The 112158-nt window shown below is 60.4% G+C and carries 113 protein-coding genes and 3 pseudogenes (2 of these 116 running past the window's edge); 47 read left to right on the top strand and 69 right to left on the bottom strand.

What is annotated here, in order from left to right:
• Both ACJ8PI_RS10960 and fdhD read right to left on the bottom strand, forming a co-directional pair.
• Positions 1 to 862, bottom strand: the 5' portion of a protein-coding gene (locus ACJ8PI_RS10960) for a bestrophin family protein (protein WP_033635062.1). It extends 56 nt beyond the left edge of the window; the window shows 862 of its 918 coding nt (coding positions 1–862); its start codon is at positions 860 to 862; the stop codon falls past the left edge of the window.
• Between the two features lie 58 nt (positions 863 to 920).
• Positions 921 to 1763 carry a formate dehydrogenase accessory sulfurtransferase FdhD gene (gene fdhD, locus ACJ8PI_RS10955; protein ID WP_164134325.1) on the bottom strand — a complete coding sequence of 281 codons (843 nt, stop codon included), beginning with the start codon at positions 1761 to 1763 and terminating at the stop codon, positions 921 to 923.
• Between the two features lie 312 nt (positions 1764 to 2075).
• Here fdhD and ACJ8PI_RS10950 point away from each other — a divergent pair.
• From ACJ8PI_RS10950 to umuC, 9 genes and pseudogenes are all read left to right on the top strand, one after another.
• Positions 2076 to 2261, top strand: a pseudogene (locus tag ACJ8PI_RS10950) (DNA polymerase V); the annotation flags it as partial.
• A 212-nt stretch (positions 2262 to 2473) separates the two neighbouring features.
• Positions 2474 to 2845 carry a hypothetical protein gene (locus ACJ8PI_RS10945; protein WP_125460725.1) on the top strand — a complete coding sequence of 124 codons (372 nt, stop codon included), beginning with the start codon at positions 2474 to 2476 and terminating at the stop codon, positions 2843 to 2845.
• A 302-nt stretch (positions 2846 to 3147) separates the two neighbouring features.
• Positions 3148 to 3327: pseudogene (locus tag ACJ8PI_RS10940) on the top strand (SOS response-associated peptidase family protein); the annotation flags it as partial.
• 188 nt (positions 3328 to 3515) lie between these two features.
• Positions 3516 to 3950, top strand: a complete 435-nt coding sequence (gene umuD / locus ACJ8PI_RS10935) for a translesion error-prone DNA polymerase V autoproteolytic subunit (RefSeq protein ID WP_164097542.1) — start codon at positions 3516 to 3518, stop codon at positions 3948 to 3950.
• A gap of 95 nt (positions 3951 to 4045) precedes the next feature.
• Entirely contained in the window at positions 4046 to 6583 is a 2538-nt protein-coding gene (locus ACJ8PI_RS10930) for a TonB-dependent receptor (RefSeq protein WP_049234747.1), read from the top strand.
• A gap of 167 nt (positions 6584 to 6750) precedes the next feature.
• A complete protein-coding gene (locus ACJ8PI_RS10925; RefSeq protein WP_025303329.1) occupies positions 6751 to 7263 on the top strand; it encodes a sigma-70 family RNA polymerase sigma factor in 513 nt (170 codons plus the stop codon).
• A gap of 17 nt (positions 7264 to 7280) precedes the next feature.
• A complete protein-coding gene (locus ACJ8PI_RS10920; protein WP_033647829.1) occupies positions 7281 to 8198 on the top strand; it encodes a FecR domain-containing protein in 918 nt (305 codons plus the stop codon).
• Between the two features lie 220 nt (positions 8199 to 8418).
• Positions 8419 to 9180, top strand: a complete 762-nt coding sequence (locus ACJ8PI_RS10915; protein ID WP_049211946.1) for an energy transducer TonB — start codon at positions 8419 to 8421, stop codon at positions 9178 to 9180.
• A gap of 180 nt (positions 9181 to 9360) precedes the next feature.
• Positions 9361 to 10647: a translesion error-prone DNA polymerase V subunit UmuC gene (umuC, locus tag ACJ8PI_RS10910; RefSeq protein WP_164134326.1), complete on the top strand. Its 1287-nt coding sequence runs from the start codon at positions 9361 to 9363 to the stop codon at positions 10645 to 10647.
• Here umuC and ACJ8PI_RS10905 read toward each other — a convergent pair.
• Positions 10584 to 11567, bottom strand: a complete 984-nt coding sequence (locus ACJ8PI_RS10905) for a GlxA family transcriptional regulator (protein ID WP_164134327.1) — start codon at positions 11565 to 11567, stop codon at positions 10584 to 10586. The genes umuC and ACJ8PI_RS10905 overlap by 64 nt on opposite strands.
• A 52-nt stretch (positions 11568 to 11619) precedes the next feature.
• The gene (locus ACJ8PI_RS10900; RefSeq protein WP_039565426.1) at positions 11620 to 12333 is read right to left on the bottom strand and encodes a cysteine hydrolase family protein; all 714 of its coding nucleotides are present in this window, start codon (positions 12331 to 12333) and stop codon (positions 11620 to 11622) included.
• A gap of 375 nt (positions 12334 to 12708) precedes the next feature.
• Here ACJ8PI_RS10900 and ACJ8PI_RS10895 point away from each other — a divergent pair, with 375 nt between their 5' ends.
• A complete protein-coding gene (locus tag ACJ8PI_RS10895; RefSeq protein ID WP_033653600.1) occupies positions 12709 to 14052 on the top strand; it encodes a colicin-like pore-forming protein in 1344 nt (447 codons plus the stop codon).
• 51 nt (positions 14053 to 14103) lie between these two features.
• Here the strand turns inward: ACJ8PI_RS10895 and ACJ8PI_RS10890 are convergent, their stop codons facing one another.
• The 5 genes from ACJ8PI_RS10890 to ACJ8PI_RS10870 all read right to left on the bottom strand — a co-directional run bounded on the left by ACJ8PI_RS10890 (position 14104) and on the right by ACJ8PI_RS10870 (position 18932).
• Complete coding sequence (locus ACJ8PI_RS10890; protein ID WP_039565432.1) at positions 14104 to 14520, bottom strand: RbsD/FucU domain-containing protein; 417 nt, start codon at positions 14518 to 14520, stop codon at positions 14104 to 14106.
• 49 nt (positions 14521 to 14569) lie between these two features.
• The gene (locus tag ACJ8PI_RS10885) at positions 14570 to 15331 is read right to left on the bottom strand and encodes an SDR family NAD(P)-dependent oxidoreductase (RefSeq protein WP_039565434.1); all 762 of its coding nucleotides are present in this window, start codon (positions 15329 to 15331) and stop codon (positions 14570 to 14572) included.
• Between the two features lie 21 nt (positions 15332 to 15352).
• Positions 15353 to 16588 (bottom strand): MFS transporter, encoded by a 1236-nt coding sequence (locus ACJ8PI_RS10880; protein WP_170929829.1) that lies wholly within the window; start codon positions 16586 to 16588, stop codon positions 15353 to 15355.
• A 271-nt stretch (positions 16589 to 16859) separates the two neighbouring features.
• Positions 16860 to 17897, bottom strand: coding sequence for a LacI family DNA-binding transcriptional regulator (locus ACJ8PI_RS10875; protein ID WP_164134328.1), 1038 nt, complete (start codon positions 17895 to 17897; stop codon positions 16860 to 16862).
• A gap of 159 nt (positions 17898 to 18056) precedes the next feature.
• Positions 18057 to 18932 carry a cupin domain-containing protein gene (locus tag ACJ8PI_RS10870; protein WP_060387933.1) on the bottom strand — a complete coding sequence of 292 codons (876 nt, stop codon included), beginning with the start codon at positions 18930 to 18932 and terminating at the stop codon, positions 18057 to 18059.
• Positions 18933 to 19069: 137 nt separating this feature from the next.
• On the opposite strand from ACJ8PI_RS10870, the gene rclC reads away from it, so the two are divergent.
• The 5 genes from rclC to sbmC all read left to right on the top strand — a co-directional run bounded on the left by rclC (position 19070) and on the right by sbmC (position 22949).
• Positions 19070 to 19642 (top strand): reactive chlorine resistance membrane protein RclC, encoded by a 573-nt coding sequence (gene rclC / locus ACJ8PI_RS10865; RefSeq protein ID WP_086556934.1) that lies wholly within the window; start codon positions 19070 to 19072, stop codon positions 19640 to 19642.
• Positions 19643 to 19677: 35 nt separating this feature from the next.
• Positions 19678 to 20094, top strand: coding sequence for a DUF302 domain-containing protein (locus ACJ8PI_RS10860; protein ID WP_049211955.1), 417 nt, complete (start codon positions 19678 to 19680; stop codon positions 20092 to 20094).
• Positions 20095 to 20131: 37 nt separating this feature from the next.
• A complete protein-coding gene (rclA, locus tag ACJ8PI_RS10855; protein ID WP_164134329.1) occupies positions 20132 to 21469 on the top strand; it encodes a reactive chlorine resistance oxidoreductase RclA in 1338 nt (445 codons plus the stop codon).
• Between the two features lie 147 nt (positions 21470 to 21616).
• Positions 21617 to 22459 carry a tryptophan 2,3-dioxygenase gene (gene kynA / locus ACJ8PI_RS10850; protein ID WP_033635042.1) on the top strand — a complete coding sequence of 281 codons (843 nt, stop codon included), beginning with the start codon at positions 21617 to 21619 and terminating at the stop codon, positions 22457 to 22459.
• 22 nt (positions 22460 to 22481) lie between these two features.
• Complete coding sequence (gene sbmC / locus ACJ8PI_RS10845; protein WP_033647817.1) at positions 22482 to 22949, top strand: DNA gyrase inhibitor SbmC; 468 nt, start codon at positions 22482 to 22484, stop codon at positions 22947 to 22949.
• A gap of 191 nt (positions 22950 to 23140) precedes the next feature.
• On the opposite strand, the gene ACJ8PI_RS10840 is transcribed toward sbmC, so the two are convergent.
• From ACJ8PI_RS10840 to ACJ8PI_RS10660, 37 genes and pseudogenes are all read right to left on the bottom strand, one after another.
• Positions 23141 to 25069, bottom strand: coding sequence for a type VI secretion system Vgr family protein (locus ACJ8PI_RS10840; RefSeq protein ID WP_164134330.1), 1929 nt, complete (start codon positions 25067 to 25069; stop codon positions 23141 to 23143).
• A 142-nt stretch (positions 25070 to 25211) separates the two neighbouring features.
• Positions 25212 to 26657, bottom strand: coding sequence for a serine/threonine protein kinase (locus ACJ8PI_RS10835; protein WP_164134331.1), 1446 nt, complete (start codon positions 26655 to 26657; stop codon positions 25212 to 25214).
• A gap of 49 nt (positions 26658 to 26706) precedes the next feature.
• A complete protein-coding gene (gene tssH, locus ACJ8PI_RS10830; RefSeq protein ID WP_164134332.1) occupies positions 26707 to 29361 on the bottom strand; it encodes a type VI secretion system ATPase TssH in 2655 nt (884 codons plus the stop codon).
• Positions 29362 to 29417: 56 nt separating this feature from the next.
• Complete coding sequence (gene tssG / locus ACJ8PI_RS10825) at positions 29418 to 30488, bottom strand: type VI secretion system baseplate subunit TssG (RefSeq protein WP_033653611.1); 1071 nt, start codon at positions 30486 to 30488, stop codon at positions 29418 to 29420.
• A complete protein-coding gene (tssF, locus tag ACJ8PI_RS10820) occupies positions 30485 to 32371 on the bottom strand; it encodes a type VI secretion system baseplate subunit TssF (protein WP_033647812.1) in 1887 nt (628 codons plus the stop codon). The genes tssG and tssF overlap by 4 nt, the downstream gene beginning before the upstream one ends.
• 4 nt (positions 32372 to 32375) lie before the next feature.
• On the bottom strand, positions 32376 to 32951 hold the full coding sequence (locus ACJ8PI_RS10815) for a type VI secretion system baseplate subunit TssE (RefSeq protein WP_033635032.1): 576 nt from the start codon (positions 32949 to 32951) through the stop codon (positions 32376 to 32378).
• A gap of 2 nt (positions 32952 to 32953) precedes the next feature.
• Positions 32954 to 33775: a type VI secretion system accessory protein TagJ gene (locus ACJ8PI_RS10810; RefSeq protein WP_268258293.1), complete on the bottom strand. Its 822-nt coding sequence runs from the start codon at positions 33773 to 33775 to the stop codon at positions 32954 to 32956.
• Positions 33776 to 33790: 15 nt separating this feature from the next.
• Entirely contained in the window at positions 33791 to 34777 is a 987-nt protein-coding gene (locus ACJ8PI_RS10805) for a hypothetical protein (protein WP_039565453.1), read from the bottom strand.
• 28 nt (positions 34778 to 34805) lie between these two features.
• Entirely contained in the window at positions 34806 to 35579 is a 774-nt protein-coding gene (locus ACJ8PI_RS10800; protein ID WP_015378289.1) for a PP2C family protein-serine/threonine phosphatase, read from the bottom strand.
• Positions 35579 to 37321: a type VI secretion system-associated FHA domain protein TagH gene (gene tagH, locus ACJ8PI_RS10795; protein WP_060387928.1), complete on the bottom strand. Its 1743-nt coding sequence runs from the start codon at positions 37319 to 37321 to the stop codon at positions 35579 to 35581. The genes ACJ8PI_RS10800 and tagH overlap by 1 nt, the downstream gene beginning before the upstream one ends.
• A 480-nt stretch (positions 37322 to 37801) precedes the next feature.
• Positions 37802 to 38056: pseudogene (locus ACJ8PI_RS10790) on the bottom strand (T6SS amidase immunity protein Tai4 family protein); the annotation flags it as partial.
• Positions 38057 to 38206: 150 nt separating this feature from the next.
• Positions 38207 to 38542: a T6SS amidase immunity protein Tai4 family protein gene (locus ACJ8PI_RS10785; RefSeq protein WP_080432602.1), complete on the bottom strand. Its 336-nt coding sequence runs from the start codon at positions 38540 to 38542 to the stop codon at positions 38207 to 38209.
• Positions 38543 to 38558: 16 nt separating this feature from the next.
• Positions 38559 to 39353 carry a lysozyme inhibitor LprI family protein gene (locus tag ACJ8PI_RS10780; protein WP_074025813.1) on the bottom strand — a complete coding sequence of 265 codons (795 nt, stop codon included), beginning with the start codon at positions 39351 to 39353 and terminating at the stop codon, positions 38559 to 38561.
• A gap of 13 nt (positions 39354 to 39366) precedes the next feature.
• Positions 39367 to 40194, bottom strand: coding sequence for a pesticin C-terminus-like muramidase (locus tag ACJ8PI_RS10775; RefSeq protein ID WP_072269737.1), 828 nt, complete (start codon positions 40192 to 40194; stop codon positions 39367 to 39369).
• A 70-nt stretch (positions 40195 to 40264) separates the two neighbouring features.
• Complete coding sequence (locus ACJ8PI_RS10770) at positions 40265 to 40747, bottom strand: Hcp family type VI secretion system effector (RefSeq protein ID WP_004961372.1); 483 nt, start codon at positions 40745 to 40747, stop codon at positions 40265 to 40267.
• 195 nt (positions 40748 to 40942) lie between these two features.
• Positions 40943 to 41383: a T6SS amidase immunity protein Tai4 family protein gene (locus ACJ8PI_RS10765; protein WP_033635027.1), complete on the bottom strand. Its 441-nt coding sequence runs from the start codon at positions 41381 to 41383 to the stop codon at positions 40943 to 40945.
• The gene (locus tag ACJ8PI_RS10760; protein ID WP_164134333.1) at positions 41380 to 41886 is read right to left on the bottom strand and encodes a type VI secretion system amidase effector protein Tae4; all 507 of its coding nucleotides are present in this window, start codon (positions 41884 to 41886) and stop codon (positions 41380 to 41382) included. Before ACJ8PI_RS10760 ends, ACJ8PI_RS10765 begins: the two co-directional genes overlap by 4 nt.
• 57 nt (positions 41887 to 41943) lie before the next feature.
• Positions 41944 to 43449, bottom strand: a complete 1506-nt coding sequence (gene tssC / locus ACJ8PI_RS10755; RefSeq protein ID WP_016927259.1) for a type VI secretion system contractile sheath large subunit — start codon at positions 43447 to 43449, stop codon at positions 41944 to 41946.
• Positions 43450 to 43452: 3 nt separating this feature from the next.
• Positions 43453 to 43989, bottom strand: coding sequence for a type VI secretion system contractile sheath small subunit (gene tssB, locus ACJ8PI_RS10750; RefSeq protein ID WP_033635026.1), 537 nt, complete (start codon positions 43987 to 43989; stop codon positions 43453 to 43455).
• A 121-nt stretch (positions 43990 to 44110) separates the two neighbouring features.
• Entirely contained in the window at positions 44111 to 45142 is a 1032-nt protein-coding gene (tssA, locus tag ACJ8PI_RS10745; protein ID WP_164134334.1) for a type VI secretion system protein TssA, read from the bottom strand.
• A gap of 23 nt (positions 45143 to 45165) precedes the next feature.
• On the bottom strand, positions 45166 to 45885 hold the full coding sequence (tagF, locus tag ACJ8PI_RS10740; RefSeq protein ID WP_033647808.1) for a type VI secretion system-associated protein TagF: 720 nt from the start codon (positions 45883 to 45885) through the stop codon (positions 45166 to 45168).
• Between the two features lie 18 nt (positions 45886 to 45903).
• On the bottom strand, positions 45904 to 49539 hold the full coding sequence (tssM, locus tag ACJ8PI_RS10735; protein ID WP_033647806.1) for a type VI secretion system membrane subunit TssM: 3636 nt from the start codon (positions 49537 to 49539) through the stop codon (positions 45904 to 45906).
• Complete coding sequence (locus ACJ8PI_RS10730; RefSeq protein ID WP_049272050.1) at positions 49539 to 50741, bottom strand: DotU family type VI secretion system protein; 1203 nt, start codon at positions 50739 to 50741, stop codon at positions 49539 to 49541. Before ACJ8PI_RS10730 ends, tssM begins: the two co-directional genes overlap by 1 nt.
• Positions 50742 to 50762: 21 nt before the next feature.
• A complete protein-coding gene (tssK, locus tag ACJ8PI_RS10725; protein ID WP_033638522.1) occupies positions 50763 to 52109 on the bottom strand; it encodes a type VI secretion system baseplate subunit TssK in 1347 nt (448 codons plus the stop codon).
• A 40-nt stretch (positions 52110 to 52149) separates the two neighbouring features.
• On the bottom strand, positions 52150 to 52680 hold the full coding sequence (gene tssJ / locus ACJ8PI_RS10720) for a type VI secretion system lipoprotein TssJ (RefSeq protein WP_050595943.1): 531 nt from the start codon (positions 52678 to 52680) through the stop codon (positions 52150 to 52152).
• Between the two features lie 29 nt (positions 52681 to 52709).
• Positions 52710 to 53210 (bottom strand): type VI secretion system accessory protein TagV, encoded by a 501-nt coding sequence (gene tagV, locus ACJ8PI_RS10715; RefSeq protein ID WP_033648134.1) that lies wholly within the window; start codon positions 53208 to 53210, stop codon positions 52710 to 52712.
• Between the two features lie 44 nt (positions 53211 to 53254).
• The gene (locus ACJ8PI_RS10710) at positions 53255 to 53647 is read right to left on the bottom strand and encodes a DUF4150 domain-containing protein (protein ID WP_004934933.1); all 393 of its coding nucleotides are present in this window, start codon (positions 53645 to 53647) and stop codon (positions 53255 to 53257) included.
• 16 nt (positions 53648 to 53663) lie between these two features.
• Positions 53664 to 54299 (bottom strand): DUF3540 domain-containing protein, encoded by a 636-nt coding sequence (locus ACJ8PI_RS10705; RefSeq protein ID WP_033653621.1) that lies wholly within the window; start codon positions 54297 to 54299, stop codon positions 53664 to 53666.
• A 30-nt stretch (positions 54300 to 54329) separates the two neighbouring features.
• The gene (locus ACJ8PI_RS10700) at positions 54330 to 55397 is read right to left on the bottom strand and encodes a pentapeptide repeat-containing protein (RefSeq protein WP_033635019.1); all 1068 of its coding nucleotides are present in this window, start codon (positions 55395 to 55397) and stop codon (positions 54330 to 54332) included.
• Positions 55394 to 57946 (bottom strand): DUF2169 family type VI secretion system accessory protein, encoded by a 2553-nt coding sequence (locus tag ACJ8PI_RS10695; protein ID WP_164134335.1) that lies wholly within the window; start codon positions 57944 to 57946, stop codon positions 55394 to 55396. Before ACJ8PI_RS10695 ends, ACJ8PI_RS10700 begins: the two co-directional genes overlap by 4 nt.
• Before the next feature lie 170 nt (positions 57947 to 58116).
• Positions 58117 to 58617 carry a hypothetical protein gene (locus ACJ8PI_RS10690; protein WP_164134336.1) on the bottom strand — a complete coding sequence of 167 codons (501 nt, stop codon included), beginning with the start codon at positions 58615 to 58617 and terminating at the stop codon, positions 58117 to 58119.
• Positions 58618 to 58718: 101 nt separating this feature from the next.
• Positions 58719 to 59108: a DUF3592 domain-containing protein gene (locus ACJ8PI_RS10685; protein WP_033647801.1), complete on the bottom strand. Its 390-nt coding sequence runs from the start codon at positions 59106 to 59108 to the stop codon at positions 58719 to 58721.
• A gap of 10 nt (positions 59109 to 59118) precedes the next feature.
• Positions 59119 to 61458: a type VI secretion system Vgr family protein gene (locus ACJ8PI_RS10680; RefSeq protein ID WP_033647800.1), complete on the bottom strand. Its 2340-nt coding sequence runs from the start codon at positions 61456 to 61458 to the stop codon at positions 59119 to 59121.
• 828 nt (positions 61459 to 62286) lie between these two features.
• Positions 62287 to 63321: an NADP-dependent oxidoreductase gene (locus ACJ8PI_RS10675; RefSeq protein WP_033635012.1), complete on the bottom strand. Its 1035-nt coding sequence runs from the start codon at positions 63319 to 63321 to the stop codon at positions 62287 to 62289.
• Positions 63322 to 63406: 85 nt separating this feature from the next.
• Positions 63407 to 63826, bottom strand: a complete 420-nt coding sequence (gene uspC / locus ACJ8PI_RS10670) for a universal stress protein UspC (RefSeq protein ID WP_033635011.1) — start codon at positions 63824 to 63826, stop codon at positions 63407 to 63409.
• A gap of 197 nt (positions 63827 to 64023) precedes the next feature.
• A complete protein-coding gene (gene ydgT / locus ACJ8PI_RS10665) occupies positions 64024 to 64239 on the bottom strand; it encodes a transcription modulator YdgT (RefSeq protein ID WP_039565480.1) in 216 nt (71 codons plus the stop codon).
• Between the two features lie 54 nt (positions 64240 to 64293).
• The gene (locus ACJ8PI_RS10660) at positions 64294 to 64656 is read right to left on the bottom strand and encodes a hypothetical protein (protein ID WP_164134337.1); all 363 of its coding nucleotides are present in this window, start codon (positions 64654 to 64656) and stop codon (positions 64294 to 64296) included.
• Between the two features lie 928 nt (positions 64657 to 65584).
• On the opposite strand from ACJ8PI_RS10660, the gene flhD reads away from it, so the two are divergent.
• The 18 genes from flhD to ACJ8PI_RS10570 all read left to right on the top strand — a co-directional run bounded on the left by flhD (position 65585) and on the right by ACJ8PI_RS10570 (position 83491).
• A complete protein-coding gene (flhD, locus tag ACJ8PI_RS10655) occupies positions 65585 to 65935 on the top strand; it encodes a flagellar transcriptional regulator FlhD (protein ID WP_033647796.1) in 351 nt (116 codons plus the stop codon).
• Complete coding sequence (gene flhC, locus ACJ8PI_RS10650; protein ID WP_016927281.1) at positions 65935 to 66519, top strand: flagellar transcriptional regulator FlhC; 585 nt, start codon at positions 65935 to 65937, stop codon at positions 66517 to 66519. The genes flhD and flhC overlap by 1 nt, the downstream gene beginning before the upstream one ends.
• Before the next feature lie 144 nt (positions 66520 to 66663).
• A complete protein-coding gene (gene motA / locus ACJ8PI_RS10645; RefSeq protein WP_015378266.1) occupies positions 66664 to 67554 on the top strand; it encodes a flagellar motor stator protein MotA in 891 nt (296 codons plus the stop codon).
• A complete protein-coding gene (gene motB / locus ACJ8PI_RS10640; protein WP_164134338.1) occupies positions 67551 to 68621 on the top strand; it encodes a flagellar motor protein MotB in 1071 nt (356 codons plus the stop codon). The genes motA and motB overlap by 4 nt, the downstream gene beginning before the upstream one ends.
• Complete coding sequence (cheA, locus tag ACJ8PI_RS10635) at positions 68618 to 70639, top strand: chemotaxis protein CheA (protein ID WP_164134339.1); 2022 nt, start codon at positions 68618 to 68620, stop codon at positions 70637 to 70639. The genes motB and cheA overlap by 4 nt, the downstream gene beginning before the upstream one ends.
• Before the next feature lie 32 nt (positions 70640 to 70671).
• The gene (gene cheW, locus ACJ8PI_RS10630; RefSeq protein WP_025303271.1) at positions 70672 to 71172 is read left to right on the top strand and encodes a chemotaxis protein CheW; all 501 of its coding nucleotides are present in this window, start codon (positions 70672 to 70674) and stop codon (positions 71170 to 71172) included.
• A gap of 195 nt (positions 71173 to 71367) precedes the next feature.
• Positions 71368 to 73038 carry a methyl-accepting chemotaxis protein gene (locus ACJ8PI_RS10625; RefSeq protein WP_049234708.1) on the top strand — a complete coding sequence of 557 codons (1671 nt, stop codon included), beginning with the start codon at positions 71368 to 71370 and terminating at the stop codon, positions 73036 to 73038.
• A 76-nt stretch (positions 73039 to 73114) separates the two neighbouring features.
• Positions 73115 to 74731 carry a methyl-accepting chemotaxis protein gene (locus ACJ8PI_RS10620; RefSeq protein ID WP_033653630.1) on the top strand — a complete coding sequence of 539 codons (1617 nt, stop codon included), beginning with the start codon at positions 73115 to 73117 and terminating at the stop codon, positions 74729 to 74731.
• Between the two features lie 37 nt (positions 74732 to 74768).
• Positions 74769 to 75641 (top strand): protein-glutamate O-methyltransferase CheR, encoded by an 873-nt coding sequence (gene cheR, locus ACJ8PI_RS10615; RefSeq protein WP_049194655.1) that lies wholly within the window; start codon positions 74769 to 74771, stop codon positions 75639 to 75641.
• Entirely contained in the window at positions 75641 to 76690 is a 1050-nt protein-coding gene (locus ACJ8PI_RS10610; protein ID WP_033635003.1) for a protein-glutamate methylesterase/protein-glutamine glutaminase, read from the top strand. Before cheR ends, ACJ8PI_RS10610 begins: the two co-directional genes overlap by 1 nt.
• Before the next feature lie 102 nt (positions 76691 to 76792).
• Entirely contained in the window at positions 76793 to 77182 is a 390-nt protein-coding gene (gene cheY / locus ACJ8PI_RS10605) for a chemotaxis response regulator CheY (protein WP_004934862.1), read from the top strand.
• A gap of 10 nt (positions 77183 to 77192) precedes the next feature.
• Positions 77193 to 77837, top strand: coding sequence for a protein phosphatase CheZ (cheZ, locus tag ACJ8PI_RS10600; RefSeq protein ID WP_004934858.1), 645 nt, complete (start codon positions 77193 to 77195; stop codon positions 77835 to 77837).
• 125 nt (positions 77838 to 77962) lie between these two features.
• Entirely contained in the window at positions 77963 to 78196 is a 234-nt protein-coding gene (vapB, locus tag ACJ8PI_RS10595; protein WP_041035628.1) for a type II toxin-antitoxin system VapB family antitoxin, read from the top strand.
• Positions 78196 to 78594, top strand: coding sequence for a type II toxin-antitoxin system tRNA(fMet)-specific endonuclease VapC (vapC, locus tag ACJ8PI_RS10590; RefSeq protein WP_033640020.1), 399 nt, complete (start codon positions 78196 to 78198; stop codon positions 78592 to 78594). The genes vapB and vapC overlap by 1 nt, the downstream gene beginning before the upstream one ends.
• Before the next feature lie 126 nt (positions 78595 to 78720).
• Positions 78721 to 79872, top strand: a complete 1152-nt coding sequence (gene flhB / locus ACJ8PI_RS10585) for a flagellar biosynthesis protein FlhB (RefSeq protein WP_164134340.1) — start codon at positions 78721 to 78723, stop codon at positions 79870 to 79872.
• Complete coding sequence (gene flhA / locus ACJ8PI_RS10580; protein ID WP_164134341.1) at positions 79865 to 81943, top strand: flagellar biosynthesis protein FlhA; 2079 nt, start codon at positions 79865 to 79867, stop codon at positions 81941 to 81943. Before flhB ends, flhA begins: the two co-directional genes overlap by 8 nt.
• Complete coding sequence (locus tag ACJ8PI_RS10575; protein ID WP_041035624.1) at positions 81943 to 82347, top strand: flagellar protein FlhE; 405 nt, start codon at positions 81943 to 81945, stop codon at positions 82345 to 82347. The genes flhA and ACJ8PI_RS10575 overlap by 1 nt, the downstream gene beginning before the upstream one ends.
• A 328-nt stretch (positions 82348 to 82675) precedes the next feature.
• Positions 82676 to 83491 (top strand): 5'-nucleotidase, lipoprotein e(P4) family, encoded by an 816-nt coding sequence (locus tag ACJ8PI_RS10570; RefSeq protein ID WP_164134342.1) that lies wholly within the window; start codon positions 82676 to 82678, stop codon positions 83489 to 83491.
• Positions 83492 to 83735: 244 nt separating this feature from the next.
• On the opposite strand, the gene ACJ8PI_RS10565 is transcribed toward ACJ8PI_RS10570, so the two are convergent.
• From ACJ8PI_RS10565 to flgA, 5 genes are all read right to left on the bottom strand, one after another.
• Positions 83736 to 84038: a helix-turn-helix domain-containing protein gene (locus ACJ8PI_RS10565; RefSeq protein WP_033632742.1), complete on the bottom strand. Its 303-nt coding sequence runs from the start codon at positions 84036 to 84038 to the stop codon at positions 83736 to 83738.
• Complete coding sequence (locus ACJ8PI_RS10560) at positions 84035 to 84406, bottom strand: type II toxin-antitoxin system RelE/ParE family toxin (RefSeq protein WP_033647787.1); 372 nt, start codon at positions 84404 to 84406, stop codon at positions 84035 to 84037. The genes ACJ8PI_RS10565 and ACJ8PI_RS10560 overlap by 4 nt, the downstream gene beginning before the upstream one ends.
• Before the next feature lie 230 nt (positions 84407 to 84636).
• On the bottom strand, positions 84637 to 85071 hold the full coding sequence (locus ACJ8PI_RS10555; RefSeq protein ID WP_039565498.1) for a flagella synthesis protein FlgN: 435 nt from the start codon (positions 85069 to 85071) through the stop codon (positions 84637 to 84639).
• Positions 85072 to 85111: 40 nt separating this feature from the next.
• A complete protein-coding gene (gene flgM / locus ACJ8PI_RS10550; protein WP_033653635.1) occupies positions 85112 to 85423 on the bottom strand; it encodes a flagellar biosynthesis anti-sigma factor FlgM in 312 nt (103 codons plus the stop codon).
• A gap of 129 nt (positions 85424 to 85552) precedes the next feature.
• Entirely contained in the window at positions 85553 to 86206 is a 654-nt protein-coding gene (flgA, locus tag ACJ8PI_RS10545; protein ID WP_033647785.1) for a flagellar basal body P-ring formation chaperone FlgA, read from the bottom strand.
• 160 nt (positions 86207 to 86366) lie between these two features.
• On the opposite strand from flgA, the gene flgB reads away from it, so the two are divergent.
• The 9 genes from flgB to flgJ all read left to right on the top strand — a co-directional run bounded on the left by flgB (position 86367) and on the right by flgJ (position 93567).
• Positions 86367 to 86780 carry a flagellar basal body rod protein FlgB gene (flgB, locus tag ACJ8PI_RS10540; protein WP_033634995.1) on the top strand — a complete coding sequence of 138 codons (414 nt, stop codon included), beginning with the start codon at positions 86367 to 86369 and terminating at the stop codon, positions 86778 to 86780.
• Between the two features lie 5 nt (positions 86781 to 86785).
• Positions 86786 to 87190: a flagellar basal body rod protein FlgC gene (gene flgC, locus ACJ8PI_RS10535; protein WP_004934826.1), complete on the top strand. Its 405-nt coding sequence runs from the start codon at positions 86786 to 86788 to the stop codon at positions 87188 to 87190.
• A 12-nt stretch (positions 87191 to 87202) separates the two neighbouring features.
• Entirely contained in the window at positions 87203 to 87880 is a 678-nt protein-coding gene (gene flgD / locus ACJ8PI_RS10530) for a flagellar hook assembly protein FlgD (RefSeq protein ID WP_033634994.1), read from the top strand.
• Positions 87881 to 87934: 54 nt separating this feature from the next.
• Complete coding sequence (flgE, locus tag ACJ8PI_RS10525; RefSeq protein ID WP_033634993.1) at positions 87935 to 89158, top strand: flagellar hook protein FlgE; 1224 nt, start codon at positions 87935 to 87937, stop codon at positions 89156 to 89158.
• Between the two features lie 12 nt (positions 89159 to 89170).
• Positions 89171 to 89926 carry a flagellar basal body rod protein FlgF gene (locus ACJ8PI_RS10520; RefSeq protein ID WP_033647783.1) on the top strand — a complete coding sequence of 252 codons (756 nt, stop codon included), beginning with the start codon at positions 89171 to 89173 and terminating at the stop codon, positions 89924 to 89926.
• Between the two features lie 18 nt (positions 89927 to 89944).
• On the top strand, positions 89945 to 90727 hold the full coding sequence (gene flgG, locus ACJ8PI_RS10515; RefSeq protein WP_004934819.1) for a flagellar basal-body rod protein FlgG: 783 nt from the start codon (positions 89945 to 89947) through the stop codon (positions 90725 to 90727).
• An 83-nt stretch (positions 90728 to 90810) separates the two neighbouring features.
• Entirely contained in the window at positions 90811 to 91512 is a 702-nt protein-coding gene (gene flgH, locus ACJ8PI_RS10510) for a flagellar basal body L-ring protein FlgH (protein WP_004934817.1), read from the top strand.
• 10 nt (positions 91513 to 91522) lie between these two features.
• A complete protein-coding gene (locus tag ACJ8PI_RS10505; protein ID WP_004934816.1) occupies positions 91523 to 92623 on the top strand; it encodes a flagellar basal body P-ring protein FlgI in 1101 nt (366 codons plus the stop codon).
• Complete coding sequence (gene flgJ, locus ACJ8PI_RS10500) at positions 92623 to 93567, top strand: flagellar assembly peptidoglycan hydrolase FlgJ (protein WP_060438546.1); 945 nt, start codon at positions 92623 to 92625, stop codon at positions 93565 to 93567. Before ACJ8PI_RS10505 ends, flgJ begins: the two co-directional genes overlap by 1 nt.
• On the opposite strand, the gene ACJ8PI_RS10495 is transcribed toward flgJ, so the two are convergent.
• Positions 93564 to 93782: a hypothetical protein gene (locus ACJ8PI_RS10495; protein WP_039565507.1), complete on the bottom strand. Its 219-nt coding sequence runs from the start codon at positions 93780 to 93782 to the stop codon at positions 93564 to 93566. The genes flgJ and ACJ8PI_RS10495 overlap by 4 nt on opposite strands.
• Between ACJ8PI_RS10495 and flgK the strand changes: the two genes are divergently transcribed.
• Positions 93775 to 95424 (top strand): flagellar hook-associated protein FlgK, encoded by a 1650-nt coding sequence (gene flgK / locus ACJ8PI_RS10490; protein ID WP_164134344.1) that lies wholly within the window; start codon positions 93775 to 93777, stop codon positions 95422 to 95424. The two genes, ACJ8PI_RS10495 and flgK, sit on opposite strands and share 8 nt — an antisense overlap.
• Positions 95425 to 95483: 59 nt before the next feature.
• Positions 95484 to 96443, top strand: coding sequence for a flagellar hook-associated protein FlgL (gene flgL, locus ACJ8PI_RS10485; RefSeq protein ID WP_041035613.1), 960 nt, complete (start codon positions 95484 to 95486; stop codon positions 96441 to 96443).
• 326 nt (positions 96444 to 96769) lie between these two features.
• Here flgL and ACJ8PI_RS10480 read toward each other — a convergent pair whose 3' ends face one another.
• The 15 genes from ACJ8PI_RS10480 to fliF all read right to left on the bottom strand — a co-directional run bounded on the left by ACJ8PI_RS10480 (position 96770) and on the right by fliF (position 108657).
• A complete protein-coding gene (locus ACJ8PI_RS10480; RefSeq protein ID WP_049234834.1) occupies positions 96770 to 97036 on the bottom strand; it encodes a hypothetical protein in 267 nt (88 codons plus the stop codon).
• Between the two features lie 358 nt (positions 97037 to 97394).
• Positions 97395 to 97529 (bottom strand): stationary-phase-induced ribosome-associated protein, encoded by a 135-nt coding sequence (sra, locus tag ACJ8PI_RS10475; RefSeq protein WP_086556932.1) that lies wholly within the window; start codon positions 97527 to 97529, stop codon positions 97395 to 97397.
• Positions 97530 to 97892: 363 nt separating this feature from the next.
• Positions 97893 to 98675, bottom strand: a complete 783-nt coding sequence (fliR, locus tag ACJ8PI_RS10470) for a flagellar biosynthetic protein FliR (protein ID WP_033647774.1) — start codon at positions 98673 to 98675, stop codon at positions 97893 to 97895.
• A 2-nt stretch (positions 98676 to 98677) separates the two neighbouring features.
• Complete coding sequence (gene fliQ, locus ACJ8PI_RS10465) at positions 98678 to 98947, bottom strand: flagellar biosynthesis protein FliQ (RefSeq protein ID WP_004934803.1); 270 nt, start codon at positions 98945 to 98947, stop codon at positions 98678 to 98680.
• Positions 98948 to 98968: 21 nt separating this feature from the next.
• On the bottom strand, positions 98969 to 99730 hold the full coding sequence (fliP, locus tag ACJ8PI_RS10460; RefSeq protein WP_025303257.1) for a flagellar type III secretion system pore protein FliP: 762 nt from the start codon (positions 99728 to 99730) through the stop codon (positions 98969 to 98971).
• Positions 99727 to 100131 (bottom strand): flagellar biosynthetic protein FliO, encoded by a 405-nt coding sequence (fliO, locus tag ACJ8PI_RS10455; RefSeq protein WP_033647771.1) that lies wholly within the window; start codon positions 100129 to 100131, stop codon positions 99727 to 99729. The genes fliP and fliO overlap by 4 nt, the downstream gene beginning before the upstream one ends.
• Positions 100131 to 100547 carry a flagellar motor switch protein FliN gene (fliN, locus tag ACJ8PI_RS10450; protein WP_004934799.1) on the bottom strand — a complete coding sequence of 139 codons (417 nt, stop codon included), beginning with the start codon at positions 100545 to 100547 and terminating at the stop codon, positions 100131 to 100133. The genes fliO and fliN overlap by 1 nt, the downstream gene beginning before the upstream one ends.
• Positions 100540 to 101544, bottom strand: a complete 1005-nt coding sequence (fliM, locus tag ACJ8PI_RS10445) for a flagellar motor switch protein FliM (RefSeq protein WP_033634981.1) — start codon at positions 101542 to 101544, stop codon at positions 100540 to 100542. Before fliM ends, fliN begins: the two co-directional genes overlap by 8 nt.
• A 5-nt stretch (positions 101545 to 101549) precedes the next feature.
• Positions 101550 to 102035, bottom strand: coding sequence for a flagellar basal body-associated protein FliL (gene fliL, locus ACJ8PI_RS10440; protein ID WP_033634980.1), 486 nt, complete (start codon positions 102033 to 102035; stop codon positions 101550 to 101552).
• 165 nt (positions 102036 to 102200) lie between these two features.
• Positions 102201 to 103433, bottom strand: a complete 1233-nt coding sequence (locus ACJ8PI_RS10435) for a flagellar hook-length control protein FliK (RefSeq protein WP_041035608.1) — start codon at positions 103431 to 103433, stop codon at positions 102201 to 102203.
• Positions 103430 to 103876: a flagellar export protein FliJ gene (fliJ, locus tag ACJ8PI_RS10430; protein WP_033647768.1), complete on the bottom strand. Its 447-nt coding sequence runs from the start codon at positions 103874 to 103876 to the stop codon at positions 103430 to 103432. The genes ACJ8PI_RS10435 and fliJ overlap by 4 nt, the downstream gene beginning before the upstream one ends.
• A 21-nt stretch (positions 103877 to 103897) precedes the next feature.
• Entirely contained in the window at positions 103898 to 105259 is a 1362-nt protein-coding gene (gene fliI / locus ACJ8PI_RS10425; RefSeq protein ID WP_033634977.1) for a flagellar protein export ATPase FliI, read from the bottom strand.
• Positions 105259 to 105963 (bottom strand): flagellar assembly protein FliH, encoded by a 705-nt coding sequence (gene fliH / locus ACJ8PI_RS10420; protein WP_033634976.1) that lies wholly within the window; start codon positions 105961 to 105963, stop codon positions 105259 to 105261. Before fliH ends, fliI begins: the two co-directional genes overlap by 1 nt.
• Positions 105956 to 106948: a flagellar motor switch protein FliG gene (fliG, locus tag ACJ8PI_RS10415; protein ID WP_033634975.1), complete on the bottom strand. Its 993-nt coding sequence runs from the start codon at positions 106946 to 106948 to the stop codon at positions 105956 to 105958. Before fliG ends, fliH begins: the two co-directional genes overlap by 8 nt.
• Positions 106945 to 108657, bottom strand: coding sequence for a flagellar basal-body MS-ring/collar protein FliF (fliF, locus tag ACJ8PI_RS10410; RefSeq protein ID WP_164134345.1), 1713 nt, complete (start codon positions 108655 to 108657; stop codon positions 106945 to 106947). The genes fliG and fliF overlap by 4 nt, the downstream gene beginning before the upstream one ends.
• A gap of 314 nt (positions 108658 to 108971) precedes the next feature.
• Here fliF and fliE point away from each other — a divergent pair, with 314 nt between their 5' ends.
• Together fliE and ACJ8PI_RS10400 are read left to right on the top strand one after the other, a co-directional pair.
• Positions 108972 to 109286: a flagellar hook-basal body complex protein FliE gene (gene fliE / locus ACJ8PI_RS10405; RefSeq protein ID WP_041038025.1), complete on the top strand. Its 315-nt coding sequence runs from the start codon at positions 108972 to 108974 to the stop codon at positions 109284 to 109286.
• Between the two features lie 80 nt (positions 109287 to 109366).
• Positions 109367 to 109567, top strand: a complete 201-nt coding sequence (locus ACJ8PI_RS10400) for a hypothetical protein (protein WP_033647764.1) — start codon at positions 109367 to 109369, stop codon at positions 109565 to 109567.
• A gap of 180 nt (positions 109568 to 109747) precedes the next feature.
• Here ACJ8PI_RS10400 and ACJ8PI_RS10395 read toward each other — a convergent pair whose 3' ends face one another.
• Entirely contained in the window at positions 109748 to 110347 is a 600-nt protein-coding gene (locus tag ACJ8PI_RS10395; RefSeq protein WP_164134346.1) for an FMN-dependent NADH-azoreductase, read from the bottom strand.
• A gap of 128 nt (positions 110348 to 110475) precedes the next feature.
• On the opposite strand from ACJ8PI_RS10395, the gene ACJ8PI_RS10390 reads away from it, so the two are divergent.
• On the top strand, positions 110476 to 111396 hold the full coding sequence (locus ACJ8PI_RS10390; protein WP_164134347.1) for a LysR family transcriptional regulator: 921 nt from the start codon (positions 110476 to 110478) through the stop codon (positions 111394 to 111396).
• Between the two features lie 482 nt (positions 111397 to 111878).
• Here ACJ8PI_RS10390 and ACJ8PI_RS10385 read toward each other — a convergent pair whose 3' ends face one another.
• Positions 111879 to 112158: the 3' portion of a helix-turn-helix transcriptional regulator gene (locus ACJ8PI_RS10385; RefSeq protein WP_033653647.1), read on the bottom strand. It continues 581 nt past the right edge of the window; 280 of the gene's 861 nt are visible here — the last part of the coding sequence; its start codon lies off the right edge, out of view — the gene reads right to left on this strand; the stop codon is at positions 111879 to 111881.

Raw genomic sequence — 112158 nt, 5'->3', positions numbered from 1 at the left:
CGTTCATTTCCAGCAGGTTGCGCTCGATGGTGTTGCAGATGGCGTTTAACGGCAGATGGTTGGCCGACACGCCGAACGGATCTTCCAGCTCTTCGGCCAGTGAGTCCCAGGATAAGAAGGTATAGGAAATGAACACCGAAACAAACGGTGTCATGTAATGCAGATCGGTCACCAGGGCAAAAGGCAACAGGCTGCAGAACAGGTAAACGGTGCGCTGCAGGATCAGGGTATAGGCGAACGGCACCGGCGTGCTGGCGAGCCGTTCACAGCCGCCGAGGGCGTGGGACAGCTCGCTCAGCTTGTTGTCGAGCAGCTCGAAGGTGATGTCGCTCAGCAGCCCCCGTCGGCGCAGCTTGCCGATCTCCTGGCCCAGCATCAGCAGGATGCGGTTGGTCGGCATCGGGCTGGCGATCACCTCCGCCAGCTCTTTGCTGCTGAGGTTGTGGTACAGATCGGCGGTCGGATCGGTGGCGCGCAGCTGATGCTTCAGGCTCCAGCTGAAGGCGATCAGCAGCTTGGCGACCTTCTGGTGCACCGCCGGTTCGTCCGGCAGCAGGCTTTTTATCTGGCGCAGCAGGGATCGCTCGGTAATCAGCAGCGAGCCCCACAGGTTGCGCGCTTCGACAAAACGGCTGTAGCCGGCGTTATTGCGAAAGCCGAGAAAAATCGCGATGGCGATACCCAGCAGGCTGAACGGCGCGATGGTCAAATGCACGCCGAGCTGTTCGTACCATTGATAGCTGATCACCGCCACTATCGACATCAGCACGTTCAGCGACAGGCGAAAGGTGATCTTTGACAGCACGGAACCGTGCCAGGCGAACAGGCGAAAAAACCAGTTCTGGTTCGGGCGAATTATCATGACGTGGGTGCTTCCTGGTGTCCTGCTATTGAGAATAGTCGATTCTTATCCGGCGGCGCTATGCCGCCGTCGTCGATTGCCAGAGCCGCTGCGGGTGCGTATAGACGGTGGCGCGCCCTGGCTTGCTGAAGCCCACTAGCGTCAGGTTGCTGCGCTCGGCCACCTTGACCGCCAGGCGGGTGGCGGCGGAAACGGCGAACAGGATCTCGACGCCGCACATGGCGGATTTTTGCACCATTTCATAGCTGGCGCGGCTCGACACCAGCGCCGCCCCTTGCAGCCACGCCTGTTGGCTGCGGTAGCCCAGCAGCTTGTCGAGCGCCACGTGGCGGCCGACGTCTTCACACCCGCCGCTGAGCGCGCCATCTGGCTGGATCCAGGCCGCCGCGTGGGTGCAGCCGGTCAGTTTCCCCACCGTTTGCACCTCCTGCAGCTGCGCCAACGCCCGGTCGAGCAGGGCCAAATCGAAGCGTTGCGTGAAGGGCAGCGGCGCGATGGGCTGGGCGACCTCCTGCAGTTGTTCCACCCCGCAGACACCGCAGCCGGTGCGGCCGGCCAGGCTGCGGCGCTTCTCTTTCAGCTGCATAAAACGGCGGCTCGAGAGTTCCACATGCACTTCAATGCCGTTGCAGGCCGGTTGCTGGCGGATGTCGTAGATATCGTCGGGGGAGGCGATGATGCCTTCGGACAGCGAAAAACCGATGGCGAAGGCCGCCAGATCTTTCGGCGTCGCCATCATCACCACGTGGGAAATGCCGTTGTACACCAGGGCGACCGGCACTTCTTCCGCCAGCCAATCCTGTTGCGCCTGGGCCAGACCGTTGCGCTGCCAGACCGCGTGGCGCGACAGGCATTCCTGTTCGATATCGTCGGTTTCTGCGAGGAGTAGGTGCTTGTTCATAACGTTCTCGTGACCGTCGGTGACGAGGCGCCGACGGGGATGAATTCTTATTAGCAGGTGTGGGGATTATACAGGATTCTGATCCCGCTCGCGCAGGGAATGACGTCTGCCGGCGACCCCACCAGGTTATCCACAGTTTTGGTGGATAACGTGTGTGCAAGGGGCGGTGAAACCCTTAGCAGGCGTAAAAAAAAATCGCTCAGAAAATTATTATATTACGCGGCAAAGCGCGATCTGCAGGGGGATTGGGGGTTGCACGCGTTCGCGTTTTATTTATGTTATACTGTATAAATATACAGATTGGTTGTGATTATGCTGAGCAATTCAAGGTTGTATGCTTTTTCACCAGATGAACCCCTGACGTTACCGCTGTTTGCCGATCGCGTGGCCTGCGGCTTTCCTTCCCCGGCGCAGGACTATGTCGAGAGCAGGCTGGATATCGGCAAGCTGCTGGTGCGGCACCCCAACGCCACCTACTTCGTGCGCGCCAGCGGCGAGATGGAGCGTGCAGGATGGATCAGGCACTACCGACAGATTAAGAAACTGAGCATCCGAGAAACAGCAGACGCGACAGGCTACAGTACTTCCCAAGTTTGTCGCATTCAGGCCTTCTATAAAGAAGTTGAGACTGATTAAAAAGCAGCCTTAATGTACAATAATTTTCGATATCCAAACTGACCCCATGAACAATCAATGAGTAGAGGTGAAAGATGATTTCATACAAAAAAACCATACCTGCTCTTGTCATATTCGCTTTATCTAATGCTGTGGCATATGCGAATGATTTCGACAAATCAAATGAAGCGATGGCAATTTCAGCAATAGGTTTTTCTGGCTCAAATGCTCGTGTTGCACATGATGTTTGTGGGGCAACCAATGAGAAAATTGATAAATATAAAAAACAAATAAAAGACTCATTAACTAGAACATTAAAGTTTGAACAGTCAGGATTCGATACGCATTGGGATAATGGTTGGAAAAATGCTGATTTTTTGGTTAAGTCATTAAGTAATGATGAAGCCTATAAAAAAGAATATTGCCGAGAGGTTTTAGATGGAATTAATAATCCTGAAATGAATTAAGGATTATTCCTTATTCGGGGTTCTACGCCGGAACCCCAGATTTTTCCGTCCGCTAAAATTATCCCCGGTTGAGCAGCTTTATACCGTCAGCTCGCAGTGGACCATCAGGGAAAATGTGGCGGTACAGCGTTTGTCGGGTTATCCCAAGCTCCTGGCATAACGTACTGACTTTCGTCTCTGGCCGTCCCATTGATGCCATTGCCAGTCGCAATTTTATTGGCGTCATTTTGTAAGGCCGTCCGCCGTTCCTCCCGTGAGGCAAGGCCTGCCGCTGTTCTTTGCGGCGCTGTACGCAGCAGAGACCGACGGCCGCGCGCGACTGGCTCGACACCCGCTTAGTCCCGCCCTCTGGTCAAATGCAGGCTGACGTGTACAGCCTGCAGGCAGAGGATTTCGTCTGGCAACCGGTATCGCCCGCCGTCGGCGCCGTTCGCAATGACAATCCCTCATTCATCCTGCCCATCGATACGCCAACGGTCTGAGTGCCGCATTATCCACAGTTTTGGTGGGTATCATGTGTGTAAACACACGCGAAGAACGCCAAAAGCTGCAGGAAAAATCACTCAGAAAATTATTATATTACGCGGGAAAGCGCGATCCGCAGGGGGATAGGGGGTTGCACGCGTTCGCGTTTTGTTTATGCTTAACTGTATAAATATACAGTTTGGTTATGATTATGCTGAGCAATTCAAGGTTGTATGCTTTTTTACCAGGTGACCCCCTGACGTTACCGCTGTTTGCCGATCGCGTGGCCTGCGGCTTTCCTTCCCCGGCGCAGGACTATGTCGAGAGCAGGCTGGACATCGGCAAGCTGCTGGTGCGGCACCCCAACGCCACTTACTTCGTGCGCGCCAGCGGCGAGTCGATGATCGACGGCAATATCCAGGATGGCGATCTGCTGATCGTCGACAGCGCCCTGACGCCGGAGCACGGCAATATCGTGATCGCCGCGGTGGACGGCGAATTCACCGTCAAAAAGCTGCAGCGCCACCCCGACGTGCGGCTGTTGCCGATGAATCCCGCCTATGCGCCGATCGTGTTCGACGACGAGGCGCAGCTGGAGATCTTCGGCGTGGTGACCTTTATCGTCTACGCGGCGCGGTAACTTCGGCCCTTTTTTTCATTTTTTTCTGCCCGATCTTTTCGTTGGCGTGACCTCTCTACTGAGTTTCCAGTTCAATACACTCAGGGGAATCCTTCATGGCCATAAAAAACAAGAACGGCGCAGGGCGTACGTTCACATCAGCCAAACGCATTACCGGGAAGCGCGTCGCTATCGGGATAGGATGCGCACTATCGGGCATGCTTACCTCCGCGATGGCGGCACCCGGTGCGTCGGCATCACCCTCGGCGGTCGAACAGCCCGCTATCCTTTCTTTCGCCATTCCCGCCGGTGATCTGGCGCCCGCCTTGCAGACGGCGGCCGCTAAGGCCGGCGTGATAGTGATTTTCACGCCCGAACAGACGCGTGGAAAAAGCACCGCGGGCCTGCAGGGACATTATCGCCTCACCGACGCGTTCAATACGCTGTTGGCGGGCAGCGGATTGCGCGCTCAGCAAACCGCACAGGGATATCGGTTGGTCGACGCCGGGCCGGTTCAGCCGTTGACGATACCGGAGCTGTCGGTGGTCGGCGGTTTGTCCGACAGCGTCGCCGCCGGCCGTTCGGTGCTGGATAAAGAAGACATCGAACGCGTGCAGGCAGACAATATCGCCAGTTTGCTTGATCGCTTGCCCGGCGTAGGGATGGCGGGATCGCCGCGCCCGGGCGGCCAAAGCCTGAATATCTGGGGCATGGGCGACATGGAAGATGTGAAGGTGGTGCTGGACGGGGCGCCGAAGGGATTTGAGAAATATCGGCAGGGTTCGGTATTCATTGAACCCGAATTGCTGAAAAAGGTTGAGGTCGATAAGGGGCCGCACAATCTGTTGAACGGCAATGGCGGCTTTGGCGGAACCATTACGCTGGAGACCAAAGATGCCGGGGATATGCTGCTGCCGGGCGAAGATTTTGGCGGCTTGCTGAAATACAGCTACCACACCAACGATCGCCAGGGCATTTACAGCGGTGCGTTGTACGGCCGTACGCCGGAAGGATTTGCCGACGGTTTGATCTACATGAGCAAGCGTGACGGCGGCAACCTGAAGCGGCCGGACGGCACGCGCTTTGCCTATTCCGCCAACGATCAGGCTTCCTACCTGTTAAAAACCAATATTTATCTGAGCGAGGCGCAAACGCTGACGCTATCGGCGATGCGCTCCGATTCCGATGGCTGGCAGCCTTTTGCCGCCAAGCGGGACGATATCGCCGCGCCCAGCCAGGCGGATATCGATAAATATGGCCGGGAAGAAGCGTGGCGCCGCATTCTGGTGTATCGCGACCAGACGGACACCAATTACTCGGTGAAATGGAATCTGGCGCCGGAAGCGCAGCCGTTGCTGAATCTGACGCTGTCTTATGCCTATTCGAAGACAGAACAGCATGACAAGCGGCCGGATTCCGCTTCAAAGTTCAGCTATCTCGGTACGTTGGGCAATGAAAGCTGGGTGAACTATACCGATCGGCAGTTTGACGTCAGCAATGAAAGCCGTTTCGCCAGCGGGCCGCTGGAACACAAGCTGTTGCTCGGCGCGCGTTGGCATAAACACCAGCGCGATACCCTGATGTATTACCCCTCGCAGGTGAAAAACGCCAGTTACAACTACGGCTATTTCCAGCCGTATTACATGCCGGCGGGCGAACAGGAAACCCGCAGCGTTTATCTACAGGATGCGGTCAGCTTCGGCAGCCTGACCGTGACGCCGGGCGTGCGTTACGATCATGTGACCAATACCGGGCAACCGAACCGGGCGCCGCGCTATAACGACAGCGATCCGCTCGTGGGCCATGATTACAGCAGCGTGACCTATACCGGCTGGTCGCCGCATTTGGGCGTGATGTGGAAAGCGACGTCGAATCTGTCCCTGTTTGCCGACGTTAGCCGCACCTGGCGCGCCCCGGTGATCGACGAACAGTACGAAGTGCAATACGCCGCTTCCAGCGTGCCCGGCACCAGCCGCGGCCTGCAGGTGGAACGCATGACGGGCGTGCGCCTTGGCGCGGTGCTGGACTTCAACGATGTGTTGATGGCGCGAGACAGCCTGCAGATCCGCACTACGCTGTTCCGCAATCGCGGCAAGGACGAGATTTTCTATCGTCGCGGCGTAGTGTGCGACGCCGCACGGCATGGGGGCCAATGTGGGCAACCGTTGTCGAACTATCGCAACTTGCCGGGCTATACCATTGAGGGCGTGGAGCTCGAATCGTTTTATGACAGCGAAAGCCTGTTCGGCAGCCTGTCGTTCTCCTCGATTCGCGGCAAACGCGACGCTTCACCGCGCGATCCGTGGGGCAACGAAACCTGGATTGCCGAAATTCCACCCGTTACGGCACACGCGATGCTGGGTATGAAAGTACCGCAGTGGGACATGGCCTTCGGCTGGACCGGCGATTTTGTGCGTAAACAGGATCGTTCACCGGCCGACGGCGATCCGATGGCCGTTGTCTGGGCGCTGCCGAAAACGTCGGGTTATGCATTGCACGGCCTGTTCGCCTCGTGGCAGCCCAGCGGTTTGCAGGGCTTCGAAGCTCGCGTCGCGGTGGACAACCTGTTCAACCGCGATTATTACCCTTACCTGGGCGAATCGGTGTCCGGCGTAGGGCGCAACATCAAGTTTAGCGTTAGCCAACGTTTCTGAATATCCTGCTAACAGGGGCCATTTTGGCCCCTTTTCACGTTTTCTCTCCCGTATTTCCCTACTTTTTCGCCGTTTATAAATCATCAGCAATCGCTTGACACAGAAGTTACAATTTTAAAATAATAATAATTATCATTTTCAATCTCATTATCAATTGGTGTCACCGAATGGCAAGGAAAGAGGCCGCGGCAGCCAACGGGTTTGCTCAACAGCTTTACCTTGAGCACCACAGTTGGTTATGCCATTGGCTGAGACAGAAGGTCGGGTGCGCGCATCACGCCGAAGACCTGGCGCAGGATACGTTCATCAGTATTTTACTGAGTCCGCAGTTGCTTGCCATTCGGCAACCACGCCCCTTCCTGGCGACCGTGGCGCGCCGGCTGGTGGCGAATTATTACCGACGTAAAACAATCGAAGAGAGCTATCTGCAGGCCTTGAGCGAGCTGCCTGCGATCGAGGCGCCCTCGCCGGAGGTCCGTCAACAAACCCTCGAAATGCTCGAACAGTTGGATCAGGCGTTGGACGGATTGCCGGCGCACGTTCGCGAGGCTTTCCTGTTGGCGCACCTGCAGGGCATGCGTTATTGCGACATCGCTGAACGTTTGCGGGTGTCGACCAGTTCGGTAAAACAATATCTGCAGCGCGCCAATTTGCACTGTTTCTTTGCATTGGCGGCGTAACGGCAGGTGCGGAACCCATGATGGAATCGGATATCGATCGGCAGAGCGCGCGTGAGGCCGCCGCCTGGTTAACCCAGCTGATGTCGGAAGAGGCAAGCGACGCGGATAGGGAAAACTGGCGGCGTTGGTATCAGGCGAAACCGGAAAATGAACGCGCCTGGCGGCATATCGCCGCGTTTTCATCCCGTTTTTCTCTGCTTAACGGGGCGGCGGCGCAGCGTAGTCTGTCGCAGTTGCCAAACCCGCAACGCCGCCGGTTGCTGAGAAGCCTGGCGGCCATCGGCGTGGTAGGGTCGGTTGGCATCGGTTCTGGCGCGCTGCCATGGCGCCCCTGGCTGGCGGATTACCGCACGGCGGTGGGGGAGCAGCAAACCGTCGCGTTGGCGGATGGCGCGCAGTTGATGCTGAACACGCAAACGGCGGTCAACGTCAGCCTTCAGCAGGCCGCATTGCTGGAAGGTGAAATGATGGTGAATCTGCCGCCGGAAAGCGGCGCGTTGACGGTGAGGCTGCCGCAGGGCGAGATCGTGGCGCAGGCTGCTCGCTTCAGCGTTCGCCTGTGGGAAACCTACAGTGATATCGCCGTTTATCTTGGCCGAGTCACGATCCTTTCGCCGGCGCATCGGAACGCGGTGCTCAACGCCGGTCAGGGCGGCAGATTAAGCCGGCAAGGCATTGGCGATCCGTACCGCGTGACGCAAGAGCCCGGTTGGCGGCAAGGCATGCTGTTGGCCGACAACATGCGGCTGGACGACTTCCTGATGGAGCTGGGGCGTTATCGTCAGGGCGTTATTCGCTGCCGGCCGGAGGTCGCCGGCCTGCGGCTCTCCGGTGCGTTCCCGCTGGCTGACCCCGAGCGCGTCATTGCGGCTCTGCCCGGTGCGCTGCCGGTTAGGGTAAATATGCTGTCAAAATACTTCATTACCGTGTCCTAAAGTTTTTTACTCTGCCATTAGGGTATTTCCTTTTCGTTTGGCCTGTTCTTTCTCGTTCCCTGCCCGGTGCCGCGTGCCTAAACGACCTTTCTGACATACCCCGACCGCCGTTGACCGCTGCGTACGTTGGTCTGTTTCACGCTTAACCTGAGTATCGTTTTCCATGTTGAATCACAACGTATTACCTGCCGATTTATCTTTACCGCCTACAGGCGGGCGATTGCGCTGGGCTACCGCCAATGTGTTGGCGTTGGGTCTGCATGGTGCGTTGTTGTTTGGCCTTGGTTATCACCTGGTGCCACCGTTGCTGCCCGCGGCGCAACCGATGGTGTTGATGATGGTTGCTGAGCAGGCGGAATCGATCCCCAACGCAGAGCCAATGCCAACCGGCGTGCGCCAGGTGCAGGCGGTGGCGCAACGGCAGGCCAACCGGGAACCGGAGGCGGCGATGCCTCCGCTGATTCATGCGCCGCGTGCGACGGAGCAGCAGAGCAAGGCCAAAGGGCAACGGAACGACCCCATCAGACCGAAGACGGAACCGCCGCGTCCAAGGCAAAAGGAACAGGAAAAAATAGCGTCTGCAAGCTCAATAGCATCAAGCACCAGCGCGCCGCCGTCTCTGGATGGAAAGCGTGTTGCCGCGCCGCAAACCAGCGTGGCGTCGCAGCCGAGCCAGGATGCCTCGGTCTGGAGCGGCCTGCTGTTGGCGCATTTGAGCCGTTTCAAACGCTACCCGGCCCTGGCGGTACGCCAGCAGCGCCAGGGCATTGTTCAGGTTGCCGTGACGTTGGATCGGCAGGGGAACGTGCTGGGTGTGAAGCTATTGCGATCGAGTGGGGTTGCTTCGCTCGACCGGGAGGCGCTTCAGTTACCGCAGCGCGCTTCTCCACTGCCCGCGCCCGGCAACGAGATCGCAGCGGGGCAGGCGGAATTCAGCGTGAACATTCCGATTCGTTTCGATCTGCGTGAAGTTCGCCGTTAATGAAAAACTTGGCTCCAGGTAAACGGAGGCTGAGTTAAAAGCCAATGCGCATCAAACGGATAGCAGCGATGGGGTGGTTTCTACTTGATCGTCGCCAGAAAAATACAAATACTGTATGCATGAACAGTAATCTGGTGCCGTTATGAATAACAACCCACTGACGATGAAAGGTCGGTAACCATGTTCGCCCTGGTAGACGTCAACAGCTTCTACGCTTCCTGCGAGACCATCTTTCGGCCCGATCTGCGGGGGCGGCCGGTGATCGTGCTGTCCAACAACGACGGCTGCGTGATCGCCCGCAGCGCCGAGGCGAAGGCGCTGGGCGTGCCGATGGGCGCGCCTTATTTCAAGATCAAAGAGGAGATGCGCCGCCGCAACGTCGCGGTGTTCTCCTCTAACTACGCGCTGTACGCCGATATGTCCCGCCGGGTGATGGACACGCTGGAAGAGATGGCGCCGGCGGTGGAGATCTACTCGCTGGATGAAGCCTTTCTGCGGCTGGACGGCGTGGCGCACTGCGAAGCGCTGGAGCCGTTCGGCCAGCGGGTGCGCGATCGCATCCGGCGCGAGCTGCATTTAACGGTCGGGGTCGGCATTGCGCCGAGCAAAACGCTGGCCAAACTGGCCAACTTCGCCGCCAAGAAATGGCGCGGTACCGGCGGCGTGGTGGATTTATCCGATCCGGCGCGCCAGCGCAAGCTGCTGGCGCTGATCCCGGTGGAAGAGGTATGGGGCGTGGGGCGCCGCCTGACTCGCCAGCTGCAGGCGATGGGCATTCACACCGCGCTGCAGCTGGCGGACTGCGATACCCGGCTGGCGCGTAAAACCTTCAGCGTGGTGCTGGAGCGCACGATACGCGAGCTGCGCGGCGAGTCGTGCCTGCAATGGGAAGATGAGGCGGCGGCGAAAGAACAGATCATCTGTTCCCGCTCGTTCGGCCAGCGGTTGACGCACTACCCGCACATGCGCGAGGCGATCTGCAGCTACGCCGAACGCGCCGCCGAAAAGCTGCGGCAGGAAAAGCGCTACTGCCGTAACGTGTCGGTGTTTATCAAAACCAGCCCGCATTCGGCGGGCGAAGGGTATTACAGCAATATGGGCACCGCCCGGCTGCAAACCCCGAGCAACGACAGCCGCGACATCATCGCCATGGCGGTGCGCGCGCTGGAAAGCATCTGGCAGGAAGGGCGACGTTACCTGAAGGGCGGCGTGGTGCTGGGCGATTTCAGCGCCGCCGCCATGGCGCAAATCGATCTGTTCGACGACTGCCCGCCGCGCCGCAACAGCGAGCGGTTGATGGCGACCCTCGATCGCCTGAATCAGGAAGGGCGCGGGCGCGTGTGGTTCGCCGGGCAGGGGATCGTCAAGCCGTGGCAAATGAAGCGCGAAATGCTGTCGCCGGCCTACACCACCCGGCTGACGGATATTCCGGTGGTGCGGCTGTCGCCGCGAAACTCGCGCCGGTAGCGCGAGGGCGAGGTGTTCAGTTGCTTAAGAAAGTGGCGCCGCAATGAGGTGGTAGAGGGAAAGCCGACCTTTTCCGCGATGGTTTCCACCGAGCAGTCGCTCTTTTCCAGCAAACGCTGTGCGGCGATGAGGCGCTGATTCAGCAGCCAAAGCGAAAAGCGGGTGCCGGTGGTTTGCTGAAACCGGCGGGTAAAGCTGCGGCGGCTCATGCAGGCTTTCTGCGCGAGACTATCCAACGACAGCGTCTGATGCAGGTTTTCCATCGCCCAGGCCAGCGCCAAGGAAAAGTTATCCCCCTGGCGGGTATTTTGCACCGGCAGCGCGACATACTGCGATTGTCCGCCTTGCCGGTGAGGGGGCACCACCAGGTGGCGCGCCGCCTGCGCCGCCATGTCAGCCCCCCAGCGTTTTCTCACCAGGTGCAGGCAGCAATCGATGCCGGCGGCGGTGCCGGCCGACGTCACGACATCCCCTTCATCGAGATACAGCACGTCATTTTCGACGAGCACCGCCGGATAACGTTGCTGAAAGTCCGGCAGCCAGCGCCAGTGGGTAGTGGCCCGGCGATGATTCAGCAGGCCCGCCGCCGCCAGCACGAATGCGCCCATGCAAAGGCCGACGACGGTGGCGCCGGCAGCATGGGCATGGCACAGCGCATCCAGCAGTGCGGGTTCCGGCTGGCGGGCCGGATCGTCCCAACTGGGCACGATCACCATGTTCATGCCGCTCAGCGCGCCGAGCCCAAGGTTGACCACAATGGAAAAACCGGCATTGGTTTTCAGCTCGCCAGGCTCGGCGGCGCACAGGGTCAGTTCGCACAGTGGTGCGCCTGAAGGCGCCAGCACTTTTTCAAACACCGCAAAAGGCACCGAAAGGTGAAAGGGAATGATGCCGTCGAAAACCACAATGCCTATTTTCATCCGCGATAACGCCTCTTGCAGTGCGCGCCGCCGGGGAGCGGCGCGCTGAACCTTATTTGGTCACCGGCAGCGCCAGGATGCTCCCGGTAGTTTTGATTTCCGCGAACACGTCCGCCACCGCGGCCAGCGCCGCCCGCTGCAACACGCGGTGATCGACCACGCCACCCGCGCCGTCGTCCAGATCGCGCGTCGCCGTCGCGTCTTGCGGGATCAACACATCATAGCCGAGCGGCACCGCGTCGCGTGCGGTAGAAGAGATGCACATGTGCGTCATCAAACCGGCCACAATCAGCGTTTTGATGCCCTGCTTCTTCAGCTGCGCATCCAGATCGGTGCCGACGAACGCGCTCGGCGTTGCTTTGGTGATCACCGCATCCCCTTTAGCGGGTTGCAGCGCCTGATGGAATTCGGCGTAGACCGAGCCTTCGGCAAACAGCGGGCCGTTGGCCGGCCCCAGATGCCGCACGAAATAGACCGGCATGCCGTTTTTGCGGGCGAACTCAACCAGCTTGTTACTGTTATCCAACACCTTCTGGCCATCCGGGATCACCATTTTGCCGCGAAAGCCGCTGCCTGCGTAATATTCATTCTGGATATCCACCACGATCAGCGCCGTTTTAGCGGCGGCCAGGGCAGTGGTGGCGGGGGCGCCAGACATGGCCCTGATGGTTTTACTATTCACGTTTACGGTCTCCTGAGCCAATGCATTGAAGGAAGCGGCGCCCATCATGGCGGCCAGCAAGGTGGCATGAACCAAAGCTTTCATTTGTATTCTCCTGTTAACGATAAGTTCGGGAGCCATTATTTGCCATCTGCTCATCGTGCAAGAGTAGGGCAGGTGACCACATTCGGTACTTTTGGGCCAACTTCGTGTGCGGCTGTTATCTGAATCGGGATCGGAAGCCGCAGCATATCCCCCCCTCCTGTAAGCGCCTTCTATTTATGACTATCAAGTTTTTCGGTCGTCATATTTCTGCCGTTAACGCCGTTTCTCTTTGTTTAATCTGCCACACAGCCACCATGCATTGTTCTTGTTGCTGTGAATTTCTATAACGGACGGGCAGTTAAAAATTGGTTTGCCGAGAATTACGTCGTGCGTATTTCTCGGCATGTTGATAATAAAGAAATAAGGATTAAGCATATGCCTGGATTTAATTATGGCGGTAAAGGGGATGGAACTAACTGGAGTTCTGAACGTGGTACGGGCCCAGAACCTGGGGGCGGTGATAAGGGCCATTCCGGCGATCGCGGCGGCGCCAGTGTTGGCAACAGCCCGGAACAGCAACAGATAGCGGCGATCCAAAACGATCCGGCGTTGCGCATGAAGCTGGCGGCGGTGATCAAGGCGGCGCGCAGAATCAACCCGGATGCACAATTGCGTATTGAAAGCGTCAGCCCGTCTGGCACGCTGAGCCTTTCTGCCACCGGTCTGACGGCCGATCAGGCTAAGCACATTGGCCTGGGTGGACTGGTGATGGGAGTCAACGCCAAGGGAGGAATGGTGGCGATCGGGGATATCGAAACCGGCCATGCGCGCAAGACCTCAACCCCCGGTAAAGGTGGTAATAATGGCCTGAACGCCGGGCAGATCGGCGCCTCCTCGTTAGGCAGTTTCGTGACAGACTCACACCGCGATCGGCCCGTCAACGGCTGGCATGGTAACGGCAAAAGCGGTGAGTTCTCGACGACCCGCACGACCGGGAGTTATTTCGGCTTTCATCATTTGAAGGTGGAAAAGCAAGCCGGAATGGCGACCTACAGTCTCTACTATAAGGCCAATAAGAACCGGCCCGCGTTTATCGCCGTGGTGAGAGGGGATAATCTGAATGGCATGGAGGTGAAATATGCCAACGGTAAGCCGGTGAAATCTCCAGGCTCGGTAAAAAATATCGTTAAGGAGTTCGTCGAATATCAAAATGCGGAATTAAAAGCGATCAAGGATGGCGTCAGCCTGGCCGCCGGCATCAATAAAGATATCGCGGAAAAGCTCGGCGCGAAATACGCCAAGCTCGCCAAGGATTTGGAGGCAGGAATTCAAGGCAGATATATCCGCAATGTGCAGGATGCGGAAAAAACCTACGAGCAATTAACGAAGGGCTTGAACAAAAAGCTCAAGGCGCAGGATAAAGCGGCGATTGTCGCCTGGTTGAAAAAGATCGATGCGGAACAGTATGCCCGCAATGCGCGGGTATTGGGCAAGGCGTTTACCGGCGTGGATTGGGCGATTAAAGGGGCGGACCTGACAAACGCCGCGATCGAGGGTTTCTCTACCGGCAGCTGGAAAGCGTTCCGTAATCAGCTTGAGGCGCTCGGGTTGTCCATCGGGGCAGGCTACACGCTCTCCGCTATCGCCGCGTTTTTCGCGCCGACGCTGGTGTCGTCGACGGTGGGCATTTTTGCATTCGCTTATCTGTTTGGCTGGGCTACCAGCTATATCGATGCGGCTCTTGCAGGAGAACTGGAAAAACTGATTGTGGATCTGTAACCGCAAGAGGGGGGGAGCCCCCTCTTTTTATCCTATCGACATGTCCCTTTCTCACCCCCCCGGCGCCACCGTTAGCAGCAGGTTGGCGAAGCGGCGCTGTTCGCCGGAGGCGATCACCAGCAGTGTCCGATCCGATTTGACTGCGGCGTAGAACGCCTCGCGCGGCAGGTGCTCTACCGGGCACTGCGCCGGCAGCAGCTGCCGGTATTCGGCTTCGATGGTGTTGGTGAAGTCCGGCGGGCAGGCCATCAGCGCCGCGCTTTCCACGTTGATGCAGGTCAGCAGCTTTTCCAGGATTGGCGGGGCGGCGAGTGTGCCGGGCGCCAGGTTCAGATAGACCACGGTGGCGTCTTTCGGCGCGTGGGTCACGCAGGCGTAGTTGCCGTCGGCGATCAGCACCTGGGTCTTATGCCCGCATTGCGCCAGCGCGGCGAGCAGCGGCGGGTGGGTGATGGCGGATTTGATCATAAAGCGATTCCTGAATGAGGGGGCGGCAGCCGTGCCGCCCGCGGTTGAACTACATGCGGTAGATGCCGCCGTTGATGTCGAGGGTGGCGCCGGAGATGAAGCCGTCGTATTCCGCCGCCAGGAAGGCGATGGCGCGCGCTACGTCGTCCGGCGTGCCTGCACGGCCCAGCGGAATGGCGCGAACGGTTTCCTCCGCCGATTCTTGGGTGGTGTGGCGATTATGGAAGCGGGTGCCGAGGATCAGGCCGGGCGCCACCGCGTTCACCCGGATGCCGTATTCACCCAGCTCTGCCGCCAGCGAGCGCGTCCAGGTGAGCACCGCACCCTTGGTGGCGGAATAGACCAGCGAGCCGGAGTGCCCGCCGGCGCGGCCGGCCTGCGAGGCCAGGTTGACGATGCTGGCGCCGTTTGCCGCCTTCAGGAACGGCAGTGCGCTCTGGGTCACGTTCAGCATGGTGGTCATGTTCACGTCGATCACGGTTTGCCAGAAGGCGCGGTCGATCTCGCCCAGCCATTTGCGCCCGACGATGCCGCCGACGTTATTGACCAGAATGTCGATGCCGCCGAGAAACTCGGCGCCGGCCGAAACGCAGCGCAGCGTTTCGTCGCTATCGATGAGATCGGCGTAGCCGTAAGCGGCCTTTTGCCCCAATGAATGGGCCAGCGCCACCAGCGCTTTGGGGCCGCTTTCGTCGCTGTGATAGTGAAAATAGATGTCGCAACCGGCCTTGATCAGCCGCTCTGCGGTGGCGCGGCCGATGCCCTGTTCCGCCCCGGTGATAAACACCTTTTTGCCCGCAAGATCGCCCATGATTGACTCCTTATTGGTTCGTTAAGTATTGATGACGCCTTCACGCTGTTTCGCGCAGTAGAAAATGCAGATCAACCCGGTGGCCAACAGGCACGAGGCCAGGAAAAACAGCCCCGGCGCGCTGCTGCCGGTCAGATCGTTCAGTACGCCCACCGCATAAGGCGCGACGAAGCCGCCGATATTGCCGATGCAGCTGACCACCGCCAGCCCGGCGGCCGCGGCCGCGCCGGTGGAAATATTGGCGGGCATAGATAAAAACGGCGGCACGGCGGTGTAGATGCCGATGGCGGCGATGCACAGGAACGACAGCGCGACGAGCGGATCGTATTTAAAAAATGTCACCGCCCCCATCAGGCCGATAGCGGCGACCACCATGCTAAGGCCGGCGAACACGCCGAGCTTTTTGGTTTTGCTGGCCCACAGGCTCCACGGGTACACCAGCAGCGCGGCCAGGCCGTAGGGAATGAGCGCCAGCAGGCTGACGCGGAAGATATCGCCGCCGGAGAGGGCGGTAATGATCGACGGCAGCCAGGTGCCGAAGCCGTAAATGCCGCACACCATGCCGAAGTTGAGCAATGCGTAGAGCAGGTATTTCTTGTTTTTCATCCCTTTCAGGAAGTCGCCCAGCGTGATTTTAGAGCCGGATTTAGAGCGGCCGGCGTTGCTCATCAGCCAGGCCTTTTCCTCCACGTTCAGATAGCCGACGTCCTTGGGCGAGTTCTTGATCAGGAACGGGATCAGCAGGCCGATGACGATCGGCGGCAGCCCTTCGAGGATAAACAGCAGCTGCCAGGGAGCGAACCCGAACCAGTCATGCTGAATATTGAGAATAAAGCCGGAAATCGGCGAGCCGACGGCGTTGGACAGCGGCTGGACGATGATGAACATGCCGAGGATTTTGGTGCGGTATTTTTCCGGGAAGAACACCGTAAAGTAATACACCACCGAGGGAAAGAATCCGGCTTCGCATACGCCCAGCATAAAACGGCAGATATACAGCTCCAGCGGCGTGCGCACAAAGCCGAGCAGGGTCGCGAAGATGCCCCAGGAAATTAATATTCTGGCGAACCAGATGCGCGGGCCGAATTTAATGGTGCCGGCGTTGCTGGGTATTTCAAACAGGAAATAGCCGATAAAGAAAATCCCGGAGGCGAAGCCGAAGGCCGAGGCGGTCAGGCCCAGGTTATCTTCCAGCGCTTTGGCGGCGTAGGCCATGTTATTGCGATCGAGAAACGCCAGGAAATACAATAAAATCATGAGGGGGACAATATGCAGCGTCAATTTCCTGATAGCGCTGCGTTCAATATCCTGCGGCTTGCTTATTTTCATTTTGATATTTCCAATGTGGTTAATCGGAATAATAGAGGCCCGGCTCATTACCCTGAGCTGAACGTTAAATAACGGCACGACGCTGATTCATTGAGACGCGGGCATCCCTTAAGCCCGACGGCCTTTTCCTTTGTTTTTGGCTGACACCGATCCGGACGATGCCGCGGCGCATCGCCTGGGGAAGACGCTGTTATTTCAGTTAGCCGGCGGCTTTGACCGAGCGCCGGCTGATGACCGTCGGCGGGAAGAGAAACTCGCCGGGCGGTTGCGCATCATCGTTGATGCGGCCGATCAGGCGCTCGACCATCAGCTGCGCCATCTCCGCCAGCGGCGGCCTGACGGACGTCAGCCCCGGTTCGGCCAGGCCAGCCAGCGCGATATTGTCGATGCCGATCACCGAGATGTCTGCGGGCACCTGGACGCCGGCGGCGCGCAGCCCCACCATCAGCCCGATGCCCAGCGCATCGTTAATCGCCACGATACCGTCCGGGCGCGGCGTCAGCGCGAGCACGCGCGGCGCCAGCGTCAGCCCTAATTCGAACATTTCCGTGTCGCCGTAGGCGCTGTTGGCTTTGCCTTCGATCACCCGTTGGCGTTCGCTCAGGCTGTGCCCCAGCGCACTTAGAAAACCGTCGATCTTGTGGCTGCGCCCGACGGTCAGCGTCGCTTCGGTGGCGAACACAATGTGTCGGCAGCCGCGTTCGAGCAGGTGCTGCGCGGCCAGGCGCCCGGCGGCGATATTGTCCATCGACACGCTGTCGAACAGCCGGGTATCGGTGGCCATCGGCTCGGCGAACGGGCTGTCGTAGCTGACAATCTTCATGCCTCTCTCGGCCGCCCGAACAAAATGGGTCTGGCGAATGTCGCTCGCCGCCACGATGATGCCGCGCACACCATGCAGGAACATATCGTCGATAAACGCGGCCTCTTCCTGTTCTTGGCGGTAGGCGTTGCCGAGCAGGACGCGGTAGCGATAAGCCCGCGCCGCGCCGTCGACCGCATGCGCCAGCGCCGAAAAGCTCGGGTTGACGATCGACGGCAGCAGCAGGCCGATGATCTTGGCCTGCGGCGCGGGTGCCGCCGCCGTTCGGGCCGGCCGATACCCCAGGGTCGCCATCGCTTGTTCGATGCGCTCACGGGTCTGCGCGCTCATCTGGTGGCTGCGGTTATTCAGCAGGTTCGACACGCTGCTGATGGACACGCCGGCCAACCGCGCGACATCTCGAATATTTGCCATTTGCCGATACCTTGCTGCCTGCCGTTAGCCTGCAATCTATAAGGGAAGACAGGCGCAGGCAAGCCGCAACCGGGGCGAAACCCGCATGGGATCGCGCATTTGTGAGAGTTGTCAGGCGGCGGCCGAGTTGTTTACTAAACAGTAAGGCGGGGTGGGAGGTTACGCCGGGATCGGGCAAGCGTCCGGCGGCGCATCGGCGGCCTGCTGGCGGAATTTTCCCGGCGTCAGGCCGAAGTGGCGGGTGAAGGCTTTGTGCAGCGCCACCTCCGACGAATAGCCGGTTTGTTCGGCGATACGGCTCAGCGGCAACGCCTGGCGCGCCAGCAGCCGGGCCGCCAGCTGCATGCGGATGGCGGTAAGGGCCTGCAGCGGCGTTTGCTGCGTGACCTGACGAAAGACGCGGGCGAAGTTGGCGCGCGACATATGGGCCTGTTTGCTCAGTTCAACCAGCGTCCAGGGACGTTGCGGGCGGCGCAGCATCTGTTCAACCACGTTGCCCAACTGCGGATGCAGCAACGCGGCGACCAGATTGCCGCTCTGATTTGGCTGGGCCAGCCAGGCGCGGATCGCCAGCGCGAACAGCAGCGCCATGGTCTGGCTGACAATGGCGTTGTGCCCCTGGCCCTGTTGGCTGAACTCATCGCTCAGCAGCTGGCCGGTCGCCTGCAGCAGCGCCAGCCGCCCCTGTTGGCGGCTGTTGAACAACAAACATTCCGGCAGGCTCGCCAGCAGCGGCGACGCGCTGTGCGGCAAGATTTGCACGCCGCACAGCAGGTGCGTGGCGCTGTCGGCCCTCTCCGGCAGCAGGCGGTGGGCGGAGTTGTGCGGCAAGAACAGCAGGCTGCCTTGCTCCAGCGGTACCGGCCGGCCGCCGGGGATCTCCAGCCGACAGCTGCCCGCCAGCACCATGTGCCAGCGGATCTGACTCCACTCCCCGGCGGCATGCGGCGAGCGCCACTCGCCGCTGAAATGGCAATCGCGCGCCACATAACCGCGCATGTCGTTAAGCATCAACAGTTGGCTGAGCGGATCCATTTTGAGACTCCTGGCTAAGAAGCTGATTGTTTCGGCAATGGGCCGGCGTAATGCGAAGCACTAAGATCGGTTCGATAGTGCAGCGATGCGGAGGGCGCCGCTGCGATGCATGAGTTATCAATGACATGGAGCCGGTAATGAAAATACTATTCTTTCTGAGCAAGGGCGACAAGCTGGGATTAACGCTGATTCGCCTCAGTATCGCCATCGTTTTCTTATGGATTGGCCTGCTCAAATTCATCCCTTACGAAGCGGACAGCATCACGCCGTTCGTCGCCAACAGCCCGCTGATGTCGTTTTTCTATGACATGCCGCAGGACTATCAGGCTCACCTGACGCACGAAGGCGAACTGAACCTCGCCGCCCGCGCCTGGCAGCAGGCCAACAATACCTATGGCTTCTCCAACGGCCTGGGCGTGGTGGAGGTGGCGATCGCGCTGCTGGTGCTGGCCAACCCGTTCTCCAAATGGCTGGGGCTATTGGGCGGCATACTCTCCTTTTGCACGCCGCTGGTGACGCTGACCTTTTTGATCACCACCCCGGAGGCCTGGGTGCCCGCGCTGGGCGATGCGCATCACGGTTTCCCTTATCTCTCCGGCGCCGGGCGCCTGGTGCTGAAGGACACCCTGATGTTGGCGGGCGCGGTGATGATCATGGCGGATTCGGCGCGCAGTTTGCTCGAGAAACAGTGGCGGGGGAAGGTCGCATGAGCGTCATGAACCGGGCCGTGGCCGGCAGCCTGATGATGCTGGCCTGTTCTGCCGTGGCGGAGGGGACGATGGGGCAAGAAACCCGAACGGTAGAGAGCGCCTACGCTTATCAGCAAACGCGTCAGCGCATTATCAGCACGGCCGAGCAGAAGGGCGTGACGCTGTTCGCCGAGTTCGATCACGCGAAAGCGGCGCGTGAGCATCATCTGACGATGCCGCCCACCACGGTGCTGGTGCTGGGCAACCCGCTGGCGGGCACGCCGCTGATGCTGGCGCGGCCGGCGTTGGCGCTGGATCTGCCGTTCAGGGTGCTGATTGCGCAAGACGAACGGGGCAAAACGCAGGTCAGCTACCACCCGGCGGAAAGTCTGAAGCGGAGCGCTGGGGCCGACGAACGACAGATCGCGGCGCTGAGGCCGCTGGAGCGGTTAGTTGAGGCCGCAATACGCTGATTGACCGGTGATGAACATCATGAGACGAGGCGACACAATGTACGATTATCAGGCGATTATCATCGGTTTTGGCAAGGCCGGCAAAACGCTGGCGGCCTGTCTGGCCGGGCAGGGATGGCGCGTGGCGATGGTGGAGGCGTCGGCGCAGATGTATGGCGGCACCTGCATCAACATCGGCTGCATCCCGACCAAAACGCTGGTGCACGATGCCGAGCTTCACGGGCCGGGCGAACAGGCGTTCAGCCAGGCGATGGCGCGCAAGCGGCAGGTGACCGGCCTGCTGCGGGAGAAAAATTATCAAAACCTGGCGGGGCTTGAACAGGTCACGGTGATCGACGGACGGGCGGAGTTTATCGATCCGCATCGCATCAGCGTGCAGGGCGCGGCGGGAACGCAGGTGCTGAGCGGCGAGCGCATCTTCATCAACACCGGGGCCGTCAGCCGCTGGCCGGCGATCGACGGGTTGGATCGCTCGCAGCGGAGTTACGACAGCACCGGCCTGCTGCAGTTGACGCAGCGGCCCGCGCGGTTGGGCATTATTGGCGGCGGTTATATCGGGCTGGAGTTCGCTTCGATGTTCGCGCAGTTCGGCTGCGCCGTGACGGTATTCGAAGAGGCTGATGCGTTGCTCGGCCGGGAAGACCGCGATATGGCGCAGGCGATACAGCAAATCCTGAGCGACGCCGGGGTCAGCTTCACGTTTAACGCCGGCGTGAAGCAGGTGCGCGATGTGGAAGGGGGCGTTGAGGTAGTGCATCAGGGCGGCGTGCAGTCGTTCGATGCGCTGCTGGTGGCGGCCGGGCGCGCGCCGAACACCGCAGGTTTGCAGCTGGCGCGCGCCGGCGTTGAGACGGATGAGCGCGGCGCCGTGCGGGTGGACACGCAGCTGCGCAGTAGCGTGCCGCATATTTGGGCGCTGGGGGACGTCAACGGCGGGCCGCAGTTTACCTATATCTCGCTGGACGATTTCCGCATTGTGCGCGACAGCCTGTTCGGCGCGGGTAAACGCAGCACGGCCGATCGCGGCGCAGTGCCTTACTCGGTGTTCATCACCCCCAGCTTCTCGCGCATCGGCCTCAGCGAAGATCAGGCCCGGCAGCAGGGGCGCGACATTAAGGTCGCCACGCTGCCGGCGGCGGCTATCCCGCGCGCCCGCGTGCTGGGCGACACGCGCGGCCTGCTGAAGGCGGTGGTCGATGCGCAGACCGGCCAGATCCTCGGCGTGGCGCTGCTGTGCCGCGATGCCCACGAGATGATCAACATCGTCAAAACGGCGATGGACGCCGGGCTGCCCTATACCCGGCTGCGCGATCAGCTGTTCACCCATCCGACCATGAGCGAGTCGCTCAACGACCTGTTTGGGCTGATAGGGTAAAGCGGGGCGAGAGGGGCGGCGCAGATGAGTGAGATCTGCGAAGCACCTCTCGTTTATCGCCCTTCGGGGCGGCGGGTTCTGTACTATTGTTTTCTCTTTGCGGCACGTTCCAGGCCGATGGGGCGCTGGGCGCAACGGAGATCACAGATGAACAAACGGGAATTAGAAAGCGCGATTGTCACCGATTTTTCCAAACGCATGAGCTACGGCGACTACCTGTGCCTGGACCAACTGCTGGACTGCCAGCACCCGCTCTCCAACCCGCCGCATCATGATGAAATGCTGTTCGTGATACAGCACCAAACCTCCGAGCTGTGGATGAAGTTGATGCTGCATGAGCTGCAGGCGGCGCTGCGGCTGGTGCAGCAGGACAAACTCAGCCACTGCTTCAAAATCCTCGCGCGCGTCAAACAGATCCAGCGGCTGTTGTTCGAACAGTGGGCGGTGCTGGAAACGCTGACGCCGTCGGAGTACGTCGAGTTTCGCGACGTGCTGGGCAGCTCGTCGGGCTTCCAGTCGCACCAATATCGCTCGATCGAGTTCCTGCTCGGCAACAAGAATGCGGCGATGCTGGCGGTGTTCAGCAGCGACGCGGAAAAACACGCCGCGTTGAAGGCGATCCTCGAAGCGCCAAGCCTGTACGACGAATACTTGCTGTACCTGGCGCGCCACGGCCTGCCGATCCCGCAGGAGTGCCTCGAGCGCGACTGGACGCAGCCCTACCAGCGCAACCCGGATCTGCTGCCGGCGTTCAAAGTGATCTACGACAACCCGCAAACCTACTGGGAAGCTTATGAAATGGCGGAGAAGCTGGTGGATATCGAAGAGAGCTTCCATCTGTGGCGCTTCCGCCATATGAAAACGGTGGAGCGGATCATTGGCTTTAAGTCGGGCACCGGCGGTTCCAGCGGCGTCAGCTTCCTGAAAAAGGCGTTGGATCTGACCTTTTTCCCCGAGCTGCTGGACGTACGTACCGAAATCGGCGCCTGAGACAATGTGGGGGGGAAGGGCGATGAGCGTGAGGATTATCGATAAGGCGGCGGAGAAGGTGGTGGGGGTGAGAGTCGTGGGGCCGTATCCGCAGACGATCCCACAGGGCTCGCAGCAACTGCTGGCATGGCGGCAGCGCCACGGCGTGCCGTTCGGCAAATGGCTGGTGCTGTATTGGGACGATCCGGCGGAAGTGGCGCCGGAAAAGCTGCGCGCCGACGTGGTGATGAGCGTGGCGGACGATTTCGCGCTGCCGGCGGAGAGCGAGGGCGTTACCGTGCAGACGCTGCCCGCCGGGCAGTACGCGGTCTACCACGTGCGCATCAGCGATGGCGACTTCGAGCGGGTGTGGGGCGAGTTCTACCAGAAGCTGTTGCCGGCCAGCGGCTATCAGCCGGTTGAGGGGGTAAGCTATGAGCACTATCTCAACGACTGCGAAGCCGACGGCTATTTCGACCTCGATATTTACCAGACGGTGAAGAAGTGGTGAGGGGGCGTTGATGATAAGGAAGGCTGAAGCGATGAACGGGACAGCTTCAGCCCGTTGTTTTGGCTAAACGTCGGTGACCTTGCCGCCAGCGCATTCACCTCCTTGCCAAAAGGGGTTACAGCGGCAGCCGGTTTTGCCGGCGCCGCCGCCCGAAAGCCGGCGTTAACCGGCTTTCCCTGCGTGCCACTTGGCTACTCTTTAGGGAACAGCTGATCGACGGCGCTCTGGATCGCCGCCTGATGGCCGCCGCCCGGCGCGGCGGTGCGTGCGGCGCCGCCGGGCTGGTTGAGATCCAGCTGGCCGCCGGTATTGATCTCCCCGTCCTCTTTCACCGTGATATTGAAGCTGGTGCCGGTGATGTTGATTTGGCCGTTCGCCAGCAGCTCGATCACGCTTTCGCCGCACTCCAGCCGCAGCGATTCGCCGGAGCCGAGGGTAAAGGCGTTGACCACGGCGTCGCTGCGCGTTTTGCCGGTCAGCGCCGAGGCCTCGCCTTTGACGCCGCTGGCCTGATTGAGCACCACCCGTTTGATCTGGTTGCCGCCCACCAGGTGGGTGTGGTCGTTAGCGATGCTGTGGCTCTCATCGTTTTTGACCTGGGTGTCCATGTTGCGTTCCGCCTGGATCCACACCTGTTCGGCGCCGGCCTTGTCTTCGAAACGCAGGGCGTTGGCGTTGTCGGCGGTGCCGTCCTTGGAACGGCTCATAAAGCCCATTTGGGTGGCGGCGGCCGGCAGCGCCCACGGCGGCATGCTGGCTTCGTTATAAACGCGTCCGGTGACGATCGGCCGATCCGGATCGCCGTTGATAAAGTCCACCACCACTTCGTCGTTGACGCGCGGGATCTGCACGCCGCCGTAGCCCTGGCCGGCCCAGGCGCTGGAGACGCGCACCCAGCAGGAGCTGCCGTCGTCCTTCGGCCCGAAGCGGTCCCAGTGGAATTTCACCTTGATGCGGCCGTATTTGTCGGTCCAGATTGATTCGCCGGCCGGGCCGACCACCCGGGCGGTCTGCGGCCCGTGGGTTTTCGGCCAGGTGGCCTGCTGCGGCGGGTGCCAGGGCACGTCCGCCGGCAGCACGGTGAAGTCGATACGGTGTTCGCTGCTCTGATCGTCGCCGCTGGCGTAGCGGTTCTCTTTCAGATGGTAGTTGGCCTGCAGCGTCAGGTACTCGCGGTTGTCGTCGGCGTGCGGGGCGTTATACAGCGTAAAGGTGCTGCCGGGAGCGATGCCCATCGCGGTGGCGGTGCCCCGGATCTGCTGATGCTCGGCCTGCCAGGCTTCCTGGCGCACGCGGGCGTAGAACTCCCCCTGCTGATGCTCGGTGTAGCGGCCCGGCCAGTCGTAGACGTCGATCTGCCCCGGCGTCGGCGAGACCGGGTTTTGCCGCGCCTGGAACAGCCAGGCGTTCGGCTTGCGGAAATCGTAGTCGTCCAGGCTGTAGATGCCCGGCGTGACGCGATCGGACAACGTCCACTGGCTGATGCCTTCCTCGCTGGTGCTGCCGCCGGACGGCGTCAGGTGGTAGGGGATCATCTCGTAGCCGGGATAGGGCTGGTGGTGGTGGGGCGCATCCCCGAGCACCAGCGTGTGTTTGCCCATCTCGTGTTTGAAATAGTAATAGATGCCCTCCAACTCCATCAGGCGGCTGATGAAGTTGAAGCTGCTTTCGTTGTACTGCACGCAGTAGCCCCACAGGCGATAGTCGCCGGTCAGCTGATCTTCCAACTGCACGTTGTGCTCCGCCAGCAGAGTCTTGACGATCTGTGGCACCGTTTGTTCCTGGAAGATGCGGAAGTTGCGATCCTTGGTCATCGGCCACAGATCCGGCTGTACGTGCAGGTTATACACCGCGTAGCGCGTGCCGCCGATCTCTTCGCTGCTGACGGCGATGGCGGTGATCTTGCCATTCAGGTAGCGCGGGGCGCTGAGAAAGCCCTGAGTCGGGATCTCCAGCGTCAGCGGTTGGCCGAGCAGCGCTTTGCGATCGAGCCGCGCGTCGGTGCTCAGCAATTCAATAGAGAAGTCGAAAGGGGTGGAAAGCGCCTCGATACCGTCCAGCGAGCGGAACAGCAGCTGCTCCTGGCTCAGCGGCGTGTGCGCAATAATGCGATCCAACATGAGAACATCCTCTGTGATTGACGTCGTGCCCTGCATACCCCGACGTTGCAGCGGCCTTGCCGCGCGGCCAATGATGGTGGGCAGTGGTGCGTCAGTCTCATGAAAAAGGGGAACCCCCGCCGCGGCGGGGGGCAGAACGGGATTAACCGGCGGTGGCCGGATTGACCAGCCAGGTGCCGGCGTTGTCGATGCTGAGTTGCTGCTGGCGGAGCCGATCGTTGTGGCGGATCTCCAGCTGATAACGACCCGGCGCCAGATTCAGACTGGCGAAGCCGTTTTCGCCCGGCGTCACCTGCTGCGGCTTGCCGTCGAGGCTGACCTGTTCGCCCGGCTGCAGTTTGAAGTACACCAGTGCCACCGGCTGCGGTGGCGGCGCCGCCTTTTGCGGTTCCACCGGCGCAGATGGCGCGATTTGCGGCGCGCTCGGCTGCTCCGTCAGGGTTTTCTGCGCCGGTGACGTCTCGGTGTTTTGCGCTACGGCCGGGGTATCATCCTCGCCGCCGCTCAGCCAGGCGACGGCGCCGATCGCCAGCAGCGCCGCGACGCCGGCGCCGGCCATCATCGGCCGCGAGAATTGGGTGCTGCGCGCGGTAACGGTGCCGGCGGCCGCGGCGGCCGCAGCCGGGTTGGCGGCCACCAGCAGGTTCTCCGGCGCGGCGGCCGGGGTGCTGATGATTTCATTTTCATCGGCGATCGGCAGATGCAACAGCTCGGCCATTTCATCGATGGTCTGCGGGCGGTCTTCCGGTTTCAGCGCCAGCGCGCGGTCGACGGTGCGCAGCAGCTCCGGCGAGTAGCCGGCGGGACGGCGCTCGGCCAGTGGCTGATAGCTGTCTTCGATGCTGCGCACCACGCTGACCGGCGGCGGCGAACCGACGATCAGCGTGTGCAGCACGGCGCCCAGTGCATAAATATCGGTCCAGGGCCCCTGTTCGCCGTCGCTGTTCTCGGTGTACTGCTCGATCGGCGCGAAACCCGGTTTCAGCATGATTTCCGTTTCGTCCGACAGGTTGCCGATCTCTTTGCGCGCCGACCCGAAGTCCAGCAGTACCGGCAGCTGGCTCTCCTGGATTTGGATGTTATCCAGTGAGATGTCGCGGTGCAGGTAGCCTTCCTGATGGATGGTGTTGATGGCGCTGAATAGCGGCGGCAGCAGCCGCCGGATCCACGCCTCGTCGATTTTCTCCGGCTGCTGCGCCTGCAGGTTCTTCAGCGTGGTACCGCTGTAAAACTGGGTGCCCATGTAGGCGGTGCCGTTCTCTTCCCAGAAGCGCAGCACGTGCAGCAGGCCGGGGTGCGAGAAGCGCGCCAGCAGGCGCGCCTCCTGAATAAAGCTGTTCAGCCCGGCCTGGAAGGTTTTGCCGAAGCGCTCGCCGCGCAGCCCGATGCTGAGATCGTCGTTGCGTTTCGCCAGCGAGGTCGGCATGTATTCTTTGATGGCGATGGTGCGTTCCAGTTGGTGATCGTAGGCGCGGTAGACGATGCCGAAGCCGCCTTCGCCGATCGCTTCCTGGATCTCGAATTCGTTGAATCGATAGCCGCTCGGCAGGCTGTTCGAATTCGGTTTGGTTATCCCGGTTCCCGACATAGTGATGACTCTCTGTGTTCAAAGGGCCGCCGTCTCGGCGGCCGCGGCGTTATGCCTGAAATTGACAAATGAATTCGTTGTTCTGCAGCGCGATATGCAGCTGGCGATAGCGCTGGTCGTTGGCGCTGCCGGTCAGCAGGGTGTGGCTGATCTGCGGCAACAGGGTGTTGGTCAGGATGGCGTCGACCATGCGGCCGCCGGACTCCACCTCGGTGCAGCGGCTGACGATCTGCTCGATGACCGCGTCGTCGAAGGTACAGACGATGTCGTGATTCTCCGCCAGGCGACGCTGGATGCGGCCCAGCTGCAGGCGCACGATGTTGCCCAGCGTGGCGTCGGTCAGCGGGTAATACGGCACCACCAGCAGGCGGCCGAGCAAGGCGGCCGGGAACACCGACAGCAGCGGCTGGCGCAGCGCGCCGCTCAGCGCATCCGGCTCCGGCAGCAGCTCCGGATCGCTGCACAGTCCGGCGATCAGATCGGTGCCGACGTTGGAGGTCAGGATGATGATGGTGTTGCGGAAATCGATATGGCGGCCTTCGCCGTCCTCCATCCAGCCCTTGTCGAACACCTGGAAGAAGATTTCATGCACGTCCGGGTGCGCCTTTTCGATTTCGTCCAGCAGCACCACGCTGTAAGGGCGGCGGCGCACCGCCTCGGTCAGCACGCCGCCTTCGCCGTAGCCGACATAGCCCGGGGGCGCGCCTTTCAGCGTCGAAACGGTGTGCGACTCCTGGAATTCGCTCATGTTGATGGTGATGACGTTCTGCTCGCCGCCGTACAGGGTTTCCGCCAGCGCTAGTGCGGTTTCGGTCTTGCCGACGCCGGACGGCCCGGCCAGCAGAAACACCCCGACCGGCTTGTTAGGATCGTCCAGCCGCGCCCGCGAAGTGCGCACCCGGCGGGCGATCAGATCCAGCGCATGGCGTTGGCCGATCACGCGCTGGTTCAGGGTGTCGGAGAGTTGCAGCACCGCCTCAATCTCGTTTTTCACCATGCGGCCCAGCGGGATGCCGGTCCAGTCGGCCACTACCGCCGCCACGATGTTGGCGTCGACGGCGGCGAAGATCAGCGGCGCTTCGCCCTGCAGCGCGCTCAACTGCTGCTGCAGTTCGCCCAACTGGGCACGCAGCGCGTCGGCGTCAGGGCCAGCCTGCGTCTCTTCGTCGGCAGGCTCCGCTTCCTGTTGGTGCAGCTGTGCGCGCAGTGTGATGACCTCTTGGATCAGCGCCAGCTCCTGCTGCCAGCGGTCGGTCAGCTGTTCCAATTCCTGGCGCAGCGCGGTCAGCTGGGCTTCAATCTCCTGCGGGCGCAGGGGATCGCCGATGCCGACCTTGGCCTCGCGGCGGGCAATATCCAACTCTATCTGCAGCGCATCGATGCGGTGGCGGCAGTCTTCGACCTGAGCAGGCTCGGCGTGCTGGCTGACCGCCACGCGCGCGCAGGCGGTATCCAGCAGCGCCACCGCCTTGTCCGGCAACTGGCGGGCAGGAATATAGCGATGCGAAAGCCGCACCGCGGCGTCCACCGCTTCATCCAGCAGCAGCACGCGGTGGTGTTGCTCCAGCGGGCTGACGGTGCTGCGCAGCATCAGCAGCGCTTTGTCTTCGCTCGGCTCGTGTACCTGGACCACCTGGAAACGGCGGGTGAGCGCCGGATCCTTCTCGATGTATTTCTTGTATTCCGACCAGGTGGTGGCGCCGAGGGTGCGCAGCTGGCCGCGCGCCAGCGCCGGTTTCAGCAGGTTGGCGGCGTCGCCGGTACCCTGGGCGCCGCCGGCGCCGATCAGGGTGTGAATTTCGTCGATAAACAGGATGATCGGCGTCGGGCTGGACTGCACTTCGTCGATCACCGCCTGCAGCCGTTTTTCAAACTCGCCTTTGACACCGGCGCCGGCCTGCAGCATGCCGATGTCCAGCAGGCACAGTTTCACGTCGCGCAGCTGCGGCGGCACGTCGCCGGCCACGATGCGCAGCGCCAGGCCTTCCACCACCGCGGTTTTCCCGACGCCGGCCTCGCCGGTGAGCAGCGGGTTGTTCTGGCGGCGGCGCATCAGGATATCGATGATTTGCCGGATCTCCTCATCGCGCCCGGCCACCGGATCGATCTCGCCGTTGCGCGCTCTGGCGGTCAGATCCTGGGCATACTGCGCCAGCACGCTTTCACCGCTGCGCGCCGCGCCGGATACGTTCTCGGCGCTGCTTTCCGCCGGCGCATCCTGGGCGTTTTCCGCCGAGTGAGCGGTGATGGCGGCGAACTGCTCCATCAACAGATCGGCGTTGATGCGCTCGAACTGCGGGGAAATGGCCTTCAGCAGATGGCGCAGGCTGTAGGTTTTCAGGATGCCGAGCAGCAGGTGGCCGCCGCGGATGCGCGCCGCGCCGAATTTCAATGAGCCATAGACCCAGGCGCGTTCTACCGCGCTGTCGATGTGCTCGGACAGATCGGAGATGGCGCTGGCGCCGCGGGGCAGGCGATCGAGCGCCTCGACGATATCGCGCGCCAGCTGCGCCTCGTCCAGCGCGAAGTGGCGGACGATCTGCTGCAGATCGCCGTCCGGCGATTGCATCAGCTGATGCAGCCAGTGCGCCAGTTCGACGTAGGGGTTACCGCGCAGCTTGCAAAACGCCGTCGCACTTTCCAGAGAGGTGAATAACAGGCTATCCAGTTTGCCAAATAATACCGAGCGGCTGATTTCAGACATGGTTTTCCTCAGGTCTCAGAGTGGCCTGGTGCCGTAGGGCGCCGGCCGAAATAGGGTCAGAACGGATTTTCCAGCGGTTCAGGGCTGAAGATCAGATCGTCGAGATCGCGTTGCCGCCGATCGTCGGCCAGCCAGCTGCTCAGGCCCAGCCGCTGCGCGCCGCCGAGCTGGATGCCGTGCGCCTGTTCCTTCGCCAGGATCAGGCGCACTTCCCAGACGAACTCGATGCCCAGATATTGGCGCACCCAGTCGCGCAGCTGCCGGCACAGGTCGGCGCCGGGCAGGAAGCGGTCATAGTCTTGCTGCGGCATCGGCCCCAGCTCGATGCGGAATTTGTGCTGAATATCGCGCACCGCGATGCCGAGAAAGGCCGATTCGCCGAGCCGCGGCGCGCCGCGCCCAGCCTTGAGCCGAGCTTGCTCGCGCGGTTCCACCCGCAGCCAGTGCGGCACGTTTTCGACGATGCGCACCGGCACCTTGAAATACTGCTGCAAAATCTTGCTCAGGCCTTCCGGATCGCGGCTGTGGCGAATCAGATGACCGGCCATAAAATGTTTGGCGTGGGCGTTGATGCTGTCGCGTTCCTGCTGCGCCGGCTGGCCGATGCCGATCAGGCTCGACAGGTACTCGTCGAAGCGCCGGTTGTCCGGACGATCCAGCGACACCGTCGGCTGCGCGTCGGCCCAGGCGCGGTAAAACAGCAGCGTCAGCCGGTGATGAAACAGGTTGGTGAACGCCAGCAGGCTGGTGTCCTGGTGGTGGTACACCCGTTCGCGCACGTATTCGGTCAGGTGCAGCGGCAGCGGCCCGTTGGGGCCGAACAGGCCGAAGCTGAAGATCGAGACGTCGTGCAGCGGGCTGTTGGCGCGCGGCGCCACCTGCGCCAGCGTGGAGGGCGCGAACGACAGCGACGGCTCCTGGCCCAGGCGCAGCATCTCGTGGCGCGGCAGCGGCGCGCGCCCCAGCAGGTAAGGCTGGCCGCCCTGGGCGTCGATGCGGCGCAGCAGCTGAAACAGATCGTGCTTGTAAGGCGCGCTGCGCAGCCGCGGCCAGAAGTCGTCCGGCAGGCGATACAGCGCGTTGATCTGCGGCGGCGCCAGTTCGGTGGCAATCATCTCCGCACTCATATCAGCGTCCTTTTGCCCATGCGCGCCTGCCAGTGGGCGATTTCGCCGCGCTGCTGGCTGGAGAGCGTCATCTCGGTGAAGGTGTTCATCGCCACCAGGCGCGAGAACAGGCGCTCCAGCACGCTGCCGAGCAGATAAGGGCTGTTGCCGGAGAACGCCTGCTCATCGACCGTCAGATCGATGGCGATGCCGCGCGCGAACACGATGGGGCCCGGCTCCGGCACTCGCCGATAGACCGGCCGCAGGTTGCAGTGGCGCACGCCCTGGATCTGTTTGGCGATCGCCGGCTCGCTCAGGTTGCCGTACAGCCCCAGCAGCTGGCGCAGGCTGGCGGCGCCCTGTTCCGGATCGCCGTCCATCATGCTGAGGTAGTTCAGCTGCAGCTGGCTGATCAGCCGCCAGGTGATCATGCCTTCGGCCAGCGCCGGGCGCGGCGGGGTGGGGCCTTTGCGCAGCGAGACCTGCTTGATCGGGATCGAATCGGGCATCACGAAGTTGCCCTGATCCTGTTGCAGCAACATCAACGGCAGGTCGCGGCTGGTGCACAGCACGTCGGCGGTGAGGTATTTCAGATCGCTGTGCCACGGCGATTGCCGCTCGTCCACCAGTGACACGAACACTTCCGAACCGGCATAGCCGGTGCGGGTGCCGTAGCGGCGGGCGTGCTCCGACAGCGTGCGCTGTTCGCGCCGCAGCGAGAAGTAGGCGCCATAGTTGCCGTCGTCCGCGCTCAGGGTGCTGTAAAACGGCCGAAACTCTTGCTCGTAGCGTTTTTCGCTGGCGCTGCCGCCGAGCCGCTGCACCGAGAACACTTCGTAATCCAGCGGCCGGATATTGTCGACCACCAGATGGTATTCGTGGTTTTTTTCGTTGATCGCGATGCGTTCGGCGACCTTCGGAAACAGGTTGATCACCGGCGTGCAGTGCAGCGCCAAATGGGCGGCGTCGACCACCCGTTCCAGCGCGGCGTCGTGCCGATCCAGCAGCACCACGATTTCGAACTGGCGCAGCGCCTTTTTCCCTTCGCGCACGCTCTGCAGCAGCGGACGCAGGCCGTTGACGCTGAAGAACTGGAAGCGCGCCGGGAAGGCGAAGTACTCCTGCAGCAGCCGGTAGCCTTCGAAGTTGCGCAGGTCGTTGGGCAGCAGCGCCTGTTCGGCGGCGAAGCCCTCCTGCCGCAGCCCGTCCAGCGCCAGCGCCCGCCGCTGCGGCTGCGCCTCCACCGTTTGGCAGACAAGCCCGACGCTGTGTTGCATCAGCAGTTCCAGCAGCTGCTGCGCCTGCATGTCCGGCCCGGCCAGGTAAAACATCAGCTGATCCAGTTGCAGGTTGTTGAGCGTCACGCTTTCGTAGCACTCGAGACGAATGCGCAGCGCGCTGACGCAGCCGCTGTGCTGCAGCCCCAGCGAGGCCAACGGGATATCGGCCGGAATGCCGCCCAGCTCGACGGCGGCGATGCGCACCGGCTGCAGCGTGACGTCATGGGCGGTGGCGTAGCTGCAGGTGATGCCGCTTTTCTTCAGCGTCTGACTGTCCATCATGGTGCCGCGCGGCACCACGAAGCCGTTGCTGATGTCACCTTTGCTGCTGTCCGGCTGCAGCTCGGCGATCGCCATCGACGGCGTCGGCGACAGGTAGTTGGGGTAGATGATCTCCAGCAAGCGCTGAGAAAAGCGCGGGAACTCGGCGTCCATTTTCAGCTGCACGCGCGAGGTGAGGAAGGCAAAGCCCTCCATCAGGCGCTCGATATAAGGATCCGCCACGTCGATGCCGCGCATGCCAAGACGGCCCGCGACCTTCGGGTACTGTTCGGCGAACTCGGCGCCCATCTCGCGCAGATAGGCCAGCTCGCGGTTGTAATAGTCTAAAAGTTTACTGTCCATCGCCTTACCCTATGTCTTTCAGATCGAAGTGGCCGTTTTCCAGATCCACATCGGTACGGAACAGAAACTCCAGCGGATAGGGCACGCACCACAGGCGGCCCTTGATTTCGATCGACAACACGTTGTGCAGCTCCAGCGAGCCGGTGTCCGAGATGCAGCGCACCTGCAACCCTTCGGGCAAAATGCGCGGCTCGAAATGGAGAATGGACTCGGTCAGCGCGCGCTGAATGTCGAGCCATTCGATGTCTGACATGCGCTTGCCCGCCAGTGAGGCGATGCCGTAATTCAGGGTGGAGCGCCGCACCTGCGGAAAATCGCCGAGATCCAGATTGGATTCGCTGTTGACGCAGTTGAACAGCCACTGCAGATCGCGCAGCACCCGGCGGCGCAGTTCGCTGTGCGACACCAGGTTGCGCACCTGCGTCTCCTGTTTTTTCTGCGGCTCGTCGTCGGTCAACATATCGAGCAGCACCGGCTGCATTTTGTCGCGCGACGTCAGGCGCTCGCTGTCCTGACGATAGCGATAGCCCTGGCGGTGCAGATCGCCGCCGTCGTAGTGGGGTGGGCGCTTGTCGTTCATGGTCAGGCGCTCGCGTCGAAGCTCAGCTGCCGCAGGCTGTGCAGCGGGAATTCGTCGCTTTCGCTGAGCCAGGTCTTCAGGCCCAGCCCCGCATAGTGGGTGCCGTCGCCCAGCGGTTGCCATTCGGTGCGTTTGCCCAGCAGCAGCGCGTCGTCGCTGTCTTCGGCCAGCGGGTAGCGGGCGGGCAGTTGGCACACCTGTTCGCGGCCGTCGGTCAGGCGCACCAGCGCATGGCTCCACACCAGATCGATGGCGCTCTGCGGCGCCTGGAACTGGATCGCGGCGATGTCGGCGAACGGCAGCCAGTAGTAAACGCCGTTCAGCGCCAGCTCGCACACCGGGCCGAGGCGGCCGTCACCGTCGGTCAGCCAGTCGAAACGCAGCTGCCGTTCTTGGTCGCCTTCGGCCAGCGTTAACCGCCCGGCGCCGGCCGGGGCGGCCTCCAGCGCTTCATCGCGCAGCGCCTGGGCCTGTTCGGCCGCCCCTTGCGCATCCTGATGCAGCGCCTGCACCATCAGTTTCAGCCAGGGCTGCTCCTGCCGCAGCAGCGCCGGCGCGGCCGTGCCGGCAAACACCGCCTGGCGTTGCAGCTCGGCGTTGACCGACTGCATCAGCAGCAGCGTGGTCGGTTGAGCTATCGGTTTCAGCGCCTGCCAGGATTTCAGCTGCGCGTTGGCGCGCGTCCAGTTGCCGCTCAGGCACAGCAGTTGCACCAGCGCGGCGCGCAGGTCGGCATCCGCCGGTTTCGCCTTGATATCGTTTTCGACGGCGGTGATGGCCGCGCCGATCGACTGGCCTTGCAGCATGCTTGCTAATGATTTCACAGGCTTTCCTTATAATCAGTGAGTGGCGCCGTTAACCGACAGGTAGCTGCCGCTGGCGGGATCGACCCGGTCTGCGGCCAGCTTTTCCACCAGCTTGAAGGTCAGCGGAGCGGGGGCGCTCAGCAGCGGTTGCCAGGCGGTTTGCGCCTGCTGCAGGCGCTGTTTGATCTTGTTCTCGTCTGCGGCGTCGACGCGCGGCATTTCAACGATCGCTTCGCCGTTGAACGCCCACGCGTGCAGCTTCGGTTCGAAGCTCAGTAGCAGGAAGCTGCCCGGCGCCTGCGGGTTGCCGCCCAGAACCAGCCGCTGGGCGTTGGCGCTGACGACGGTCAGCGCGCGATCGCCGCCGTTGATCTGCGCCAGCGGATAGCCTTGCAGGAACCACAGCGTCGGCGAGAGGGTTTGGCCGCCCTGTTGCAGCGTGACCGCGCCGCTGCCCTGCAGCCAGCCGTCCTCGCCGCAGCGCAGCGCGTCGCCGGCGGGAATGAACAGCGCGCCGCCGTTGGCTTCGTCACGCCAGAAGGTGCGGAAGTGGCAGCCCTGCGGCAGGCTGAAACGCTGAGCCGGCGCGGTGTCCGCTTGCGGAGAGGTCACGGCTACTGCCGCAGGGATCGCCGGCTGCGGCGGGGTCTGCGGCTGCTCGACGGCCTCCTGTTTGACCACCGGTTTCCAGCCGCGCGCTTTGGCGGCCTCGCCGCTGGCCAGCTTCTCACCGCGCTTGTCGGTCAGCGTCCAGGGCAGGTGGCCGGTTTTCGGGCACTGCTTTTCCAGCAGATTGCCGACGCGCGGCAGGAAGTCGTTCAGCACCGCCGGATCCTGGCTTTGCGCCGAGACGATGCGCAGCGGGATGCTTTTGCCGCACCAGCTTGCCGGATTGCTGTTTTTGACGTCATCGATAAACACTTCCAGCTTCTGGCTGGGGGAGTAAACCAGGCGATAGTTCATCGCCTGCGCGGTCGGCACCGCCATCAGGGCGACGAGCCCCGGCATCCAATATTTCATAGTGAACCTTGCTGTGAATGTGCGCTGCTCAGTCGCGGCTCAGAAACCGTTCCGCATCCGCCAGCGAATGCAGCAGGGTGGTTTCCTGCGGTGAGCCAATCCAGACGGCGATAGCGCTGTAGTTATCGCTGTTATTGTTTTTCTTCCATGCCTGCTGCATCAGGGCGATCCACTCGCTGGGGGAGTTGACCATGTGCAGCGACTGTTCCAGTTCGGCCTGGCTGAAGCTGTGCCAGAAGCCGTCGGTGCACAGCAGGAAAACGTCGCCGTCTTCCAGCTGCAGCACGTCGCTGTAGGTGGCGTCGCGCTCTTCATTGAGCCCCAGCGCGAAATACAGCAGGTTGCTGTTGATGCCGTTGGTCTGATAACCGGCGTCCTGCATCTGTTGGATCAGGCTGTGGTCGGTGGTGACGGCATGCAGGTAGCCGCGGCGGAATAGGTACAGGCGGCTGTCGCCGGCGTGCGCCCAGTAGGCCAGCTGATAATCGCGATCGATAAACAGGCTGACCAGCGTGGTGCCCATCTTGCTGTATTCGTCCGACTGCCGCTGCTGCTGGTGGATGGCGGCGTTGGCGCGCGTAATGTGCTGGCGAATGCTCTGGGCGTTCAGGTGCTTTTCGCCGTCGAAGTTTTGCAAAATGGTGTCGCGCGCCAGTTTGGCGGCGATATCGCCGCCCGGAAAGCCGGCGATGCCGTCGCACACCACGAAGCAGGCGGCGCGGTTGCCGAGCACCTCGCCGGTCTGATCCTGGTTGGAGGCGCGGCCGCCCTGGTTGGAGGTAGAGGCTATGGTGATATTCATTACGCGTCCGGTTTGGTCTGTGAGTCTTTGTATTGATTCACTTCAACGTCATAGGCGTGCAGGAAGGCTTCGCCGAACAGGGTGTGGAAATCGTCCTCGATCTCGCCGGAGGTTTGCTGATAGTTCTTCACGAAGTAGTCCCACAGCGCAGCCTTGCGGTTGGCGGGCAGCGACAGACGCGGCGCCACGCCTTCCTTGCGCGCTTCCTCTTCGAGACGCTCCGGGTTGAACGACTGCAGCATGGCGGCGATGATGGCGCGAATACCGGCGATCATCCCCAGCTGGTGCGCCTGCAGGTCGATCAGCGCGTCGCGCACCGCCTGTTCCGGCGGCATAAAGCCCGGCATCTGGCTGCCGAACATCTGCATCAGCACCGTTTTGCCCGAAGGCAGCAGCTTGAACGGGTTGTTGGCTTCGTCGAGGATCATGGTCATTTCGGCCTTTACGCCGCGCTTGAGGATCGAGCGGGATGAGAGCAGGGCGACGGTGCCCTGCGAGAACAGGCTCAGCAGGCGACCGGCCTGGCGGATCTGTTGTTCATCGAAGTGCGGCTGCGGCTGCAGATCGTCGAGACCGATGCCTTGCAACAGCGCCGCCAGCAACGGCCCTTCCAATGTGTCGCCATTCGGCGCGGCGGCATGTTGCCGCTGGGCGGACTGGTAGGCGACCGGATCGATGCCCAGGCGGTTGCCCTGGCGCGGGCGCGGCGGCTGCACGGGTTGTTCCTGCTGGCTGAACTGCGGCGCGGGTTGGGGCTGCGGCTCGGGGATTTGCACGGGCGGTGGCGTCGGCTGTGGGCGCGGCGCTTGCGGTTGTGCGGCGATCGGCGGCGGAGACGGCGGCGCGGGCGGCTGTACCGGCTCCTCCGGCTGGGCCAGCGGCACGGCGCCGCCCATCAGCAGCCCCAGCGGATCGTTGCTATTCAACGCTTCTGGCGAAGCGGGCGCGGATGAACCGCCGAACAGCGCCAGCGGATCCAGCTCTTGCTCCGGTTGCTGCGTTTTTTGGGTGGGAGCCACCGGGCGCGGCGGCGCAGCCTGCTCCGCCAGCAGCGCGCTGGGAGTGGTATCGGCCAGGATGTGTTCGCGCTCAAAGGTGGTGTCGGTGTTGAACAGCGCTGCCGGATCGGTTTGCTGCTGCTGCAGCTGGCGCAGATCGACATCGCCCGCCAGCTGCGCCAGCGGATCGGCCGGGTTCAGCTCGCGAGCGGGAGTGTCCAGCAGCGGGTGGTTGCCTGGATTGGCGACCGGCGGCGGTGTGACTGTGGCGGCGGCCGGCGCATTCGGCGTGAATTCTTCCACCAGGCTGTCCCAGATTTCGTTGGGGATTGGCGCGGCGGATTTTTCTTTGGCGGCGGCTGCAGGGGCCGCAGCAGCGGCAGTGGCGGCGGCCTTGGCCACCGGTTGAGCCTGTGGCGCGGCGTGCTGTTGCAGCGCGCTGACTTCAATCTGGTAATCGTCGATGCCGAGCACGTCGCCGTCCTGCAGTTCAACCTGGCGGCCACGTTCCAGCGGAATGTCGTTCAGCAGCACGCGGGTAACGTTGCCGCGGTTGGTGATGCGGCATTCGCCGTCAGCGGAAATATGCACGATCGCCTGCAGACGGGAAATGGCGCGCTCTTCGTCCGGCAGCACCAGGTTGTTGTCCACGCTGCGGCCGATGGTGCCGCCCGGCGGCAGAAAATCGCAACTGCTCTGCGGCGGAACCTGGCCGCTTTTATTTTTTACAATGGAAAATCGCATAAGGCATTCCTGCTGATAGGGATTGTAGACTGCTTTGGGCGTATGTTGATTTAGTCATCTAATCTGATGGCTAACTTCTATTCTTTTCTTTTTTGTAATAGGTGTTTTTTGGTAGTTGAGTTAAGTAGATAAAGGTGAATATCAAACTGCCGTAGCGAATAGAGACATAGTTATCGTTGCCTAGTGGGTAGAAGAGATTAAGAAAGTCATTCCCGTATGCAAAGATTGAGAGCTGTATAACGCCCATGGCAACTACAATGAGACAGTTGAAAACAAAAAATAGATAATTGTGTTTGCGAGCCGATAATTTTTTTAAGTAATATAATGTCACTAAAGTGATGAGTGACAATGAGAAATAGGAAAATAAGAATCCATATGAGTAAGTTGATAGCGTGACGTCTGGAGTCATGTTAATAATCAATAAATTTTAATTTTCTTGAGTTGATAACTTTATGAAATTGGATTCAACAATCTTGACTATTACTTAGAGTAACGTTTAAAAAAGGCTTCCCCTTCACTGGCGTTCTGCAGTGAAAGACAATCTAAAGTATGGTAAGTCCCTTGAACTGAGCCTTGGCTATTTTTGTTTGCGTACTGTTCAGCCAGTTTTTCACCTTGTTCAAATGCATCCATCGGCAGTTTACTCAATTCTAAATAGGCGGAAGCGGAGCGGAAGGCGTCTTGCTTGGTTCTTTCTGAGTCAGTGGACTTCCCAATGCAGCGGCTGGTTAACCAATTTTTATATAGTGCCTCTTGCTATAAAGCATTGAGCGAGTTTTCAGCAAGGGCTACATGGCTTCCGAGCAGCAGAGGCATTAAAAAGTACGTGTATCTTCTCATCCGAGATAACCTTTGATATGAGCCGTCGTTTGAGCAACTCTGATATCAGTTGTCGTCTTTCCCTTGGTACTTCTTGATGATGGCTTGCAACGCTTGGCTATGTACAAGATCGATGCACTTTGCCATCGTCATCGGCTCCCCAGACATGCTGTCATAGTGCTTTGCCAGAAATTCTTTTGCCAGCGCCCTGACAGCGGTATGCGCTTCCAGAGAATAATCGCCGAATTCCGTGTAACCCCGAGCAGCGGCGGCGGCATCGTTTTTGACTTCTTTTGCTGAGTACCCCTCGGCGATACAAACGCTAAGCGCGTAGTTTTTGAGGTACTCGGCAGGGGAATACTTTCCGTTGGCGTAAGCTTCAGCATTCAATACCGCCAACATGAGTAGGAATACAGTTTTAATCGTATGACGTGAGTTCATCGATTCGTTTTTGCATCGTATCGGCCAAGCAGTCTTTGTCATCTCGGCATTTATCCCTTTGCAGTAACCAAGATTTTTGCGTGCTGTTTAAAGAAGCCGCCAGTTTTTTATCCCCTACATCGGTCGCCTGCTTTTTTGCCAACAGCCAAGCTTGGGAAACGCTTTTATCATAGGCGGATAAATTGAAGTCTGAGCAGATAGTTTTTTCAACAACGCTTTTAGATTTAGCACAGTCGAAAGACGCTGCAGGTTTAGGATCTTTCGGTAACCGTTCTAATTGCAGTAGCGAACCATCGTACCAATTAATCAGCATTTTTTGTGGATTGAGAGCGGCAAAGCTGGAGCTTGCACCATTATCGGATGGGCCGAATGATCCGGAGTGACAAGCGATCTTGAAAAGAGAGACTTCTGCTTGGCCGTTTTCTTTCAATGCATAGTTTTTAGCCGTGATGCTTTTATCTCCGCCCATCGACTTGCCGATGAATTGATTTAGCGTGCTTCTCTCAATACTTAAGGTTGGCGCTATGCAGACGTCTTTTTCCGGCAGATTGTTTTCTATTGATTTAGTGGAAATATTGATTACCCTTCCTAGTAATCGAGGGTCGTTAAGTTGATAGTTAAGTGTGCGGGTAGTCTCATTGTCTATGTTGACCTGAGTCACTTGCCATAAGCCATCAATAGTTGATGATGTCGGGGCATTAACGTTTTTTTCTGCTGCACATGCAGTAAGTGAGAAAAATACGCTGCTAATTAAAAATGCAGATAATTTCATTGTGGCGAATTCCTTAGCGATAGTTTCCATTTAAATAGAGCTCGACTTCATAATTTCTTCTGTTTATCAGCCCTTTCATCACTTTTCCACCTGAGGTAATGGCACGTTTTATTTCTGTCATTGCATCAGATATTTTGCTCTGATTAATGAATGCTGCGACGTTGTTGAGTCGACCACCTGGATTATAAGCAAAGGAGACTAACGCATCAAACTCTTGTTGTGTGAGTGGAACAAGAATTTTATTCCTAACAGCTTTTTCATAGGCAGGTACTATAAATTTAAGTAGTTCCGTTTCCTGTGTGTCGGTTAAAACCACTAAATTGTGATTTTCTTTCGCGAAGTCTTTAGCTTGCTGATGATGTAACCCGGCGGCTGCACTGATTTTATCTGCAGTTGCGCTGTCTAATCCAATCGCGATCATGGTATTTTTTATTGATTCTATAGAGCGAGCTTTCATATCATAACCCGGCCCCAGAGTGACCCCGCTTGCACCGCCAGGCCAATGTAGGTGGTTACTTACTCCGCGCCATGCTTCAATATTAAAGATAAACCTTAAACCGCTTTGTGAAATGCCCATAGCTCCGGGGCCTTGACGACCTGCACTACCACCGATAGGAGGTTGTGGTGCTCGGGTTTCGACGTGTGAACCCAAGGCTAAGAATGTTTTTCTACCAGCGATGCCGTCAACATGCAGACCTTTTTTACGTTGCACTTTTTTTACTGCTAATTCAGTCTTTAGACCGAATATGCCATCAGGGTTAAGAATAGCCTCCTGTTTATTAAGCAATTCTTGCAATGATTTTACGTGATTTCCTCTGTCACCTTTTCTAATCGCTTTCATCATGATTTCCTTATCTAAAAAACATCGCTTGCCAAACCAACCTCCCCATAACGGGGAGGTTGTATAACAATTAAGCTTCGCGGTTTTCCTTGATGTTCCAACCTGCGCTGCTTTCGGCGCCTTTGCCGCCTTTGTCGCTCTGCTCCCAGTATTGCTGTTTCACTTTCGCCGCCTGGAAGGAGTAGGTGACGCCCACGGTGTCTTCGCCGCCTGCGCCGGTGTACTGCACGGCGGTGACCAGCACGTCGTCCAGGGTGATTTTAACGTACTCAACCTGAGTACCGCCCGCCTTGCAGACAGACAACTCAACCTTGGTCAGGTGCTTACCGCTGGAGCAGTGCTTCAGCAGCGCCGGGGTTGACTTGTCGACCAGCGCGTTAACGTGCAGATCGTTGAAGCACACTTTACCGGCGCCACCGCCGCCGCCAACGCCCATATTGCCCGGTTGAGAAGCGCCCCAGGAGAAAGAAGTAATGTCGGTCCAGCCTTTGTGATTCGAATCTTTAGATTCGCCGCTGGCACCTTCAACTTTCAGGAACATATCAATAGCCATAGTTTCTTCACTCTTTATTAAGGGTTAACAGTAGTATTAACGTTACGTTGAAAAACTCAGGTAATAGCAGCAGGAATTGCAAGTGTGGTAATGCATTACCAATTTATATCCTTGTGCCATGCACCTTATTAAATACCGAAAACTATCGGTACGGGTTACCGAGCCACTATTAAGTGCTAATGGCTCAATGCTTAATTATTTCGCGTTATCTTGATTCCACGTGCGATCTGGATTGCCTGCTATGAGCTGTCGGGAAAGCTTGTCCAATTCAGGGCTATGGTACAACCGCAGACAGTTCAAGGTGACGCCTTGACTCTTGTCTTTAGTTTCACTGTGAAACTCATTGATTCTGGATTTATATTTGTCGATGAGAACATTGATTTTCTCATCACCTGATTCGATATCGAATGGCATCCATTCTCTCATCGCATTCGCTGTTCTGGCTGCATCAAGAGAGAATGCTTTATCCGAATCGGAGACCTGTGCCAGGCAGCGTGACAATGCCAGTTCTTTTACGACCTGGTGATAAGGCATCTGTTTGATAAATGCCACCGGATCTTGAATGTCCTTGGCGAGCGATGACTGCGAGAGTCCCAACAAGGTAGTTGCCAATCCGATTGTGATTAACTTGTTCATGGCAACTCCCAAAAATTGGCTCGCGGAATAGAGTAATTGGTTCCGGGTTCATTGAAATAGCAATGATCTGAACAACTGGTTCCGTTCCAGAAAGTGGCGTGCCCGCCCGCATTTCCCCAACCTGATACTTCAAAAAGTATTAATCCTTTTTTGTTGGCCAGTTGCGTGACCGGTAATTGAGGGTAATTAACAATCATGTCAGGTTTTCCCCACGTTTTAGTCAGGTAGGGAATCAAATCCCGCACGCGGAAAAAGTACCATTTTTTATCTGCGCCTGAGACGGTGAACTGACCTATTCTGGGAACCGGATGGCCTGTGTAATTGAGCACGTAACTCATTCTTACGGCACAGCTGTTTTCCCAGCCACCTGATTCGGCGGGTATCTCAAAATTTCGTTTTACGGCACCGCCAATCGTATTTTTAACTTTTCCCAGAGGATCGTTTGGGTCGTAAATATTTTTAGCCGCAGTCCAGGCAGCCAGAAAACGGGGTCTTGTTCCCATGATTTACCTCCATGTTTTATTTATCAGGCCGCACTATCGCGGCCTGACTTCAGCCCATCAGGACGCGTCGTTTTGCTTCAGCGAAGGCAGCTTCGACACCAGGCGCAGGGAGACGGTCAGGCCTTCCAGCTGGTAGTGCGGGCGCAGGAAGAACTTGGCGCTGTAATAGCCCGGGTTGTCTTCGATCTCTTCCACCTGCACTTCCGCCGCGGCCAGCGGTTTGCGCGACTTGGTTTCCTGCGAGGAGTTGGCCGGATCGCCGTCCACGTAGTTCATGATCCAGTCGTTCAGCCAGCGTTCCATGTCGTCGCGCTCGCGGAAGGAGCCAATTTTGTCGCGCACGATGCACTTCAGGTAATGCGCGAAGCGGCAGCAGGCGAACAGGTACGGCAGGCGCGCGGAAAGCTGGGCGTTGGCGGAGGCGTCGGCATCGTAGTATTCCGCCGGCTTCTGCAGCGACTGCGCGCCGATAAAGGCGGCGAAGTCGGAGTTTTTGCGGTGCACCAGCGGCATAAAGCCGTTTTTGGCCAGCTCGGCTTCGCGGCGATCGCTGATGGCGATCTCGGTCGGGCACTTCATGTCCACGCCGCCGTCGTCGCTCGGGAAGGTGTGGCACGGCAGGTTTTCCACCGCGCCGCCGGATTCCACCCCGCGAATGGCGGTGCACCAGCCGAACTCTTTGAACGAACGGTTGATGTTGGCGGCCATGGCGTAGGCGGCGTTGGTCCAGGTGTAGTTGCCGTGGGTCGCGCCGTCGGTGTCTTCTTCGAAGTCAAACTCGTCCACCGGGTTGGTGCGGATGCCGTACGGCAGGCGCGCCAGGAAGCGCGGCATCACCAGGCCCAGGTAGCGTGCGTCTTCCGACTCGCGCAGGCTGCGCCAGGCAGCGTACTCGGTGTTCTGGAAAATTTTGGTCAGATCGCGCGGGTTGGAGAGCTCCTGCCAGGACTCCATCTGCATTACGCTTGGCGCGGTGCCGGCGATGAACGGGCAGTGCGAGGCGGCGCCGATCTTGGCCATTTCGCCCAGCAGCTCCACGTCCTGCGGGCTGTGATCGAAGTAGTAGTCGCCCACCAGGCAGCCGAACGGTTCGCCGCCGAACTGGCCATACTCTTCTTCGTAGACTTTCTTGAAGATCGGGCTCTGGTCCCAACCCACGCCTTTATAACGCTTCAGCGTGCGGCCTAGCTCCTGTTTGGAAATGCTCATGAAGCGGATCTTCAGCATCTCGTCGGTTTCGGAGTTGTTGACCAGATAATGCAGGCCGTGCCAGGCGCCTTCCAGCTTCTGGAAGTCGTCGTGGTGAATGATCTGGTTGATCTGCTGCGACAGCTTTTCGTCGATTTCCGCGATCAGCGCCTGGATGGTGCGGTAGGCGTCGGAAGAAACGGTGACGGTGTTTTCCAGCGCCTGCTGCGCCAGGGTTTTCACCGCGTTCTCGACCGCTTCTTTGGCCTGATCGGTCTTCGGCCGGAACTCTTTGTTCAGCAGCGCGCTGAATTCATCGCTGGAAAAAGTCTCGGTGGTCTGCAACGCATTTTGTTGCTGAGGCGAGTTGCTCATCGATTAATCCTCACGCTCGTTGTTTTCGTCGTTAACCGCCGGCTTCGGCGCGTCGGTCAGGGATTGCAGCAGCGCCGGGTTTTGCAGGATCTTGGAGATCAGCTCTTCGGCACCGTTCTTGCCGTCCATGTAGGACAGCAGGTTGGAAAGCTGGGTGCGGGCGTCCAGCAGATTGTCCAGCGCGTCGACCTTGCGGGCGATGGCGGCGGGGGAGAAGTCTTCCATGCTTTCGAAGGTCAGATCGATGTTCAGCTTGCCTTCGCCGGTCAGGGTGTTGTCGACCTGATAAGCGACGCGCGGCTTCAGCGATTTCATGCGCTCGTCGAAGTTGTCGACGTCGATCTCCATGAACTTGCGCTCTTCCACGCTGGCTTGCGGATCGACCGCTTTCCCCACCAGATCCGCCATCACGCCCATCACGAACGGCAGCTGGATTTTGCGCTCTGCGCCATAAATTTCGACATCGTATTCAATCTGTACGCGCGGCGCGCGGTTGCGGGCGATGAATTTCTGCCCGCTGCGGGATTTCGAGTTTGACATGATTTACTCCATCTAATGGCGATTGGGAACGCGCCTCGTCCGGCTGGGAGAGTCAGGTTCTGATTCGGGTCTGCGCAGGGGCAGACGGTATCGGATGCGTCAAGAGAACAAAGGTCGGCGGCTAGCTGTTCTCCTCGTTGTCGGGGCGACCGAGAATGGTCTCCAGTTGGTTAAGCCCATCGGGCGCCAAATCGCGGACGATTTGCATAAAGTCCAGCGTAATCAACCGCTGGACCCGATCGATCATCAGCGGCGCCGGGTGGCTCGGCTCATGAAGACGAAAATAGTTTTTCACCTTGTCCAGCATCAGCTGGGCGTCGTCGCGCGACTGGATCTGCGCGCTGCGCCAGTTGAGCGGGGCGGTGGCGCTCTGCACGGCGGCGGGTGGCTGCACGGCGGCGTCTTCCGGCGGGGCGTCGGGTTCGGCGGCGGCCGGGGCCTCGCTCTGGCCGGCGAGCGCCACCAGCGAAAAGACCTTGGTGAGCGCGCTCATTTCCGGCAGCGCGCTTTCCCCCAGATGACGGGTGACTTCGCTGCGTATGGCGGACAGGGTGTTGGCGATGCGCGCCACCAGGGCGCCTTCGGGGCGATCCTGCTGCGCCAGCTCATCCTGCAGCCGTGCGCGGCCGCCGGGAAAGTTGGGGCACTCCTGCTTGCTGCCGTCGAGCAGGGCGCCGGCATCGCGCAGCGAGATTTCACCGGCGGCGCTTTTCAGCAGCGGCGCGGCGCGCACGCTGGCGGCCAGCGCGGCTTTGTCGCCAAGGTCGGCCAGCGCGTTGATGCGAAACAGTGGGTCGGCCTCGCCGTCGAACTCCAGCGGCGGCTGCAGGGCGTCCCAGTAACGGGCCATCGACTGGTGGATCAGCGTCAGCCCGTCGGCGTAGCCCGGCAACCCGCGCAGCTGGGTCCAGGCGCGGGTGAGATACAGCATGACGCGCAGGTCTTTGGTGCGCGTCAGCAGCGAGGTCGCGAGGCGTTCGACCTGCACCCAATCCGGCGCTTCTTCCGGGATGATGGTGCTGCCGAACTGTTGTTCGGCCTTGCCGGTGGCGGCTTGTTCCATCGCCAGAAAGTCGGCGTCGTATTCCAGGTTGTCGCCGCAGGGATTGTCCGCGTCGACCGGGGTCAGCAGGGTATCGGTGTCGATAGCCATAAAATTTCCTTCAACGAGCGATGTTAATCAAACATTTGCGGGTACTGGCCGCCGCGGCCGGGGCGCGCCCAGCCGTTGGGCTCGAACAGCAGTGAAAACAGCTGCACGGTGAGGTTGCCGCTGTGCACGTGGGTGTAGAGCGGGTGTCCGTCGGCCTGATTGGTCCACCAGAAACTGGTGTACTGCGCCGGGTCGAAACAGTCGGCGGCCTGTTGCCAGCCGAGGCCCGGCACGTCCGGATGCTGGAAACCGATAATCGACAATATCTCGGAATCCGCTTCCGCCGGCGGGCTGGGCAGCGCCGGGATCGCCTGCAACGTGCGGTCGATCTGCTCGGCGGAGAAACCGTTGCGCACGCCGTTCAGCAGGGTATAACCGAGCTGTTGGTACCAGCTCGCCGCCATGTTCAGCTGTTGCGGCCGCCAATCCTGTTGGCTGAACAGGCGCAGCGCGCAGATCGGGTAGCGTCGCCCGACGCGATCGCGCGCCGGCAACAGGCAACCCATCTGCACGTACGGGCTGCCGAGCGTGGCGGGGATCACGAAGTTCCACACCGGTGCGTTGCTGAACGGGTGGCCGTTCGGCCCCTGCGCATCGCGCTGCAAATTCACCAGCCCGTTATGGAACCAGTGGGCCCAGTTGTTGACCACCGGATCGGGCAGGCGGCGTTGCAGGAAGTCGCCGGCGGAAGGGAGTTTGCCGTACCAGCCGATGCTCGTCGGGGCGCTTGAATCAGTGCTCATGGTCATGTCCTTTCGGGGCTACGGGCACGAGAAGGCCGGCAGTTGGAACGGATTGCGAATGCTGTTGGGCGTGAACTCCAGCGTGACGCGGTGGCCGTCAAGATTGAAGGTCGCCTGACGGCCGAGGCCGCCGGTGCCCGAAGACTGCGCCATATCCACCAGGCGGTTCAGCGCCCACGGCCCGCTGGTCACCAGGCTGGCGGTGGTGCCGTTGGCCAGCGCCAGCTGCAGATGCACCTGGTTGGTATTGCGGGTGCCCGGCCAGCTGACCACCAGCGGCACCTGCGGGCCGTGGCTGTATTTGAACAGCTGCCCGTCGATATCCAGCGTCAGGTTGAGAATGTCGTTATCCATCCGCACCGGCCGCACGGTCACGCGGTAAGAGGGCGTCGCGGTGCCGTTGGCGAAAAAGGCGTCGCGGATGCGCTGCGCCTGTTGGAACGAACGCAGGATGCCTTCGCCGCCGGGCAGCGTCTTGCCGTCCACGCCGGGGGTAAAGCGCCAGTTGGCGCGGGTGGTGTCGACCTTGCCCTGCAGGTTGTCGCGGAAGAAGCTGTCCATCAGCCCGCTGTTCGGCGCGAACATGCGCGCCAGATCGTCCGGCGTCACTTCCTGGCGCGCCCGGGCCACCAGCGGATAACGGCCGGCGATCGCCTGGCGGCAGAAACTGCCGACCTCGAAGCTGATGCGCTTTTTCACGTTCTCCATCTCTTTGCGCTGGGTGTCGCTGCTGGCGCCGATCGCCAGCGACAGCAGCATCTGTTTGAACGGCACCGGCAAGCGGCCGGATTCGGCCTGCAGACGCGGGATGATGTCGCTCGGTGGCGCCGACATGCCGCTGTTGGCCGCGCCCTGAACCGCCGTCAGATAGCTGTACAGCTCATCGACCTGCTTGAGCACGCTGTCGAAAGGGATCGCCTTATTGCCTTCGCCCTGGCTTTGCGCCAGCTCCAGCAGCGGCGCGAAGTGCGCCATCACCAGCTGTTCCGGCTGGGCGGATACGTCGCCGTCGGCGTTGGCCGGCCGGTTGGTGAACAGCGCTTCCAGCGTGCGGTTGGCGTTTTGATTCAGTCTGTCTTCGGTTTTGGCCAGCAGCGAGCGGGAGTCGGCGTCGCTTTTCTCGTCGCGCAGGGTGACGTTTTTGCTGACGTTGACCAGCAGGTTACGCATCGGCGACGGGTTGCCGGACAGCAGGCGTGCGCTGCTGATGCGCTGGGTCAGGTTGCCGATGTTGGCCAGCTGGATATCCCCCAGCAGCTCATCCCAGGCGCTGATGAAGTCCTGCATGTACAGCTGGCGAATGGTTTTGGTCAAATCAGCGCTCTTCTGCTCCGGCGTCTGGCTGTTCAACACCCAGACGTCTTCCTTGCGCAGGGTGTCGGTCACCGGATCGATGTTGTCGTTGAACGCTTTCCAATACCCCTGCGAGGTAAACAGGCCCGGCACGCCGTCGGTCACCGGTTTGCCGCTTTTGCGGCTGAACGCCAGCTCGGTCTGCGGGCCGGCCAAATCGACCAGGCTGACCGGCTTGATGTCGGTCTGCTTCAGCAGCAGGCGCTTGAGGCGGCCGTAGACGCGCTGCGACAGCGGCGCCCGGTTGATGGCGGCCTGCGCCTGCGCCACCAGCGGGTCGTCTTTGGCGTAAGGCGAGGCCTGGATCTGCGCATCCAGCAGCTGGCCCAGATGCCATTCGATCTGCTGCAGCTGTTTCTGGGTGCTGCCCTGCGGCAGGTTGCGCTGCAGGTTGAGCATCACCCAGGCGCGCAGGAATTTGCCGTCGTACTGCTTCGGCAGATACAGCATCTGGTAGGCCTTCAGCGCTTCGTAGCTGAAGTCCGCATCGCCGTGGTTGTCGTTGCGCAGCGTGGTGGCGATCTGTTGCGCCACCTGCGGCAGCAGCAGCTCTTTCAGCGCTTTTTGGTACAGCGCATTGCCGGCGTCGCTCACCTGATCGCCGCGGAACAGCCCCATGCGGTAGGTGAACGGCGGATCGTCCAGCGAAAAGTTTTGGCTGTCCGGCAGGTGCAGCAGGCTGTTGAGGAACGGCAGCAGCGAGAACATGTCGCCGTTGCCCAACTGCGTCAGGTTTTGCCCCTGGCGCTCGACGCCGGGCACCTTGGCGGCCACTTCCGCCAGATAGGCCTTGTTGTTGCCGTAGCTGGTGAACCAGAGCATCGCCAGCACCGCCAGGATCACCGCCAGCGCGATGTAACCCGCCCAGTGCAGGGCGCGGTTGCGGTATTCCCACCAGCGGTTGCTGCCCGCCAGCCCGGATTCCTGGAAGACCACCGATTCCAGCGTCTCTTTCAGGAAGAAGCTTTGGCCCTTGGCCGCCGGGATTGGCGCTTCCTGGCCCACGCTGTCCCAGGCCGCGTTGGCCTGCGCCCCTGAGTTTGCCGTCGGCAGCTGCAGATAGCGGTTCAGCTCGCCCATCACCCGGTCGAACGGCAGGCCTTCCTGGGTGCCGCTGGTGAAATAGATACCGCGCGGGGTAAAGCGGGTTTCAAAACTGGAGGTGGCGAACACCTGCTCCAGGTATTGGCCGAGCAGCGGGCGCAGCGCGGCGAACTCCTGCGGGAACAGGTAGCTTTCGGCGCGCTGGCGCGCGTCGTGCTCCATCAGCAGCGTATCAGGCAGCGCCGCGTCCAGCCGCTGTTGCAGCAGGGCGTATTGCTGTTCGAAAGCGGCGTTCAGGTTGAAGTCCGGCTGCCGCGAGCGCTCGTAAGGGAAGGTGAACCCCCAGATCTGGTCGCGCTGTGCTTTGTCGAAGCTGCCGAAGTAGGCCATAAAGCCGTTGAGCAGGTCGGTTTTGGTGACCAGCACATAGACCGGGAAGTGAATGCCCAGCTGTTCGTGCAGTTCGATCAGGCGTTTGCGCAGCGCGCTGGCCTGGGCGGCGCGCGCTTCGGCGCTGTCGCTCAGCAGATCGGCGACGCTGATGGTCACCATCACGCCGTTGATCGGCTGGCGGGTGCGGTATTTTTTCAGCAGCGCGACGAAGCTTTGCCACTCGCCGGCGTCTTCTTCGCGCTGGCTTTCCTGCGTGGTGTAGCGGCCGGCGGTGTCGAGCAGCACGGCGTCGTTGGTAAACCACCAGTCGCAGTTGCGGGTGCCGCCCACGCCGCGCAGCGCGGATTTGCCGAAGCGATCCGCCAGCGGGAAGTGCAGGCCGGAGTTGACCAGCGCGGTGGTCTTGCCGGCGCCGGGCGCGCCGATGATCACATACCACGGCAACTGGTACAGGTATTGGCGGCTGAAACGGGTCATCCAGCGGTGTTTGCCGTCGCCCTGGCCCGGTGTGAAGCGCGCCTTTTTCAGCAGCTGCGCCGCTTCGTCGAAGCGCTGCGCCAACTGATCGTCTTGTTTGACCTCGGGCTTGCCGTCTTCCGCCGGCACCGCTTCGGCGGCGCGCAGGTTGCTCAGCAGGCGGCTGTTGAACCAGGCGCTGTAGAGGCGCGGGATCAGGCGGCACAGGAACCAGATCAGGTAGATAACGCCGATGGCGATCTGGCGGTTGAGTTCCGGCTCCAGCGGGCGATAGTCGCCGATGGCCACCAGCGGGCCGATCATCCAGATGATGAACGCCAGCGCGGTGATGCCGACAAAGCCCCACAGCAGGCGGCTGGTGATGATGGAGAATAACGTACTGAGCATTACTTTCCGGTTCCTTGCGGCAAGCCGTTGATTTCCGCCTGGGTATTTTCCGGGGCGACCAACAGCGTAATTTCTACCCGGCGGTTCAACGCGCGGTTCACTTTGTTATCGTTCGGCGCGACGGGATTGCTTTCGCCGCGGCCCTCGGCCTTGACCCGCTGCGGGTTGGCGAGGTGCTTTTGCAACCGGGCGCTGACCGCTTCGGCGCGCGCCAGCGACAGCTCCCAGTTGGAGGCGAAACGGGCGCTGCGGATCGGCACGTTGTCGCTGTAGCCGGTGACCAGGATTTTGCCGCTGACGCCGTTCATGGCGGCGGCGATGCGGTCGATAACCGGAATATAGTTGGCGCGCACCGTGGTGGCGGCGGAGTCGAACAGCCCGTCGCCTTTGAGGATCACCACGCTTTGCTGCGCTTCGTCGCGCACCACCACCAGCCCTTCGGCGATCTCTTTGCGCAGGAAGCTTTTCAGGCTCAGCGTCGGCGGTGCGGCCGGCGCCGGGTTACCGATCGCCACCTGCGGCAGATTGGTTTGGTAAATCGCCGCCAGCACCGGGCTGGTGTTGTCGCCCAGCCGCCAGTTGAGGGCGATGAACAGCAGCGAAGCCAGGAAGCCGGTCAGCGCCACGCAGGCCCACAGCGGCACCAGCGGGCGCCACAGTTTCTGCTGTACCGGCAGATCCAGCGCATGGGGCGACAGCGGCGGGGCATAGCCGCCGCGCACCGACCGGATCAGCTGCAGCAGGCGCTGTTTCATGGTTTCCAGCTGCGAGCGGCCGTTTTCCATCACCCGGTAGCGGCCTTCAAAGCCCAGCAGCAGGCAATAATTGATCAGCTCCAGCAGGTTGATGTGCTCGCGCGGGCTTTGCGACAGCTTGGCCAGCAGCTGGAAGAATTTCTCGCCGCCCCAGGTTTCGTTATGGAAGGTCACCAGCAGCCCGCTGCCGGACCACACGCTGTTGCTGCCCCACGGGGTCAGCGCCGCCGCTTCATCCAGCGCGGTGCACAGGCAATAACGCGCGCCGATGATCACCTCGTACGGCAGGTTGGCGCGTTGGCCGCGGATCTCGAAGCGGCGCATTTCGTCGATCAGCTGTTGGCGCAGCTGCGCCGGGTTGGCGTGCGTGGCCGACTGGCGGATCTGCGAAATGGCGTTCAGCAGCGGGTTGGCGGCGTCCACCAGCGGGTTGGCCGCCGGCGCCATGCTATTTTCCTGAGTCATAGGTTACCGGTCCGTATGGCTGCGAATCGCCCAAAATTCCATGTCCAGCCCCGGGAATTCGCCCGCCAGGTGCAGAGCGAAGGCGCTGGATTTTTCCATCTGTTTCCACAGGTCGCCGCCTTTTTCCAGCTCGAAGTAGGTGTAGCCGGCGTGATAGGGGATCTGGCGCGGCGCGGCGGGCATGGTGCGCAAACCGATGCCTGGCAGCTGCAGCTGCACCAAATCGCGAATGCGCGTGACCGGGGCGATCTTCATCTGCGCCGGGAAATGGGTCAGCAACACCTCGGCGGCCACGTCGGCGCGCACCGCCAGCACGAAGCCGAAGTCGCGCATCATTTTGGCGTCCTGCACGGTGGCGACGTTCAGCCCGTGGGAGCGTTCGACCAGCGTCAGCTGAATGGCGTTGTCTTCCAGCACCACCGACAGCCCCTGGCGCAGCAACAGCATCAGCTTGCCGAAGCACAGCGCCAGGTTGTCGTGGTCATACACCGGCAGACGGCCTTCCGGGGTACGCTGCGCCGAGAAGCTGGCGAGCTCGGTGGCGAACTGCAGCCAATCGGCGAACAGGCGCTCCGGGTGCAGATGGTCAAGGTGGTAGGCGTGGCTCACCTGGCCGAGGTGGCGGTTGATCAGCTGCAGCAGCATGAAATCGACCATTTCGGAACTGCCGCCGCGGCCCGGCTGCAGCAGGCGCTGGCTCATCTGCTGGCTGCGCTGTTGCAGCAGGCCCTGCAGATCGTTGATGAAGGTTTTCAGTACCGGGTTGCCCTGGCAGTTCAGCATCGGTGGGATCTGCGCGGTATCGAGGCGCAGGCTGTTGTCGCCGCGTTTTTCCAGCACGCGGGTCACGCCGAGTGCCGTCCATTCGGCGTTGAGCTCGCTCTCCAGCATCAGCCGCAGGCGCAGGCGGCCAAACTGCAGCGCCGCGCTGCCCACCGAGACGGCGTTGAGATCGTCGACTTCATTCTCGTAAGCCAGATAGCGCGCCAGCGCCTCCGGGCTTTCCTGAAAGATCACGTCTTCACGCCCCGCGCGGTAGGTCGGCAGGGCCAGCACCACGTTTTCACCGGTCTTGTTTTCGGCGATGGTCAGCGGCGCGGGCGCCTGCTGGGCGCCGGCGAAGCGAAACGGCGTGCCGTCCGGCATGATGCCGCTGGCGGCGTTGAGGGCAATCTTGCCCTGGCGCAGCAGCGTTTGGTCCAGATCCAGGGTGAGGAAACCCCAGAAACAGCCGCTGTGGGCCTGGCCCCAGTTGCGCATGTAGCCTTCGAGATAGTTTTCCGCCTGCTGGAAATGGTGGGGGCGCAAAAACATCCCCTCCGTCCAGACAACCTTATGAGCATCTTTCATCATCACACCTATAGTTACTTCGCTTCAGCGCAGCGGTAGGTCAGTCGACCTTTTTTACGGGGCGCAGGCCACTCACGCCCGCGACGATATGCGCTTCCAGCTCATCCGGCGAGAATTGCCATACCTTATAGAAATTGGTTTCGGTGGGTTCCGGCAGCGGCAGTGAAAGGCGCCAGGTTTTGCCGTCCAGATTTTGATATTCGGCGATCACGCCGATGTAGCGCGCATCCAACGCGCTTTGCCCACCGAGTTTTTTGCCGCTTTGGCCCGGCGTCAGGAAGAACTGATCGCTGTCCAGCAGGCTGTTGCCGAGCACGCTTTTGGCGTCGTTTTGCAGACTGAAGAAGTCGGCATCCATGAATTCCGCATCCGAACGCAGCAGCAGCACGCGAATTTTTATCGGCGCCGGTTGCGCGCCGGCGGCGGCGTTGACCTGGCGATCGGCATCGAACACCAGGCTGTAACGCGACGGCACGCTTTTGGCGGAAGACATGCAGCCGCCGAGCGCCAACGCGCCCAGCAGCAAAAACAGCATCCCGCACCAGCGGGAAGCGATAGGGGTCGTCATCATGGGAATCTCGTCGCCCGCAGGCGTGCTGACTACTGGAGGATCCAGGTGGCTGAGCCGGCGTTTTTACACGCCTTGCTGTCGCCGCCGACTTTGACGCAGTCCTGTTTGGCGGCGCGCGCGCGGCGCGGCAGATCTTTGCGCAGCGTCGATTTGTAGCGCGCTTCCGGTACGCCGGCGTTGGCCTGGATGTAACCCACCAGGTCGCCGCCCCGGATGGCGGAGATCGCCAGCCAGTTGTTTTCCACTTCGCCCAGCGCGTAGAACGCGGCGGCGTTGTCCAGGCTGCCGACGGCGGTGCCGGTATAATTCGGGCTGCTCATGATGCTGGCGGCGTACAGGCTGCGGTACTCCTCACCGATCGGCTTGAACTGTTTCGGCGCGCTCACCGCGGCGCGGTGCTTTAGCGTGACGCCGTTGACCTCACTGCTGACGATGGCGTCGTTATTGAGCGCCGGCGGCGGCGGCGGCGGCGTGGAACAACCGGCAAGCGTCAGGGCGGTCAGCAGCGTCAGGGTAATCCGTGTTTTCACAATGTCCTCTTCTTGTTTAATGGCTGTGTAATAGGGCGCCGTCATCAGGGCGCAAGCAGCAACACTTTTAATTGGCTCGGCACGATGCGCATGCCGAGCGCGTTGGTGGAATTTTGCAGGCTGAGGCTGGTCAGCCGGGTGGCCGGGGTGCCTTTGAGCAGCACGGTAAAGGCGCCGGTCAGGTGGCGGGACGGCCCCATCACCGTCCCGGAGGCGACGCCGGTGGCCACGCCGGGGTTGTCGCCGTTGGTCAGCGGCGTCACCGTCGCCATGTTGTGCGCCGGGGTGCCGACGAACAGAATGTTGAACGCGTTCGGAATGGCGGTCGGCGCCAGGGCGATATCCGGGTAGGGCACCGGCACCGGCGCCGGGCTTGGCGTCAGACAGACGTCGGGAAACGCCAGGTCCACGCCGATCATTTGGCTGTTGGCAAACATAAAAGGCCTCCGCAGGTTATCCGACGTGGATTTGTTCCGAATCCAGCTTGGTGATGTCTTTTGAAGTAATGAGCGTGTTGCGGGCATGAATGCGGGCGTAATCTTCCGCCTGGTAATCCAGCTGCCCGGCGCGCACGTGCTCGGTCTGGCGCACTTTGCGGAACAGCGAATGGCTGATCTGGCTGACCGAATGCCACAGCGACTCGCAGCGTTTGCCGACCAGGCGGCTGATGCTGACGAAGGCCGACAGCTCTTCGCCGCTGTATTTCATCTTGTCGACCTGGCAGTCGCCGCTGTTGGCCTGCAGCGTCATGGCGTCGCCGCTCAGTTTCAGCGCCTGCGCACCGTGCAGCGACAGCGAGCCGCTCGGCGTTTCAATGTGCAGATCGCCTGCAACGCTCAGCCGCGCCGCGCTTTGCGGTTCCGCGCGCTCAAGGACGGCGATCGCCCACAGCTGGTGGCCGCAGCCGGCGACCAGCACGTTATCGCCGAGTGCCGGCGTCAGCAGGCAGCTCGCCGCCCGGCGGCAATGCCAGCCGCGGCCTTCGCACTCCACCACCAGACTGCCGTCCGGCAACAGGTTGACGACCTGGCCGGCGGCCTGCTGGGGCGGTGCGATGTTGACGGCGCGGGTTGTGTTGGCAACGCTCATGGTGATCCCCTCGTGAAGTGGTCAATGCATTCAGATTCGGCTCTGGCGCTGTGCGCTCCAGGTTTCGGCGGCGTACAGCTCTTCGTCGCGCTCGAGGATCCCGCTGCGATCGCCCCAGCGCGTTTGCTGCTGATGGGCGCGGTGCATGCGGGTGCGCATAAAGCGCGCGCGGCGGAAATCGGCGGCGCCGATGTCGGCATAACAGAAGTCGGCGTAGGTCAGGTCGCTGTCGCTGAAATCACAGCGCGCCGCGCGGCTGTGCTGGAATACGCATTGATACAGGCGCGCCTGGCTGAAGTTGGCGGCGTCCAACGTCGCTTCGCTGAAGATCGCCTGATCGAACTGCCCGCCGCGGCACTGCGCATGGGTCAGATTGGCCTCCAGCCACAGCGACTGCTGCGCCTGCACGCCCGCCAGGTTGGCGCGCCGCAGCGAAGCGCCCTTGAAGTTGCTTTGACGCAGCGTCGCCTGGCTGAAATCGACGTCGTCCAGTTGGTTATCGGTAAACTGGCAGGCGATCAGGCGCTGCCCGGCGTAACTTTTGCCGCGGTGGTCACATTCGAAAAACGTGACGCGGTCGAAATCTGCCCCTTCAAACCTTGTGTCACGGAGATTTAATCGGAAGAACGTGACAAGAGATAACCGCGCCTGATTCAACGCAGCGCCGTCGAGCGGGCTTTCGTAAAAGGTGGTGCGATCGTGCTGAGTGGCGGAAAAATTCGCGCCGGCCAATTGGCATGACATCCAGTGGCTTTGGTTGAGCGCCAGCCGGCTGAAGTCGCCCTGTTCAAGCCGGCAGTCGTTGAACATCGTCAGTTCGATATGGCTCTCGCTGAAGCGGCCGCCCGACATGGCGCACTGGTTGAAGGCCGTTTGCTTCAGGTTCGCCCGTGCAAATTGCGCCTGTTCGAGCCGGCAATTGCTGAAGACGCTGTCGCGCAGATCGCAATCGGAGAAGTTCACGCCGTTCAGGTTCAGTTCGTTGAACATGCCGCCGGCCAAATCCATACCGGCGAATGACAGGCCGTGCAAATCCTCACCGGCAATCAGCTCGCCGCGTTTCACGCGCTGGCGTATTTGCTCTGGCTTTGAGGTCATACTTCCTTCCCGTTGTGGCGAGGCAATGTTTTCACCCTGGCGGTATAGGCGCCCTCGAGCCGGGTCGCCTGATCCACTTGCGACTGCGACAGGTCGGCCCGGAACAGATTGGCGCCCTGCAGGTCGGCGCCTGACAGCACGCATTTTTGCAGGATTGCCGCAATGAAATTGGCGTCGCGCAGGTTGGCGCGAGACAGATCGCTGCGAATGAACAGGCTGCCGCTGCCGTTGGCCTGACGGAAATCGGCGTCGTTCAACCGGGTTTCCGACAGGTCGCAATTATTGAGACGCGCACGGCTGAAATTGGCCCGCTGCAACGGCATCTGGCGTAAATTGCACTGGTTTAGCGTCGCGTCGCTGAAATCCGCCTGCGGCAGCAGCGTCTTTGCCGCGAAGGCGCAGGCCGTGAGGCGTGCGGCGCGGAAACTGAGGCTTTGCGTCTCGGTATCAACCCAGGCGCAGCTTTCCAGCCGCGCCCGATCGAAGTTCACCGCCTGCAAGCGGCATTTGACGAAGCTGACTTTGTCGAGCCGGGCGTGGCTGAATGTCAGCTGCTCCAGTTGCAGCTCCATCAGCGTAATGTTGGCCAGCGTGGCGCGGCTGAAATCACACTGCCCGAGCAAGGTTTCGTATCCCAGCAAATCGCGTAATGAGGCCATCGTGAAATCGCAGCGTTGAAACAACGTTTGCTGAATGTTGGTTTCGTGCAGCTGCGCGCCGCCGAAATCCGTCGCTTCGCATTTCGCCAGGGCCAAAGAGGCGTGGCTCAGATCGGCCTGCTGCAAGACGGCACCGCTGAGATCGGCGCGCGCCAGCATCGCCTCGCGAAGGTCGCAACCCACCAGTTGGGTTTGGCGCAGGTTGGCGTTTTCCAGCAAAGCGCCGCGCAAGTTAGCCTGGCAGAGATCCATGCCGGACAGATCGGCGCCGGTGAGATCAAGACCGCTGAGATCCTTATCGCGCAGCATGGCGGCGGTGACGCGTTGGCGAATGATTTGCGCCAGATCGCCGCTTAAACGCAGCGCAGGGCTTTGCGCCTGTGCCGACATTAAATACATTTGGTGCAGCGCGCGCTCGCTTTCCCCCAGCTGTTTTTCGCTGAACGCGTCGGGATGCCGGCGCGCCTCCTGGAACAGCAGATCGCGCTGCTGCTGGTAGCTTTCCGCACCGGATGGCGGCACGTGATCCCCACCGGGATTGCGCGGATCGATACCCTCGGCTTGCGCCAGTTTGAGCATGTCCTGATACTGCGCCTCGGCCTGGCTTTCCAGACGCTCGACGAATTCGGCAAGCTCGTCCAACTTCGGCGGCGCGTCTTGCGACGGCAGCGGGAACAGTTCATCGATGTCCTGGCCTTCACGCAGCAGGCGCTGGCGGTGCTCTTCGCGCTGCCGGTGCTCGTAGGCGGCGATATTTTCCGCCATCGGGCTTTGCTGCGTCGGCGTTTCCGTATCCAGCCAGGCGCCGATGCACGCTTCCGGCAACAACTCTTGCTCACGAAACGCGTGCAGAGCCCCCCGTTCCTTATCCAGCCGCTGGGTCAACACCTGCCGATAATGCGCGGTGGAGCGGGGCTTGCCTTCGATTTCCAAAGCCGGCATCAGCTGCATTACGTCGGCGGCATCGTCTTCATTGATGCGTGTGCTGCCCTGATAAATCAGCAGCATCTGTTCCCGATGGGGGAAGAACCAGACGGTGGTGTGGCGCATCGCGATTTCTTCGAAATGCGTTTCGTCGCCGCGCAGCCGGTTGATGAAACAGCGTGTGCGCCACGGCGGCAAATGACCTTGCTGCACCGGTTCTGAAGGGTGCATGTTCCAAATTCGATAGGCGGCGCGGGGCGGCAAGCTGTCGCGTTGAGGAAACTGCTGATCGCCTTCCGCCATGTTGAACAGGCGCCAGTCGATATCGTTGGCGAAGCCGGGAAAGCCGTTTTTCAACCAGTCGGCGTCGTAGTTTTTACCGATGCGGGAGAAGCGGCGCGGCCAGGTGATATCCAACGCGTCAAAGCTTGCCGGTTGCGCGCTTTGCCGAGGAGACGCGAGGCGCCCCTGCAGCGGTTCAATATTGGGTAGGCGATGGATGCGGCCCTGCGGAAATGTTTCTGGAGTGGCGCCGATGCCGTGCGGATTATCGGCGAACTGGGTGCCGCCGTAAGCCCGGCGCCAGTCCAGACGCATTTCTGCAAAAGGGAGGGGAGTGGAGGGACGATCGTTGATCCAATGTCGATCGCCGAAAACCACCAGCGTTTTTTCCAGCGAATCCAGCTGGATCTTTACGGCGCAAGCGGTTTTGTCTTGTTGATGGTGGGTGTAGGCGTTACCGGTGGCGAGAAACTCCGCGCAGGCTTTGGGGATAGCCAAATCGAGCACGCCGCCGCTCAGCGTAAGTTCTTCGGCGGCCAACTGCCACAGCTCCGGTTCGGGGCGCAGGCGCGGGGAAGCCCCCATATCGGCCAAGGCCAAAACGGAAACGCCCAGATGGTTTTGCCCTTGCCAAGAGAAGGGGCGATGAAGCGCGCTGAGGCGCAGAGATTTTACGACTTTCATTGTGTGTGTAAAGCTTCCTGTGGATATCAGCTGGCAGCCAGGCTGCTGCTCAAAAACAATCCGTTTTTCGGTTTAATAGATATCAGGCTATGTCACAACAGATGAAGAAAACGATGCGGCGTTCAGCGCCGATCGTTAATGCGGGGAGGGCCCCGCTTCGAAAGGGATGATCAAGAGGACAGTGCGCCGTCCTTCCCGTTTATTCCGCGAGCCAACAGCACGGCGGCGACGGACAATGCCGCGGCGATCGCCTTGGCGATAAATTGGCCGGCGCTCTCCAGGTGAAAGGGGGCAAAAAATTCGACGTCGGCGGTGCCCAGAATCAGCAGCGCGGCGAGCGCCGCAAAACAGGGCAGCTCTATCGCCAGCGCCAGTCTGCCGGTGGGCGCCGCACCCAGGTAACCCATCAAAAAGCCGGGCAAAATCAGGAACCCGATCAATTCTGCGGGGGCATTCACCGCAGACATCACCTGCTGGTTGTATTTCAGCAGCGCCAGCATCAGCGCGACAAAGATCAGCAACCGCGCAGGCAACGCGGCCGCTCGGCTGGCCGACAAAAAGGTTTTGCCGATCGCGGCGAGCAAGACGCAGCCAACCAGGATGCCAAAGAAGGTAAACAGGATTTGTCCCCAGAGGCTGTCCTGCGTCGAAAAGGCAATGAACGCGCCCATCGTGACACTTCCTTATGCAAGGTGAGTTAGCGAACCGATGAACGATAAGCCGTTGGCAGAGTGTTGCAATCGGATCGCGTGATTGAAAGAAGCCTTTTCGCTCAAAGCCGGGAAAGCTCTTCGATCACCGCTTTTTTGGGGTTCTTCGGATCGTACTTGATCGCGGTGAAATGGCCCGGCTGATAACGCGGCAGATCCACGACGCTAATTGGGCCTTTCGCCACGGCCGTATGGTTTTTTCCGTCTTGGGCGATGTATTTGACTTCGACTTCGCAGACCGGCCGATTCCCGTCCCACAGGTTGGTCTGGCGAATGCTGACGATTTGCCCGGAGGCGGAAATACCGTTCTCCATCACGCTGAGGGAAGAACCGATATGTTTGAAATAACCCCAGATATCGACCGTGATGAATTTGAAAAAACCCACCAGGCTGAGGATAGGAGCCAATAAAATCAACCCGATAACGGTGAGAACATTTTTGGCCTTCGACATGGGAGTCCCTTTATAAAAAGATCGCCAGCGCCTTGGTGCTCAACCGTAAGGCGCCGTTGGTCACCAGCGCGCCAAGCTGAGTGAACGTCATGGGATCGTTACTGAGCTTGAAATTGGTTTTGCTGATCGCCAGCGGATTGTGCGAGATATCCAGCATCGTGTGTTTCAGGCTGGCTCCTGTCAACGCAAGATTGGAGCCGTAGAAGGCGAAGTTGGCCCCGGTCGCCACCCATTTCCAACCGTGGCAGTTATCTTTCCAGCTCGGTGTCTGCACCGATACGCCGTCCGCGCTGGTGATGTTGATCGTTTTCGCTTTGATGGTCAGCGTACCGGTGATCGTCGTGCTCTGATCGTTTTTGTAGGTCTCGGTGACATTCCCGGTGACGGTAGCGGTTTGGCCGCCGCCTTTAACCGTCAATTCCTGCCCGCCGGCGGTGATGGTGGTGTGCTGCCCGCCGGAGGTGATGTTGACCGTTTGTCCTTGCTTGATGGTGCTGGTTTGTTGCCCTTCGGTAATGTCGAGGGTCTGATTGCCCTTCACCGTGACGTGTTGGGTTTGCGTAATGTTTTGCGTCTGCGCGCCGTCAAGCTTGAAGGACTGATTGCCGGTGATGTCGATTTTATCGCCGCCGTCGATAATCGTCAGGTCGCGGCCGCCTTTGATGTTCACCGTCTGGTGGGCGTTCAGGTTGGCGGTTTCCAGCCCATCGACGGTGGTGGTGCGTTTCGCTTTGTACAGGAACGTGGCGTCGCCGGTGACGGTGTCGTCCTGCTTGCGGCCGATGGTGGTGGTGCGGCTGCCGTCAATATTGACGTTCTTGTCGTTTTCCACCGTCATGTTCATGTTGCGTTCGGCGTGCATGTCGAAAGATTCGTTGCCGGGCGAGTCTTCCAGGAACAGGAAGCTGGCGTTGTCGGCGCCGCCGCCTTTGCTGCGGCTCATAAAGCCCATTTTGGTGGCGTCGCCGGGCAGATCCCACGGCGGCATGCTGTCTTCGTTGTAAACGCGGCCGGTGATGATAGGGCGATCCGGATCGCCGTTGATAAAGTCGACCACCACTTCTTCGCCCACGCGCGGGATCTGGATCCCGCCGTATTTCCAGCCGGCCCAGGCGCTGGAGACGCGCACCCAGCAGGAACTGGTTTCATTGCCGCTGCCGTGGCGATCCCAACGGAATTTGAGTTTCACCCGGCCATACTTATCGGTCCAGATGCTTTCGCCTTCCGGCCCCACCACTTCGGCAGTTTGCGGGCCGTGGGTTTTCGGCCAGGGCGTGATGCGCGCCGGGCGCCAATTGATGTCCGCCGGAACGACCTGAAATTCGGTACGCTGCTCGCCGACGTCGTTATCATTGCTGGCGTAGCTGTTTTCCTGCATGAAGTAATGCGCGCTGACCACCAGGTAGGCGCGGTTGTCCTCCATACGCGGCGCCTGGATCAGTTGAAAACGGTAGCCGGGCGCAATGCCCTGCGAACTGCCTTCGCCGCTCATCTGCTCGTGCTGCGCTTCGAACTCCTGCTGGCGAACCTTGACGTAAAACTGGCCGTGGGCGTGATCGGTATAACGCCCGGGCCAGTCGAACACCTCGGCTTTGTCCTGTGCGAACGAGGCGGGATTCTGCCGCGCCTCCAGCAACCGCGCACGCGGCTTGCGAAAATCGTAGTCATCCAGGCTATACAGGCTGGGCGTGATGGCGTCCGAAACGCTCCAGCTGTTGATGCTGTCTTTGTTTTCCACCAGGCCGCCTTCCGCGAGCTGATAGGGAATGCTGGCGTAGCCGGCGAGTTCCTGATGCGCCGACGGCGCGTCAGCCAGCACCAGCGTATGGCCGTCTTGCTGGTGCGTGAAATAGTAATAGATGCCTTCGTGCTCCATCAGGCGACTGATGAAATCGAAATCGCTCTCCTGGTACTGCACGCAGTACCCCCAGATGCGGTAGTCGTAACTCAGGCGATTATCGATTTTCACCTGATACTGCCCCAGCACCTGGGTCAGGATGTCGGGAACGGTCTTTTCCTGGTAGATGCGAAAATCGCGGTTTTGCGTCAGATACCACAGCGTGGGGCGCAGCACGGCGCGGTAGATATAGTAACGGTTGCCGCCGGCTTCCCGTCCGGAGAGGGTCATGCGCGTGATATTGCCGTTGAGATAGCGCGGCGCCAGCGGATTGCCCCGCAGCTCCAACGTGATTTTTTGTCCCAGCAGCGCTTTCAGATCGAGCCGATTGTCGGGGCTGAGCAGCTCGACGTCGAACTCGAACAATCCGGCCAGTTTTTCCTCACCGGAAAGGCTTCTGAACAACAGCTGATGGGAGGGCAAAGGCGTGTGCGCAATGATAAGGCGATCCATACTATTCCCCGCTTTAGGCATAGCTACCGCACGAGAATTGACGCGCGATCCCGATGGCGTATCTGTCACGAATGGAGACAGGAACTGACGAAAGATTTAACAAAGTTTACACAAAGGCACGATTTGTGCAGTCTACAATAGAGCTCTGCATTTGCAAAATAGCCTTGTGGATCAATGCTCAATTCGTTAACTTGCTCACGATCTTGGTTTTAATCATCTAAAACATATACATGCGAGCAGATCATTTTTTATCTCAAATTATTGGATAATTGGTAATACCAAAAAATAAATCTGTAACACTTAAGTCAACGTGCTTATAAAACAACTCTTTTTTTACGTAAAAAAAGTCACTGACTGTTTTTTATCCTTACCATTTGCCACTTAAAGATGATCAAATATATAAATTTTCCGAATGTTAATTCGGATGATTCCTATTTGGTAGGCGTGGAAAGCCCCCTCTGCAGGCCGTTGGTCGAGGGGTTGAACGGTTGATAATGCAGCAATTATTAATGTGGACAGGGAGCGAAGGCGATTTGGCTTATCAGGCCGCAGAGCCAGATTAAGGCCGGGTCGCGCTTTGCCTGCCGGCCGGCGATCGGCTCAATGGGGAAAGACGTGATGGCCAATTCGTCAGGCAGCGGGAGAATGCGTACGCGTTGCGCGTTTGCCGGTGGCGGCGCATCCGGGCAAGCTGAGCAGGGCGCTGGCGACGAGGGTGGAAGCGGTGCGCACTATCGTGCAGGTGACGCTGACGGCCGAGGACGGTAGAGGAGGATGTGCGATTCGGCGACTAAAAGCAGGGCGTGGTGTACCACGCCCTGCTAGAGGTTACTCGTCGGCGACGCGGATCACCAGCTTGCCGAAGTTCTTGCCCTGCAGCAGGCCGATAAACGCCTGCGGCGCCTGCTCCAGCCCGTCGACGATGTCCTCGCGGAACTTGATTTTCCCCTCCTCGACCCAACTGCTCATTTGTTGCAAGAACTCGTCAAAGCGTGAGCCGTAGTCGTCGAAGATGATAAAGCCCTGCATACGGATGCGTTTGCGCAGGATCAGCCCCTCCAGCAGCGGCAAGCGGTCCGGCCCCGCAGGCAACCCGGTGGCATTGTAATGGGCGATGATGCCGCACACCGGAATGCGCGCTTTGGTGTTCAACAGCGGCAGTACGGCGTCGAACACCGCCCCGCCGACGTTTTCGTAATAGATGTCGATGCCTTTAGGGCAGGCGGCCGCCAGCTGTTCGGCAAAGTCAGGGGCGCGGTGATCGATGCAGGCGTCGAAACCCAACTCTTCCACCACATAGCGGCATTTTTCCGCCCCGCCGGCGACGCCGACGACGCGGCAGCCTTTCAGCTTACCGATTTGGCCGACCACCGAACCGACCGCCCCGCTGGCGGCGGCCACCACCAGCGTTTCTCCCGCCTGCGGTTGGCCGATGTCGAGCAGCCCCATGTAAGCGGTAAATCCCGGCATGCCCAGCACGCCCAGCAGGCGGGAAGGATGCGGCAGGTGCGGGCCGAGGTTGCGCAGGCCGCTGCCGTCAGACAGGGCGTAATCCTGCCAGCCGTCATAACCCAACACCCAATCGCCGACGTTGAAATCGGGATGCTGTGAAGCCGCTACGCGCGATACCGTGCCGCCCACCATCACCTGACCGATCTCCACCGGCGGCGCGTAGGAGGGGGCATCGCTCATGCGCCCGCGCATATAAGGATCCAGCGACAGATAAACGGTGCGCAGCACCAGCTGTCCGGCGCCGGGCTGCGGTGCGGGGACGGTATCGAGACGGAAGTTGGCCGCCGTCGGTTCACCGTGCGGACGCGAGGCCAGCAGGAAGCGGCGGTTCTGTTGAGAAGAAGGGGACATCGAAAGCTCCTTTGCGTTGCGACAAACAAGATGCGTTAAGCCTAGTCCAGGGGCGGCAAGGCAACGTTACCGAATGTGCTTAGCCTTAGAGCGGAACGATCAGCACGTCGATGTGGCTGATATTGATAAAGCGAGCGGCGGAACAGGAGACCTTATTCATCATGCCGTCGCGATGATTGCCGCAGATCAGCAGGTCGAACGGCTGACGGCGGCTGGCGTATTCCAGGCTGTCACCCAGCTCGCCGTGCACGATCAGCGCATCGGCGATCGGGTAACCGGCGCGTTGACGCAGTTCCTCCATAAACAGCCGGGTTTCCTCCTCCATCAACGAGCGCAAATCCCCCAGCATCGGCCCGGCGAAATTATTGTACATTTCCGGGTTGGCGAGGGTGCTTAACAAGGTGATGCTGCCGCCGTAAGGGCGGACGATGGAGACGGCTTTTTCCACCAGGCGGTGGCTGTCAGGGGCAACGGCGACGGTGACCAGAACGTTTTGATACCCCATATCCCACTCCTTGTTGTATCCATCGCATTCCAGGCTGCCGCATCGGCGGCCTGGGCGGAGGTACTGCGTCGGATAAAGGGTAGAGCCTGGCGGGGGGAATAAATGTGTTTCGCATCACGCGCGGCAATAAAAGCCGAATTTACCCCGGTTATATAGCAATAAAAGATAAAACCGTTGCCGCACGTAATTTCACTGAATTAAAGCACCTGCGCCCACAGCGTTTTCGGCACCTTGCCCAGATCGAACAATTTACCGGCAACCAGCTCGGCGCGACGGTGGTCGGCGGCGCGGTACATGTTGCTAATTTCTTTATCATTTTCAATGGAGTAGTTCAGTTTGTCGTACACCTTCTCCAGGCTGTCCAAAGAGGAGCATTTACGGAATGTCAGCAGATATTCGAGCGTATCGGTCATGATTAAAATATAGCCTGTTAATAGTTAAAGCCGGGTGAATAACACATCGGCGGCTCACGGCGACGCCGTCGAGGCAGCGATGTACGACCTGACAAAAATCATTTCAAGTAGATAAATTGCACCGGGTAATGATGTCACGCCACACGTAGCGGCGCTTTGATAAATCATAATATGCCAGTGCGCCGTCAGCAATCTCATCCTGCTGATAAACGGATAAATAGGGAAAGTCTCAGGGCCGCTGACGGCCGACGCGTCGTCGTTCTTGCCGTGCACAAGCTCGCGGCACCGCGCCAGGCCATCTTTTGCGGTGATTTTTTCACCGTCCGTGGTGCCGCTGCGGCATTGGGCGGTGTTTGTCGTCGTCGCTTGCGCTGAAAAGCCGTTTTTCTCGAAGGGGAAATATGAAGAGTAAAACAAAACTGCGTTTTATTTTATGACAATGAAGTGATGAAAACGTAAGCCATGTAAATAATCCCTGGGGGAGAGGGAATTATCACGGCGAAAGAAAAAGAAATAAAAGGCATTAAAGTTTTATGGATTGCTGCCGATATGTCGTTTTGGGGAACTCTAATGTAGAAAAAGCATTCTTGCATCGCGCTAATACGGAAACATATCGTTACGTCTGTTAGCTTGTTCACTACGCCTGCGAATCATTGATAAGCCATAATCACCTGATGCGGAAAATTAGAACAGCCTCAGGCTGAGGGCTTAAGTCAAATCCGATAGCTAATAACCTTATAGTTTACACAGGTTATTTTTCAGCTTGGATATTTTTTAGTAACTCAAATGGTTATTTATACTGAGTTTGTTGCCTATACACAGATTTTTGTTCTGTTATTTTGGTTTGGTGATGCTTTTGTTCGAATTGATCTAAAAAAGATAATTTTTTGGCGGATAAACATTGTTTTTAAGACGTTTTTTTACCTATGGCTGTTTTGTGAACAAAATGGCGGTCAATAAGTGAGCGTATTTGGGTGTATTTGGCTTAATTATTTTTTATTTTTGTGATCTATGTCACATTGTATTTAAAATTGCCTCTCACTTACATTGTGTGTGCTAATGGTTCGGGGGTAGAGTTGCGCTGCTTTAGGAATAATCTTATTAAATTTGTAAAAATAGTTTCATGGTGACTAAACACTATCGAAGCAGAATGCTGTACATCCATACACGTTGGTTTACGCTCGTAGCAAATACTGAACAGTGGTCAAATTTAGCGATTGTTGAAAATTATAGCAGTCGTTTTTGAGAGATTAATTTGCCAGCTTTGGGAAACAACCCAGGTCACGGGCGATAAAATTTATCACCCAGCGTATGTTTTTAAACATAGTCTGTCGGGATGGGGAATATGGGTACGTCTGAATTACTTAAGCATATTTATGACATCAATCTGTCATATTTACTTTTAGCACAGCGTTTGATCAACGATGAAAAAGCCTCCGCGATGTTCCGTCTTGGTATTGATGAAGCCATGGCCGATGCGCTGGCGCAGCTGACTTTGCCGCAAATGGTTAAACTGGCCGAGACCAACCAGCTGGTTTGCCACTTCCGCTTTAACGAAAGCCAGACCATCGAACGCCTGACCAAAGAGTCGCGCGTCGACGATCTGCAACAAATCCATACCGGCATTTTGCTATCAAGCCATTTACTGCAAGAGCTATCGAGTAAAGACGCTAGCCCGACGAAGAAAAGAGCCTGATGATGGTTGAGAAAAGTATCGTTCAAGAAGCCAAGGACATTCAGCTCGCCATGGAGCTGATTTCGCTGGGAGCCCGATTGCAGATGCTGGAGAGCGAAACCCAGCTCAGCCGCGGGCGCTTGATTAAACTTTACAAGGAGTTACGCGGCAGCCCGCCGCCAAAAGGAATGTTACCGTTCTCAACCGACTGGTTTATGACCTGGGAACAAAATATTCACTCGTCGATGTTTTACAACGCCTACCTGTTTCTGATGAAAAGCGGGCAGTGCAGCGGAGTGGAGGCGGTGATCAAAGCCTATCGCCTCTACCTGGAGCAGTGTCCTCAGCAGGCTGGTGAGGCGCCGTTGCTGGCGCTGACCCGTGCCTGGACGCTGGTGCGTTTCGTCGACAGCGGCATGCTGCAGCTCTCTGCCTGCAGCTGCTGCGGCGGCGCATTTATCACCCACGCGCACCAGCCGTTGAACGGTTTCATCTGCAGTTTATGCCAACCCCCATCCCGCGCCGTAAAAAGACGTAAACTTTCGCCGCAACTGGCCGATATTATTCCTCAACTGCTGGACGAGCAGGTCAAACGCGCCATTTGAGCCGCCACATTGCCGGCTCTCGGCAATGAATACCGACGTGTGATACGCAGGGGCGGCATGCCGCCCCCAGACACGCAGCCTGGTCTGTGCGCCAGGGCGCGTTTGCCCCACCTTCCATCCACATTGTTAATTTAAGGAATGCGTGTGCTAGTTATTTTGGGTTATCTGGTGGTATTGGGTGCGGTGTTTGGCGGCTACCTGATCGTGGGCGGCCATCTCGGTGCGTTGTATCAGCCGGCGGAGTTTCTGATTATCGGCGGGGCGGGGGTCGGCGCTTTCATAGTCGGCAACAACGGCAAGGCAATCAAAGCCACGCTGCGCGCGCTGCCGCGGCTGATGCGCCGTTCCAAATACAACAAAGATCTGTACATGGATCTGATGGCGCTGCTGTTCCGCCTGCTGGCCAAATCGCGCCAGCAGGGCATGCTGTCGCTCGAGTTCGATATCGATAATCCGCAAGAAAGTGAAATTTTTTCTAATTATCCGCGCATCCTTGCCGATAACACCCTGGTGGAGTTCATTACCGACTATTTACGGCTGATGGTGAGCGGCAATATGAATGCGTTCGAGATCGAAGCGCTGATGGACGAAGAGATCGAAACCTACGAGCAGGAAAGCGAAGTGCCCGCCGGCAGCCTGGCGATGGTGGGCGACTCCTTGCCGGCGTTCGGTATCGTCGCGGCGGTGATGGGGGTGGTGCACGCCCTGGCTTCGGCCGATCGGCCGGCCGCGGAACTGGGCGCGCTGATCGCCAACGCCATGGTCGGTACTTTCCTCGGCATTCTGCTGGCCTACGGCTTCATCTCGCCGCTGGCCACGTTGCTGCGCCAGAAGAGCGCCGAAAACGTCAAGATGATGCAGTGCATCAAGGTCACGCTGCTGTCGAGCCTGAACGGCTACGCGCCGCAGATCGCCGTCGAGTTTGGCCGCAAAACGCTGTATACCACCGAACGTCCTTCTTTCGTTGAGCTGGAAGAACACGTGCGCCGCGTGAAAGCGCCGGCGCAGCAGGCGACGGAAGAAGAAGAAGCATGAAACAGAATCATCCGGTCGTTCTGGTCAGAAAGCGCAAGTCGCATCATGCCGCCCATCACGGCGGCTCCTGGAAGATCGCTTATGCCGACTTTATGACGGCGATGATGGCGTTCTTCCTGGTGATGTGGCTGCTGGCGATCGCCAGCCCGCAGGAGCTGACGCAAATCGCCGAATATTTCCGCACGCCGCTCAAGGTCGCCCTGACCAGCGGCGACAAGAGCAGCTCCGAAAGCAGCCCGATCCCGGGCGGCGGCGATGATCCTACGCAGCAGCACGGCCTGGTGAGAAAGCAGGTCGACTCGCCGGACAAGCGCGCCGAAGAGCTGCGCCTGAACAAGCTGCGCGAAAAGCTGGATGAGTTGATTGAGTCCGATCCGCGCCTGAAGGCGCTGCGCCCGCATCTGCTGATCAACATGATGGACGAGGGGCTGCGCATCCAGATTATCGATAGCCAAAACCGGCCGATGTTCAAAACCGGCAGCGCGCAGGTCGAGAGCTATATGCGCGATATTCTGCGGGCGATAGCGCCGATCCTCAACGATTTGCCCAACAAGATCAGCCTGTCCGGCCACACCGATGATATCCCTTACGCCAGCGGCGAGCGCGGCTACAGCAACTGGGAACTGTCGGCCGATCGCGCCAACGCCTCCCGGCGCGAGCTGATCGCCGGCGGCCTGGCGGAAGGCAAGGTGCTGCGGGTGGTGGGCATGGCGGCCACCATGAGCCTGAAACAGCACGGCGCCGATGACGCGATTAACCGTCGCATCACCGTGCTGGTGCTGAATAAGCAAACGCAAGAAGGCATCGAACATGAAAATGCCGAAAGCAACGCGGTGGATATCGCCCAGCCGGACAGCCTGAAACAGCTGGCGCCGTCGGCGACTGCGCCGGCCAGCCAAACGCCGGAGCCCTCGGCGGCAGCCCCGGAGCCGGCGGCGTCAACGCCAGCGCCGAGCGTCCCAGCGCAGGCATCCCCGGCGATAGCCCCGGCCGATCAGGCGCCGGAACAACCGGCGGCCGCACCCGCACCGACTAACCGCGACTCACAGCCAGAGGTGACCCCGTGAGCATGGACATTAGCGATTTTTATCAGACCTTCTTTGATGAGGCGGACGAGTTGCTGGCCGACATGGAGCAACATCTGCTGGAGCTGGATCCGCTGGCCCCCGATATCGAGCCGTTGAACGCCATCTTCCGCGCGGCGCACTCGATCAAGGGCGGCGCGGCGACCTTTGGCTTTTCGGTGCTGCAGGAAACCACCCACCTGCTGGAGAACCTGCTGGACGGTGCAAGACGCCAGGAAATGAGCCTGAGCACCGAGATTATCAACCTGTTTCTGGAAACCAAAGACATTATGCAGGAGCAACTGGACGCCTATAAAACCTCGCAACAGCCTGACGCCGAAAGCTTTGAATACATTTGCCAGGCGCTGCGCCAGCTGGCGTTGGAAGCGCAACAGCAGCAGGCGGCGCCCGCGGCTCAACCGGCCGTTCAGCAGCCTGTCATTAAGCCGACGGCCGCGCCGGCGGCGATCGAAGGCGGCATGCGCATCAGCCTGAACGGGCTGAAAGCCAGTGAAATCCCCTTGATGTTGGAAGAGCTGGGCAACCTCGGCGAGGTTAAAGACCCTCATCAGACGGAACACAGTCTGGACGTGACGTTGCTCACCTCCGCCAGCGAAGACGACATCAGCGCCGTGCTGTGCTTCGTGCTGGAACCGGAACAAATCAGCTTCTCGACGCCGACGCCGAGCGAACCGGCCGTCGCAGAAGCTAGCTTACCGGCAGCGGTCGCCGTGCCGGAACCTGCGCCGGCGCCGGTCGCCAGCGCCGCGCCGCCTGCCGCCAAACCGGCCGCCGCAACGGCGGAAGCGCCGAAAGCGCGTGCCAAGGCGAGCGAGTCCACCAGCATTCGCGTGGCGGTGGAAAAGGTGGATCAGCTGATCAACCTGGTCGGCGAGCTGGTGATCACCCAGTCGATGCTGGCGCAGCGCTCCGGCACGCTCGATCCGGTCAACCACGGCGATCTGCTGAACAGCATGAGCCAGCTGGAGCGTAACGCGCGCGATCTGCAGGAGTCGGTGATGTCGATCCGCATGATGCCGATGGAATACGTCTTCAGCCGCTACCCGCGCCTGGTGCGCGATCTGGCCGGCAAGCTGAACAAGCAGGTGGAGCTGACGCTGCAGGGCAGCTCGACCGAACTGGACAAGAGCCTGATCGAACGCATCATCGATCCGTTGACGCACCTGGTGCGCAACAGCCTCGATCACGGTATCGAAGAGCCGGCCACCCGCATCGCCGCCGGCAAATCGGCGGTGGGCAATCTGGTGCTGTCGGCCGAACATCAGGGCGGCAACATCTGTATTGAGGTTATCGACGACGGCGCCGGCCTGAACCGCGAAAAAATTCTCGCCAAGGCCGCGTCGCAAGGGCTGGCGGTGAGCGACAGCATGAGCGACGAAGAAGTCGGCATGCTGATCTTCGCGCCGGGCTTCTCCACCGCCGAGCAGGTGACCGACGTTTCCGGCCGCGGCGTCGGCATGGACGTGGTGAAACGGAATATTCAGGAGATGGGCGGCCACGTCGAGATCCGTTCGCAGGCCGGCAAAGGCACCACCATCCGCATCCTGCTGCCGCTGACGCTGGCGATCCTCGACGGCATGTCGGTCAAGGTGAACGACGAAGTCTTTATCCTGCCGCTGAACGCGGTGATGGAGTCGCTGCAGCCGCAGGCGGAAGATCTGCATCCGCTGGCCGGGGGCGAACGCGTGCTGCAGGTGCGCGGCGAATACCTGCCGCTGGTGGAGCTGTATCGGGTATTCGAAGTGGACGGCGCCAAAACCGACGCCACGCAGGGCATCGTCGTTATCCTGCAGAGCGCCGGCCGCCGCTATGCGTTGCTGGTGGATCAACTGATCGGCCAGCATCAGGTGGTGGTGAAGAATCTGGAAAGCAACTACCGCAAAGTGCCGGGCATCTCCGCCGCGACCATTTTGGGCGACGGCAGCGTGGCCTTGATCGTCGATGTCTCGGCGTTGCAAACCTTGAACCGTGAAAAGCGTCTGACGGACGCCGCCGCATAATAATGAGTTTATTGATTTAAAAGGTGAATGATATGGCAGGATTGGCAGCCGTCAGCAAATTGGCTGGCGAAACGGTAGGGCAAGAGTTTCTGATTTTCACCCTGGGCAATGAGGAGTACGGCATCGATATCCTCAAGGTACAGGAAATTCGCGGCTACGATCAGGTGACCCGCATCGCCAACACGCCGGCGTTCATCAAGGGCGTCACCAACCTGCGCGGCGTGATTGTCCCGATCATCGATCTGCGGGTGAAATTCTCGCAGCAAAGCGTGTCTTACGATGAAAACACCGTGGTGATCGTGCTGAACTTTGGTCAGCGCGTGGTGGGCATCGTGGTCGACGGCGTTTCCGACGTGCTGTCGCTGACCGCCGAGCAGATCCGCCCGGCGCCGGAGTTCGCGGTGACGCTGGCGACCGAATACCTCACCGGTCTCGGTTCGCTGGGCGAGCGCATGCTGATCCTGGTGGATATCGAAAAGCTGCTGAGCAGCGAAGAGATGTCGCTGGTCGACAGCGTGGCGAAAAGCGTCTGATTCATGACGCCAGGGGGCAGGGCGCTGCCCCCTTCATCCATCACTCTTCCTGACCTGTCGCGGCGCCGCAGACCGCGCCCGGAACCCCCACTAAAAATAGTTACTTTCCCGCATAAAGTTTTGCCGCACGGCGCCGATAACTCTCACATTCAACGTCATCAGAGCCTGTCTGCGCGGGCTTCAACAAGGGAAATCATGTTAAATCGTATGAAGGTGGTCACCAGCCTGTTGCTGGTGTTGGTGCTGTTTGGCGCCTTGCAGTTGATTTCGGGCGGACTCTTTTTCTCCTCGCTGAAAAGCGATAAGGAAAACTTTACCGTCCTGCAAACGATCCGCCAGCAGCAGCTGCAGCTGAGTGAAAGCCGCGTTGACCTGCTGCAGGCGCGCAACTCCCTGAACCGTGCCGGTATTCGCTACATGATGGATACCAATAAGATCGGCAGCGGCGCCACCATTGATGAACTGCTGGCCAAGGCGAAAGAAGAGCTGGCCAGGGCGGAAAGACACTATGCCGCTTACGAAAAGATCCCTCAGGATCCGCGTCAGGATCCCCAGTCGGCAGAACGCGTTAAGCAACAGTACGACATTCTGTACGGCGCGCTCTCCGAACTGATTCAGCTGCTGGGCGAAGGCAAGATCAACGCCTTCTTCGATCAGCCTACGCAGAGCTACCAGGACAACTTTGAGCAGAGCTACAACCTGTATCTGGAGCAAAACGGCAAGCTGTACCAAATCGCGGTCGACGGCAGCAACAGCTCGTACAACTCGGCCATTTGGACGCTGATCGTGGTGCTGGTGGTAGTGCTGGCGGTGATCGTACTCGCCTGGACCGGCATCCATCATATCCTGGTGCGCCCGCTGAACCGCATGATTGACCACATCAAACAGATCGCCGCCGGCGACCTGACTCAGCAGATCGTCGTCACCAGCCGCAACGAAATGGGCGTGCTGGCGGCCAGCCTGAAACACATGCAAAGCGAACTGATCGAAACCGTCAGCGGCGTGCGTCAGGGCGCGGACGCCATCTACAGCGGCGCGTCTGAAATCGCCGCGGGCAACAACGATCTCTCCTCCCGCACCGAGCAGCAGGCCGCTTCGCTGGAAGAGACCGCCGCCAGCATGGAACAGCTGACCGCGACGGTGAAACAGAACGCCGAAAACGCCCGTCAGGCTTCACAGCTGGCGCTGAGCGCCTCCGAAACCGCGCAGAAGGGCGGCAAGGTGGTGGCCAACGTGGTGCAGACCATGCACGACATCGCCGGCAGCTCGCAGAAAATCGCCGATATCACCGGCGTGATCGACGGCATCGCCTTCCAGACCAACATCCTGGCGTTGAACGCCGCGGTGGAAGCGGCGCGCGCCGGCGAGCAGGGCCGCGGCTTCGCGGTGGTGGCCGGTGAAGTGCGCAACCTGGCGCAGCGCAGCGCGCAGGCGGCCAAAGAGATCAAAGGCCTGATCGAAGACTCGGTCAGCCGCGTCGATATGGGTTCCGTGCTGGTGGAAAGCGCCGGTGAAACCATGGGCGACATCGTCAACGCCGTCACCCGCGTGACCGACATCATGGGCGAAATCGCCTCGGCGTCGGACGAACAGAGCCGCGGGATCGATCAGGTTGGCCAGGCGGTAGCGGAAATGGACCGCGTGACCCAGCAGAACGCCTCGTTGGTGGAAGAGTCCGCCTCGGCGGCGGCGGCGCTGGAAGAACAGGCCAGCATGCTGACCCAGTCGGTGGCGGTATTCCGCCTGAGGGCGGAGGGCCAGGAAGAGTTTAAAGCGCCTGTCACCAGCAAGGCGACGGTAACACCGGTAATCAATCATAAGAAAATGAACGCCAGCGATCTGCAGGATAACTGGGAAACGTTCTGACCGGTATCGGGCCTCTCTCGCAGCGGCCCTTTCCCCTACGTAGGCCGGTCGCCGGCCGGCTGCAAGGAGGTTCACAGTGTTTAACCGAATCCGTATCTCTACCAGCTTGTTCCTGTTGTTGATGACCTTCTGCGTTCTGCAGTTGGCCAGCAGCGGCCTGTCGTATTCCGCGTTTCGTTCCGATAACCACAACCTCGACATCATCACCCTCGGCAGCCAGCAGCGCGATTCGCTCAGCCTGAGCTGGGTGTCGCTGTTGCAGGCGCGCAATACGCTTAACCGCGCCGGCACCCGTGCGGCGTTGAAACTGCCGCAGGAGCAGGTGAACGAATTGATGAGCAGCGCTCGCAGTTCGCTGCAGAAGGCCGATCTCTATTTCAATCAGTTCATGGCGGTTGAGCGCAGCAGTGAGCAACAGAGTCAGCAGACGGCAACCACCAAGGCCAGCTACGAGCGGCTGCGCGGCGCGCTGCGCGAGCTGATCGGCTTCCTGGAGAAAGGGGAGCTGCAGGCGTTTATGGATCAGCCGACGCAGAAAACCCAGGACCTGTTCGAAGCCGACTTCGTGCAGTACCTGCAGTTGGTCAACGGCGACATCAGCGAAGCCAGAGACGCCAACCAGTTCTCCTTCACGCTGGCGGGCCTGATGCTGGCGGGGGCGGTCTTGATGCTGATCGTGGTGACCGGCAGCGCCATGTGGTGGTTACGCACCATGCTGGTACAGCCGCTGAACCAGATCCGCAGCCACTTTGAACGCATCGCCGCCGGCGATTTGGCGACGCCGATTCAGGTGTATGGCCGCAATGAAATCAGCATGCTGTTCGCCAGCCTGCAACGCACGCAGCAGTCGCTGATCGGCACCGTCGGCGCGGTGCGCGACGGGGCGGAGTCGATTCTGATCGGCCTGCAGGAGATCGCCGAAGGCAACAACGATCTCTCTTCCCGCACCGAGCAGCAGGCCGCGTCGCTGGAAGAAACCGCCGCCAGCATGGAACAGCTGACCGCCACGGTGAAACAGAACGCCGATAATGCGCGGCAGGCTTCTCAACTGGCGCGCGATGCCTCGGCCACCGCGGCCAAGGGCGGCGAACTGGCCGGCGACGTGGTGACCACCATGCACGATATCGCCAACAGTTCGCAGAAAATCGGCGCCATCACCAGCGTGATTGACGGCATCGCCTTCCAGACCAACATTCTGGCGCTCAATGCGGCGGTGGAAGCGGCGCGCGCCGGTGAACAGGGGCGCGGTTTCGCCGTGGTCGCCGGCGAAGTGCGCAACCTGGCGAGCCGCAGCGCGCAGGCGGCGAAAGAGATCAAGGTGCTGATCGATGAATCGGTCAGCCGCGTCAAACACGGCTCGGTGCTGGTGGAAAACTCCGGCGCCACCATGCAGGACATCGTGCGTTCGGTGACCCGCGTGACCGACATCATGGGCGAGATCGCGTCGGCTTCGGATGAACAGAGCCGCGGCATCGAGCAGGTGACGCAGGCGGTGACCCAGATGGATCAGGTCACCCAGCAGAACGCCGCGCTGGTGGAAGAGTCCGCTTCTGCCGCCACCGCGCTGGAAGAGCAGGCCATTACCCTGGCTGACGCGGTCGCGGTATTCCGTCTGGCGGACGATAACTTCGTCGCGCCAGGTAACAGCAACAACGCAGTTTCACCCGTGGTAAAGGAAGCCCAAGATTGTTAAACCGCATAAGCAGCACGTGTTTCCCCGGTGAGGTGGCATGAAACAGGTGCCGTCAACTTCTAACCGGGATACTGCGTCGATGTTGACGCAAATGGTGCAGCGCCTGCCGCTGTCGGACGTGCATTTTCGCCGTATCAGCCAGTTGATTTATCAACGCGCCGGCATCGTGCTGGCGGAGCATAAGCGCGAGATGGTTTACAACCGTCTGGTGCGCCGGCTGCGGCTGTTGGGATTGCACGATTTCGGCGACTACCTGGCGCTGCTGGAAAGCGATCCGAACAGCGCGGAGTGGCAGGCGTTTATCAACGCGCTGACCACCAACCTGACGGCCTTTTTCCGCGAGGCGCATCACTTCCCGATCCTGGCGGAACACGCGCGCTCGCGGCCGAACGGCTACAGCGTGTGGAGCACCGCAGCCTCGACCGGCGAAGAGCCGTATTCGATCGCCATCACGCTGAGCGATGCATTGGGCCAGCGGGCCGGCAGTTGCCAGGTCTGGGCCAGCGACATCGATACGCAGGTGCTGGAAAAAGCGGAAGCGGGCGTTTACCGCCAGGAAGATCTGCGCACCCTGACGCCGACCCAAATGCAGCGCTATTTCCTGCGCGGCACCGGGCCGCATCAGGGGCTGGTGCGCGTGCGGCCGGAGCTGGCGGCGCGGGTGAACTTTCAGTCGCTGAACCTGCTGGCGCCGGAGTGGGCGCTGCCGGGGCAGTTCGACGCCATTTTTTGCCGCAACGTCATGATCTATTTCGATAAGGCGACGCAGGAGCGCATCCTGCGCCGCTTCGTTCCCTTGCTTAAGCCGGGGGGGCTGATGTTTGCCGGCCACTCCGAGAATTTCAGCCAGATCAGCCGGGATTTCTACTTGCGTGGGCAGACCGTGTATGGGCTGACCAAGGAGAGGTAATGAGTAAAATCAGAGTGTTATGCGTAGACGATTCGGCACTGATGCGCCAGCTGATGACGGAAATCGTGAACGGCCACGCCGACATGGAGATGGTGGCGACCGCGCCGGATCCGCTGGTGGCGCGCGATCTGATCAAAAAATTTAATCCCCAGGTGCTGACGCTGGACGTCGAGATGCCGCGCATGGACGGGCTGGATTTCCTTGAGAAGCTGATGCGCCTGCGGCCGATGCCGGTGGTGATGGTCTCTTCGCTGACCGGCAAAGGCTCGGAAATCACGCTGCGCGCGCTGGAGCTGGGCGCGGTGGACTTCGTGACCAAACCGCAGCTCGGCATTCGCGAAGGCATGTTGGCTTACAGCGAGCTGATTGCCGAGAAGATCCGCACCGCCGCCAGGGCGCGCCTGCCGCAGCGTTCCAACAGCCCGGCGCCGGCGATCCTCAGCCACGCGCCGCTGCTGAGCAGTGAAAAACTGATCGCTATCGGCGCTTCCACCGGCGGCACCGAAGCGATCCGCCAGGTGCTGCAGCCGCTGCCTGCCACCAGTCCGGCGCTGCTGATCACCCAGCACATGCCGCCCGGTTTCACCCGTTCGTTCGCCGAGCGGCTGAACAAGCTGTGCCAGATCACGGTGAAAGAAGCGGAGGACGGCGAGCGCGTGCTGCCGGGCCATGCCTACATCGCGCCGGGGGATCGCCACCTGGAGCTGGCGCGCAGCGGCGCCAACTATCAGGTGAAGCTGCATGACGGCCCGGCGGTTAACCGCCATCGTCCGTCGGTCGACGTGCTGTTCCGCTCGGTGGCGCAATATGCCGGCCGCAATGCGGTGGGCGTGATCCTCACCGGCATGGGCAACGACGGGGCGGCGGGGATGCTGGAGATGCACCGCGCCGGGGCCTATACCCTGGCGCAAAACGAGGCGAGCTGTGTGGTGTTCGGCATGCCGCGCGAGGCGATCGCCGGCGGCGGCGTCAGCGAAGTGGTCGAGCTGGACAGGATGAGCCAGCGCATGTTGGCGCAGATCGCCGGCGGCCAGGCATTGCGCATTTGATTTTAGTCCGCGGGGTCTACTCGGCGGCGATATGACCCAGGTTCGCCGCGCGGCGGCCTGCGGTTTTGCATCATTAAACGGTTAACTATTTCAGGAGTAACAATGGCAGACAAGAACCTCAGATTTCTGGTTGTGGACGACTTTTCCACCATGCGTCGCATCGTCAGAAATCTGCTCAAAGAGCTGGGCTTCAACAACGTCGAAGAAGCTGAAGACGGCGCGGATGCGCTGAACAAGCTGCGCGCCGGCGGTTTCGACTTTGTGGTGTCCGACTGGAACATGCCGAACATGGACGGGCTGGAGCTGCTGCAAACCATCCGCGCCGATAGCGCGCTGGCCGCGATGCCGGTACTGATGGTGACGGCGGAAGCCAAGAAAGAAAATATCATCGCGGCGGCGCAGGCCGGCGCCAGCGGTTATGTAGTGAAACCATTTACGGCGGCGACGCTGGAAGAAAAGCTCAACAAGATTTTTGAAAAATTGGGCATGTAAGGAGAGGGCGATGAGAGACATTCCAATGCCTGCCAGCGATGCAGCGACCGCGGGAGAGATCATTTCCCGCATCGGCCAACTGACCCGAATGCTGCGCGACAGCATGCGCGAACTGGGGCTCGATCAGGCGATCGCCCAGGCGGCAGAGGCGATCCCGGATGCGCGCGACCGTCTTGACTATGTCGTAACCATGACGGCGCAGGCGGCGGAACGGGCGTTGAACTGCGTGGAGGCGGCGCAACCGCGCCAGGCGGAGCTGGAATCCGGCGCGAACGCGTTGAAGGGGCGCTGGGACGAGTGGTTCGCCAATCCTATCGAACTGGACGACGCACGTTCTCTGGTCAACGACACGCGCCAGTATCTGGATCAGGTGCCGGGCCATACGGCCTTCACCAACGCCCAGCTGCTGGAGATCATGATGGCGCAGGACTTCCAGGATCTGACCGGTCAGGTGATCAAGCGCATGATGGACGTGGTGCAGGAGATCGAAAAGCAGCTGCTGATGGTGCTGATGGAAAACATGCCGGAGCAGCCGGTGAAGGAAAAACGGCCGAACGACAGCCTGCTGAACGGCCCGCAGCTCGACCAGAACGGCGTCGGCGTGATCGCCAACCAGGCGCAGGTCGACGATCTGCTCGACAGCCTCGGTTTCTGAGGCTTTTCGGGGCGCGCGACGGCGCGCCCCGAAAGTTGCGCGGTGTCCCGCAAAGATTAATGTATATAGCATTGCTATATACATCATGGCGGTTATAATTTGTACTCCAGTTAAAGGAGGTCGCCATGACGTTAGGTTCTGTCTTTACCAATAATCGGACACAGGCTGTACGCTTGCCTGCAGAGGTGCGTTTCCCTGATACCGTTTCTAAAGTGACCGTCCGCGTAGTGGGCAAAGAGCGCATTCTTGCCCCCCTGGAGAATACCTGGGATAGCTTCTTCTGTGCGGAAAATGAGGTGAGCGATGATTTCCTCAATGAACGTGCCGGGCAGCACCAGCGCGAGCGGGAAGATTTTTGATGTTCAGTCATATGCTGGACACCAACATTGTTATCTATGTCATTAAGCGCCGCCCGCTGGAAGTGCTGGAGGCATTCAATCGCTATGCAGGTAAAATGGTCATTTCGTCGATCACCTATGGCGAATTGGTTCACGGGGTGGAGAAAAGCGCTCGCCCAGCGGTGAACGCCAGAGTCGTTGAGGATTTTGTCTCCCGATTGGACATTCTCGATTACAGCGCCAAAGCGGCATCGCACTACGGCAACATCCGGGCTGCGCTGGAACGCCAGGGAACGCCTATTGGCGTAAACGATCTACATATCGCCGGGCATGCGCGCAGCGAAGGATTGATCCTGGTGACCAATAATCGACGCGAATTTGAGCGCGTTGAGGGTTTGCGGCTGGAAAATTGGTTGTAACCTCTCCCTGATGGTCTCATCCCCTAAATAACCCGCCTTTTCCCCCGTTGTTCCGTCAATGACATCGCCAATTTTTTGGCATGCTGACCGCCATTCTTTACCCTCCCGACACAGGAACGGCGTTTCGTGGCTGAAGACAGCGATCTGGAAAAAAGCGAGGCCCCCACGCCCCACAGGCTGGAGAAGGCGCGTGAAGACGGCCAGATCCCGCGTTCCCGCGAACTGACCTCGGTACTGATGCTGCTCTCGGGCCTGGCGATCATCCTGATGTCCGGCAGCAACATGGCACAACAGTTGGCGGCGATGCTCACGCAGGGCTTGAACTTCGACCACGGCATGGTCAGCAACGATAAACAGATGCTGCGCCAGCTGGGCATGTTGCTGCGCCAGGCGGTGCTGGCGCTGTTGCCGATCATGGCGGGGCTGGTGCTGGTGGCGCTCGCCGCGCCGATGCTGTTGGGGGGCATCCTGTTCAGCGGCAAGTCGATCAAGTTCGACTTGAAACGGCTGAACCCGTTGTCCGGGTTGAAACGCATCTTTTCCAGCCAGGTGTTGGCCGAGCTGCTGAAAGGGATCCTGAAAGCGACGTTGGTCGGCTGGGCCACCGGTCTTTATCTGTGGCACAACTGGGCGGCGATGCTGCATCTGATGACCCAGCAGCCGCTCGATGCGCTGGGCAATGCGCTGCAGATGATTCTGTTCTGCGGTTTTCTGGTGGTGCTGGGGCTGACGCCGATGGTGGCGTTCGACGTGTTCTATCAGATGTGGAGCCACTTCAAAAAGCTGAAGATGACCAAGCAGGATATTCGCGACGAATTCAAGGATCAGGAGGGGGACCCACACGTCAAGGGGCGCATTCGTCAGCAGCAGCGGGCGATCGCCCGGCGCCGCATGATGGCCGATGTGCCCAAGGCGGACGTGATCGTCACCAACCCGACGCACTACGCCGTCGCGTTGCAGTACAACGATAAAAAAATGAGTGCGCCGAAAGTGCTGGCCAAGGGGGCCGGTGAAATCGCCTTGCGCATCCGCGAGCTCGGCGCGGAACACCGCATCCCGATGCTGGAGGCGCCGCCGCTGGCGCGTGCGCTGTATCGACACAGCGAGATTGGGCAACATATTCCGGCCACCCTGTATGCCGCGGTCGCCGAAGTGCTGGCCTGGGTGTACCAGCTGCGCCGCTGGCGGCGCGAGGGCGGCCTGATCCCGAAAAAACCTGAACGTTTACCGGTGCCGGAAGCACTGGATTTTGCAAAAGAGAGTGACTCTGATGGCTAATTTGGCCTCCCTGCTTCGTTTGCCGGGCAATTTTAAAGATACGCAGTGGCAGGTGTTGGCCGGCCCGGTGTTGATCCTGCTGATCCTGTCGATGATGGTGCTGCCGTTGCCGGCGTTTATCCTCGACCTGCTGTTTACCTTCAACATCTCGCTGTCGATCATGGTGCTGCTGGTGGCGATGTTCACCCAGCGCACGCTCGAATTCGCCGCCTTCCCGACCATTCTGCTGTTCTCCACGCTGCTGCGTTTGTCGCTCAACGTCGCGTCGACGCGCATCATCCTGCTGGAAGGGCACACCGGTTCCGCCGCCGCCGGCCGCGTGGTGGAGGCCTTCGGCCACTTCCTGGTGGGCGGCAACTTCGCCATCGGTATCGTGGTGTTCATCATCCTGGTGTTGATCAACTTCATGGTGATCACCAAGGGGGCGGGGCGTATCGCCGAAGTGGGCGCGCGCTTCGTGCTGGACGGCATGCCGGGTAAGCAGATGGCGATCGACGCAGACCTGAACGCCGGGTTGATCGGCGAGGACGAAGCGAAGAAACGCCGCGCCGAAGTCACCCAGGAGGCCGATTTCTACGGCTCGATGGACGGCGCCAGTAAATTCGTGCGCGGCGACGCCATCGCCGGCCTGATGATCATGGTGCTGAACGTGGTCGGCGGCCTGTTGGTCGGCGTGGTGCAACACGGTATGGAGCTGGGGGCGGCGGCGGAAAGCTATACGCTGCTGACCATCGGCGACGGCCTGGTGGCGCAGATCCCGGCGCTGGTGATCTCCACCGCCGCCGGCGTTATCGTCACCCGCGTCGCGACCGATCAGGACGTCGGCGAGCAGATGGTGGGCCAGCTGTTCAACAATCCGCGCGTGATGCTGTTGAGCGCCGGGGTGCTCGGGCTGTTGGGCCTGGTGCCGGGCATGCCGAACCTGGTGTTCCTGCTGTTTACCGCCGCTTTGCTGGGCTTGGCCTGGTGGCTGCGCGGCCGTGAACAACAGGCGCCGAGAGCGGTTGAAGAGCCAGTGATGCCGGACAACCCGCAGGCCGCCGAGGCCAGCTGGGCCGACGTGCAGTTGGAAGATCCGCTGGGGATGGAGGTGGGCTACCGGTTGATTCCGATGGTCGATTTTCAACAAAACGGCGAGTTGCTGGGGCGTATCCGCGGGATCCGCAAGAAATTCGCGCAGGACATGGGGTATCTGCCGCCGGTGGTACACATTCGCGACAACCTGGAACTGCCGCCTGCCAGCTACCGCATCCTGATGAAAGGCGTCGAAATCGGCAGCGGTGAAGCGCAGCCGGGTCGCTGGCTGGCGATCAACCCCGGCAATGCCGTGGGCGAGCTGGCGGGAGACAAAACCGTCGATCCGGCCTTTGGGCTCGAGGCGGTGTGGATCGACAGTGCCTTGCGCGAGCAGGCGCAGATCCAGGGCTTTACCGTGGTGGAAGCCAGCACCGTGGTGGCGACACACCTTAATCACCTGATCGGCCAGTTCGCCAGCGAGCTGTTTGGCCGCCAGGAAACCCAACAGTTACTGGATCGCGTGTCGCAGGAGATGCCGAAGCTGACCGAAGACTTCGTGCCGGGCGTGGTATCATTGACCACGCTGCACAAGGTGCTGCAAAACCTGCTGGCCGAGCGCGTCTCCATCCGCGATATGCGCACCATCGTCGAAACGTTGGCGGAGCACGCTCCGGCGCAGAGCGATCCTTATGAACTGACCACCGTGGTGCGGGTGGCGCTGGGCCGGGCGATCACGCAGCAGTGGTTCCCGGGCAACGGCGAGATTCAGGTCATCGGTCTGGATACCCAACTGGAGCGTCTGTTGCTGCAGGCGTTGCAGGGCGGCGGTGGTCTGGAGCCGGGGCTGGCCGATCGCCTGCTGGAACAGGCGCGCCAGGCGCTGCAGCGGCAAGAGATGCTCAGCGCGCCGCCGGTGCTGTTGGTTAACCATGCGCTGCGGCCTTTACTGGCGCGCTTCCTGCGTCGCAGCCTGCCGCAGCTCGTGGTACTGTCCAACCTCGAGATCAACGACGATCGCCAGATTCGCATGACCTCGACCATCGGAGCCGCCTGATGAAACGCTGTCTGTTCGTGCTGTGTTTGCTGGCCCCGTTGACTGCCGGCGCGGTCTCCGGCTCTTGGGTGGCCGAAGGGGCGGGCGTGACGTTGGAACAGGGCGGCATGCGCGATGAGTCCGCCGGTTTGCGGCCGCCGAACGCGCTGCCGGACGCCAATGCGCGCATCACCCGCGTCAGCTGGCGCTACCGTTTGCTGGGGCCGGAGCCGGCCGGGCTGCAGGCCCAGCTCTGCACGGTAAACCGCTGCATTCCGCTCGGCGGCGGCAGCGGCAGCAGCAACGGTCTGCAGGGCGAACCGGCCAATGCGGAATTGCGCTTTGTCTATTACGTGCAGTCGCAAGGCGGGTTGAATCCGCCGCTGCGGGTGATTGGCAATCAGGTGATCGTCAATTACGAATAGATCGCCGCCCGGTTCGGTGGGGTGGTTTGGCGCCGGCCGGCGTTATGCTTAAGCGATAAAATGAGCCTGGAAATTCAAGACTCACGGCCGCCTTTGTCGCGCGGCACAATCTGGAGCCTGTTTGTGTGACAACAGTCATAATCCTATTTTTATACGTTGTTTCTCTCTTTGTTTTATTGTAATTTCCGCTTAATCTTCAAATTTATGAAGATTAAACGTGCGTGAAGGGCGTTAATTTACCCATCCCTCAGTAAATTATGCGCAATGTATTAACTATATAAATGATCCTCGCCGTACTCTCATAAAATTAAACTTATATGGAGTATCTATGAAAATTTTAAAATCATACATGCCATTATTACTTTTATGCGTGGCTTTCACCGCTTCGTCAAATAATCACTGCGATCCTTCCCGGACTGAACTGCCCGCCAGTTGCCTCACGGAACAATTCGCCATGTCGGTATTGTGGTATCAGAATGCGGCAGAGGCACGGGCGGCTTTTTATCAAGGGTATCAGTTGGGCAAGCTCCGACTTGAGCAGGAATTAAAGAATAAATCGGAGAAGCCGCGTGCCGTCGTGCTGGATCTTGATGAGACCGTGCTGGATGACAGCCCGCACCAGGCCTGGTTGATAAAGAACCAGTCGTTTTTGCTTGACGGTTGGGATGAATGGGTCGACATGGCAGCGGCGGAAGCCGTGCCCGGCGCTATCGATTTCCTGAGGTTTGCCGATGAAAACGGTGTTACCATTTTCTACCTGAGTGACAGAAAGCAGTCGCAGATTAACGTGACGCTAAAAAATTTACGCCGTATTAATTTGCCTCAGGCGAAAAAAGAAAATCTGTTGTTAAAAACACCGGAGATGCAGGGTAAACAGAGTCGTCGCGACGCGTTGGAAAGCCAGTATGACGTCGTGCTGTATTTTGGCGACAATCTGGCTGACTTTATTGATTCAAAAGGTAAAAGCCAGGCTGAAAGGAATAAAATGATGGAGGATGTGCAGCAAGAATTTGGCAAGCGTTTTATTATCTTCCCGAATCCGATGTATGGCGATTGGTATGGCGGTATTATCGATGGGCAGTTTAAAGCGAAAAATAATGAGCTTTATAAGCTGCGAGCGTCTAAACTGACGCCGTTTAAGTAACAAAAACAGGTAAGGTAAATGTAAGCTACGGGCATTTATGGCATGAATATAAATACCCTGAAGCGTTTTATTCAATAGGCCGATTCGCTGGCTCTCGATATGAAGCAATTAATAGAATCGATAATATACATCGGATAGTTCCTTGTTGTATCGAGGGCTGTTTAATGTGTTCTGATTTCAACTTCGATTGTCTGGCCGACGGCTGTCGACCTCATCCGGTGAGCGAAGTGGCGGGAGGGGCGCCTCAGGCCAGAATTTGCAGGCCGTTGCGTTCCACCAGCGTCAACAACTTCATCGCGGCGGAGTTCGGTTGCGCTTCGCCGCGCTCCCATTTCTGCACCGCCTTTTTGCTGACGTTGAGATACAGCGCAAACACCGGTTGACTGACGTTTTCGCGTTCGCGCAATGCGCGGATCTCGGCCGGCCCGAACTGTTTCACCGGCCGCAGGCACAGCATGTCGAAGGTGCGCATGGTCACGTCGTCGACGAAACCGGCGCGGTGCAGGCCCTGAACTTCCTGGTGGATCGATTTCAGCATCTTGCTCATAGTTGTAACCTTATTAATTCCCCGCAGTTGACCAGCTGATACAGTCTGAATGGTGAATAATCCAGATACAGCGCCGCCAAATGCCGCCAGGAAATTAACTCATCCTGATTGATGTTGTCTCTTTCGTTTTTGGCAAAGCCATACATGAAAAAGATCCTGCCTTCATCTGCCGTTGCGATTAAGACCCGATACCCGCGCCGTTTTCCACTCCCCATCCGGGCGATGCGTTTTTTGTAAACGCAACCACCGAGATTGGCGTCGTACAACTGATTTTGCATCTCTCGCGCCGCTTTCACTATCGTGGCGTCACTGATGCGTTCGTCGCCGGCAAATGTCTGGAAGGCTTTTGTGAGATAAATGTCGGTCATTCACTCTCCGTGTGAAAATATACCCTTGATGGGTACAGATCAAGATGTTTAACGACCGAGCTAAGATGACGAAATAGGGAGTGATGGGGAACAGGAAAATATCCGTTCTGCGCAGCCTGGCGCATAGCGTTAAGGGAATTCAGAAAGCGGTAAGAAGAAATTGCGAGAGGTTGCGCATAACCGGGGAAACCCGCGCCCGGCGGTGCGTTCACCGGGCGAAATGAGACAGGTCAGACGCCGATTTTTCTGCCGAGCAGGCTGCCGGCGTGCGACTGGCCGTCCGGGCCATACAGCGATTTATTGTTCTTGCTCAGGATCGCCAGCGCCTGAGCGTTATGGTCGATCTGCTGATTGAGCAGCAGGCCATTGTGCTGATTCTTTTCGCGCAGCGTTTGGCTCAGCAGTTGAACGCGTTGCCAGCGATCGGCCAGGGGCGCATGGCTGGCGTAGGGCGCGCGTTGCCCGCAGGCTTTTTCCTGCCCCAGGCGCTGTTGCTCGAGGTAGGCGACCGTCGCCAGCAGCTGGCTTTTGGCATCGGTTACGCGCTGCAGCGCCACGCCGGGCAACTGGCCGGAACACAGCAAGTCGTGCTCTTCCTCCAGCACGCCATTGAGCGCCTGCAGCGTTTCCAACAGTTTATCCAGCAGTTGTGCCAGTTTTTCCATAGTGATGACTTATCCTTTACCGCTACTCGCCGCCGCGCCGTCAGTCGCGCCCGGCGATCCATTGAATGTCGCTCTGCGCGTCTTGCAGCAGCGCGTCGGCGATTTTGCCGGCGTCCATCTTCAGTTCGCCGCTGCGGATCGCCTGCTTGATGGCCTCGACCCGGCCCATATCGATATCCTGGGTGCCCGGCTGCATCAGGCGCGCCTGCGCCTCGCTCAGCTTGACCTGCGTGCCGCTGACGGCCGTTTCGGCCACGGCGGCCTTACGCGGTTGGAGCGGGTTGTCGGCCGGGGTTTCACGCGGTTGCACAGTGGAAACCGGCTGTAACCGCTGGGTGCGATCGATACTCATGGTCCATCTCCGTTTACGCCGTGACCGCTCGGGGGCGACGACGCTGCAATGAAAGTGTTGCGGCCCTGCTGGCCAATAAAATGCTGCTTGATTTGTCTTATCGGCAAGGTTTGCGGAACCTTTACTTTTTTATAACGTAATGCGGATAGCGCCGTCGTCTCCGACCACGCCGCTGACGATCTGCCCGGACGCCATGCGCACCCGCACGCTGTCTTCGGCGGCGGCGTTGTTCATCGCCTTGCCCGCACCGCTGATGTTGAATCCTTCGCCCTGCGCGTTGACCTGTACCGATTGCCCCGCCTTGATAATCCAGGCGCGGCGCAGCATGGCGAGGGTCAGCGGTTGGCCGGGGCTGATATTGCGCAGGCTGACGGCGCCCAACGCTTTGCCCGCTTCGGTCAGCGCGCGCGGCGGCAGGGTATCGAGCCGGCCTTCTTTCAACGTCAGATCCGCCGCGGTCAACCGGCTGCCGGCGCTGATGCCGCGCGCTGAAACCAGATAGCGGCCGAACACCTGCACCTGCGTCTGGATAAAACGCCGCTCCTGGCCACAGCGCGCCGAAATGCTGACGTTGCCGCCGATCCGCGCGTTGGGCGGCAGCGACAGCTGCGGCAGTTCGCAGGCGGGCCATTGGGCCGGCGGCGTGCGCACCCGCACTTTCACCTGCACCGGTTCGCCGCTGAACTTGCCTTGGATGAAGCTTTCGATTTGCGTCGCCAGATCGTCGGCGCGCGCGTTCAGACTGCACAGCAGGCCGATAAGCAGCAGCATTTTACCTTTCATCGTCATCTTCTCAAGCCTCATCGGGATACGCGTAAGTGTACCCGCAGCGCGCGCAGGCTAAGCAGATAAATAGCGCCCCATTTTGCGTTTATTCCCGCGATAGGGTGGCGCAGCGGGCGTTTATGCTGTCGACTCCAAATTCTAACCTCGCGGAGGGAGCATGCTCGACAAACTGGACGCGGCTCTGCGCTTTGGCCAAGAGGCGCTGAACTTGCGCGCCCAGCGGCAGGAAATTCTGGCCGCCAATATCGCCAACGCAGACACACCGGGTTATCAGGCGCGGGATATCGATTTCGCCAGCCAATTGAACAAAGTGCTGGAACAAGGGCGCGTCAACGGCAACGGCATGTCGCTGAACCTGACGGCGGCGCGCCACATCCCGGCGCAGACACTGCAGCCGCCGCAGCTCGATCTGTTGTACCGGGTGCCGGACCAGCCATCGATGGACGGCAACACGGTGGACATGGATCGCGAACGCACCAACTTTGCCGATAACAGCCTGAAATATCAGACCGACCTGACGCTGCTCAACGGGCAGATCAAAGGGATGATGTCCGTGCTGCAACAAGGATAAGGCGCATGTCTTTACTGAACATTTTTGATATCTCCGGCTCGGCGCTATCGGCGCAATCCCAGCGCATGAACGTCAGCGCCAGCAACATGGCCAACGCCGACAGCGTGACCGGCCCGGACGGCGAGCCTTACCGCGCCAAGCAGGTGGTGTTCCAGGTCGCGGCGGCGCCCGGGCAGCCGACCGGCGGCGTGCGCGTCGCCCAGGTGGTGGACGATCCGGCGCCCGAACGTCTGGTGTATCAGCCGGGCAACCCGCTGGCGGACGCCAAAGGCTACGTGCGCATGCCGAACGTCGACGTGGTGGGGGAAATGGTCAACACCATCTCCGCTTCCCGCAGCTACCAGGCCAACGTCGAGGTGCTCAACACCACCAAGTCGATGATGATGAAAACCCTGACGCTGGGTCAGTAACCGGAGGTTCCCATGGCTATCGCCGCAACCACCAACGAGTCGTTGGACAACACCGTCATCGGTAACAACAGCAAAAATACCAACAGCCAGGATCTGCACAACAGCTTCCTGACGCTGCTGGTGGCGCAGTTGAAAAACCAGGATCCGACCAATCCGATGCAGAACAACGAACTGACTTCGCAGCTGGCGCAGATCAACACCGTTCAGGGCATCGAAAAGCTCAACACCACGCTGGGGTCGATCTCCGGCCAGATCAACAGCAATCAGTCGCTGCAGGCGACTGCGCTGATCGGTCACGGCGTAATGGTGCCGGGCAACAACATTCTGGTCGGCAGCAAGGACGGCAAGGTCAGCACCACGCCGTTCGGCGTGGAACTGGAGCGCGCCGCCGATCAGGTGACCGCCACCATCACCAACGCCAGCGGGCAGGTGGTGCGCACCATCGAAATCGGCGGCCTGACCGCCGGCGTACACGCCTTCACCTGGGACGGTTCGCTGGATGACGGCACCACCGCGCCTGACGGCGCCTACAAAGTGGCGGTTAACGCCAAAGGCAACGGCGAGCAGCTGGTGGCGCGCAGCCTGCACTTCGGGCTGGTCAACGGCGTGATCCGCGACGGCAACGGCGCCAAATTGGATCTCGGCCTGGCGGGCAACGCCACCCTGGAAGACGTGCGACAGATCTTATAACCCTAAGCATCAGGCTCAATCGGACGATAGCCTGACCACTATTCGGAGAGTAACATGGCCTTTTCTCAGGCAGTCAGCGGCTTGAACGCGGCAGCAACCAATCTGGACGTGATCGGTAACAACATCGCCAACTCCGCGACCGCGGGCTTCAAATCCGGCAGCGTCTCCTTCGCCGACATGTTCGCCGGTTCGCAGGTTGGGCTGGGCGTCAAGGTGTCCGGCATCACCCAGAACTTCAAGGGCGGCACCACCACCGGCACCAGCCGTGCGCTGGATATCGCCATCAACGGCAACGGCTTCTTCCGCATGCAGGATAAAGACGGCGGTATCTTCTATACCCGCAACGGCCAGTTCAAGCTGGACGAGAACCGTAACCTGACCAACATGCAGGGCCTGCAGCTGACCGGTTATCCGGCGGCCGGTTCCCCGCCGACCATCCAGCAGGGTGCCAACCCGGTGCCGCTGAGCATTCCTGAAGGCATGATGAATGCCAAGGCGTCCACTTCCGGCGAGATGGTGACCAACCTGAAGTCCACCCATAAGGTGCCGGAGAACAAGACCTTCGATCCGACCAAACAGGACAGCTACAACTACGTCAACACCATCACCGCTTACGACTCGCTGGGCAACGCGCACAACATCAACGCCTACTTCGTCAAGACCGACGACAACAAGTGGCAGGTCTATACCCAGGATGGCAGCGCCGCGCCAGTGAACGCCGGCACCATGGAGTTCAGCACCAGCGGCAACCTGGTGAAAACCACCAGCACCAACGGCGCGCCGGGCGAGTTCAGCATGGTGATCCCGATGACTGCCAAAGACGGCGCACCGGCGCAAAACTTCACCCTGAGCTTCGCCGGCAGCATGCAGCAGAACGTGGGCAGCGACTCGGTGAGCAAAGTGGCGCAGGACGGCTATGCCGCCGGTGAATACACCAACTTCCAAATCAACAACGACGGCACCGTCGTGGGCATCTACTCCAACCAGCAGACCCAGGTGCTGGGCCAGATCGTCATGGCCAACTTCTCCAACCCGGAAGGGCTGGCGTCGCAGGGCGATAACGTTTGGCAGGAAACCGGCGCGTCCGGCCAGCCGCGCGTCGGTCTGTCGGGCGGTGGCGGCTTCGGTAAGCTGACCAGCGGCGCGCTGGAATCTTCCAACGTCGATCTGAGCCAGGAACTGGTGAACATGATCGTCGCGCAGCGTAACTACCAGTCCAACGCCCAGACCATCAAGACGCAGGACTCCATCCTGCAGACGCTGGTTAGCCTGCGCTAATAGGGCCGAGTTATGGATCACGCGATTTATACCGCGATGGGCGCGGCGCGCCAAACGCTGGAGCAGCAGTCCATCACCGCCAACAACCTGGCCAACGCGTCGACGCCGGGCTTTCGCGCCCAGCTCGCCGCATTGCGCGCGGTGCCGGTCGACGGGCCGAGCCTGGCGACGCGCACCTTGGTGACCGCGTCGACGCCGGGCGCCGACATGAGCCAGGGGGCGCTGAACTACACCGCGCGTCCGCTGGACGTGGCGCTGCAGCAGGACGGTTTCCTGGCGGTGAGCCTGCCGGGCGGCGGTGAGGCCTATACCCGCAACGGCAACATTCAGATCTCCTCCACCGGGCAGTTGACGGTGCAGGGGCTGCCGGTGATGGGCGACGGCGGCCCGATCGAGGTGCCGCCGTCGGCGGAGATCACCATTGCGGCCGACGGCACCATTTCGGCGCTGAACGCCGGCGATCCGCCGAACACCATCGCGCAGATCGGCCGCCTGAAGCTGGTGAAGGCTGATGCGCGCGAAGTGATGCGCGGTGACGACGGGCTGTTCCGCCTGACGCCGGAAACCCAACAGCAGCGCGGCAATCAGTTGCAAAACGATCCGCAGGTGCGGGTGATGCCGGGCGTGCTGGAGGGCAGCAACGTCAAGCCGATGGAGACCATGGTCGACATGATCGCCAACGCCCGCCGTTTTGAAATGCAAATGAAGGTCATCCACAGCGTGGATGAAAACGAACAGCGTGCCAACTCACTGCTCTCATTGAGTTAAGCAGCAAGGAAATAACCGATGATTCCATCCTTATGGATTGCCAAAACCGGTCTGGACGCGCAGCAGACCAACATGGACGTGATCGCCAACAACCTGGCGAACGTCAGCACCAACGGCTTCAAACGCCAGCGTGCGGTATTTGAAGATCTGCTGTACCAGACCATGCGTCAGCCGGGGGCGCAGTCCTCCGAGCAGACCACGCTGCCTTCCGGCCTGCAGATCGGCACCGGCGTGCGTCCGGTGGCGACCGAGCGTCTGCACAGCCAGGGCAACCTGTCGCAGACCAACAACAGTAAAGACGTCGCCATCAAGGGGCAGGGTTTCTTCCAGGTGATGCTGCCGGACGGCACCCAGGCCTATACCCGCGACGGGTCGTTCCAGATCGATCAGAACGGCCAACTGGTGACCTCCAGCGGTTTCCAGGTGCAGCCGGCGATCACCATTCCGGCTAACGCGCTGTCCATCACCGTCGGCCGCGACGGCATCGTCAGCGTCACCCAGCAGGGGCAAACCGCCGCCCAGCAGGTCGGCCAACTGACGCTGACCACGTTCGTCAACGACAGCGGTCTGGAGAGCGTGGGCGAGAACCTGTACCAGGAAACCGAAAGCTCGGGTGCGCCGAACGAGAGCACCCCGGGGCTGAACGGCGCCGGTTTGCTGTATCAGGGTTACGTGGAAACCTCCAACGTCAACGTGGCGGAAGAGCTGGTCAACATGATTCAGACTCAGCGCGCGTACGAGATCAACAGCAAAGCGGTATCGACCTCCGATCAGATGCTGCAAAAGCTGACGCAACTGTAATCTGTCATTGACGGGCCCGGCTTGCCGCGCCCGTCATTCTCTTTCGTGAAACAAAGGCGATACCCGTGGTAACCACATATTCGATGGCAATCCTGCCGCGGCAGGGACAACGCTGGCTGGCGGGCATGGTGATGCTGACGCTGAGCGGCTGCGCCTATATCCCGCACAAACCGCTGGTGGACGGCGCGACCACGGCGCAACCGGCGCCGGCCAGCGCGCCGATGCCGAACGGCTCGATCTTCCAGACGGTGCAGCCGATGAACTACGGCTACCAGCCGCTGTTCGAAGACCGCCGTCCGCGCAACGTCGGCGACACCCTGACCATCGTGCTGCAGGAAAACGTCAGCGCCAGCAAAAGCTCCTCCGCCAACGCCAGCCGCAACGGCGCCAGCAAGTTCGGCGTCGCCACCTCGCCGCGTTACCTCGACGGCCTGTTGGGCAATGCGCGCGCCGATATGGACATTTCCGGCGACAGCACCTTCGGCGGCAAGGGCGGCGCCAACGCCAACAACACCTTCAACGGCACCATTACGGTGACGGTCAACCAGGTGCTGGCCAACGGCAACCTGCACGTGGTGGGGGAAAAGCAGATCGCCATCAACCAGGGCACCGAATTCATCCGCTTCTCCGGCGTCGTCAATCCGCGCACCATCAGCGGCAATAACTCGGTGACCTCGACGCAGGTGGCGGACGCGCGTATCGAATACGTCGGCAATGGCTATATCAACGAAGCGCAGACCATGGGCTGGCTGCAGCGCTTCTTCTTAAATGTTTCACCGTTCTAAGGATTGACTGATGCTGAAAAAATGGTTTATCGCGCTGTGCGTCGGGCTGGTGTGCTTGCCGGCGGCGGCGGAGCGCATCCGCGATCTGGTGACGGTGCAGGGCGTGCGAGACAACGCCCTGATCGGCTACGGCCTGGTGGTGGGGCTGGACGGCTCCGGCGACCAGACCATGCAGACGCCGTTCACCACCCAAAGCCTGAGCAACATGCTGTCGCAGCTGGGCATCACCGTGCCGCCGGGCACCAACATGCAGCTGAAAAACGTGGCGGCGGTGATGGTGACCGCCAAACTGCCGCCGTTCTCGCGCGCCGGGCAGAACATCGACGTGGTGGTTTCTTCGATGGGCAACGCCAAGAGCCTGCGTGGCGGCACCCTGCTGATGACGCCGCTCAAAGGCGTGGATAACCAGGTTTATGCGCTGGCGCAGGGCAACGTGCTGGTCGGTGGCGCGGGCGCGGCGGCCGGCGGCAGCAGCGTGCAGGTCAACCAGCTGGCGGGCGGGCGCATCAGCAACGGCGCCACCATCGAGCGTGAGCTGCCGACCACCTTCGGCAGCGGCGGCGTTCTCAACCTGCAGCTGAACGACGAAGATTTCACGCTGGCGCAGCAGATCAGCGACGCCATCAACCGCCAACGCGGCGGCGGCACCGCGACGCCGCTCGACGCCCGCACGATCCAGGTGCTGGTGCCGCAGGGCAACAGCTCTCAGGTGCGCTTCCTGGCGGAGATTCAAAACATTACCGTCAACGTCGGCGCGATGGACGCCAAAGTGATCATCAACTCGCGCACCGGTTCGGTGGTGATGAACCGCGATGTGATCCTCGACTCTTGCGCCGTCGCTCAGGGTAATCTGTCGGTGGTGGTCGATCGGCAGAACACCGTCAGCCAGCCGACGACGCCGTTCGGCGGCGGCCAGACGGTGGTGACGCCAAACACCCAGATCTCGGTGCAACAGCAGGGCGGATCGCTGCAGAAAGTGAACGCCAGCGCCAACCTGAACAACGTGATCCGCGCGCTGAACGCGCTGGGCGCCACGCCGATCGACCTGATGTCGATCCTGCAGGCGATGCAGAGCGCCGGCTGCCTGCGCGCCAAGCTGGAAATCATCTGATGGCTGGCGATCTGATGGCGATGTCGGGCGCGGCCTATGACGCCCAGGCGCTGAATGGCCTCAAGCGCGATGCGGCGGCTGACCCGCAGGGCAACCTCAAGCAGGTGGCCCAGCAGGTGGAAGGCATGTTCGTGCAGATGATGCTGAAAAGCATGCGTTCCGCCTTGCCGCAGGACGGGGTATTGAGCAGCGATCAAACGCGGCTCTATACCTCGATGTACGACCAGCAAATCGCCCAGCAGATGTCGCAAAAAGGGCTGGGGCTGGCGGACATGATGGTCAAGCAGATGAGCAATGCCAACACGGTGCCGAGTGAAACGGCGGGCCTGTCGCCGATGGCGCTGGATAACGAGGTGCTGCAAACGCTGCCGAACCAGGCGCTGGAGCAGATGGTGCGCCGCGCGATGCCGAAAGCTCCGCCGGCCGCCGCGCCGCTGTCGCTCAACAACGGCAACTTCGTCGCTCGTCTGTCGATACCAGCGAAGGTGGCCAGCCAGCAGAGCGGCATTCCGCATCAGCTGATCGTCGCGCAGGCGGCGCTGGAGTCCGGCTGGGGGCAGCGCGAGATCCCGACCTCAGACGGCACGCCGAGCTACAACCTGTTCGGCATCAAGGCCGGCGGCAGCTGGAACGGGCCGGTGACGGAGATCACCACCACCGAGTTCGAACAGGGCGCGGCGAAGAAGGTGAAGGCGAAGTTCCGCGTTTACGGTTCGTATGTCGAAGCGATCGCCGATTACGTCAAACTGCTGACCAACAACCCGCGCTACGCCGACGTGGCCGCCGCGCGCAGCCCGGAGCAGGCGGCGCATGCGTTGCAGCGCGCCGGATACGCCACCGACCCGCAGTACGCCAGCAAACTGGTCAGCGTGATCCAGCAGATGAAGAGCGCGGGGGAACAGGCGGTCAAAGCCTATACCCACGATTTGAAAGAGTTGTTCTAAATCCCCGTCATGCTTGTCGCCTTGCTGCGGCGCCAATTATTGAGGGGATAGGCGGTAATGAAGGCTGGCTGGAGGCTGACCGCATTGCCGCTTTTTTTCCTCAAGTTCTTCTCATTTTTGCCGATAACCGAGACAGGCTGAGCGAACAGGCTCAGCAGCTCAATTTGAACCCTGTGGGCCACCGGCGCCGCAGCATAAGGAATTCCGATGTCCAATAGCTTAATCAATACCGCGATGAGCGGGCTGAATGCGGCTCAGGTGGCGCTCAGTACCGTCAGCAACAACATCTCCAACTACAACGTGGCGGGGTACAACCGCCAGACCGCGATCCTGGCGCAGAACGGCGGCATGGCCACCATGAGCGGCTTTATCGGCAACGGCGTCACCGTCACCAGCGTCAACCGCGAGTACAACCAGTTCATCACCAACCAGCTGCGCGGCGCACAGAGTTCGTTCGGGGCGCAAAACGCCTATTACGAGAAGATTTCGCAGATCGACAACCTGTTGGCGAGCAAAACCAACCCGCTGTCGACCAACATGCAGGATTTCTTCACCAACCTGCAGAACCTGGTGAGCAACGCCGGTGACGACGCCGCGCGCCAGACGGTGCTGGGCAAGGCCAACGGCCTGGTGAACCAGTTCAACAACACCGACAAATTCCTGCGCGACATGGACAGCGGCGTCAATCAGCAGATCAGCGATACGGCGCAGCAGATCAACAGCTACGGCCAACAGATCGCCAAGCTGAACGACGAGATCACCCGTTTGCGCGGCAGCGCCGGCGGCGAGCCGAATGCGTTGCTGGATCAGCGCGATCAGCTGGTTACCGAGCTGAATCAGCTGGTGGGCGTACAGGTCACGCAGCAGGACGGCGACGCCTATACCGTCTCCTTCGCCAACGGTTTGACCCTGGTGCAGGGCAGCAACACCTATCAGGTGGAAGCCGTGCCTTCCAGCAGCGATCCTTCTCGTCTGACCATCGGCTATAACCGCGGCAATGGCGCCAGCGAAGTGCCGGAAGGCCAGATCACCAGCGGCACGCTGAGCGGCGTGCTGAAATTCCGCAGCGAGACGCTGGACGGCGTGCGCAATCAGCTGGGCCAGTTGGCGCTGGCGATGGCGGATAGCTTCAACCAGCAGCATCGCGCCGGTTTCGACCTGAACGGCGACGCGGGCGGCGACTTCTTCAGCTTCAGCGGCGGCCGGGTGGTGGATAACACCCGCAACACCGGCGATGCGTCGCTGTCGGTCGCTTACACCGACACCGGCAAGGTGAAGGCCAACGATTATCGCGTCGAGTTCGACGGCAGCAACTGGCAGGTCAGCCGCCTGCCCGACAACGTGAAAGTCAACGCCACGCCGGGCACCAGCGCCGACGGCAAACCGACGCTGAACTTCGACGGGCTGGAAGTGAGCATCGACGGCAATGCGCAGGCCAAAGACAGCTTCACCGTGAAGCCGGTCAGCGACGTGGCGGGCAATCTGAAAGTGGCCATCACCGATTCATCCAAGATTGCCGCCGCCGGTAAAGACGACAGCGGCCGCGGCGATAACGAAAACGCCAAGAAGCTGCTGGATCTGCAAACCAAAAACCTGGTGGACGGTAAGGCGACCCTGAGCGGCGCTTACGCCGGCATCGTCAGCGGCGTCGGCAACCAGACCGCTGCCGCCAAGGCCATCACCACGTCGCAGGCCAAGATCGTGACGCAGCTGGGCGCGCAACAGCAGTCGATGTCCGGCGTCAACCTCGACGAAGAGTACGGTGAGCTGCTGCGTTTCCAGCAGTACTACATGGCCAACGCGCAGGTGATCCAGACCGCCAGCTCGCTGTTCGATGCGCTGCTGAATATTCGTTGATTTTATTGTTAACCGGCGCCGATAACGGCGCCGGCCGCTCAGAGTAAGGAACCCACAGCATGCGCATGAGCACCAGCATGATGTACCAACAGAACATGAACGGCATCACGGGCAACCAGTCGCTGTTCATGAAGGCCGCCGAGCAGCTTTCCTCGGGCAAGCGGGTGATCAACCCGTCCGACGATCCGCTGGCGGCGTCGCGCGCGGTGATGTTGTCGCAGTCGCAGGCGGAAAACAGCCAATACACGCTGGCGCGCACTTTCGCTCGCCAAAGCGTGTCGATGGAAGAAACGGTCTTGGCCGGCGCAACGTCCACCATCGCGGACATGAAGGCGCTGATCGTCAGCGCCGGCGGCACCGAAAGCGATAACGACCGTCAGTCGCTGGCCACCCAGCTGCAGGGGCTGAAAGATCAGCTGCTGAACCAGGCCAACAGCACCGACGGCAACGGCCGCTATATGTTCGGCGGATACGTGAACGACAAGGCGCCGTTCGTCGATAACGGCGGCACCGTCAGCTATCAGGGCGGCGACAAGACGGTTCAGCAGAAAGTGGACGCCAACCGCACCATGACCATCGGCCATACCGGCAACGCGGTGTTCATGTCATTGACCAGCAACCCGAAGCCTGAGCCGGACGGCAGTGCGCCGGTCAGCAACGTGTTCGAGAGTATCGATATCGCGCTGAACGCGCTGAAAACCCCGCTGCAGGGCGCCGATGAGGCCACCAGGCAGCAGGTGAACGATGCGCTGGCGAAAGCCAACCGCGGCCTGGACAACTCTTACAACAACGTGCTGAGCGTGCGCGCCGAGCTGGGCAGCCAGCTGCAGGAAATGGATCAGCTGGACAGCATCGGCAAAGAGCGCGATATGACCAACCAGGTCCAGATGAGCGCGTTGACGGATGCCGATCTGGCCGAGTCTATTTCGTCTTACTTTATGCAGCAGGCGGCGCTGCAGGCGTCGTATAAAACCTTCAGCGATATGCAGGGCATGTCGCTGTTCCAGATGAATCGTTAAGAGCAATACCCCGTTGCCTGACCGCGACGGGTTTCCCTTTAGTGCGCTTAGAAAATACCCTCTCCGCCCCGCGGGGAGGGAGGCTTCTTGAAACCGGGCGCACTCGTTTGGCGCGTCGCTTGTTCTCCCACTACTGACTGAGCGACGCGCCTTTTTTTGTCTGCGTGTTCCCATTCACCTTAAGCGTCAGCGGAAAGGCACGCCGCGATCGTTGCCGGACCCTTTAGTGCATTGACTGCCTATGTTGACAAAGGCTGAGGCCGCCGCCGTGCCAATCGCACTGCCGTTACGGCTGGTCAGTTCTCTCAACATAGGTCGATCTCCTGTTAACGCGACTTCGCGTTATTTTTAGGGGTGTTGTTTTTGATTTGAGGCTTGGGGCTTGCATTGAGCAGCCACCGTATGGGGTTGCAGATATACTCGGCCAGTTTTAATGACCCGAACAAAGTAAACAGGATGATGACAAACCTATCGACGCCAGGCGGCAGAACAAACAAACCCCATGAAAAGCCCAACGTGTTTAAAATGGTGCTCATGATCAAGAGGGAAATGCCGGAGATAAATAAATCACTCAGCTGAAATTTTATCTTCATATTTACACCGATTATATTTTGGTGAGATTTGCAGCGTGCTGTCTGCAAGGTCGTTCTCAATATAACGCTGGGGGAATAAGGGGCAAAATCGATTTTTCTTGTCAGCGGATAAATAAGAGGTGTGAGTAAATCAAATTATTAATGCATTATCTCTAAATTTAGCGTGGCAGCGAGGGCGACGTGCTGCATTATTTCATTCCTGACAATGAAATGCACAGGATGTCGACATGGCTTGCCGACGGGTGATCAATGCCGGTTACGGCAGGAGCCGGGTTGCCGTCCCGGTGCAGCGTCGAATGGCGCAGCAGAGGCCGGATACGGGCGCAACCCGGAGTGTTTTGCTAAAAACCGTACGGTATTATTTCTTTTTCTTCACCACTTTCCATTTCCCGCCGTCGGCCGTCTCGGTAAAAGAAACTCTAAACTTGTTGCTTTTCCAGTGGGTCAAACCGAATAACCGGCGTGCCTTGCGGTTGCTTTTCGCTTTAATCATGATCTCGCTCCTGTGGTTAGCAAAGGTCGATACTGCGCCCTGCAGCCGGCAGGCGCCGGACGCATTTATTCAGGGTGTCAGTTATTTGCCGCGCATTTAACAATGCGTGACGGGGTTGTTTTTATTTTTTTTCACTCGAGATAAACGTATTTTATCGCCGCGGAAAATTAAGGAGGTGCAAGGCGATATTTTTTTGTTACCGGGTCTATTCTAGGTCGGGGTTTTATTTATTCAAGCCGCCGGAGACATTTGAACCTTAATCCGGATAAAAGACGTTTCTCAGGCTTTTGTTCCAGGAAAGCGTTTTTATTGCCATTTTGTCTCAGAGGGAAGCGGGAGGGAAAGAAGGGGCGGCTTAGGGGCTCAGAAAGTCATGCCGCCGATCACCGCCGCCAGCCGATCGAAGATTTCACCGAACAGATGCTCGCAGAACGGCGCCAGCATCGGCATCATCATGCCCAGCGTCATGATGCCGAAGGTCATGGTGACCGGGAAACCGATCACGAAGACCGACAGCTGCGGCGTCATGCGGTTGAGCAAGCCGAGCGCCATGTTGAGCGTCAACAGCAGGCAGATCAGCGGCAGCGCCAGCATCATGCCGTTGATGAAGATCAGCGAGCCGACCTGGGTCAGCACCAGGAAGCCGTTGCCGTTCAGCGGCTGCGTTTGGACAGGCAGGGTGTGGAAGCTGTCCGCCAGCAGCGAAATCAGCCACAGATGGCCGTCGAAGCTGAGGAACAGCAGCATCGCCAGCAGGTTGAGCAGGCGCGCCAGCACCGGCATGTTCGGGCCACCGCTGGGATCGAAGAAGGTGGCGAACGACAGGCCCATCTGCATGCCGATCACTTCGCCCGCCAGGCGCACCGCCGCGAAGGCGAACTGCATGGTCAATCCCAGCGCCACGCCGATCAGAATCTGTTGAATCGCCAGCCACAGGCCGGCGGCGGAGAAGATCGGGATATTGCTGGCGGGCAGCGTCGGCGCGATCAGGATGACGATCAGCCCGCCAAGGCCGATTTTGACCTTTTTGCTGATTTGCTTTTCGCTGAATACCGGCGCGGTGCTTATCAGCGCCAGAATGCGCAGCAGCGGCCAAAAATAGTGGCTGAGCCAGACGGTGAGCTGGGCGCTGTCGAAGGTGAGCACGGTTAGCCGATCAGGGTGGGCAGGTTGCTGAACAGGGTGCGCATGTAGTCCAGCAGCAGGTTCAACATCCAGGGGCCGGCGATGATGATGGTGGCCACCACCGCCAGAATTTTGGGGATGAACGACAGCGTCATTTCGTTGATCTGGGTGGCGGCCTGCAGCAGGCTGACCACCAGGCCGCTGATCAGTGCCGCCAGCAGCAGCGGGGCGGCCAGCGCCAGCGCCACTTTCATCGCTTCGGTGCCGAGCGCCATAACCGATTCAGGTGTCATCTCGCGTTCTCCGGTCGGGGGTTACGAATAGAAACTCTGCGCCAGCGAGCCGAGCAGCAGCTGCCAGCCATCGACCAGCACGAACAGCATCAGCTTGAACGGCAGCGAGATGGTGGCCGGCGGCACCATCATCATCCCCAGCGCCATCAGCACGCTGGCGACCACCAGGTCGATAATCAGGAACGGAATGAACACCGTAAAGCCGATCTGGAAGGCGGTTTTCAGTTCGCTGGTGACGTAGGCGGGCAGCAGGATGCGCATCGGCACCGCCTCCGGGCCGGCCAGCGGTGGCTGATTGGCCAGCCTGGCGTACAGCGCCAGATCGGTTTCGCGCGTTTGGCGCAGCATGAATTCGCGCAGCGGCTGCGCGCCTTTATCCAGCGCGACCTCCAACCCGATCTTGTCCTGGCTGAACGGCAGGTAGGCGTCCTGATAAACTTTGTCGAACACCGGCGACATGATGAAGAAGGTCAGGAACAGCGCCAGCCCCAGCATCACCTGGTTCGGCGGCGCCGACGGGGTGCCCAGCGCGTTGCGCAGCAGCCCGAGCACGATGATGATGCGGGTAAAGCTGGTCATCATCAGCAGCATGGCGGGCAGGAAGGTCAACGAGGTCAACAGCACCAGCGTCTGCACCGGCAGCGACCAGCTTTGGCCGCCGTTGGCCAGCGGCTGGCTGATCAGCCCCGGCAGTTGCGCCAAAGCCGCCGGGCTGATGAACAGCAGGGCGGCAGGGAGCCAAACCGCCGGACGGCGGACGAGGGTATGAAGAGTTGAGGTCATGCCGATTTTTCCGGGCGTTTCAGAACTTTTTGCATCAGTTGGCGGAAGTCCGCCGGCGTCGCCGCGTCGGCCGCGCCCTCGTCTTTCGGCGGGGCAGGCAGGGTGTGCAGCGGGGTGATCTGCTGGGCGGTGACGCCCAATACCAGCAAGGTGTCGTCGACTTCCACCACCACCACGCGCTCGCGCTGCCCGACCTGGCAACTGGCGCGCAGGTTGAGCAGCTTGTTGTTGCGCGCCTGCGGGGCGAAGCCCAGCCGACGGAACAGCCAACCGGCCAATAGGATCAGCAGCAGAATGCCGCCGAGCGCGCTGCTGACCTGCATCAACACCGAACCGGCCGGCAAGGCCGGCGCGGCGGGTGGTTGGCTGCTTTGGACGGTAACGGGCGCCGCGACGGTCATCAGCGGCTCAGTCGGCGCATGCGTTCGGACGGGGTGATGATGTCGGTGATGCGCACGCCGAACTTGTCGGCCACCACCACCACTTCACCTTGTGCGATCAGGTAACCGTTGATGAGGATGTCCAGCGGCTCGCCGGCCAGGCCGTCCAGCGCTACCACCGAGCCTTGCGACAGGCGCAGCAGCTCTTTGATGGTCATCTTGGTGCGCCCCAGTTCCACGGTCAGCTTGACCGGAATATCCAGGATCAGGTCGATATCCTGCAGGCTGCCGAGCGCATCCTGAGCTTCCAGCGACTTGAACACCCCTTCGGTGCTCGCGCCGGATTTCTCTGAGGACTGCTGCTCGTTAAACGCATCAGCCCACAGATCGTCTACGGATTCCTTTCCTTCGCCAGACGGTTGCTTAGGATCACTCATTGGGCTGTTCCTCACTCAGAGCATTCAAAATAGGGTTAATCAAATGTTCAACACGCAGGGCATATTGCCCGTTCAACGTGCCGTATTGGCTGGTCAGAACCGGTACGCCGTCCACATGGGCAATCAGGCGTTCCGGCTTGTCTATCGGTAATACATCGCCCGGCTGCAGCTTCAGGACTTTCGACAGCCGCATCGGGATATCGACGAAGTTGGCGATCAGTTCCAGTTCGGAGTGCTGCACCTGCTTCACCAGCGTTTCGCGCCAATGGCTGTCTTCCTGCCGCGAGTTTTCCAACGGCGGGTTGGTCAACAGCTCGCGCAGCGGCTCAATCATGGCGAACGGAATGCAGATGTTGAACTCGCCGGTCAGCGCGCCGATCTCCACCTGGAACGGCGTGGTGACCACGATATCGTTCGGCGAAGTGGTGATGTTGGTGAACTTCACCTGCATTTCGGCGCGTACGTACTCCACGTCGATCTTGTAGATGGCGCTCCAGGCGTCGCCGTAGGCGTCCAGCGCCAGGCGCAGCATGCGCTTGATCACCCGCTGTTCGGTCGGGGTGAACTCGCGGCCTTCGACCTTGGTCGGGAAGCGGCCGTCGCCGCCGAACAGGTTATCGACGGCGATGAACACCAGGCTCGGCGCGAACACGAACAGGGCGGTGCCGCGCAGCGGGTTCAGATGCACCAGGTTCAGGTTGGTCGGCACCGGCAGGTTGCGGGCGAACTCGTGATACGGCTGGATTTTGATCGGGCCGACGGTAATGTCCGGGCTGCGGCGCAGCAGGTTGAACAACCCCATGCGGAACTGCCGGGCAAAACGTTCGTTGATGATTTCCAGCGCGTGCAGACGCTCGCGCACCACGCGGCGCTGGGTGGTCGGATCGTAAGGCTTGACCTCGCTCTCTTTGCCGACTATCGCTTCGGGTTCATCACCCGCGCTGTCGCCGTTGAGCAAGGCGTCGATCTCTGCCTGTGAAAGAATGCTGTCGCCCATAGTGATTACCGCAGTATGAAGGCGGTGAACAGCACATCGCTGACCACCTGCTTCGGTTGTCCCTTAACCAGCGGCGGGCTGAGCACGTCCTTAATCTGCGCCACCAACCGTTGCTTCCCTTGTTCATTGGCCAGCTGGCTCGCTTCCTGACGGGAGAGCAGCATCAGCAGACGGCTGCGCACTTCCGGCAGAAAATCGTTCAGCTGACGGCGGGTACTTTCGTCCGGCAGACGCAGCGTGAGGCCGATGTACAGCACGCGATCCGGGTTGTTGTCCGGCGTCACCAGGTTGACGGTAAAGGTGTCGAGCGGCATGAACACCGGCGCGGCCGGCGGTTGCTGTTTGGCGGCGGCCGGTTCGGCGCCGTTTTTATGCTGTTGCAGCAGCCACCAGCTGTAGCCCGCGGCGCCACAGGCGACGACGCTGATCAACACCAGCAGGATGACTAGAAGGGAGCGTTTCGGTGCTGCGGGAAGGGTGTTCTGAGACATAGCCAAATCTAATTCCTGTTGTTCCACCCGCGGCCGGCGAGGCGGCGGGCATAGCGCGCGGCAAAGCCGCACGCATGACATGTAAAGGTATTATCGCGTCTATTGCGGCGTGCAATAGCTTGAATAGACGCGCAAATGGGTGCCAGCTTGGGCGTTTGCGGCGGCTCAGGCGAAAATATCGACGCCGTTGACCGCACTGGCCATGCGCTGCAGCGCCACCGGTGCGCTGACGCCCTCGGCGGCCGCAGTGTCACCGCCATGATGTTCCGCATAGCTGGCACGCCCCTGGCCGTTGGAAGCCTGCTGCTGCGCCTGTTGCTGCCATTGCGGCGTGGACTCGCCGCCCACGCTGCTTTGCCCCAGGTTGATGCCGCTCTCCGCCAGCGCGTGACGCAGCTGCGGCATCGCCGCTTCCACCGCCGCACGCACCTGGCCGTGAGCGGAGGCGATGTGCAGCTGCGCCTGCTGATCGTCCAGCTTCAGCGTGATCTGCAGGGCGCCCAGTTCCTGCGGGTGCAGGCGCAGCTCGGCGCTCTGCTGGCCGTTGCGGTGGAACATCAGCACCTGTTGGCTCAACGCCTGCTGCCACTCCGGGCTGCCCAGCTGCGCGTTGAGCTGCGGCGCAGGCGGCGCGGTCACCAGTGCGCTGGCCGGGGCGGCGGTTTGCGTCGGGCTGGCGGCGGTCAGGGCGACGGCGTGATTGAGCGGCGGCGGCTGTGGCGTATCGCCCGCCTGTAGCGGTTGTGCGGTGCTTGCGCGTTCGCCGTTGGTCGGTTGCGGGAGCACCGCCGTGGCGTTATCGCCGTCGGCGGCAGGCGTTTTCGCGCCCGTCGGCGACGGAGCAGGGGATGCCGATGAATGTGTGGCGGTTTTATCACCGGCCGCCGCGATGTTCAGCAGGCCGTTGCCGGGCTGCAGCGCAGTCGCCTCGTCAGCGCTTTCCACCGGCAGCGAGCGTTGGCCTTCGGCTGGCTGAGTCTGGGCGACGATCGCGGCCGGCAGCATGGCGTACAGCGCCTGCAGCGTTGCGGCATCCAGCTCTTTGGCGGCGGCGATCGGCGGCTGCGCCGGTTTGTCGCCGGCGGCGGGCGCTTCGCCCTCGGCGCCCTCAGGCGAAAGCGCGTTGGCTACGGTTGTCGGGTTCTGCAGCAGGCCGCCGCGCTCGCCGAAGGTGGCCAGCAGTTGATTGAGCTGGTTGCGGCTCAGGGCCGGGGCGCGTTCTTCGTCCGCGCTCAGCGCGACCGGCGGCTGTTTTCCGTCGGCGGCGGGCGCGAAACGGGCGCCGAGCAGTTGGGCGAAAGCGGACGACAGCTGGCTTTCATCCAGCGCCGAGGTCAGTTCGGCCAGGCCGCCGGCGTCGCCGGGTAAGGCCAGGCCGGGCAGGGCGTTCAGATTCATGGGTTGATATTCCTTTGTGCACTGCGTTGAGCGAACTCATCCATCAGTTTTTGATCCCGTTTGTTCTCCTGCTGCTGCTCCGCCGTCAGAGCGCGGGTATGCAGGGTCTCGAAAGCGTTCAGCCGCTGTTGTTTGTCTTGCCATTGCTTCACCGCATGATCCACTTTCTGCCCCCACTGCAGCAGCTGTTGGCGGTGCTGGTCGATGGCCTGTTCCAGCGTGCCGATAAACTGCTGGTAGTTTTGCCAGCGTGAGCTGTCCATGCCGTCGCAGAGCGTATGATTCAGCTTCTGGCGGTATTCGTCCTGATAGTTGAGCAGCATCGACAGCTGTTGCTCCGCCGCCTGCTGCGCCTGCCGTACCTGGCCCAGCTGTTGCGCGGCCTGTTCCACCGCATCCTGCGCCAGATCGCGCAGGGTAATCAGGGGTGACTGTGATTTCATCGCTGTGCGCCTCTGGTGACGTTAAACAATCAACTGCTGCAGCTGTTGACAGGCTTCATCGTAGCCGCTGCGTTCAAAGATGCCCTGTTGCAGGTAGGCTTCCATCTGCGGATACAGCGTCATCGCTTTGTCCAGCAACGGATCGCTGCCCGCCGCGTAGGCGCCGACGCTGATCAGATCGCGGTTGCGCTGATAGCTGGCCAGCATCTGTTTGAAGGTGCGCACCCGGCGGTAATGCTCTTCGTCGATCAGCGACGTCATGGCGCGGCTGATTGACGCTTCGATGTCGATCGCCGGGTAGTGGCCGGCTTCCGCCAGGCGCCGGGACAGCACCACGTGGCCATCGAGGATGGCGCGCGCCGAGTCGGCGATCGGGTCTTGCTGATCGTCCCCTTCGGTCAACACGGTGTAGAAGGCGGTGATGGAACCGCCGCCGCTGATGCCGTTGCCCGCGCGTTCCACCAGCGCAGGCAGCTTGGCGAAGACCGACGGCGGGTAGCCTTTGGTCGCCGGCGGCTCGCCGATGGCCAGGGCGATCTCACGCTGCGCCATGGCGTAGCGGGTAAGGGAGTCCATGATCAGCAACACATGCTGCCCGCGATCGCGGAAATCCTCGGCGATGCGGGTGGCGTAGGCCGCCCCCTGCATGCGCAGCAGCGGCGAGACGTCCGCCGGCGCGGCGATCACCACCGATCGCGCCCGGCCTTCGGCGCCGAGAATGTTCTCGATAAAGTCTTTGACCTCGCGGCCACGTTCGCCGATCAGGCCAACGACGATCACATCCGCCTGGGTATAACGGGCCATCATGCCGAGCAGCACGCTCTTGCCGACGCCGGAGCCGGCGAACAGGCCCATGCGCTGGCCGCGGCCGACGGTCAGCAGGCCGTTGATGGTGCGCACCCCCACGTCCAGCACCTGCTCGATCGGCGTGCGCTGCAAGGGGTTGAACGGTGCGGTGATCAGCGGCGCGCGGTAACCGGTTTCCGGTGAAGGCAGGCCGTCGAGCGGTTTGGCGCTGCCGTCCAGCACCCGCCCCAACAGGGCCGGGCCGAGCGGCAGCTGTTTGCCGGCGCTTTGGCCTTCCGGCGCGATGCGGGCGTAAACCCGCGCGCCCGGCACGATGCCTTCCACCTCTTCCAGCGGCATCAGGAACAGCCGCTGGCCGTTGAAGCCGACCACTTCGCTTTCCACTTCCTGCACCTCACCGGCGTCGTGCCGTTCGATGAGGCAGGTCGCGCCGAGCGGCAGCTGCAGGCCGGTGGCTTCCAACACCAATCCGGTGGCGCGGGTCAGGCGACCGTAGCGGCGCACCATCGGCGCGCGCGCGATGCGTTTTTCCAGCGTATCCAGAGAGCTCAGCCAGCGGCCGAGACGCGCGGTCATCAGACTTCTCCCGGTGCCGCCAGGCGGCACAATTCATGCCAGCGCGTCGCCAGGCTGGCGTCGAGATCGCCTTCCTCGGCGCTGACCTTGCAGCCGCCCGGGTGCAGCTCGCCGTCCGCCAGCAGGCGCCAGCCGTGCAGGCTGAGGGTGACCCCCAGCTGCTGCTCGACACGCGAGTAGTCGTCCGGGTGTACCCGCAGCTGCGGCTTGCCGTTGAACATCGGTTCCTGCTGGATCAGCTGTTGGATCTGCGCCAGCAGGGCGGTGCCGTCGCACACCGGCGGCTGGCCCAGCACCTGCTTGGCGGCGGTCAGCGCCAGCTGCATCAGCCGCGAAGCGATCACGCTGTCGAGCGCGTCCAGCGTGTGCTGGAATTCGGTGACCAGCTGCTGCCAGTGGGCGGTCAGCGGCTGTTGCTGCTGTTGCGCTTCCAGCAGCCCTTGCTGGCGGCCTTCCTCCAGTCCGGACTGAAAACCGGCCTCATAGCCTTTTTGCTGGCCGTCGGCATAGCCCACCTGCTGGCCCTGTTGCTCCGCCTGCAGGCGCAGCGTCGCCAACTGCTGTTGCAATTCGGCCTGTGCGTCCGGCGACGGATCGTCAAGTTCGAGATCCGGCAACTGTGGCAGTTCGATCGCCGGTTTCTGTTCGCCCAGATCGTTGAGCGACCAGGGCTGCCAGGGTAGGGTGTTAATGCGATCAGACATAGGTGTCCTCGCCGCCGCCGATGATCATTTCGCCGCTTTCCGCCAGGCGTCTCACCACCAGCAGGATGGCTTTCTGCTCGTTCTCCACCTGCGACATGCGCACCGGCCCACGGTTGGCCAGATCGTCGCGCAGGATGTCGGCGGCGCGTTGCGACATGTTCTTGAGGAACTTCTCGCGCAGCGGCTGCTCGGCGCCTTTCAAGGCGATCAGCAGCGACTCGCCTTCCACTTCCTGCAGCAGGCGTTGGATACTGCGATCGTCGACTTCCACCAGGTTTTCGAACAGGAACATCTCGTCGATGATCTTCTGCGCCAGCTCGCCGTCGTATTCGCGCATCGCGTCGATGACCGCTTCTTCCTGCTGGGTTTTCATCAGGTTGATGATCTCGGCGGCGGTGCGCACCCCGCCCATTTTGCTGCGTTTGAGGTTCTGGCCGTCGAGCAGGTTGTTCAGCACTTCGGTCAGCTCCGCCAGCGCCGCCGGCTGCACGCCGCCGAAGGTGGCGATACGCAGCATCACGTCGTTGCGCAGGCGTTCGTCGAACAGGGCCAGGATATCCGCCGCCTGGCCGCGTTTGAGGTGCACCAAGATAGTGGCGATGATCTGCGGGTGTTCGTCGCGGATCAGATCGGCGGCGCTCTGCGGCTCCATAAAGTTGAGCGTTTCCATGCCGGTGGTGGTCTCGCGCGATTCGAGAATGTCTTCCAGCAGGCTGGCGGCACGCTCTTCGCCCAGCGCCTTGACCAGCACCGAACGCAGGTAGTCGCTGGCGTTGACGCTCAGCGCCGCGTATTGCTCGGCGTCGTCTTCGAACTCGGTCAGTATTTCGCCGAGCTGTTTGTGTGAAACCTGGCTCATGCCGGCCATGGTGCCGCTCAGCAGCTGTACTTCGCGCGAGGAGAGGTGTTTGAACACCTCCGCCGCGCGATCTTCACCCAGCGTCATCAGCAGGATGGCGCTTTTGTCGGTTCCGGTCAGGCTCATATCTCGTTACTCATCCATTGGCGGATTACCAGAGCGACCACGCGTGGGTCTTTGTCAGCCAGATCGCGGATCCGCTGGCTCTGGACTTCTGCGCTGACGCGCTGCTGCGATTTACGACGCTGCGCCAGCTCCTCGTTGCTCGGTTTGCTGCTGTCGACCGCTTTGGCGGCAGGGGCGTTGGCGGCGGCGACGGCGGCCTGTTGCGCCGCCTGGCGCTGTTGCAGCTGCGGCCGCACCAGTTTGCGCCACAGCAGCCAGGCCACCAGCAGCACCAGCAGATAGCGGCCCGCGTCGATCAGGCGATCGATAAACGACTGGCTTTGCCAGAACGGCAGTTCGCCACCGGTCACCTGAGTGTCGGTAAACGGCGTGTTGACCACGTTCAGGGTGTCGCCACGGCTGCTGGAGTAGCCCATCGCTTCACGCACCAGCGCTTCGATCTGCGCCAGCTGCTCTTTGCTCATCGGCTGCGGTTTGCCGTCTTTATCGGTGCCCAGATAGTTGACCACCACGGCGACCGACAGACGCTGCACGGTGCCGGCTTTTTGCTGGGTGTGACGAATGGTGCGGTCGAGCTCGTAGTTGGTGGTCGCGTCGCGACGGGTATTTTGCGGCACGCCGTTGGCCGCCGCGCTGCGGGTGGTCGCGGCGTTTTGCGCGGTCGCGTTGGCATTGGCATTGGCATTGTTGCCTGCTGCGGTGGCCGGCTTGGCGGTCTCAATCGGCGCGGTGGCCGGCACGCTCGGCTGATTGGACAGCGCGCCCGGCACGCCGCCCACCTGTGGCCCGCCGATCTGCTCGCTCAGGCTGGTTTGCTGCGAGCGGATAGCGGCTTTGTCCGGCTGCTGGTTCGGCTGGTACTGCTCATCGGTTTGTTCGCGAGTGGCGAAGTCGATCTGTGCCGTGACCTGCGCACGCACGTTGGCGCTGCCGACCACCGGGGCGAGGATCGCTTCGATGCGGCGCTGGAAGCCGTTTTCGACTTCGTTGGCGTATTTCAGCTGCGAGGCGTTGAGATCGCGCCCGGTGCCGTCGGACTGCGTCAGCAGGCGCCCGGCCTGATCGACCACGGTCACGTTGCCCGGCGGCAGGCCGGCGACGCTGCTCGACACCATATAAACGATGGCGTTGATCTGGCCGTCGTCCAGCGCACGGCCGGGTTGCAGGGTCAGCGTCACCGACGCGGAAGGGGATTTCTGTTCGCGCACGAACAGCGAAGGTTTAGGCAGCGCCAGGTGAACGCGGGCGTTTTGCACCGGCCCCAGCGATTCGATAGTGCGCGACAGCTCGCCCTCAAGGGCGCGCTGATAGTTGATCTGTTCGCTGAATTGGCTGATACCGAATTTTTCCTGATCCAGCAGTTCGAAGCCGACAGCGCCGCCCTTCGGCAGCCCTTGCTGCGCGAGGCGCAGGCGGGTTTCATGCACCTTTTCCGCCGGGATCAGCAGCGCCGCGCCATTCTCGGCGAAGCGGTAAGGGATATTCATCTGCGTCAGCTGGGTGACGATGGCGCCACCGTCGCGGTCGTTCAGATTGCTGTACAGCACGCGATAGTCAGGGCTTTTCACCCACAACAGCAGCGCGACAACGATGGCGATCGCGGCGGAGGCGGCGACCAGCAACGGAATTTTCGGGTTGGCGCGCAGACGATTCCAGATGGCCTGCAGGCCGTTGTCGCGGCTTTCGCCGGCGGTTATCGAAGCACTCATTTTAGGTCTCGTCCTTCAATGGCGCTCACGATCCCGTATGGGCCGCTGAGCAGCTCCCTGCCAGGCTGATGAACGGTATGGTTAGCGTTGTGTGACAAAACAGACTCCCTGATACACATATCTTCTAAATAGCGGCGCTCCCATTTCTGGGCAGGCCATTATTCGCCTTATCAGACGATTCCGATTGCCCGATAAGCCGGGTTTTTTGCAGTTAATTAGCCGCTTTAGGTCTGAAAACGCTGTGCTAGGGTGTGCATCATTGGAGAAGTGCAGGGTGAAACGTCACCCGGCGAGACGAGATGATTGAGGACCAGATGGCGATTCAGGGCATTGAAGGGGTGCTGCAGCAGATGCAGACCATGGCGGTTCAGGCCGGCAAGATGGGGCAGAATACGGCGCCGCAGGGCGTCAGCTTCGCCAGCGAACTGACTGCGGCGCTCGGCAAGATCAGCGAGACCCAGCAAACGGCGCGCAAGCAGGCGCAGGATTTCGAACTGGGCGTGCCGGGCATCAGCCTGAACGATGTGATGGTCGATCTGCAGAAATCATCGGTCTCGCTGCAGATGGGCGTGCAGGTGCGCAACAAGCTGGTCGCGGCCTACCAGGACATCATGAATATGCCGGTGTGATGAACGTGCCGGTCATTTTGCAGTGACATTGGGGTCGGCGCTGTTACCCTATAGCGACGGTTAATTATCAGGATAGGATGATGTGCAAATCGCTGTATCTTGCTGTGGGCATTATGGCGCTGTCCGGATGCGCCGGGCAAAACGATGACTATTCATCGGCCCATAAAAACGCGGCTCATCAGGAAGCAGGCAAGGAATGGAAAGCGTTTGTTGCGCCGCTGTCCGTCAAAACGCAGTCGCCCGGCGAGCGAGAAATGAAACGCGCTGCCCGCCACGATTGAACCCGCGGCTCCGGTAGCATTTCATTATCGCAGGCAAAAAAAACCAGCTATCGGAATAGCTGGCTCAAAGTGCGATAAAACTTTATGTGATGTAGGAGCGTCGACACCTCATCGAGGTGGCGTCGACGTGGTCATCATATTTGTTATGTTATAACAAATCAATGCTACCGTGCGTTTGCTTCAGCCCACCAAGGCCACGATCCGCTGGTGGGCATTCGCCAGCCCCTGAGTGAGGCCGTGCGGTTTCATATCCAGCCCTTCGGCATAGATAAACTGCACCTCGCCGATCCCCATCAGCCCCAGTACCGAGCGCAGGTAGGGCGTCACGGCGTCGGTCGGCTGGCCGGCGTGTACGCCGCCGCGTGAACTGAACACCACTGCATTGACGCCTTCCACCAGCCCGACCGGGTAGGTGGCGGTATAGTTGAACGTCAGCCGGGCGCGGGCCACCAGATCGAACCAGTTTTTCAGCTGGGTCGAGACGTTGAGGTTGTACATCGGCGCGCCGATCAGCAGCTGATCGCTCCCTTTCAGTTCGGCGATCAACCGATCGGAAAGCGCCACCGCCGCTTTGGCGCGTGGGCTGATGTCATCTGCGCCGCGCAGCGCACTGAACAGCTCGCCGTCCAATACCGGCAGATCCAACGCCGTCAGATCGTGTTCGACGATCTGATCTTCATATCCTTTGGCCCGACGTTCCGCCAGATAGCGGTCAATCAGGTTGTTGGTCTGCGAGTCGTTTCCCATAATGCTGGATTTGAGCACCAGTATTTTTTTCATGCTGTTGTCCTCAGACGGTAATTGGCGGTTTCACCGGGCATTCCGGAATGACTGCAGGTTATCATTGCTCGATATTCACCAGTGGTGATAGGTTTTCACTTCATTGATTCCAATTTGGAAGCATTAAGATGAAAAGCGATCTCAGCGCGCTGCCGGCCTTTGTCGCCGTGGCGGAAGGCGGCAGCTTTGCCGCCGCCGCAGAAAAACTGCATCTGACGCGCTCCGCGGTCAGCAAAATCGTGTCGCGGCTCGAGGCGCGGCTTGGCGTGATGTTGTTTATGCGCACCACCCGCAGCCTGAGCCTGACGGATGAAGGGGCGCTGTACTATGAGCACAGTCGGCAGGCGTTGGCGAACGTTCAGGCGGCGGAAAACCAGCTGGACAGCGGCAAGATGCAGGTCAGCGGCCGGCTCAGGATCTCGATGCCGGTGTTGTTCGGCCATCTGTGTATTGCGCCCTTGATGACGGCGCTGGCGAATGAGCATCCGTTACTGTCATTGGAAATTTCGTTCAGCGACCGCAGGATCGATCTGATCGACGAGGGGTTCGATCTGGCGGTTCGCATCGGCGAACTGGCGGACAGCGGCAGTCTGGTTGCCCGACGCCTGGGTGAACACGGCATGCTGCTGTGCGCTTCGCCCGACTACGTGCAGCGCTGCGGCGCACCGACTTCGGTGGAGGCATTAAGCCGGCATCAGGCGGTGGGGTATCTGCACGCCGGCGCCGTGTTGCCCTGGCAACTTCGCGGTGAAAACGGCGAGCTGCGGCCGTTCAGGCCACCGGCCAAGATGATGATGGATGACATGCAGGGGATCGTCGATGCCGTTTCCGCCGGCGCCGGTATTGCCTGGCTGCCGGAGTGGCTGGTACGCGATCGGCTGATGGCCGGGACGCTGGTGGAGATCATGCGCGGTGAGTCCAGCCTCAGTTTTCCGGTGAATGCAGTGTGGCCCTATATGCCTTACCAACCGCTCAAAGTGCGGCTGGCGGTGGACAAACTGGTGGCGGAGCTGCCGGGAAAATTGGCGCTTGCTGCGCCGCTCCGGTAATGGCCGGCGCGACAGCCGACAGGAAATGGGCGTTAATGTACCGAATAGAGGGACGAAAACGGCGCTGTCAGGCTTATTGGGTGCGCAGGCAGCCGTTTATTATGGCCTGATTAGTAGGGTTATTATTCGAGGCAGGTCAATGAGCACTAAAAGCGAATCCAGATGGCGTCTGATCAGTATTTTATTGCTGACGGTACTCGTCGTGTTAATTGGCGTTCTGGTTAAACTGGACTGAAGTCTGGCCAGGCGATAAAAAGCCTGGCCGTTTTATTGTGCGGTAAGCAAACGCACCCTCTCTTCTTCATACGGCAATACCAACAGCCACAGCACCAACTAATGTGATTGGCAGAGAAAAAATAATCGCTTTTCATTACGCATCATTTAATTCGCTCTTCGGCGGATCGACGTTGCGTTGCATGTCGCAGCATTGTGACAATCGTTAGGGACCTGTGCCAAATAAAACCATTTTGTTACGCGTCTATTTAGGTTTCTCCGGTGGCCATCGTTTCGACTCCCTGGGAGGTTGGCTCCATAATCCTTTGGTGACCGCGAATGGCGGTCGGGGCGAAACCGAAGCGTTTGCGAAAACGTTCGGCGAAACGTGATGCGCTTTCATAGCCGACATGTTGCGCGATGGCGGAAATCGGCCAGTCGGTCGACTGCAGCAGGGCCAGTGCGCTACTCATGCGCACGTCGATCATCAGGTTGCGCAACGCGGTATTTTCCATCGACAGTTTGCGGCGCAACATCACTTCGCTCATC

Origin of the sequence: Serratia sp. CY82433, from assembly GCF_052166535.1 — a bacterium.
Lineage (GTDB): Bacteria > Pseudomonadota > Gammaproteobacteria > Enterobacterales > Enterobacteriaceae > Serratia > Serratia sarumanii.
Note: the sequence above shows the minus strand (reverse complement) of the source record. Positions and strands in the feature narration are given on the sequence as shown.

Bases quoted from the DNA above. Each gene is read 5' to 3' on its own strand.
- fdhD (WP_164134325.1), bottom strand. From the start codon at position 1,763: ATGAACAAGCACCTACTCCTCGCAGAAACCGACGATATCGAACAGGAA.
- ACJ8PI_RS10945 (WP_125460725.1), top strand. From the start codon at position 2,474: ATGATTTCATACAAAAAAACCATACCTGCTCTTGTCATATTCGCTTTA.
- umuD (WP_164097542.1), top strand. From the start codon at position 3,516: ATGATTATGCTGAGCAATTCAAGGTTGTATGCTTTTTTACCAGGTGAC.
- ACJ8PI_RS10930 (WP_049234747.1), top strand. From the start codon at position 4,046: ATGGCCATAAAAAACAAGAACGGCGCAGGGCGTACGTTCACATCAGCC.
- ACJ8PI_RS10925 (WP_025303329.1), top strand. From the start codon at position 6,751: ATGGCAAGGAAAGAGGCCGCGGCAGCCAACGGGTTTGCTCAACAGCTT.
- ACJ8PI_RS10920 (WP_033647829.1), top strand. From the start codon at position 7,281: ATGATGGAATCGGATATCGATCGGCAGAGCGCGCGTGAGGCCGCCGCC.
- umuC (WP_164134326.1), top strand. From the start codon at position 9,361: ATGTTCGCCCTGGTAGACGTCAACAGCTTCTACGCTTCCTGCGAGACC.
- ACJ8PI_RS10905 (WP_164134327.1), bottom strand. From the start codon at position 11,567: ATGAAAATAGGCATTGTGGTTTTCGACGGCATCATTCCCTTTCACCTT.
- ACJ8PI_RS10900 (WP_039565426.1), bottom strand. From the start codon at position 12,333: ATGAAAGCTTTGGTTCATGCCACCTTGCTGGCCGCCATGATGGGCGCC.
- ACJ8PI_RS10895 (WP_033653600.1), top strand. From the start codon at position 12,709: ATGCCTGGATTTAATTATGGCGGTAAAGGGGATGGAACTAACTGGAGT.
- ACJ8PI_RS10890 (WP_039565432.1), bottom strand. From the start codon at position 14,520: ATGATCAAATCCGCCATCACCCACCCGCCGCTGCTCGCCGCGCTGGCG.
- ACJ8PI_RS10885 (WP_039565434.1), bottom strand. From the start codon at position 15,331: ATGGGCGATCTTGCGGGCAAAAAGGTGTTTATCACCGGGGCGGAACAG.
- ACJ8PI_RS10880 (WP_170929829.1), bottom strand. From the start codon at position 16,588: ATGATTTTATTGTATTTCCTGGCGTTTCTCGATCGCAATAACATGGCC.
- ACJ8PI_RS10875 (WP_164134328.1), bottom strand. From the start codon at position 17,897: ATGGCAAATATTCGAGATGTCGCGCGGTTGGCCGGCGTGTCCATCAGC.
- ACJ8PI_RS10870 (WP_060387933.1), bottom strand. From the start codon at position 18,932: ATGGATCCGCTCAGCCAACTGTTGATGCTTAACGACATGCGCGGTTAT.
- rclC (WP_086556934.1), top strand. From the start codon at position 19,070: ATGAAAATACTATTCTTTCTGAGCAAGGGCGACAAGCTGGGATTAACG.
- ACJ8PI_RS10860 (WP_049211955.1), top strand. From the start codon at position 19,678: ATGCTGGCCTGTTCTGCCGTGGCGGAGGGGACGATGGGGCAAGAAACC.
- rclA (WP_164134329.1), top strand. From the start codon at position 20,132: ATGTACGATTATCAGGCGATTATCATCGGTTTTGGCAAGGCCGGCAAA.
- kynA (WP_033635042.1), top strand. From the start codon at position 21,617: ATGAACAAACGGGAATTAGAAAGCGCGATTGTCACCGATTTTTCCAAA.
- sbmC (WP_033647817.1), top strand. From the start codon at position 22,482: ATGAGCGTGAGGATTATCGATAAGGCGGCGGAGAAGGTGGTGGGGGTG.
- ACJ8PI_RS10840 (WP_164134330.1), bottom strand. From the start codon at position 25,069: ATGTTGGATCGCATTATTGCGCACACGCCGCTGAGCCAGGAGCAGCTG.
- ACJ8PI_RS10835 (WP_164134331.1), bottom strand. From the start codon at position 26,657: ATGTCGGGAACCGGGATAACCAAACCGAATTCGAACAGCCTGCCGAGC.
- tssH (WP_164134332.1), bottom strand. From the start codon at position 29,361: ATGTCTGAAATCAGCCGCTCGGTATTATTTGGCAAACTGGATAGCCTG.
- tssG (WP_033653611.1), bottom strand. From the start codon at position 30,488: ATGAGTGCGGAGATGATTGCCACCGAACTGGCGCCGCCGCAGATCAAC.
- tssF (WP_033647812.1), bottom strand. From the start codon at position 32,371: ATGGACAGTAAACTTTTAGACTATTACAACCGCGAGCTGGCCTATCTG.
- ACJ8PI_RS10815 (WP_033635032.1), bottom strand. From the start codon at position 32,951: ATGAACGACAAGCGCCCACCCCACTACGACGGCGGCGATCTGCACCGC.
- ACJ8PI_RS10805 (WP_039565453.1), bottom strand. From the start codon at position 34,777: ATGAAATATTGGATGCCGGGGCTCGTCGCCCTGATGGCGGTGCCGACC.
- ACJ8PI_RS10800 (WP_015378289.1), bottom strand. From the start codon at position 35,579: ATGAATATCACCATAGCCTCTACCTCCAACCAGGGCGGCCGCGCCTCC.
- tagH (WP_060387928.1), bottom strand. From the start codon at position 37,321: ATGCGATTTTCCATTGTAAAAAATAAAAGCGGCCAGGTTCCGCCGCAG.
- ACJ8PI_RS10785 (WP_080432602.1), bottom strand. From the start codon at position 38,542: ATGTTGGCGGTATTGAATGCTGAAGCTTACGCCAACGGAAAGTATTCC.
- ACJ8PI_RS10780 (WP_074025813.1), bottom strand. From the start codon at position 39,353: ATGAAATTATCTGCATTTTTAATTAGCAGCGTATTTTTCTCACTTACT.
- ACJ8PI_RS10775 (WP_072269737.1), bottom strand. From the start codon at position 40,194: ATGAAAGCGATTAGAAAAGGTGACAGAGGAAATCACGTAAAATCATTG.
- ACJ8PI_RS10770 (WP_004961372.1), bottom strand. From the start codon at position 40,747: ATGGCTATTGATATGTTCCTGAAAGTTGAAGGTGCCAGCGGCGAATCT.
- ACJ8PI_RS10765 (WP_033635027.1), bottom strand. From the start codon at position 41,383: ATGAACAAGTTAATCACAATCGGATTGGCAACTACCTTGTTGGGACTC.
- ACJ8PI_RS10760 (WP_164134333.1), bottom strand. From the start codon at position 41,886: ATGGGAACAAGACCCCGTTTTCTGGCTGCCTGGACTGCGGCTAAAAAT.
- tssC (WP_016927259.1), bottom strand. From the start codon at position 43,449: ATGAGCAACTCGCCTCAGCAACAAAATGCGTTGCAGACCACCGAGACT.
- tssB (WP_033635026.1), bottom strand. From the start codon at position 43,989: ATGTCAAACTCGAAATCCCGCAGCGGGCAGAAATTCATCGCCCGCAAC.
- tssA (WP_164134334.1), bottom strand. From the start codon at position 45,142: ATGGCTATCGACACCGATACCCTGCTGACCCCGGTCGACGCGGACAAT.
- tagF (WP_033647808.1), bottom strand. From the start codon at position 45,885: ATGAGCACTGATTCAAGCGCCCCGACGAGCATCGGCTGGTACGGCAAA.
- tssM (WP_033647806.1), bottom strand. From the start codon at position 49,539: ATGCTCAGTACGTTATTCTCCATCATCACCAGCCGCCTGCTGTGGGGC.
- ACJ8PI_RS10730 (WP_049272050.1), bottom strand. From the start codon at position 50,741: ATGGCGCCGGCGGCCAACCCGCTGGTGGACGCCGCCAACCCGCTGCTG.
- tssK (WP_033638522.1), bottom strand. From the start codon at position 52,109: ATGAAAGATGCTCATAAGGTTGTCTGGACGGAGGGGATGTTTTTGCGC.
- tssJ (WP_050595943.1), bottom strand. From the start codon at position 52,680: ATGATGACGACCCCTATCGCTTCCCGCTGGTGCGGGATGCTGTTTTTG.
- ACJ8PI_RS10710 (WP_004934933.1), bottom strand. From the start codon at position 53,647: ATGTTTGCCAACAGCCAAATGATCGGCGTGGACCTGGCGTTTCCCGAC.
- ACJ8PI_RS10705 (WP_033653621.1), bottom strand. From the start codon at position 54,299: ATGAGCGTTGCCAACACAACCCGCGCCGTCAACATCGCACCGCCCCAG.
- ACJ8PI_RS10700 (WP_033635019.1), bottom strand. From the start codon at position 55,397: ATGACCTCAAAGCCAGAGCAAATACGCCAGCGCGTGAAACGCGGCGAG.
- ACJ8PI_RS10695 (WP_164134335.1), bottom strand. From the start codon at position 57,946: ATGAAAGTCGTAAAATCTCTGCGCCTCAGCGCGCTTCATCGCCCCTTC.
- ACJ8PI_RS10690 (WP_164134336.1), bottom strand. From the start codon at position 58,617: ATGGGCGCGTTCATTGCCTTTTCGACGCAGGACAGCCTCTGGGGACAA.
- ACJ8PI_RS10685 (WP_033647801.1), bottom strand. From the start codon at position 59,108: ATGTCGAAGGCCAAAAATGTTCTCACCGTTATCGGGTTGATTTTATTG.
- ACJ8PI_RS10680 (WP_033647800.1), bottom strand. From the start codon at position 61,458: ATGGATCGCCTTATCATTGCGCACACGCCTTTGCCCTCCCATCAGCTG.
- ACJ8PI_RS10675 (WP_033635012.1), bottom strand. From the start codon at position 63,321: ATGTCCCCTTCTTCTCAACAGAACCGCCGCTTCCTGCTGGCCTCGCGT.
- uspC (WP_033635011.1), bottom strand. From the start codon at position 63,826: ATGGGGTATCAAAACGTTCTGGTCACCGTCGCCGTTGCCCCTGACAGC.
- ydgT (WP_039565480.1), bottom strand. From the start codon at position 64,239: ATGACCGATACGCTCGAATATCTGCTGACATTCCGTAAATGCTCCTCT.
- flhD (WP_033647796.1), top strand. From the start codon at position 65,585: ATGGGTACGTCTGAATTACTTAAGCATATTTATGACATCAATCTGTCA.
- flhC (WP_016927281.1), top strand. From the start codon at position 65,935: ATGATGGTTGAGAAAAGTATCGTTCAAGAAGCCAAGGACATTCAGCTC.
- motB (WP_164134338.1), top strand. From the start codon at position 67,551: ATGAAACAGAATCATCCGGTCGTTCTGGTCAGAAAGCGCAAGTCGCAT.
- cheW (WP_025303271.1), top strand. From the start codon at position 70,672: ATGGCAGGATTGGCAGCCGTCAGCAAATTGGCTGGCGAAACGGTAGGG.
- ACJ8PI_RS10625 (WP_049234708.1), top strand. From the start codon at position 71,368: ATGTTAAATCGTATGAAGGTGGTCACCAGCCTGTTGCTGGTGTTGGTG.
- cheR (WP_049194655.1), top strand. From the start codon at position 74,769: ATGAAACAGGTGCCGTCAACTTCTAACCGGGATACTGCGTCGATGTTG.
- ACJ8PI_RS10610 (WP_033635003.1), top strand. From the start codon at position 75,641: ATGAGTAAAATCAGAGTGTTATGCGTAGACGATTCGGCACTGATGCGC.
- cheY (WP_004934862.1), top strand. From the start codon at position 76,793: ATGGCAGACAAGAACCTCAGATTTCTGGTTGTGGACGACTTTTCCACC.
- cheZ (WP_004934858.1), top strand. From the start codon at position 77,193: ATGAGAGACATTCCAATGCCTGCCAGCGATGCAGCGACCGCGGGAGAG.
- vapB (WP_041035628.1), top strand. From the start codon at position 77,963: ATGACGTTAGGTTCTGTCTTTACCAATAATCGGACACAGGCTGTACGC.
- vapC (WP_033640020.1), top strand. From the start codon at position 78,196: ATGTTCAGTCATATGCTGGACACCAACATTGTTATCTATGTCATTAAG.
- flhA (WP_164134341.1), top strand. From the start codon at position 79,865: ATGGCTAATTTGGCCTCCCTGCTTCGTTTGCCGGGCAATTTTAAAGAT.
- ACJ8PI_RS10575 (WP_041035624.1), top strand. From the start codon at position 81,943: ATGAAACGCTGTCTGTTCGTGCTGTGTTTGCTGGCCCCGTTGACTGCC.
- ACJ8PI_RS10570 (WP_164134342.1), top strand. From the start codon at position 82,676: ATGAAAATTTTAAAATCATACATGCCATTATTACTTTTATGCGTGGCT.
- ACJ8PI_RS10565 (WP_033632742.1), bottom strand. From the start codon at position 84,038: ATGAGCAAGATGCTGAAATCGATCCACCAGGAAGTTCAGGGCCTGCAC.
- ACJ8PI_RS10560 (WP_033647787.1), bottom strand. From the start codon at position 84,406: ATGACCGACATTTATCTCACAAAAGCCTTCCAGACATTTGCCGGCGAC.
- ACJ8PI_RS10555 (WP_039565498.1), bottom strand. From the start codon at position 85,071: ATGGAAAAACTGGCACAACTGCTGGATAAACTGTTGGAAACGCTGCAG.
- flgM (WP_033653635.1), bottom strand. From the start codon at position 85,423: ATGAGTATCGATCGCACCCAGCGGTTACAGCCGGTTTCCACTGTGCAA.
- flgA (WP_033647785.1), bottom strand. From the start codon at position 86,206: ATGAAAGGTAAAATGCTGCTGCTTATCGGCCTGCTGTGCAGTCTGAAC.
- flgB (WP_033634995.1), top strand. From the start codon at position 86,367: ATGCTCGACAAACTGGACGCGGCTCTGCGCTTTGGCCAAGAGGCGCTG.
- flgC (WP_004934826.1), top strand. From the start codon at position 86,786: ATGTCTTTACTGAACATTTTTGATATCTCCGGCTCGGCGCTATCGGCG.
- flgD (WP_033634994.1), top strand. From the start codon at position 87,203: ATGGCTATCGCCGCAACCACCAACGAGTCGTTGGACAACACCGTCATC.
- flgE (WP_033634993.1), top strand. From the start codon at position 87,935: ATGGCCTTTTCTCAGGCAGTCAGCGGCTTGAACGCGGCAGCAACCAAT.
- ACJ8PI_RS10520 (WP_033647783.1), top strand. From the start codon at position 89,171: ATGGATCACGCGATTTATACCGCGATGGGCGCGGCGCGCCAAACGCTG.
- flgG (WP_004934819.1), top strand. From the start codon at position 89,945: ATGATTCCATCCTTATGGATTGCCAAAACCGGTCTGGACGCGCAGCAG.
- flgH (WP_004934817.1), top strand. From the start codon at position 90,811: ATGGCAATCCTGCCGCGGCAGGGACAACGCTGGCTGGCGGGCATGGTG.
- ACJ8PI_RS10505 (WP_004934816.1), top strand. From the start codon at position 91,523: ATGCTGAAAAAATGGTTTATCGCGCTGTGCGTCGGGCTGGTGTGCTTG.
- flgJ (WP_060438546.1), top strand. From the start codon at position 92,623: ATGGCTGGCGATCTGATGGCGATGTCGGGCGCGGCCTATGACGCCCAG.
- flgK (WP_164134344.1), top strand. From the start codon at position 93,775: ATGTCCAATAGCTTAATCAATACCGCGATGAGCGGGCTGAATGCGGCT.
- flgL (WP_041035613.1), top strand. From the start codon at position 95,484: ATGCGCATGAGCACCAGCATGATGTACCAACAGAACATGAACGGCATC.
- ACJ8PI_RS10480 (WP_049234834.1), bottom strand. From the start codon at position 97,036: ATGAAGATAAAATTTCAGCTGAGTGATTTATTTATCTCCGGCATTTCC.
- sra (WP_086556932.1), bottom strand. From the start codon at position 97,529: ATGATTAAAGCGAAAAGCAACCGCAAGGCACGCCGGTTATTCGGTTTG.
- fliQ (WP_004934803.1), bottom strand. From the start codon at position 98,947: ATGACACCTGAATCGGTTATGGCGCTCGGCACCGAAGCGATGAAAGTG.
- fliP (WP_025303257.1), bottom strand. From the start codon at position 99,730: ATGACCTCAACTCTTCATACCCTCGTCCGCCGTCCGGCGGTTTGGCTC.
- fliO (WP_033647771.1), bottom strand. From the start codon at position 100,131: ATGACCGTCGCGGCGCCCGTTACCGTCCAAAGCAGCCAACCACCCGCC.
- fliN (WP_004934799.1), bottom strand. From the start codon at position 100,547: ATGAGTGATCCTAAGCAACCGTCTGGCGAAGGAAAGGAATCCGTAGAC.
- fliM (WP_033634981.1), bottom strand. From the start codon at position 101,544: ATGGGCGACAGCATTCTTTCACAGGCAGAGATCGACGCCTTGCTCAAC.
- fliL (WP_033634980.1), bottom strand. From the start codon at position 102,035: ATGTCTCAGAACACCCTTCCCGCAGCACCGAAACGCTCCCTTCTAGTC.
- ACJ8PI_RS10435 (WP_041035608.1), bottom strand. From the start codon at position 103,433: ATGAATCTGAACGCCCTGCCCGGCCTGGCCTTACCCGGCGACGCCGGC.
- fliJ (WP_033647768.1), bottom strand. From the start codon at position 103,876: ATGAAATCACAGTCACCCCTGATTACCCTGCGCGATCTGGCGCAGGAT.
- fliI (WP_033634977.1), bottom strand. From the start codon at position 105,259: ATGACCGCGCGTCTCGGCCGCTGGCTGAGCTCTCTGGATACGCTGGAA.
- fliH (WP_033634976.1), bottom strand. From the start codon at position 105,963: ATGTCTGATCGCATTAACACCCTACCCTGGCAGCCCTGGTCGCTCAAC.
- fliG (WP_033634975.1), bottom strand. From the start codon at position 106,948: ATGAGCCTGACCGGAACCGACAAAAGCGCCATCCTGCTGATGACGCTG.
- fliF (WP_164134345.1), bottom strand. From the start codon at position 108,657: ATGAGTGCTTCGATAACCGCCGGCGAAAGCCGCGACAACGGCCTGCAG.
- fliE (WP_041038025.1), top strand. From the start codon at position 108,972: ATGGCGATTCAGGGCATTGAAGGGGTGCTGCAGCAGATGCAGACCATG.
- ACJ8PI_RS10400 (WP_033647764.1), top strand. From the start codon at position 109,367: ATGTGCAAATCGCTGTATCTTGCTGTGGGCATTATGGCGCTGTCCGGA.
- ACJ8PI_RS10395 (WP_164134346.1), bottom strand. From the start codon at position 110,347: ATGAAAAAAATACTGGTGCTCAAATCCAGCATTATGGGAAACGACTCG.
- ACJ8PI_RS10390 (WP_164134347.1), top strand. From the start codon at position 110,476: ATGAAAAGCGATCTCAGCGCGCTGCCGGCCTTTGTCGCCGTGGCGGAA.